Source organism: Pseudomonas sp. LFS044 (assembly GCF_047978245.1).
In the GTDB taxonomy this organism is placed as follows: Bacteria; Pseudomonadota; Gammaproteobacteria; order Pseudomonadales; family Pseudomonadaceae; genus Aquipseudomonas.
In genome coordinates, this window is sequence record NZ_JBFPFX010000001.1 from 1 (window position 1) to 112731 (window position 112731).

Consider the following 112731-nt stretch of genomic DNA (forward strand, 5'->3'; position numbering starts at 1 on the left):
GGGGCTCACGGTGTTTAGGCGGCCCCGGCCGCGGGGGGGCCACCCCCGCCCCCACCGCCACGTTCGGGACGGGTTGGTCGCGGGGTGGCCCGCGATGAGGCCGGTCATGCCCGCCCAATTCCGAAGGTGTCTATGATGAGTGCAGACACCCTCAGGAATCTCACCCATGACCCTGATCAGCCGCGAACCCTGGTGGCTCGTGCCGCCAAAGCCCGGGCAGAAAGAGCAGGACCTGCACTGGGGCTACCTGGAAATCTACGCCGACGGGCGCACCGTGTTCGTCGACCAGCGCCCCAGTGAGCGGGAACTGGCCGAACGCAAAAGCTGCCGCAACTTTCCCGAACCGGATCTCTGAGTGGCCTAGCCTTCGAGCTCGGCCAGGCGCGCCTCCAGTGCTGCAATGCGTGCTTCCAGGGCTTCGATCCGCTCTTCCGAGACGCTGGCGCCACTGCTGCGAGCGCCACCTTCCTGCTGGCGCGCGGCAAGAATCGCCTCGATTTCAGCCGGGTCGCCCAGCGCGTGGGTGTAGCGGTCTTCACGCTGGCCGGCCTGGCGCGGCAGGTGCAAGGCCAGCCCGCGGGAGATCAGGCGTTCAAGCTGGTGCTGGATCTGTTCGGTGTCGTCGAAATCGTGCAGGCGGTTGCTGCGGGTCAGCAGTTCGTTGAGGGTCTGTGGCCCGCGCAGGAACATCAGGCCCATCAGTATCAGCTGTGCCGGTACCAGCTCCAGGGCTTTGTCTACGCGCTGTTCCCAGCGGTCGGCGCGGCTGCCCATCTGCAGCCGGGTCATGTCCTGGCCCTCAAGGGCACGCAGAGCCTGCCCGACTTGGCCTTGGGTGAGGTTCATGGAACTACGCTGGCAGGATGCCTACCACCAGTTCAATACGGCGGAAAACGAGCAGCAGCTCTTTCACCAGGTTTCCGCATACTCGAAGCGTCTCGGCTTCGAGTACTGCTGCTATGGAATCCGCGTGCCGCAGCCGGGATCGCAGCCCTTGGTCGAGATCTTCGACACCTATCCGCCGGGCTGGATGGCGCACTATCAGGCGCGCAACTACATCGAGATCGATCCGACCGTGCGCGACGGGGCGGCGAGCCCGAACATGATCATCTGGCCCGACGCCGATGCGGCGGAGCAACCGTCGCTCTGGCGCGACGCGCGCGACTTCGGCATGTCGGTCGGCGTCGCGCAGTCGAGCTGGGCCGCGCGCGGCGTGTTCGGACTGTTGACCATCGCGCGGCGCTCGGACCGCCTCACGCCGGCCGAGATCAACAGCCTGACGCTGCAGGCCAACTGGCTCGCCAATCTCTCGCATTCGCTGATGGGCCGGTTCCTCGTGCCGAAGCTGTCGCCGGCCGCGAGCATCTCGCTCACCAAGCGCGAACGCGAGGTGCTGAGCTGGACCAGCGAAGGCCGCACCGCCAGCGAGATCGGCGAACAGCTCAACATCTCCGAGCGCACCGTCACGTTCCACATCAACAACATCCTCGCCAAGCTCGGCGCGGCCAACAAGGTGCAGGCGGTCGTCAAGGCGATCGGCATGGGGCTGATCCAGGCGCCGTAGATGACCGGCTCGCGGCTGGTCTTCTGGTTGCAGGCCAGCAGCAGGGCATTGAGGGTCAGCGGGTAGCTCTCAGGGCTGGTGGCCTGTTTTTCGATCAGCGAGCCGAGAATACGGATCTCGATAGCGGTGAAGCGGCCTTCGTCTGTGGTTTGGTCTTCTGACATGGCCCTGTCTCATTGCGAGGAAAAGGCCACTAGCGTAGGTAAAGCCGCCGTTCAAGGCAATCGGGACCGCGTTGCGGCCCCAATATATTCAAGCGCTACGCCGCTCTTCAGCCTCGCACGCCGCCGCCGTGAACAGCACATCGGTCGACGAATTCAGTGCAGTCTCTGCCGAATCCTGCAATACGCCGATGATGAAGCCCACGGCCACCACCTGCATGGCGATTTCGCTGGGAATGCCGAACAGGCTGCACGCCAGCGGAATCAGCAGCAGCGAGCCACCGGCCACACCCGATGCACCGCAGGCGCACACAGCCGCCACCACGCTCAGCAGCACGGCCGTCGGCAGGTCGACCGGGATGCCCAGCGTGTGCACCGCGGCCAGGGTCAGCACGGTGATGGTGATGGCGGCGCCGGCCATGTTGATGGTCGCACCCAACGGAATCGACACCGAGTAGGTGTCCTCATGCAGCCCCAAACGCTCCGACAGCGCCAGGTTGACCGGAATGTTGGCGGCCGAACTGCGGGTGAAGAAGGCCGTGATACCGCTCTCGCGCAGGCACAGCAAGGTGAGTGGGTAAGGGTTGCGGCGAATTTTCCAGAATACGATTAATGGGTTCATCACCAGCGCCACGAACAGCATGCAGCCGATCAGCACCCCCAGCAGGTGCAGATAACCCAGCAGGGCATCCAGGCCAGACTGGGCGAGGGTAGAGCTGACCAGGCCGAAGATGCCCAGCGGGGCGAAACGGATGACCACCCGCACCAGCAGGGTGACGCCATTGGACAGGTCGTCGACCATGGTGCGGGTGGTTTCGCTGGCGTGGCGCAGGGCCACGCCCAGGCCAATGGCCCAGGTCAGCACGCCGATGAAGTTGGCATTGACCAACGCGCTGACCGGGTTATCGACGGCGCTCAGCAGCAGGTTCTGCATCACTTCGACGATACCGCCCGGCGCACTCAGCGAAGCTTCACCTGTGCTCAGGGCCAGCGGTGAAGGGAACAGCATGATCGAATTGCTCTCTGAATCGCTGGAAGGGCTTTCCGCCGCCATGATCGCCGAGCTGGGACGCTACCGGCATCAAGTCTTCATCGAGAAGCTGGGCTGGGACGTGGTCTCCACCTCCAGGGTCCGCGACCAGGAATTCGACCAGTTCGACCATCCGCAAACCCGCTACATCGTCGCCATGGGCCGCCAGGGCATCTGCGGTTGCGCCCGCCTGCTGCCGACGACCGACGCCTACCTGCTCAAGGACGTCTTCGCCTACCTGTGCAGCGAAACCCCGCCGAGCGATCCGTCGGTCTGGGAGCTTTCGCGCTACGCCGCCAGCGCGGCGGACGATCCGCAGCTGGCGATGAAGATATTCTGGTCCAGCCTGCAATGCGGCTGGTACCTGGGGGCCAGTTCGGTGGTGGCGGTGACCACCACGGCCATGGAGCGCTATTTCGTTCGCAACGGCGTGATCCTCCAGCGCCTCGGCCCGCCGCAGAAGGTCAAGGGCGAGACGCTGGTCGCGATCAGCTTCCCGGCCTACCAGGAGCGCGGCCTGGAGATGCTGTTGCGCTACCACCCGGAATGGCTGCAGGGTGTACCGCTGTCGATGGCGGTGTGAATGCTGGCGACCACGGCTACCACTGCGGCTGCGAAGGTGCTCAGCAGGTACAGAAAGAGAATCGGGCGGATGTGGGTTTGCTGGCCGTGGCGATGGTTGGCGATCGAAGCCATGACCAGCACGAACACCAGCACCGGTGCTACCGCTTTCAGGGCGCTGACGAACACCTTGCCGAGGAACGCCAGGTCGCGGGCGATGGCCGGCGCCAGCAGGGCCAGGGCGATGCCGGCGATCAGGCCGATGACGATCTGGCTCACCAGGCTGGTGCGGTTGAGGATGCGCAGGATGGGGGACATGTGCAGCGGTATCTCGGTGTCTTCTAAAGCGCGCGACTTTACCATGTCACCAGTGAAACAACTCTTTTCTCGCACCTTCGGTAATGGCCACGATCCCGGGATGCTTGACCTTGCGCTCCACTGAAATGGCATAGAACGACTCATGCACGGCTTCGGTCTGGCCGATCAGCTCCACTGCATACTGGCGGCACACTTCCTCTGCAATCACGCTCGGGGCGACGAAAATGCCGCTGCCCGACTGGCCGAACGCCTGCATCAGGGCGCTGTCGTCGAACTCGCCGACGATTCGCGGCTGCACCTGCTGATCGCCCAGCCAGCGCAGCAGGCGGCTGCGTACCACGGTCTCCTGGCCGGGGATCAGCAACGGCGCATCGTGCAGGCAGGCGGGGAAGGCACCGGCATGGCGCTGCGCCAGGGCCTTCGTGGCGAAAAAACTCAGGCCGCATTCGCCGAGCTTCTGGCTGTAGCCCTTGATGTCCAGGTGGCTGGGCATCGGGCTGTCGGAAATCACCAGGTCCAGGCGCTGAATGGCAAGGTCGGCCAGCAACCGTTCCAGTTTGTCTTCCCGGCAGTTGATGCGCAGCACGTCGTCCAGCTCCATGGTGGGGGCGAGCAGGCGGTAGACGATCGACTTGGGCACCACGTCGGCCACGCCAACGCGGAACAGGATCTGCTCCTGCGGGCCTGCGCGCAGCATGGCCTCCAGCTCACCGCCAAGCTGGAACATCTGCTCGGCATAGGCCAAGGTTTGCCGGCCGGTCTCGGTCAGCTCCAACTGGCGGCCGACCCGCTGGAACAGCTCCAGTCCATAGGTCTGCTCAAACAGGCTGATCTGGCCGCTGATGGTTTGCGGGGTCAGGTTGAGCTGCTCACTGGCGCGGGCAATGCTGCCGGTCTTGGCCACGGCCCAGAAGTAATGCAGCTGACGGTAGTTGAGCATCGACGCGTTCTCGATTCGTAAAAACCGAAGTATAACCCCTGAAAATACGAATTTTCCTGATGTATCGGCGTCTTTAGAATTCGACCCCATCAGGCGCATTGCGCGCCGTCGGGATATCGACAAGCGAGGACCCCATGCTGCAATTCAAATCCATCGGCACGCCACTGGTGCTAGCCTTGGCCCTGTTCACCCTGGCCGGTTGCGACCAGGCCGAGAAATCCGCCCAGCAGATGTTGGACCAGGCGGCCAAATCGGCCAAGCAAGCCATCGATGACACCAACAAGGCGGCGCAGAACGCGTTGAGCGACGCCATCGGCACCGAAGGGCAGAAGCCCGAGGGTGACGACCAGCAAGACAAGACCCAGGACATCTGACCCAGAACCGTTGCAGGACTGAAAAATGGAATATCTGCTGGAACTCGCCGCAAGCCCCACCGCCTGGGTCGCCCTTGCCACGTTGGTGGCGATGGAAGTCGTACTGGGCATCGATAACCTGATCTTCATCTCGATCCTGACCAACAAGTTGCCGGTCGAATACCGCTCCAAGGCGCGCCGTATCGGTATCAGCATGGCCTTGGTCATGCGCCTGGCGTTGCTCAGCACGGTGGCCTGGATCGTTCAGTTGACCGACCCGGTGTTCGAGGTGTTCGGTAATGCCTTCTCCTGGAAGGACGTGATCCTGATTGCCGGTGGCCTGTTCCTGCTGTGGAAGGCAACCAAGGAAATCCACGAGAGTGTCGACCCGCACGGCGCCAAGGAAGAGGCCAAGGTGTCCTCCACGGTTACCTTGGGCTTCGCTGCAGCGATCTTCCAGATCCTGCTGCTGGACATCGTGTTCTCGGTCGACAGCATCATCACCGCCGTGGGCATGACCGAGCACCTGCCGATCATGATCATCGCCGTGATCGCCGCCGTGATCGTGATGATGGTGGCCGCCGACCCGCTGGCCAACTTCATCAACGACAACCCGACCGTGGTGATGTTGGCCCTGGGCTTCCTGATCATGATCGGCATGACGCTGATCGCCGAAGGTTTCGGTGCCCACGTGCCGAAGGGTTATGTGTATGCGGCGATGGCCTTCTCGACCGTGATCGAGATCCTCAACATTCTGTCGCGCCGGGCACGGATGAAGCGCGAAGCTGCCGAAGGTTGATGCAGGGCGGGGGCGCATAGCGCCCCATTCGCCGGCAAGCCGGCTTCCACAAGTACCGTACTGTTATTGAAGCAGTGCAGTACCTGTGGAAGCCGGCTTGCCGGCGACTGAGTTTAAAGATCTGAGAATCAATGCACCCCGGCATGCCGCCGTGCACGGCTGACCGGCCTTGGTTTGGGCGCAACCTGCGGTGGCAGGGGATGCTGTGAATGACGCCGTACGATACGCAGAACACCCCATAACATGGCGGCTGCAACGCTAAGCCACATACCCACCAGCATGAGAATTGCCATTGTCAGGCTCATGTGTGCCTCCTTCTCTCGGGCTGGCCCACGGCTCGCCCTCCAGACACTGCTTTAGTCTAGCTCCGGCTGTGTGACGTTCAATTGATCTAAGGTCTATTGCTTGGTTCGTTTGGTTCCAAGCCAGCGCCGGGCTATACCCGGGCGGCGCCGCACCCTATCATCGTTGGCCAGAGCCAGGCGCTGCCAGCCTGGCGCCAGAACAAGCGAGTGTCCATGGAGCAAATTTCCTTCAAGTCTTTGGCTGCCGGCCCACGGCGGCTCATGCTTGCCTGCCTGCTGGCGGCGACCGTGGCCGGTTGCGCGAGCACGCCACCCGCCACGCTCAAGGGCTTGCCACAGCGGGTGGAGATCAGCAGCGTGCCGTTCTACCGCGGCAATGCCAACCACAGCGGCGCCATGGCCCTGGCGGCACTGCTCTCGCAGCAGGGCGCGCCGATCACCCCAGGGCTGCTGGACAAACCGTTGAACCTGCCACAGGGCGCCGAGGCGCTGGGCACCAGCATCCCGCGCGTGGCCCGCGATTACGGCATGGTGGTCTACCCGCTGGACAAACAGCTTGATGCCTTGTTGACACAAGTGGCCGCTGGCAACCCGGTGCTGCTGCGTTATGAGGAAGGTTCGGCGTGGTGGAGTGAGCCGCGCTATGCGCTGCTGATCGGCTATGACCACTACAAGCAGCGGGTGCTGCTGCGCTCCGGCATGCACCGGCGGCAAATGATGGCCTTCGACGATTTTGCATCGGCGTGGGCGCAGGAGGGGAGTTGGGCGGTACTGGTGCAGCCGCCGCGGCAACTGCCCGCCCAGGTGGACCGGCAGCGCTGGCTGCAGGCTGCCGACGAACTGGCCCGGGCGGGCCAGGAAGTGGCGGCAAAGCAGGCAGTGACCAGCCTGGGCCGGTAGCCCTGCCAGCGCCGGCCCTTATGCGGGCCGGCGCTGTTTGCATCAGAAGCCCAGGCGATCGCGCAGGCTGTAGTACCAGGCACCGATGGCGCTGAACGGCACACGCAGCATCTGGCCACCCGGGAATGGGTAGTGCGGCAGGCCGGCGAACGCGTCGAAACGTTCGGCCTGGCCGCGCAGCGCTTCGGCCAACACCTTGCCGGCCAGGTGGGTGTAGGTGACACCGTGGCCCGAGCAACCCTGCGAGTAATAGATGTTGTCGCCGATGCGGCCAACCTGAGGCAGGCGCGACAGGGTCAGCAGGAAGTTGCCGGTCCAGGCGTAGTCGATCTTCACGTCCTTCAGTTGCGGGAAGGCCTTGAGCATCTTCGGGCGGATGATCGCTTCGATGTTGGCCGGGTCGCGTGCACCGTACACCACGCCACCGCCGAAGATCAGGCGCTTGTCGCTGGTCAGGCGGTAGTAGTCGAGCAGGTAGTTGCAGTCCTCGACGCAATAGTCCTGCGGCAGCAAAGTGCGGGCCAGTTCTTCGCTCAGCGGCTCGGTGGTGATCACCTGGGTGCCGCATGGCATCGACTTGGAAGCCAGTTCTGGCACCAGATTGCCCAGGTAGGCGTTGCCGGCGACGATGATGAACTTGGCGCGCACCTTGCCCTGCGGGGTATGCACGACCGGGTTGGCGCCACGCTCGATGCGGATGGCCGGGGTCTGCTCATAAATGATGCCGCCCAGCGACTCGACCGCGGCAGCTTCGCCCAGGGCCAGGTTCAGCGGGTGGATGTGGCCACCGCTCATGTCCAGCATGCCGCCGATGTAGCTGTCGCAGGCAACCACTTCACGGATGCGCTTCTGGTCCATCAGCTCCAGCTGGTTGTGGCCGAAGCGTTCCCACAGGCGCTTTTGCGATTCCAGGTGGCCCATTTGCTTGGACGTGAGCGCTGCAAACACACCGCCGTCTTTCAGGTCGCACTGGATGTTGTACTTGGCAACGCGCTCACGGATGATGCGGCCGCCTTCAAAGGCCATGTGGCCCAGCAGTTGCGCCTGCTTGGGGCCGACGGTGCGTTCGATGACGTCGATGTCGCGGCTATAGCTGTTGACGATCTGGCCGCCGTTGCGGCCCGACGCGCCAAAGCCGACCTTGGCCGCTTCGACGATGCTCACCTTGAAGCCGTTTTCCAGCAGGAACAGTGCGCTGGACAGGCCGGTGTAGCCGGCGCCGATGATGCACACATCGGTTTCCACCTCACCCTGCAGCGCCGGACGTGGCGGCACCGGGTTGGCCGAGGCGGCGTAGTAGGACTGGGGGTAGGGGGTATTGGCCATGCTCGACAAACCTCGTGTTTTATATTTTTAACGAATGCACCGATGCTATCAATAATAATAAACACCCGCTAGTCGTCCGTTGAAAATCCTTTACCGGCCCCTGGCTGGCCCTTCTCTATAAAGGGGTTAAGATTCAGTGGGTTAGCGCGAAAAAAAGTGTTGACACCGGTTTTGGAATGCGTAGAATGCGCACCACACGACAGGCACATAGCTCAGTTGGTTAGAGCACCACCTTGACATGGTGGGGGTCGTTGGTTCGAGTCCAATTGTGCCTACCAAACTTCAGAAGGGGCGATCCGAAAGGGTCGCCCTTTTTGCATTCTGCGCGTCGCCAAAGCGCTGCGCTGCAGAAGCGGCAGGGTTCTGAAAGTTTTTGATTTTTTTGAAAAAAACGCTTTACAGGTGTGCTTTCGATGACTAATATGCGCACCACACGACAGGCACATAGCTCAGTTGGTTAGAGCACCACCTTGACATGGTGGGGGTCGTTGGTTCGAGTCCAATTGTGCCTACCAAACATCAGAGAGGGCGATCCGAAGGGATCGCCCTTTTTGCATTTGCGCGCTCGGCAGCCGGGCGGTATGTAGCAAGGTGTAACGTATGGTCGCGGTTCGGGCCAGGGGCCGCCATGCTAGAATCCGCCGCTTCGAAACTGGAGGTACACGCGTGCGCAAACTGGCAGTGGTAATGGCAGTGCTGGCCCTGGCGGGCTGTGAGAACGAGGTCGAGGGTGTGCACAAGCAGGTTGCCGAGCACCTGCCTAACCCGAAAACCGCCAAGTTCGGCAACGTGCGGATCGACACCAAGGGCACCATCTGTGGCCAGGTGCGTGGCAAGGACGCTGCCGGGCAGTACGAGGCCTACCGCAGCTATGTGGCCGTCAAGCGCGACGATGGCCAGTACGACATCATTGTCGACGACAGCGGCAACAACCTGCGTATCCGTGAGCTGTGCGGCGGCGCCGACCTGCAGCGCCGTGCCGAGGCCCTGGCCGATCAGCCAGCCCCGCAAGGCTGGGATGTCGAAGTGATTCAGGGCGCCAACATGGGCGCACTGACCGACATGACCGCACGCCTGATCGAGAAGGGCATTCCATCTTCGGTCGATTACCGCAACGGTAAGCCAGTGGTGCTGTTGGGGCCGTTCCCCACCAAAGAAGAAGCCGAGGCGCGCAAGGCCGAGGTCATGGCCAAGCTGGGCACCGATTCGGTGGTGATTCAGCACGGTGTGGAGCGCTAGTCCCTTAGCGGCTTTCCTACAAGCGAAAAGGCCGGTTCAGACGCCCTGTCATCTACAGGCTGACCCGGCTATGCTTGCCTTGGGAGATGGCTGAACGGGGAGGGCCTCATGTCTACACTGGAACGGGCCATCGTTGTGGCCGCCAGGGCGCATGAAGGGCAATACGACAAGGGTGGCGCAGCTTATATCCTGCACCCATTGCGGGTGATGATGCGGGTTGCCACGCCGGAGCAGCGGATTGTCGCTGTGCTTCATGACGTGATCGAAGACACACCGCTTACACTTTCGGACCTCGCCCGTGAGGGCTTCACGTTGAAGATCCTTGCCGCCTTGCTGGCCTTGAGCCGGCGTGAAGGCGAGAGCTACGAGGATTTCGTCGTCCGCGTGGGGGATGACCCGCTGGCCCGTACCGTGAAAATGGCGGACCTTGCCGACAACAGTGACCTTACGCGCATTGCCAGCCCAGGCCCGGCCGACCTGGCGCGCCTGGCCCGTTACCGCCAGGCCAGCGCCTACCTGCAGGCGCTGGCCTAGGCCTTAGCCGCAGGCCTTGAGGTCTACCGGCCCGACAAAGTCATTGCCGCGCCCCATCACGCACGCCACCTGCTGGTTGCGCTGCCGCTCCCAGACCTGTGGCGGGTAGGTCTTGTTCCAGGCGTTGAACAGCTGCTGGTCCTGTTTGGACAGGCGCAGGTTGTACTGCTTGCTCATGTAGAAGTAAGTGCGCGCGATCATGCCGCGAATCGACGGGCGCGGCATGACCTTCTTGGCCTTGAAGTCGACCTGAGTCAGGCAGCTGCCATATTGGCCCTGTTGCACCGGCAGCCAGCCGAAGCTGAAGTTGCTGCGGTCGCCGTTGACCTCTCCGATGCTGGGCACCAGGTTGTGCAGGTCGGCTTCGGCGCGCTTGTACACGGCATCATGGCGCGAGCACTGCTTGCGACCACCCTCCTGCCAGCACTGGCGCTGATGGCCTATCTGCCACGCCGGCACGATGTGTTCCCACTCGATGCGCGCAGCACGCTGGGCATTCTTGCGCGGTGCATAGCCGCAGGAAGCCAGGTCGACCTTGTTGCCCTTGTACTTGCAGCCGCAATAGAACTCCGTCGATTGCGGTGCGTAGAGCTTCCACGCGACCTTCTTGGCCTCCTGGAAGGTGCGCGGCGCATCGGCGTGGGCGAGGGGGGTAAGCAGCAGCAGGCAGGCACTTGCGAAAAGCGAAACTCTCATGCGCGGTCAGTCTTCCTTCGGCACCGTCCAGAAAATCTGCACGCCGCCATCGTCGCGGTGGGCGATCGTAACGTTATCGTTTTCGGCGATTTCCTCGAGCAGGGTTTCCCAATCGTCAGGGGACTCCTGTTCCAGGCGAAAGATCAGAGCGGCGCGGCTGCGCTGAGCGGTGGGGCCGTTGATGATTTTCTGGATGCGCATACCCAGTTGTTCATAACTGCTCGGCGTTGCGGAGGCGGTACTGGCCACGGGGCTTTTCCTTGTTTTGCTGTATGCGCATACAGTATTTCACTGTAAGTATTTTCGCAACAGCACGTAAAGTAAAAAGGGAGCCCCAGGCCAGGAAACGGCTGCGAGTTATCCGCGCTGGCCGAGCCGATTCTGCTCGTCGTGGCGGTCGCTGGCAGCGGCCGAGGCAGATTCCCAACGCGCTATCACCAAGGGTGCAAGCGCGTTGCCCAGCACATTCAGTGCTGTGGTCGGCATTTCCATCAGCCGGTAGACACCTGCGATGAACGCGATGCCCTCGAGTGGCAGGCCCGCACTGGCCAACGTGGCCGAGAGAATCACGAACATGAACCCCGGCACGCCGGCCGCACCCTTGGAGGTCAGCACCATGGTCACCACCAGCACGGCCTGTTCGGAAAGGGGCAGCTCTATACCGTACAGCTGGGCGACAAACAGTGTGCCGATGCCCAGGAACAGCGACGCGCCATCGAGGTTGAACGAGTAGCCAACGGGCACGACAAAACTCACCAGCGAAGGCGGCGCCCCATAGCTCTCAAGCTTTTTCATCAGTTGCGGCATTACCGCTGCGGAGCTTGCGCTGGAGAATGCCAGCAGCAATTCATCCTTGATGTGGCGCATCAACCCGAACAGGCGGATGCCACAAAGACGCGCGATGCTACCGAGCACGACCAGGGTGAACAACGCGATGGCCACGTAGCTCACCAGGATCAACTTGCCCAGCGGTAGCAGTGAGCTGAAGCCGAAGTTGGCAACGGTGACGGCGATCATGCCGAACACGCCGATAGGCGAGTAGGCCATGATCATCGAAGTGACCTTGAACATCGCTTCCGAAACTGCACGCAGCGCAGCGATCAACGGCGCCTTGCGCGCCTCCGGCAATTGGCCGACCCCCAGGCCGAACATGACTGCGAAGAACAAAACCGACAGCAAGCTGCCCTGGGCCATGGCGTTGATGATGTTGTCGGGGATGATGCCGACGATTATTTGCCCCAGGCTGTGGCTACCCGCACTGGCACTGGGCAGGTTCACGGTGCTGGCCTTGAGGCTCGCCAGGTCGGTGCCGGCGCCCGGTTGCAGCAGGTTGCCGATGGCTAGGCCGGCAATGATCGCCGTCGTGGTAACCGCAAAAAAATACATCAGGCTGCGAACCCCGATGCGCCCCAGTGACTTACCGTCGCCGTGGCCTGCTATGCCTACCACCATGCAGGCAAACACGATCGGCACCACGATCATTTTCATCAGCTTGATGAAGATATCGCCCGCAGGCTGCAGGATGTTTTCCACCATCCACGGGCGCAGGGTGGGGTATTCGTTGAGCAGGGCACCTACGGCGATGCCCAGTAGCAAACCCATCAGGATTTGCCAGACAAGGGGGATGCGGGGAGTGTGCATGGTATGCCTCGGTATGAAAGATTGTTGTTCTAGGCAGTTCATCGCGGGGCCATCCATTGCCCGTGCATCATCACGCGTTCAGCGCAGGCGGTCGACCGCTCTTCTCAGGCGCAGGCATCCTTCGTCGATCGTTGCCAGGCTGCTGGCGAACGACAGCCGTATGTACGGCGACATGCCGTAGGCGGCGCCGCCCACCACGGCCACGCCGGCTTCATCGAGCAGGTAGGCAACCAGGGCGCTTTCGGTGTCGATCAGGGTGCCGGCTTCGCTGCGTTTGCCGAGCAGGCCGGTAATGTTGGCGAAGACATAGAACGCCCCTTGCGGCGGTGTGCAATGCATACCGGCGATGCCGGCGAGGTGTTCTAGCATGCGTGTGCGGCGCTGGTGGTAGAGCCCCCGCATGTCGCCGATCGGCTGCTGATCGCCAGCAAACGCTGCCACCGCCGCAGCCTGGCTGATGGACGCCGGGCATGTGGTGGTTTGCGAGATGAGCTTGGCGATAGCCGCCGTGAGAAACGCAGGCCCCGCACCGAAGCCCAGGCGCCAGCCAGTCATGGCGTACCCTTTGGAAGCACCGTTGATGATCAGCGTACGCGGCTTGAGGTCAGGCGCTACGTTGACGATCGAGAGATGCCTGCTGTCGCCGAACACGAAGTGTTCATAGATTTCGTCCGACATCACCAGTACATGTGGATGACGGCGCAGAACGGCCGCCAGTGCCAGCAGTTCAGCTTCGTCGTATACCGCGCCACTGGGGTTGTTGGGGCTATTGAGGATGACCCATTTGGTGCGTGGACCAATCGCACGTTCCAGTGCTTGCGGCGACAGCTTGAAACCCAGGCCTTCGTCGCCAGGGATGATCACCGGGATCGCATCGTTGAGTTTCGCAATATCGGGGTATGACACCCAGTACGGCGTGTGCACCACGACTTCATCGCCAACATTGAGGGTGGCGGCCATGGCGTGATAGATGATGTGCTTGCCGCCACAGCCGGCGACCACTTCGTCCACGCCATAGTGCAGGTCGTTGTCCCGCGCCAGCTTGCCGACGATGGCCTGGCGCAAGGCTGCCGTTCCGCTGGTGGCGGTGTAGTGAGTCTCCCCGGCGCGCATGGCATTCATGGCGGCCTGGACGATATGGGCTGGGGTATCCAGGTCGGGCTCGCCGACGGTGAAATTGACGATGTCCCGCCCCTCGGCCTGCAAACGGCTGACCAGCGCATTGGCGGCAATGCTGGGCGAGGGTTGAATGCCCAGCAGGCGGTTGGACAGCAGCGCGTGGCTCACAGGGCATCCTCCAGCAGGCCGAATTTCTTCAACGGGGCTTCGATCCACGACTGGCGAGGGTTGCCGCTGGCGATCTCGGCCATCACGGCGGCTTCATGGTCGGCATGGCGAGCGGCAGCCTGGATGACTTCATCGGCAACGGCCTGCGGGAAGGCCACCAGGCCGTCTTCATCGCCCACCACCAGATCGCCTGGGCTGACGATCATTCCGCCGATCGACACCGGCACGTTGATTTCCCCCGGGCCCGTCTTGTAAGGCCCACAGTGCACCACGCCGCGGGCATAGCATGGTGTATCGGCAAAGGCGCTGACATCGCGAATGGCCCCGTCGATGACGAAGCCTGCGCAGCCGCGCTGTAACGCATACAGCTTGATCAGTTCGCCAATGGCCGCATTGCTGGTGTCGCCCTGGGCATCGATGACCAGTACGTGGCCGGGTTGCAGCAGGGTGAGGGCCTTGTAGATGTACAGGTTGTCGCCGGGGCGGCACTTGACCGTCAATGCGCAGCCGACCAGCTTGCCGCTGCGGTTGTAGCGCGTCAGCCCGCGGGCGCCGATATGGCGGCCGAGGTTGTCGCTGATATGGGGCGTGACGACCTGGCGCAGTGCCGTGATGACACGCTCGGGCGCCAGGGCGGGGGAGGGAAGGATGCGGGAGCCAGGCAATGACATGGGTGTTCTCCAGGGTGGTGGACGGGCTGGAGACGATGGTAAGAGTGGCGTGCAGAGACTTTTAGCGATATTTTTCGCTGAAAATAAATCGCTTTTATTCATGTAGGGTTATGTCATGGTCACCTTCAAGCAGATGGAAGCGTTGTACTGGATCGTCGAGTGCGGCAGCTTCGAAGCGGCGGCGTCACGGCTCAACATGTCCCAGTCAGCGATCTCCAAGCGCATCCAGGAGCTTGAAGACACCTTCGAGACGGCCGTCTTCGATCGCAGCCGGCGCACGGCGCAGCTCAGCGAGAAAGGCATGGAGCTGTTGGAGCATGTGCGTGAACTGCTCGAACGGCGCGATGTGTTGCTGGAGCGCATGGGGGCGCGTGAGGTGCGGGTGCGCCGCTTGCGTTTGGGCGTGACGGAACTGACGGCTCTGACCTGGCTGCCGCAGTTCGTCGAGGCGATTCGGCAGGATTACCCGCAGCTACAGATCGAGCCGTCGGTTGAGTTGTCCAGCGAGTTGCACCGCAAGCTGGAACATGACGAGCTCGATGTCATTGTGGTGCCCGATGTGTTCGAAGATGCCCGCTTCGTCTGCACGCCACTGCAGCGTGTGGAGAACGCCTGGATGTGCGCGCCCGAGCTGGTGGAGGGTGATGGTGAAGTGCAGCTGCAGGAGCTGGCGCAATTTACGGTGATGACACAAGGCTCGAGTTCGGGCACCGGGCTGGTCTACGAACGCTGGCTGGCCGAGCAGGGCGTCCACCTGCCACGGCTCATCACCAGCCACAACTTGTTGGTGCAGGTGGGGCTGACCATTTCGGGCATCGGTATCAGCTACCTGCCCCGGCAGTGCCTGTCGCAACTGGTGGAGCGTGGCGCGCTGAAGGTTATCCAGACACGGCCACGCCTGCCCCAGGTGCGCTACGGCGCGCTGTACCGCACCGATCGGCGTCTAGGTATCAACTCACGGATTGCCGAGCTGGCAGGGTTGTGCTGCGATTTTTCCCGCTTGCTGCTGGCGCTGCCGTAAGGGGCCTGCTCGGCAAGCGTGCAGGCCCGGTGCCGGCTGCGATCAGTACTCCCAGAAAATCCGCTGCAGCTCTTTGCTGTCCTGGGTCTTGGTCATTGCCACCATCGCCAGGATGCGCGCCTTCTGCGGGTTCAGGTCATGGGCCACGACCCAGTCGTTCTTGTCATCGGGCTGTTCGGCGTTACGCAGCACAAAGCCGCCCTGGTTGACATGCGAAGAGCGAATGATCTGCACGCCGTTCTTGCGCAGCTCCTGCAGCGCAGGCACTACCCGCGACGACACCGAGCCATTGCCGGTGCCGGCATGGATGATCGCTTTAGCGCCGCTCTGTGCCAGTGCCTTGTAGGCGGTGTCGGTCACGTTGCCGTAACCATAGGCGATGTCCACCTGGGGCAGGCTGCTGATCTGCTTGATGTCGAACTCCGACTGGGTGGTATGGCGCTTGGCCGGCAGGCGGAACCAGTACGATTTGCCTTCCACCACCATGCCCATCGGGCCCCAGGCGCTCTTGAACGCTTCGGTCTTGATGTTGACCGACTTGCTCACGTCACGGCCGGACTGGATCTCGTCGTTCATGGTTACCAGGACGCCCTTGCCGCGCGACTGCTTGTCGCCGGCCACGGCTACGGCGTTGTACAGGTTGAGCATGCCGTCGGCGGACATTGCGGTGCCTGGGCGCATGGAGCCCACTACCACGATCGGCTTGTCGGTCTTCTCTACCAGGTTGAGGAAGTAGGCGGTCTCTTCCAGGGTGTCGGTGCCGTGGGTGATGACGATGCCGTCGACGTCGTTGCTGTCGGCCAGCTCGGCGACGCGCTTGCCCAGCTTGAGCAAGTCATCGTTGGTGATGCTTTCGGAGGCGATCTGCATCACCTGCTCACCGCGCACGTTGGCGATGTCGGCCAGTTCCGGCACGCCGGCAATCAGCTTGTCGATGCCGAGTTTAGCGGCCTGGTAGGTGGCGCTGTTGGCAGCGCTGGCGCCGGCGCCGGCAATGGTGCCACCGGTGGCGAGGATGACCACGTTGGCCAGCTTCTGCTGGGTTTCGACCTCTTTCGCCGAAGCAGGGGTTGGCAGGATCAGCAGCAGCGCCAGGGCGCTGGGGGCGAAAGTCTTCAGTGCAGCATTCATAATTATTCTTCTCTCTTCCTAATGAGATTTTGCTGTGTCGCGCAGAGGGCAAGGCAGGTTTCGTACCATCCGCTGCACCAGCCCCTGATTCCGCGCCGACACCAATGCCTGTAGGAGCGGGCTTGCCCGCGATTGGGCTGCATAGCGGCCCCATCCGTTCGCTCCACCGAACAAGCATAGGAAAAACCGTTCGGTTTTTCGGATAAATCTCGGATAATCTGCGCCAAGAGCGACTAGCACCCTGCAGCGAAACGGATTTGACAAAACCACGTCCTGTTTCCATAGTTAGCCAACGCAAACGTTTGCGATCCGATAAAAACCACAAGATTCGGAGTCATCTCCCATGAAACTGCCGTTCCCCGGTCGTCTGCTGGCGCTCGCCGTCATTTCTTCGCTGTCACTCGCCCTGCCTTTGTCTGCCGCCCATGCAGAAGAAAAACCCAAGGTCGCCCTGGTCATGAAGTCGCTGGCCAACGAATTTTTCCGCACCATGGAAGACGGCGCCAAGGCCTACCAGAAAGACCACGCCAACGATTTCGACCTGGTTGCCAACGGCATCAAGGACGAGACCGACACCGGTAACCAGATCCGCATGGTTGAACAGATGATCGCCACGGGTGCCAAGGCCCTGATCATCGCCCCGGCCGATTCCAAAGCGCTGGTGCCCGTCATCAAGAGGGCCATGGACGCGGGTATCACGGTGGTCAACATCGACAACCGCCTCGACCCCGACGTGCTCAAGAGCAAAAACATCAGCGTGCCCTTCGTAGGCCCCGACAACCGCAAGGGCGCGCGCCTGGTGGGCGATTACCTGGCCAAGCAGAAGCTCAAGGCCGGTGACCAGGTCGGCATTATCGAAGGTGTGCCGACCACCACCAACGCCCAGCAGCGTACCGCAGGGTTCAAGGACGCCATGGAGGCGGCGCAGATGAAGATCGTTTCGGTGCAGTCCGGCAACTGGGAAATTGACAAGGGCAACGCCGTCGCCGCCTCGATGCTCAACGAATACCCCGACCTCAAGGCCCTGCTGGCCGGCAACGACAGCATGGCCCTGGGCGCTGTGTCGGCCGTGCGCGCCGCTGGCAAGACCGGCCAGGTGCAAGTGGTGGGCTACGACAACATCAATGCCATCAAACCGATGCTCAAGGATGGCCGCGTGCTCGCCACCCTCGACCAGGCTGCCAGCCAGCAGGCGGTGTATGGCATCCAGGCGGCGCTGAAGATGCTCAAGGGCGAGAAGCCGGACGTGGACGCCGACAACGTCATCCAGACCCCGGTCGAACTCATCACCAAGCCTTGACGGCCAGGAGACATGGCCATGCCTGTAACGGCCAATGAAGTACTGCTCGCCGCCAACGGCCTGGGTAAAAGCTACGCGCAACCGGTGCTGGGCGATGTCAGCCTGGCCCTGCGCGCCGGTGAAGTACTGGCCCTGACCGGGGAGAACGGCGCGGGCAAGAGCACGCTTTCCAAGCTGATCAGCGGCCTGGAAACGCCTACCACCGGGCACATGAGCTTCCGCGGCCAAGCCTATGCGCCTGGCAGCCGCAGCGAGGCCGAACGCCTGGGTGTGCGTATGGTCATGCAGGAGCTCAACCTGCTGCCGACCCTGACCGTCGCCGAAAACCTGTTTCTCGATAACCTGCCCAGCCGCTTTGGCTGGGTCAACCAGAAGCGCCTGCGCCAGCTGGCCACGGCCGCCATGGCCCAGGTTGGCCTCGATGCCATCGACCCGGACACCCCGGTTGGCGAGTTGGGCATTGGCCACCAGCAGATGGTCGAGATCGCCCGCAACCTGATCGGCGACTGCCATGTACTGATCTTCGACGAACCCACGGCCATGCTGACCGCCCGCGAGGTTGAGCTGCTGTTCACCCAGATCGAACGCCTGCGCCAGCGCGGCGTGGCCATCGTCTACATTTCCCATCGCCTCGAAGAGCTCCAGCGCGTGGCCCAGCGCATCGTGGTGCTGCGCGACGGCAAGCTGGTGTGCGACGAGCCGATACAGCGTTACAGCAGCAACGAGCTGGTCAACCTGATGGTCGGCCGCGAACTGGGCGAGCACATTGACCTGGGCCGCCGGCAGATTGGCGCGCCATTGCTCAAGGTCGACCGGTTGTGCCGCGGCGATAAAGTGCGCGACGTGTCGCTGCAGGTCAGGGCAGGGGAGATCTTCGGCATCTCCGGGTTGATCGGCGCCGGGCGCACCGAGCTGCTGCGGCTAATTTTCGGTGCGGACCGCGCCGACAGCGGCAGCATCGAAATCGGCCAGCCGCTGGTAAAGGTGGCCATCGATTCGCCCAAGGCAGCGGTCAAGGCCGGTATTGCCCTGATCACCGAGGACCGCAAGGGCGAAGGCTTGCTGCTGTCGCAGTCGATCAGTGCCAACATCGCCCTGGGCAACCTCGCTGCGCTGTCCCGCGTCGGGGTGGTCGATGGCGAAGCGGAAAGGGCCTTGGCCGAACGCCAGATCAACGCCATGCGTATCCGCAGCGCCAATGCCGCGCAAACGGTCGGCGAGCTGTCCGGCGGCAACCAGCAAAAGGTGGTGATCGGCCGCTGGCTGGAGCGCGACTGCCAAGTGCTGCTGTTCGATGAGCCAACCCGCGGCATCGACGTCGGCGCCAAGTTCGACATCTATGGCCTGCTGGCCGAACTTGCGCGCCAGGGCAAGGCCCTGGTGGTGGTGTCCAGCGACCTGCGCGAGCTGATGCTGATCTGCGACCGCATTGCCGTACTGTCCGCCGGCCGCCTGATCGACACCTTCGAGCGTGACCACTGGAGCCAGGACCAGCTCCTCGCCGCCGCGTTCGCCGGCTACCAGAAACGTGATGCCTTGCTGCACGACGCAGCCCCCAGGATGGATGCATGAAAACCACACCTCTCGACACCCCGGCCGCCACACCTGCGCGCCGCAGCGGCACCTACTTCGGCATCGGTACCTACCTGGGCCTGGCGGGCGCCTTGCTGGCCATGATCGTGCTGTTCTCGCTGCTCAGCAGCCACTTCTGGTCGTACGCGACGTTCAGCACCATCGCCAACCAGATCCCCGACCTGATGGTGCTGGCGGTGGGCATGACCTTCGTGCTGATCATTGGCGGCATCGACCTGTCGGTCGGCTCGGTGCTGGCGCTGGCCGCCTCCACGGTCAGCGTGGCGATCCTCGGCTGGGGCTGGGGCGTGCTGCCCGCTGCCTTGCTTGGCATGGCCATCGCCGCACTGGCTGGCAGCATCACCGGCGCGGTCACCGTGGCCTGGCGCATCCCGTCGTTCATCGTTTCGCTCGGTGTGCTGGAGATGGCCCGGGGCCTGGCGTACCAGTTCACCGACTCGCGCACCGCCTACATCGGTGATGCCTACGCCTGGTTCTCCAACCCGATCGCCTTCGGCATTTCGCCGGCGTTCATCATCGCCCTGCTGGTGATCATCCTCGCCCAGCTGGTGCTGACCCGCACCGTGTTCGGCCGCTACTTGATCGGTATCGGCACCAACGAAGAAGCCGTGCGCCTGGCCGGCATCGACCCGCGCCCTTACAAGGTGCTGGTGTTCGCCCTGATGGGCCTGCTGGCAGGCCTGGCCGCGCTGTTCCAGATCTCGCGCCTTGAAGCGGCTGACCCCAATGCAGGCTCCGGCATGGAGCTGCAGGTGATCGCCGCCGTGGTCATCGGCGGCACCAGCCTGATGGGCGGGCGCGGGTCGGTGATCAGCACCTTCTTCGGCGTGCTGATCATTTCGGTGCTGGCCGCAGGCCTTGCGCAGATCGGCGCATCGGAACCCACAAAACGCATTATCACCGGGGCGGTCATCGTCATCGCCGTGGTGCTCGACACCTACCGTAGCCGGCGTGCAGGCCGGCGGAACTGATAAAAACATGGCAACCATCAAAGACGTCGCGGCACTCGCGGGTATTTCCTACACCACGGTGTCCCATGTACTGAACAAGACCCGCCCGGTCAGCGAACAGGTGCGGCTGAAAGTCGAAGCGGCCATCGTCGAGCTCGATTATGTGCCCAGCGCCGTGGCGCGCTCGCTCAAGGCGCGTACCACGGCCACCATCGGCTTGCTGGTGCCCAACAGCGTCAACCCGTACTTCGCCGAGCTGGCGCGGGGTATCGAGGACGCCTGTGAGCGCAACGGCTACTGCGTGATCTTGTGCAATTCCGACGACAACCCGCAGAAGCAGCGCAGCTACCTGCGCGTGCTGCTGGAAAAGCGCATCGACGGCCTGGTGGTTGCCTCGGTGGGCGAGGACAGCGACCTGCTGCAAAGCCTGGCCGGGGTGCGTACGCCGATGGTCATCGTCGACCGCGAACTGGAGGGCGTCGACGCCGACCTGGTGCGCATTGATCACGAGCACGGCGCGTATCTGGCCACCCAGCACCTGCTGCAGCTTGGCCACCGCGATATCGCCTATATCGGCGGCCCCGCCGAAACCGGCGTGAGCCAGCTGCGCCTGGCCGGCTTCCACCGCGCCATGGCCGAAGCGCAGGTGGCTGTAGAGGGCGATCACGTTCTGCACTGCGACTTCACAAGCCCTGGCGGCCATATGGCGGCAGCGCAGCTGCTCGACGGCAAGCGGCCCACGGCGATCTTCGCCGGCAACGACATGATTGGCTTCGGCGTGTTGCGTGCCGCCGCCGAGCGCAACATCAGCGTGCCCGGCGAACTGTCGGTGATCGGTTTTGACGATATCGAGCTGAGCCGCTACGTGTACCCGCCGCTGACCACCGTGGGCCAGTCGATCCGTGAGCTTGGCGAAAGCGCTGCGGCGCTGCTGCTGTCGCGCATCAGCACGCCCCGGCGCGATGCCGCCGAGCAGCGCATCGTCGCCCCGCGCATCGTGCTGCGCGAATCCACCGGGCCACGCCCGGACCTGTTCAACGATTACCGCTAAGGAATGTTCATGAGTACCAAGGTAGTAGTGGTTGGTAGCCTCAACATGGACCTGGTGGCCCGCGCAGAGCGGCTGCCACGTGCGGGAGAAACACTGGCCGGCGAAAGCTTTTTCACCGTGCCCGGCGGCAAGGGCGCCAACCAGGCCGTGGCCGTGGCGCGCTTGGGTGCTGATGTGGCGATGGTGGGCAACGTGGGGGATGACGCCTACGGCGAGCAGCTGCGCAAGGCCTTGGAAGTGGAAGGCATCGATTGCCAGGCGGTAGGCGTATGCGCAGGTGTTTCCAGTGGCGTGGCGCTGATTACCGTGGATGCCGCCAGCCAGAACTGCATCGTCATCATCCCGGGCGGAAACGGCCAGCTCGCGCCGGCTTGCGTGCAGCGTTTCGATGCATTGCTGCAGGCGGCAGAGGTGATTATCTGCCAGTTGGAAGTGCCAGCCGAAACAGTGGCGTGGGCCCTCGCCCGGGGGCGTGAACTGGGCAAGACAGTCATTCTCAACCCAGCGCCGGCCACCGGCCCGCTGCCGGCGCAATGGTTCGCTCACATCGACTACCTCATCCCCAACGAGAGCGAAGCCGAAGCACTGACGGGCCATCCGGTCAACGACCTGGCCAGCGCCGGCCGTGCCGCTGAGCGCCTGCTGCAGCTGGGTGCCGGCAAGGTAATCGTCACGCTGGGTGCCCAGGGCGCGCTGTTCGTCAGCCGCGATGGCAGCCGGCATTTCCCGGCGCCACAGGTAAAGGCGCTGGACACCACAGCGGCGGGCGACACCTTCGTCGGCGGCTTCGCGGCAGCGCTGGTGCGGGGTTTGGAAGAGGGCGAAGCGATCACCTTTGGCCAGCGCGCCGCCGCGCTGTCCGTGACCCGCGCCGGTGCCCAGCCATCGATCCCGACCCTGGCGGAGCTGACCCCATGAAAAAGACCGCGCTGTTGAATATCGCGTTGTCGCGGACCATCGCCGGTTTGGGCCATGGCGACATTCTGGTCATCGGCGATGCCGGGCTGCCGGTGCCGCCAGGTGTGGAGCTGATCGACCTGGCGTTGACCCCGGGCATCCCCGATTTCGCCAGCGTGCTGCGCGCCGTGCTCAGCGAAATGCAGGTGGAGCGGCATGTGCTGGCCGAAGAGATGCAAAAGGTGGTGCCGCCCGCGCTGGTCGAGATCGAGCGGCTGCGCGGCAAGCTGGGCAAGCGTGAATGGCTGAGCCACGAGGCATTCAAAGAGCTGTCACGCAGCGCCCGTGCCGTGGTGCGTACCGGCGAATGCCAGCCCTACAGCAATATTGCCCTGATTTCCGGGGTGACTTTCTAGAGCCGAGGGCTGCCGCCCTCGATCGCCGGCAAGCCAGCTCCTACAGGTGCACCGCTACCGGCAGGCCTGTACCGCACCCGTAGGAGCCGGCTTGCCGGCGATGGGCCGCAACGCGGCCCCAATGGATCCACCACCAAGGCAACAGGAGTGCCCCATGCTCAAACCCCTGCTACAAGGACTCACCCTCATGGCCGCAGCCGCCACCACCACGCTCCAGGCCGCCCCGCGTGAGCTGATCATCGACACCGACCCTGGCGCCGACGATGTGGTCGCCTTGTTCCTGGCCATGGCCTCGCCGGACGAACTCAACATCCGCGCCATCACCACCGTCGCCGGCAACGTGCGCCTGGACAAGACCTCGCGCAACGCCCGCCTGGCCCGCGAATGGGCCGGCCGCGAAGACATCCCGGTATACGCCGGGGCAGGGCGCCCGTTGGTGCGCGCGCCCATCTACGCAGCCGAAGTACACGGTGAGGAAGGCTTGACCGGCGTCCCCGTGCATGAGCCGAAACAGCCCCTGGCCCAAGGCAATGCCGTGCAATACCTGGTCGACACCCTGGGCGCCGCCAAACCGAACAGCATCACCATTGCCATGCTCGGCCCACAGACCAACCTGGCCCTGGCCCTCATCCAGCGCCCGGAAATCGCCAAAAGCATCAAGGAAGTCGTGGTGATGGGGGGTGCGCACTTCAACGGTGGCAACATCACCCCGGCAGCGGAGTTCAACCTCTACGCCGACCCGCATGCCGCCGAAGTCGTGCTGGCCAGCGGCGTGCCGCTGACCTACCTGCCGCTGGACGTCACCCACAAGCTGTTGACCAGCGACGCCCGCCTCAAGCAGCTGGCAGCCGTGAACAACCAGGCCAGCAAGCGGGTGGTGGATATCCTGAATGCGTACATCAAGCACGACATGGCGCTGTACGGCCTGCCCGGTGGCCCGGTGCATGACGCCAGCGTCATCGCTTACCTGCTCAAGCCCGAGCTGTTCAGTGGCAAGCGTATCCACATGAGCGTCGACAGCCGCGAAGGCCCGACCTTCGGGCAGACCGTCGCCGACTGGTACGGCGTGCTCAAGCAGCCGGCCAATGTCACGTGGGTAGGCGAGGGGGACGCACAGGGCTTTTTCGACCTGCTCAGCGCGCGCCTGGCTCGACTGCAATAGCGGGGTGCGGCGCGTAGCGCTCGAATACCTGGTCGATGAAACTGCGCGCCGCCTCGCTGCCGCGGTCGCGCACCAGCAGGTCCATGGCGATCAAAAGCAGTTCTTCTGGCGTGCTGGGGCTGTAGGCGCTCTGGCCCTCGTCCCATTTGACCTTGATATCGGCGTCGATGTGGTGGTTCATGAAAGGCTCTCGTGTGCGGCCCGGGGCGGAGGGGCGAACACCTGACCCTGGTGTTCGAAGCAGGCATTATGCCTTCACTTCTTAAAGTAAATCATGACTTTGCGTCAATGGGTGTGCGACTTAAGCATAAAAAAACCTGCGAAGCTAACCAGGCATCAGGGCCTACTCGCAAAATCCAGTCACGATTGGCTTGCGCCTGTGCCGGCCAGTTCAGGCAGACTTGAGCGGTTTTGCAACGAATTCATGCGGGAAGTGTCCGATCAAGGCAGTTCCCAGATCGATTTTAGGAGGATTCATGTTCCGTACCCGTGCTTCCCTGGCAACCTTGCTGGTCGCTGCTGTGCTGGCTGGTTGCAGCACTGGTGGCAAATCTGATGGTGGCAGCGCCGCGGCGGCGCCCGCTGGCAATGACGGCCGCTGCGAGGCCAGTGGCGCCGATTTTGCCATCGGCAAGCAGGGCAGTGCCGACCTGCTCGAGCAGGCGCGCAAGGCCAGTGGCTCGCAGATGGCGCGTATCCTCAAGCCGCACGACGTGGTAACCCTGGAATACCGCTCGGAGCGCTTGAACCTGAACGTGAATGAGCAGGGTGTAGTGACGCGCGTCAACTGCGGTTGATCGTTAATCTGCGCCCATAAAAAAACCCGCCACCAGGGCGGGTTTTTTTACAGCTTCCGAATTACTCCGGACGAACCTGTGCAGCCTGCATGCCCTTCTGGCCGCGCTCGGCGACGAAGGAAACTTGCTGACCTTCTTTCAGGCTCTTGAAGCCGTCAGATTCGATGGCCTTGAAGTGAACGAACAGGTCGTCGCCGCCGCCTTGTGGGGTGATGAAGCCGAAGCCTTTCTCATCATTGAACCATTTGACGGTGCCGGTTTGGCGATTGGACATGGGATGAATCTCCAGAAACTTGATATTTTTCGAAGTGCCACAGACGCCTGAGCTGCCTGGCACAGGTGACATCATAGTCTAATTCTGCGGATCTAGCGCCTTTTACATTCGATAGATGATGATCTAGCGCAAATAAAGGCGCACAACCCCCGGTTTCAGGGCCTCAGCTATTTTGGTTTGCAGCTTTGCTGCACCACGGTCTGGGCCTTTTGCATCAGTTTGGCGTCAACGCCGTCCTTGCTGTCGAGGTCTTCGATCTCCTTATCGGTAAAATTCTTTTTGATGGCCTGTGCGCCACAGCTGCAGTGTTTTTGCGCAGTCGCGGCGTCGACGCCTTGAGCGCCCGCCACTTGCTGGCATTGAGCCATGTAGGCACCCTCCTTGCCGGCAGGGAAGTTGCCAGCGGTCGCAGCCACAGGCAGCAGCAGGGCGCCAGCGGCCGCCAGGGCCAGAAGAGACTGAACTCGCATAACCGGTTACTCCTTGGGTCAAGGTCTCAACAAGAGTAGGTTGCTTCCCAAAGTCTGATCGGAATTTTTCCGCGTAAGTTCACCGCCAGCATGTAATTTCCAAATATTTCTGCGCCCGGGTGCAACCCGCGTGCTAGCATGCCCGGCTTGCACCTGCACTGTTGCAGCGTGCAGCTATCTTTTTACTTTCCAGTCACTCAGGTCCCCCTGGCAAGCCGAAAGGCTTCTGCCACTGTGAGGCAGGCTTCTCTATAAGGAAGGCAGGTCGGATCTTGTACTGGCTCATCCCAACCCACGTGACCTTTGGTAGGGGTCACCACTAGGAGAGGAGGCGCCATGCCCATTATTACTCTTCCCGATGGCAGTCAACGCGCGTTTGATCACGCGGTATCCGTAGCCGATGTTGCCGCTTCGATCGGCGCCGGCCTGGCCAAGGCCACCCTGGCCGGCAAGGTCGATGGCAAACTGGTCGATGCCTGCGACCTGATCACCCACGACGCCAAGCTGCAGATCATCACCCCTAAAGATGAAGAGGGACTGGAGATCATCCGTCACTCGTGCGCCCACCTGATCGGCCATGCGGTGAAGCAGCTGTACCCGACCGCCAAGATGGTGATCGGCCCGGTGATCGACGAAGGCTTCTATTACGACATCGCCTACGAGCGTCCTTTCACGCCTGACGACCTGGCGGCCATCGAAAAGCGCATGCAGCAGCTGATCGAGAAGGACTACGACGTCGTCAAGAAGATGACCCCGCGCGCCGAAGTCATCGATGTGTTCCAGAGCCGTGGCGAAGACTACAAGCTGCGCCTGGTCGAGGACATGCCCGACGAGCAGGCCATGGGCCTGTACTACCACGAAGAATACGTCGACATGTGCCGCGGTCCGCACGTGCCGAACACGCGTTTCCTGAAGGCATTCAAGCTGACCAAGCTGTCCGGCGCCTACTGGCGCGGCGATGCCAAGAACGAGCAGCTGCAGCGTGTGTACGGCACCGCCTGGGCTGACAAGAAGCAGCTGGCCGCCTACATCCAGCGCATCGAAGAAGCCGAAAAGCGCGACCACCGCAAGATCGGCAAGCAGCTCGACCTGTTCCACCTACAGGAAGAAGCCCCGGGCATGGTGTTCTGGCATGCCAACGGCTGGACCGTGTACCAGGTGCTCGAGCAGTACATGCGTCAGGTCCAGCGCGAAAACGGCTACTCGGAAATCAAGACCCCGCAGGTCGTCGACCGTATCCTCTGGGAGCGTTCCGGCCACTGGTCCAACTACGCCGAGAACATGTTCACCACCTCGTCGGAAAGCCGCGATTTTGCGGTAAAACCGATGAACTGCCCGTGCCACGTGCAGGTGTTCAACCAGGGCCTGAAGTCGTACCGCGACCTGCCGCTGCGCCTGGCCGAATTCGGTGCCTGCCACCGTAACGAGCCATCCGGCGCCCTGCACGGCATCATGCGTGTACGTGGCTTCGTGCAGGACGACGCGCACATCTTCTGCACCGAAGATCAGGTGAAGAAAGAAGCCGCCGACTTCATCAAGCTGACCCTGGACGTGTACAAGGACTTCGGTTTCACCGACGTCGCCATGAAGCTGTCGACCCGCCCGGCCAAGCGCGTGGGCTCTGAAGAGCTGTGGGACCGTGCCGAAGGTGCACTGGCCGACGCCCTGAACGAATCCGGCCTGGAGTGGGAATACCAGCCAGGCGAGGGCGCGTTCTACGGCCCGAAGATCGAGTTCACCCTGCGCGACTGCCTCGGCCGTAACTGGCAGTGCGGTACCCTGCAGTACGACCCGAACCTGCCAGAGCGCCTCGACGCCAGCTACATTGCCGAAGACAACGCGCGCAAGCGCCCGGTAATGCTGCACCGCGCTATTCTCGGCTCGTTCGAACGCTTCATCGGCATGCTCATCGAACACTACGCGGGCGTGTTCCCGGCGTGGCTGGCACCGACCCAGGCGGTGATCATGAATATCACCGACAAACAGGCCGATTTCGCCCTAGAGGTTGAGAAATCTCTGAACGGTAGCGGTTTCCGTGCCAAGTCGGACTTGAGAAATGAGAAGATCGGCTTTAAAATCCGCGAGCATACTTTGCTCAAGGTCCCGTATCTTTTGGTTATAGGGGACCGCGAAGTCGAAACGCAAACCGTCGCTGTGCGTACTCGCGAAGGCGCAGACCTGGGCTCCATGCCCGTCGCCCAATTCGCTGAGCTTCTGACACAAGCGGTTTCCCGGCGTGGTCGCCAAGAATCGGAGTAATGACTATTAAGCGTGAAATGAGAAACGATAAGCGTGCTGTACCGAAGGCCCCGATCAACGAGAATATCTCGGCCCGCGAGGTTCGGTTAATTGGCGCAGACGGCGAGCAGGTTGGCATCGTCTCGATTGATGAAGCGCTGCGTATCGCTGATGAAGCGAAGCTGGATCTGGTAGAAATCTCTGCAGACGCGGTACCACCGGTCTGCAAGGTCATGGACTACGGCAAGCACCTCTTCGAAAAGAAGAAGCAGGCTAACGAAGCCAAGAAAAACCAGAAGCAGATCCAGATCAAAGAAATCAAGTTTCGTCCAGGGACGGAGGATGGGGATTACCAGGTAAAACTACGCAACCTGGTACGTTTCCTTACCGATGGGGACAAGGCCAAGATCTCTCTGAGATTCCGTGGTCGTGAGATGGCCCACCAGGAGCTGGGCATGGAGCTGTTGAAGCGGGTCGAAGCTGACCTCGCCGAATACGGCACCGTTGAGCAGCATCCTAAGATGGAAGGACGCCAGCTTATGATGGTCATCGCCCCCAAGAAAAAGAAGTAATCTCCCGGGCACGGCAGGCCTGATGATTATGTGTAATTTTATCGAATGCGGAGTTCCAACATGCCAAAAATGAAAACCAAGAGCGGTGCTGCGAAGCGTTTCCTGAAAACGGCAACCGGCTTCAAGCACAAGCACGCTTTCAAGAGCCACATCCTGACCAAAATGTCGACCAAGCGTAAGCGTCAACTGCGTGGTAGCAGCCTGCTGCACCCGTCCGACGTCGCAAAAGTCGCGCGCATGCTGCGCGTTCGTTAATTCTGGTCAAAGATAGAGGAAGTTACTCATGGCTCGTGTAAAGCGCGGCGTTATCGCTCGTAAGCGTCACAAAAAAATTCTGAAACTGGCTAAAGGTTACTACGGTGCACGCTCGCGCGTCTTCCGCGTAGCCAAGCAGGCAGTCATCAAGGCAGGCCAATACGCCTACCGCGACCGTCGCCAGAAGAAGCGTCAGTTCCGCGCACTGTGGATCGCTCGTATCAACGCCGGTGCCCGCACCAACGGTCTGTCTTACAGCCGTCTGATTGCTGGCCTGAAAAAGGCGTCGATCGAAATCGACCGTAAGGTTCTGGCTGACCTGGCAGTGAACGAAAAAGCGGCGTTTGCTGCAATTGTCGAGAAAGCTAAAGCCGTTCTGGCTTAAGTACCCACGACAATCATCCGGCGGCGCGTTGTGCTGCCGGGTGTAAAACGTCATCGATAGGGGAAGAGCCTTCAAAGCTCTTCCCCTATTTTCGTATCTGGAGTCTGTACATGGAAAACCTGGACGCGCTGGTCTCCCAAGCCCTTGAGGCAGTGGAGCGCGCTGAAGACATCAATGCCCTGGAACAGATCCGGGTTCAGTATCTCGGCAAGAAAGGCGAACTGACCCAGGTGATGAAGACCCTGGGCAACCTGCCAGCCGAAGAGCGGCCGAAAGTCGGCGCGCTGATCAACGACGCCAAAGAGCGCGTCACCGAAGTGCTCAACGCACGCAAGGCAGGCTTTGAAGAGGCCGAGCTCAGCGCTCGCCTGGCCGCCGAATGCATTGATGTGACCTTGCCAGGCCGTGGCCAGACCACCGGTGGCCTGCACCCGATCACCCGTACTCTCGAGCGCATCGAGCAGTTCTTCACCCACATCGGCTACGGCATCGCCGAAGGCCCTGAGGTCGAAGACGACTACCACAACTTCGAAGCGCTCAACATCCCTGGCCACCACCCGGCCCGGGCGATGCACGACACCTTTTACTTCAATGCCAACATGCTGCTGCGCACCCACACCTCGCCGGTGCAGGTGCGGACCATGGAGTCCACCCAGCCGCCCATCCGCATTGTCTGCCCAGGCCGTGTATACCGCTGCGACTCGGATATCACCCACTCGCCGATGTTCCACCAGGTCGAAGGCCTGCTGATCGACCGTGACATCAACTTCGCCGACCTCAAGGGCACCATCGAAGAATTCCTGCGCGTGTTCTTCGAAAAAGAACTGGAAGTGCGCTTCCGCCCATCGTTCTTCCCCTTCACCGAGCCGTCCGCCGAAGTCGATATCCAGTGCGTGATGTGTTCCGGCAAAGGCTGCCGCGTGTGCAAGCAGACCGGCTGGCTGGAAGTGCTGGGCTGCGGCATGGTGCACCCGGACGTGCTGCGCATGTCTGGCATCGACCCGGAAGAGTTCCAGGGCTTCGCCTTCGGCATGGGTGCCGAGCGCCTGGCCATGCTGCGCTATGGCGTCAACGATTTGCGTCTGTTCTTCGACAACGACCTGCGGTTCTTAGCCCAATTCCGCTAGGCCCAATCGACGCAACTTCTAGGAGAACAGCATGAAATTCAGTGAACAGTGGCTGCGCGGTTGGGTAAACCCGCAAGTCTCCCGTGACGAACTGGTTGCCCGCCTGTCCATGGCCGGCCTCGAAGTCGACAGCGTAACCCCCGCTGCCGGCCAGTTCAGCGGCATCGTCGTTGGCGAAATCCTCGCCACCGAACAACACCCGGACGCCGACAAGCTGCGCGTCTGCCAGGTGAGCAGCGGCCAGGAAACCTTCCAGGTGGTGTGCGGCGCCCCCAATGCGCGCCCGGGCATCAAAATCCCGTTCGCCATGATCGGCGCCGAACTGCCGGGCGACTTCAAGATCAAGAAAGCCAAACTGCGCGGCGTCGAGTCTTTCGGCATGCTGTGCTCGGCGGCTGAGCTGCAGATCAGCGAAGAAAACGACGGCCTGCTGGAGCTGGCCGCCGACGCCCCGGTTGGCGAAGACATTCGCAAATACCTGAGCCTGGACGACGCCAGCATCGAGATCGGCCTGACCCCGAACCGCGGTGACTGCCTGTCCCTGGCTGGCCTGGCCCGCGATGTCAGCGCCCTGTACAACGTCCCGGTCACCCGCCCGGTGGTCCCGGCCGTAGCGCCTGCCCATGACGAAGTGCGCCCGGTCGAAGTTTCTGCCCCGGCCGTGTGCCCACGTTACCTGGGCCGGGTCATCCGCAACGTCGACCTCAGCAAGCCGACCCCGCTGTGGATGGTCGAGCGCCTGCGCCGCAGCGACGTGCGCAGCATCGACGCCGCCGTCGACATCACCAACTACGTGATGCTCGAACTCGGCCAGCCGATGCACGCCTTCGACCTCGCCGAAATTAACGGCGGTATCCGCGTGCGCATGGCTGAAGAGGGCGAGAAGCTCGTCCTGCTCGACGGCCAGGAAGTGGCCCTGCGTGCCGACACCCTGGTGATCGCCGACCACACCCGCGCCCTGGCCATTGCTGGCGTGATGGGTGGCGAGCACAGCGGCGTCAACACCGAAAAAACCCGCGACCTGTTCCTCGAAAGCGCCTTCTTCGAGCCGATCGCCGTTGCCGGCAAGGCCCGCTCCTACGGCCTGCACACCGATGCTTCGCACCGCTACGAGCGCGGCGTCGACTCGCAGCTGGCCCGCGAAGCCATGGAGCGCGCCACCGCGCTGGTCCTCGAGATCGTCGGCGGCGAAGCCGGCCCCATCGTCGAAGCCGTCAGCCAGCAGCACCTGCCGCAAGTCGCCCCGGTGACCCTGCGCGCCGAACGCATCACCCAGATGCTCGGCATGGAGCTGGACGCCGCCCAGGTCGAGCAGATGCTCAATGCCCTGGAGCTGACCACCACAGCAGACGGGGCAGGGCAGTGGACCGTCAAGGTTCCAAGCCACCGCTTCGACATCAGCCTGGAAGTCGACCTGATCGAAGAGCTGGCCCGCCTGTACGGCTACAACAGCCTGCCGGTCCGCTACCCGCAGGCGCGCCTGGCCCCCACCGCCAAGCCAGAAACCCGCGGCGAGCTGCCCAACCTGCGCCGCCTGCTGGTCGCGCGCGGCTACCAGGAAGCCATCACTTACAGCTTCATCGACCCGAAGCTGTTCGAACTATTCAGCCCAGGCGTAGAGCCCCTGCTGCTGGCCAACCCGATCTCCAGCGACATGGCCGCGATGCGCGCCTCGCTGTGGCCGGGCCTGGTCAGAGCCATGCAGCACAACCTCAACCGCCAGCAAGACCGCGTGCGCCTGTTCGAAAGCGGCCTGCGCTTCGTCGGCCAGCTCGGCGACCTGAAGCAGCAGCCAATGATCGCCGGCGTCGTCACCGGCAGCCGCCTGCCAGAAGGCTGGGCGAACGGTCGCGACAGCATCGACTTCTTCGATGTGAAAGCAGACGTGGAAGCCCTGCTGGGCTACTCCGGCGCCCTGAGCGACTTCACCTTCACCGCCGGCAAACACCCAGCCCTGCACCCCGGCCAGACCGCTGTGATCCAGCGCGACGGCAAGGATGTCGGCTACCTCGGTGCCCTTCACCCAGAGGTCGCCAAGGCCCTGGACCTGGACCGCCCGGTGTTCGTCTTCGAGCTGGTGCTCGCTGAGGTGGTCGAAGGCCGCCTGCCGAAATTCAGCGAACTCTCCAAGTTCCCGGAAACCCGTCGTGACCTGGCGTTGATCGCAGGACGTGATGTAGCTTCTAACGCGGTGCTTGAAGTAATTCGTGACAATGCAGGCGAATGGCTCACAGACCTCAGGCTGTTTGACGTCTACCAAGGTAAAGGCATTGATCCTGATAGAAAAAGCCTTGCCGTCGGCTTGACCTGGCAGCATCCATCGCGCACTCTTAACGACGATGAGGTGAACACTACCCTGCAAAACATCCTCACCTCGCTCGAACAAAGGTTGAACACCACGTTAAGGAAATAACGGCATGGGTGCTCTGACGAAAGCTGAGATGGCCGAAAGGCTGTACGAGGAGCTGGGGCTTAACAAGCGTGAGGCCAAGGAGTTGGTCGAGCTGTTTTTTGAAGAAATTCGGCACGCACTTGAAGAGAACGAGCAGGTCAAGTTGTCCGGTTTCGGCAACTTCGACCTTCGCGACAAACGCCAGCGGCCGGGCCGCAACCCCAAAACCGGGGAAGAGATCCCGATCACCGCTCGCCGCGTCGTCACCTTTCGTCCAGGGCAGAAGTTGAAGGCCCGGGTTGAGGCCTATGCTGGAACCAAGCCATAACGACGAACTGCCCCCCATACCGGGCAAACGCTACTTCACCATTGGTGAAGTCAGCGAGTTGTGTGCCGTAAAGCCACACGTGCTGCGGTACTGGGAGCAGGAGTTCCCGCAGTTGAACCCTGTGAAGCGGCGGGGCAATCGGCGGTATTACCAGCGCCAGGACGTGCTGATGATCCGCCAGATCCGCGCGCTACTGTATGACCAGGGGTTCACCATTGGCGGGGCGCGGTTGCGGCTCTCCAGTGATGAGGTGAAGGATGAGTCAAGCCAGTACAAGCAGCTGATTCGGCAGATGATTGTTGAGTTGGAGGATGTGTTGGTGGTGTTGAAGAAGTAGGCTTTTCCGATGAGTGGAATTTTTTGAAAAAAAAGGTTCCATTTATCAAAAGGTTAGGGTACATTCTTCAACGTTCTCGGCAACATTGAGAACATGCTTCAAAGCCCAGTCGGGGCGTAGCGCAGCCCGGTAGCGCACTTGCATGGGGTGCAAGGGGTCGAGTGTTCGAATCACTCCGTCCCGACCAAATAACTCCAAAAAATCCAGTCACTTAGCGGTGACTGGATTTTTTTATGCCTGATCGATTTTAACTGGTCGGCAATTTTGCCCCACTTTTTGCCCCACCCAGATGTTGATCGAATTTCGCGTGCTGGTTAGCACATCAGAATTCGTGAGTAGGGCTGTTCAGGTCTGTTTAACTCTATGGGTTAATGGTCAGATGCTCGGTGCGGTGAATCTTGAATGGCCGTTTTCGACCCACAGCTGCCCTTCGCGACGGGCAGAAATCGGCCAATAGCAGTCATTGCTTACCCGATTGTCGCAGCTCGAAAGATTGCCGGGGCTGAACCCAATGCAATTCTGAGCAGCTTGTCCTACCTGGGTGAGATGACGTCCGAGGAATTCGGCAAACCGGATGCCGCGCGCGTCGGCTAGTTCGCGTTACCAATAACGCCGCTTATGTTCAAAAGGCCCCTACACTTGAAGCCAGTGTGGGGGCTTTTTTGTGGGCCGGTGAAAACCAGCCCCCCCTGCGCTTGTAGACCAACCCCCACAGCGGTGGTTTTACGCAGTGACCGCTAATTCGATCAGGAAGCGCCTTCCTGGCGTTATCCCTCACCTCAACAATAATGGGTGAAAGAATGAGCGTCGTATTCTCGCGCAATGGTGTCAGCATGCCCGATCTGGTCCGCACCAAACTCGCCAATCACCTGGCACGCCTCGGCCGCCCAGCAGATGTGCCTGCCTTTGCACTGGCCGAAGAGCGCGCAGAAGGTTTTTGGAGGGGGTGGAAGCCGCACATGCGCTAACCCCCGCTTCGATTGAGGGGTTGTTTATCGCCGTTGAAGACGCCGCCGCACGCCGGCGGCGGGATCTGGCGCCATGAATGGTGAAGCGATCCAGTCAGACACCTTGAGCGCTTTGGTCAGCCAGCACGCGATCCGCGAAACGGTGGTGGGCCGCGTGGCGTGGATAACCACGAACCATAACGGACGTTCAGGCAGATGTGATGCCAAATAATCGATGGAGTTCGCATTGCCTCTAGGGGGCATTTCAAAACCTCAAAAAAATGACCAAAAGCCCTTGGCATTGATTTCACGGCGATGCGTTGATTAGCCATCCTGACCGCGATCAGCAAAACGCACCGCGATAGCCTGGAATTGCTCATGGTTGGCCAGGAAAACCTCGCAAATATCTGGATCGAAATGCGTAGCACATCCCTGGCGGATTATCTCCAGCGCCTGATCGTGTGACATGCCTTTCTTGTATACGCGTCGGCTAATCAACGCGTCATAGACATCCGCCAATGCCATGAGCCTGGCGCTGATGGGGATGTCATCGGCACTCAGCCCATCGGGATAACCGGTACCGTCCCACTTCTCGTGGTGGCTGTAGGCGATCTCCTTGGCCAGGCGCAGAAATCCCACCGAGGTGCCCAACTGCTCTTCGGCATGCCGGATTGCATCGCGTCCCAGTACCGTATGGGTCTTCATCGTCTCGAACTCTTCCGGCGTGAGGCGCCCCGGCTTGAGCAGTATGTCATCGGGTATGCCGATCTTGCCGATGTCATGCAACGGAGCTGACTTAAACAGCAGGCGGATACTTTCCTCATTGAGAAACTGCTGGAACCTCGGATGTTCGCGAAGCAGCTCGGCCAGTAGTCTGACGTAGTGCTGAGTTCGTCGAATGTGGTTACCCGTCTCATTGTCGCGGGTTTCGGCCAGCGAGGTCATGGCCTGAATGGTCACATCCTGGATAGCGATGACCTCGGCGGTGCGGCGCTGGACTTCCTGCTCAAGGTAAGCCTTCTGATCACGCAAAAAGTCGGCGGCCGCCTTGATCTTCAATTGGGTTTCCACCCGTGCCAGCACGATGGGTGGGTTGATCGGCTTGGTGATGTAGTCCACGGCGCCCATCTGCAAACCCAGGATCTCGTCTTCCATTGTCGCCATGGCGGTGATGAAGATGATCGGGATATGAGCGGTGCGCGGATCGCGCTTGAGCTGCTCTGCCACCTCATACCCCGACAGATCAGGCATCATGATGTCGAGCAGAATCAGATCCGGGCGAGGCTCCTGCACCGCTGCCTTCAGCGCGCGCTCACCGCTGATGGCCACCCGCATGCGGTAGATGTCCTTCAGCAGGCCATTGATCAGCGTAATGTTCTCCGGCGTATCATCGACAATGAGGATGATCGGGGGAAGTGGGTAGTTTAGCGTTTCACTCATGATGTTCCCTCCAGCACGGGGTATCGCGGGCCGTCGATGCACGTTTGAGGGTTAGCCGTGCGGCCTCGAAGTCAAAGTTGTTCACCTCATTCATCAACTGCTCGAAACTGTCCTGGCCGAGTGCTCCGCGCAACGAATCCGCATACTGTTCCATATAATCCGGCGCTGCTCCGTCATTGGCCTCCAGCAGGTGGATGAGCGCTATGGCATGCTGTGCCCAGTCGACGCTCGATACCACCGCCGGTGCTGCCTGGCCGCTACCCAGCGCTTGACGGATTGCATGCACGGCCAGCGAGAGCGCCTCAATCAATTCATTCACCAATGCGTCCGACTCAGCGTGTGCCCCGATCGCGGTTTCCAGCTTACCGGCCATGGCTTGCAGGCCGCTGAAACCGAGGTTGCCTGCAACGCCTTTCACGGTGTGGGCCATTCGCTCGGCCGTCGCCCGATCACCCGCACGTAGCGCGTTCCTCAGCGCTTGCCCTTCCATAGCCCTGCGGTCGGCAAATTGACCCAGCAGCTTGATGTATAGCTGGCGATTGCCCGCCACTCGCCTCAGTCCGTCGGCGCTATCTAGCCCTGGAATGTCCGGTAGGCGCTCCTCGCCCGATGCGGCGCTGGACGGCTCCACTGCCGCCGACCGAGGTACGACCCAGCGCAGAACCGTGGCGATGAGTGCTTGCGGATCCACGGGCTTGGTCACATGGTCGACCATGCCCGCCTCGATACAGCGCTCCCGGTCCTCGACCCTGGCATGTGCGGTCATAGCAATCACCGGGATCTGTGCGCAGTGAGGCCCGACGCGAATACGCCGGGTCGTCTCGAGACCATCCATCTGCGGCATCTGTACGTCCATCAGCACCGCGTCGTATTGCGCTGCAGCCAACATCGACAGCGCCTCGCAGCCGTTGCCGGCAACTTCCACCAGGGCACCGGCAGCCTCGAGAAGCTCCCTGGCAATCTGTTGGTTGATTTCGTTGTCCTCCGCGACGAGCAGGCGCACTCCGGCGAGCACCTTCGCCTGCGCAATGGGTACGGTTAGCGCCACCACGCCCGTTTGCGGCGCGAATAAGTTGACCAGTACCTCTACCAGCGAGGACTGGTTGACCGGCTTGACCAGGAACGCGCGAATGCCGGCCGCTTGCCCAGCGGCGTGCATTTCGTCATGCCCAAATGCACTGACCATGATGGCGTACAGTGCAGGCTGCAGGCCAAGCGCCCGGCGCGTCGTCTCGATGCCATCCATCTCTGGCATTTGCCAATCCACCAATAGCACCCGGAACGGGTCGTCGGCCGCAGCACCGCGAAGGCTCTCCAGAGCAGCCTCGCCTGACGCCACCGCGACCGGCGAAAGCCCCGCTACGAGAAGCATGTCGGAAAGGATCTGGCGCGCGTCGGCATTGTCATCGACGACCAGGACGCGCGCTCCGGCGAGCTCCGCAGGGACAATCTGGCGCTGCGTACGCATGTGCTGGTCAAGACCAAGCCAGACACTGAAAGAGAACGTGCTGCCGTTGCCCGGTTCTGAGTCAACCGTGATCGTTCCGCCCATCAACTCGACGATGCGCTTCGAGATGGCAAGGCCCAGGCCGGTACCACCGAATTGTCGCGTGGTGGAGCTATCGGCTTGGGCAAAGGCCTCAAAGAGTCGCCCGGTTTGCTCGGGAGTCATGCCGATACCGGTATCGCGGACACGAACCTGCAGTTGAACTTTGTCGCCGGTGCGGCCCAGGTTGCGAACCACGACCGTAACCTGCCCCTGTTCGGTGAATTTCACTGCGTTGCCTACCAGGTTCAGGATGACCTGGCCCAGACGCAGCGGATCTCCAAGCAGCGTCTCGGGAACGTCCGACGCCCGGTCGAACAGCAGCTCAATGGCCTTGTCGTAGGCCTTTTGCGCAATCAGCGAGGACACGTTGTCTAGCACTGCGTCTATCTCAAATGGCACTACCTCGACGCTAAGCTTGCCGGCCTCGATCTTGGAGAAGTCGAGGATGTCGTTGATGATGCCAAGCAGCGAAGTGCCCGCGTTGTGGATTTTCGAGACATAATCGCGCTGCCGCTGGTCCAGCGAAGTCTTCAGCGCAAGGTAAGACATGCCGATGATCGCATTCATGGGCGTGCGGATTTCGTGACTCATGTTTGCAAGGAAGTCGCTTTTTGCCCGCGTCGCCTCTTCAGCAATCTCCTTCGCCCGCTGCTGCGCGTGCTCTGCTGCCTTGCGCTCGGTGATGTCCTGCAGCCAGCCGAGCAGCCCTTGCTCCCCCTGGATCTGGATTGGCAGGTAGGTGACAAGTATGGTGCGTTCGCGCCCCTGCCGGTCACGCATCGGTACTTCTTGGTCCTTTGCGATGCCGTCGTCCGTGAGGCGTTCGACGATGGCTTCGCGATCATGCTCATTCGCGTAAATCTGCGAAGCAGCGTCACCGACGCCTACGCCGAACGTTTCACAGAAGCGGGGGTTGGCGAAGCGGATCACGCCCTGGGTAGAAAAGGCTATGTTGATTGGACTCGTATCGAGGATTGCCTGCAGCCGCGCGCGTTCTTCGCTAAGCGCCACTGCTGCCGCATGATGATCCGTGACATCGCGCACCCAACTGGCGACCAGGGTCTCACCGTGGATTGTCACGAATGATGCACCGACCAGAACCCAGAGAATTGATCCATTTTTGTGCAGCAGGCGGGTCTCGAAGTTTTCGACCTTGCCATTTCGTGTCAGCAGTTCGAGGAAGCGCTCGCGCTCCTCAGGGTCGACATACAGGCTCGTGGCGTTGCGCCCGAGCAGGTCCTCGCTGACATAACCGGTCGCCTGTGAAAAGCGTTGGCTTACTTCCCTGACAGCTCCGTTCCGATCTGCCAGCACCAGGCTGGCGGGGCTGGTATCCATGAGCGCGCTGGTGAAAGCCTCGCGCTCGGCTAGCTCTGCGGCAACGCGCTTGCGCTCGTCTACTTCCCGGTTGAGGCGTCGGTTCCAGGCCAGCATGGCGCCGAGCAACAGCAGGACCGCGACCAAGCTCGGGATCGCCCATCTCATTACGGTTTTAATATCGAGGCCGTCCTCGTTGAGGGACTCCTCGAACAGCCGGTATTCCATGAGCGATACGCGATAGTACCGCCGCCAGCTCGCATCGAGCGGCGAATCAATGCGATTGCTGGACTGGAAGAACTGCTCCAGCGCTCGTGCGAGATCCGGCGCGTTGCGCGCAACACCCCACCCAACGCTGGTCGCTTCGCTGACCGGAAACGCAATGGAGAGACGTTCGGGATCTTCACGGGCCCAGCGCAGCGCGCTTTCACTACCCAACACCGTGAAATCCACCTTCGCATCGGCTACCAGTTTCACAGCCTGCTCGGTTGGCGCATAGACGATTCTGACCGGCTGACTGGATAGAGGACCGCGGTTGGCTTCATCGATCCACTGCTCGTAGCCCGTACCCTTCTGCACTGCCGCCGTCAGACCGAGCAGATCAGACACCTCGTTGCCAAGGGACTGGTTGGAGCGATGGGCGATGACCAGGTTGCGTACCCGGTAATAGGGCACGAGCAACATCTTCGTTTCGCGCCAAGGGACGATCTGCAAGTCATTTGGATAAAGATCGCAGCGGCCGTCGGCGAGTAGCTTCGGGTCGTAGCTTGCCTCGCGTACGGTCTCGCCCCGATCGTCGTGAAACTGCGCATCGAAACTCGGCAGTTCCGTTACCTGTGGGCGTAAACCGAGTGACCGCGCGAACGCCTCCGCGTTAGTCCGGTAGAATGAAGCGCTTGAGCCAGCCACGCATATGCGCAGGACGCCGCTTTCCCGAATCTGGGACAGCGTACGTGCTTCTACGCATGGCATGCCCAACACCAACAAGCCTCCCAGTGCAAGCAACGCTCCCAAGCGCGGCTCTGTTTTCAAAATGCTCCTGCTGGTAGGTAATTGCTCACGATCCAACTCGACATATCCTTGTGAACGCCCTTGCAAGAGCTTGTCCGCCGTTCTGCACTGGTATTATAGGTTTTGGAGTGTAGGCATACGCTGCAGCAAGCGCCAGCAACAAAAACTGGGCCAGCTAGCAACCTCCCACTGCTACTCACCGTTCGGAAAGTGAGTTTCCGGACGCTTACTTAATACTCGCACACCTAAGTTTCTCCAATGTCCGCTATGGGTCGATAGCGGACACTCACCAAGGACAGATCATGTGTGTATATCAGAAAGTTCGAATCCCTACGCTTCCGCCACTAATTTTCATCAAAGCCCTGATTCTTCAGGGCTTTTTTGTGCCTATGTGTTTTTGGTACCCCATCTGGTCCCCCATAATTAGTTTGGCTTTTGCTGGTTTACAGCGGATTGTGATGGACGTGCTGTTTTCATGGCGCCTAATGATTCACGCTAGGACGGGGAGATTTTTCGAAGGCAGCGGAGGAGGGAGATATGCTTGGGTCTTGCCTGCAGCTATCGACCCGGCACCTGACCATAGGGGCCGCTTCGCGACCCCATCGCTTACACGCGCGGCTCCCAACGGAGGAGGCGGAGCTCTATAAGATGGTGACATCCACTGCGCATTTGGGGATCCTGAAGCCTGGATCGGGCGTGTGGGACCGGTTCAACTTGGCTAGGAAACGGTCTTCAAGGGCGGCTGGACTATTAGCCGAGCCGGCCATGGCGTTCGAGTATTCGCATCAAAACGCTGTTCGCATGACTGAAGTTCTCGCGCTGATCGCGAAGCTCATAGGCCCATTTTGCGCCGTGGAAGAGATTGTTGCGTAAGCGCCAGACGATCATCAGGAGAGCCAACATTCGGTCGCGTGGGGTGTCGTTCACCCCTTCAATAACCGCCTGAACGAGATCACGGTGGTCTGAGGGCCGGAGTTGCAGGTGAGGGAAATGGTGAGTCAATTCACCGGCGGCATAGTAACGACTCCGAAAGTAGGCAAGCTCCGCCTCGTAGAGCTCAGCTCCTAGCGTTCTGTCCAAAGTCCAGGCATCGACTCGTTCGCGGATGCGATTAGTCCCGGCATAGTTCTCCATGATCTGTGCCTCGAAAAGACTCCAAAGAAAGGCGAAGTCGAATATGACGCGGCGATCAAGATCTGGTAGACGCTGAAAGCCGGGGGCTCGGGCTTCAAGCCATTGTTCACTTACACTAAGTTCCCTGTCAGTCATAGCTCAGTTGTCCAAGTCTTCGTTGTGTGGGTTCAAGTCCGAGAAGTCCGTTAGCGTGTCGCAGTTCAGACAGTGATACATCTGCGATGCATCTTGAAAGTGCATGCCGCACAGGCAGCCGCAGAAGGGGCAGCACTCACAGATCTCAAGGTCGCCCCATTCCCATACCCCAAGATACTCCGGCACAGCGTCACGGTCATAGCCAATGACCTGGAACGCATCAGCGTTCTTGGCGACAAATCCGTCTCGGCCAGCGCGCATAAGAATGGGCAAGATATCTGAAGGCTCGATCGCGAACCACTCGCCGCGCGCGTGGGCCGATTTGAAATGTTGATGGAACTGGCGTTCAAGCTCAAAGGCGTTGGCGACCTCGATCCATCCGAGTAGTTTCAGAACGAGAGGATTGCCGGTCTGGAGATTGCGCTTACGCTCTGCGATGTTCTTCGCCACTCCGATCTTGATAGGAGAGCATCCGTTTTCATCTTCTCCAATGAAATAGACCGGCAAATTATTTCCCCTAGGCTTTCAAACGAGTCGGTCGAGCAGCATGTCGACCATTTCTTTGTTCGAGCAGGCGACAATGTCGAGCGGACGGTTTTCCTGCCGCATGAGCGCGATTAGGATACAGGCTGTGAAGGCCCAGAATGATGAATCGGCTGGCAAGCTGTAGCCACGGATCATTGCTGTGAGCCGTTCGGAAATCGGTGGGTAATCGCTATTGCCCCAACGTGCATGGGACGGCGTCATCGCATGAACGATGACGGCGGCGAGCGTGATGCCCATCGCACGCTTCTGCTGGACCTGGGCGAAGTCGTGTCCGTGTGTCTTCGCATAGGCGGCGAGCTCGCTCATCATGAAAGTGCGGGCATAGGTGTCACAGGCGATTTCCTCTTCAGGTCGTGAGGAGGGCGCACTTTTATCGGTGCAGAACATGACGTGCTGGAATTCGTGTAGCAGCGCGAAGGCCAAGGCGAGCGCAACAAGGTCGAATGCCGCCATGTGCTGAATGTTGTCCAGGCCATCACGGTCGGCGCTCGGCAGGGGGATGTCCGACGGCCACACCATGTCGGAGGTCTGTTCGGCTGTGATTAGCGACTGGGCGGCGGCGATGAGCTGCTTGTAGTCAAATTCATACTGGCCGCGTTCTTCATCGACACTGAGGGTTTGGTCGAGCGGTAACCCGCTGGATATCGCGACAACCAGTGCCGGTTCGTAGACTTCGATGGCCCGCCACGAGCTGAAGCCAAGCAGCCAGAACAGGTCGATCGTCTTAGTGTCGAGCTGAATACGTTTCCCGTTGGCATTCATCGTCACGCCCTTTCTACTTGGCGCGACCTCTACGGCATGGCCGTATTGGCTCCAAAGACCGCTGATTTCATCGGCCCGTTCGGGCACGGCGCCGCGGAGGAGATGTAGGATGATCGTCCGATCAGATGGCTCATCTGTCATTGTCGTTGTCTATTCTGTGCTCGTGTGGGGCAGGTGATTGGCGACGGTCACGCGGCTTGCTCGTCACAGCGGGTTTGCCGTCCATCTGTAGATGAGTGGTCGATGAGATGACTGAGTTCGCCCAAATGGTGCTGCATTCGATGTCGCCATCGCGCTCAAACCAGTGGGTCGCGCCGGGGATAATGTCAAATGGGATGGGATTTGTTGCCAATGGGTTGTGAAACACTTCCAGTTCCTGACACCAAGCTTCGCCCCACGGCCAGAGTGCTTGGTATTCGGCACTATCGACGGCAAGGTTGAAATCGATAGGCTCTAATACGCCCGGAGTTCGGTCGAAGAGAATGCCGCGCCTGATCATCGTCAGCCCGTGCGGTCGCCATCCTGCCAAGAAACCCATGCGGTTGAATTTGGCGAGCGTTGAAGAATTACTGAAAATGACGGCCGAGAGGTGTCCCAAATTTGAGTCGCGGAAGAGCCCGGCAGGAATGCTGTGTTGGCCCGTCAGATTTGCGATCGGCACTCCAATCGCGCGACGATCAGTGCCATCTCCGGTGACGTCCGCGCGTAAGCCGTAAAGGTAGGTGGGAAGAGCCTCGCGGCTCCAAACCATGGAGCCGAAATCATGGAAGTCGGCGATCGCTAAGGCGAACGGCTGTCCTTTTACATGGTCCAGTTCATGGTAGTTGCGCTGGAGCTTGCCGCGCAGTGTCTTTGCGAATCGTTCCGCCGGGTTGCCTGTCAGCCGTTCAATGCGATCCTTTGGGGCATGAACCCATTTTCCGATGCCGCCGGCGCGTGGCAGCATGGAGTTTGCTGTAACTGCCTCAATCCAGCATGCGTTACCCTCCTTCTCTATCAAGAAGTCGGGAGAGGCATGGTCTTGTCGGACGTTCAAACCCTGCTCACGAAAGCAGCTGAAAAGGTAGAGCTCGAACAGACGGGATGCGAAGTTGTTGGTTTGAAAATCCGAGACGAAATTGGCGTCGGGGTTGGGAAGCGCGAGGTAGCATTCTCCGACCGCCATGAGCGCCGGCAGATGGTTGACCGTGGTTGTCAGCAGCTGGAACTCTGGAGAAGTGCCACGCGGCCCCGGCTTCAGCAAATGCGGGCGACGTCTGACTCCTGGCCGTAATGGTTCCGGTGGATCACTGGCACGCATAGCTACGGTGAGTCGCTCAAGTGCAGCTTCGGGTGTGGAGTAGGGCCCGCTTTCATCTACTTTGATCCAACAGTGGTCGATGCGGCGGCGCATGGCCAGATATGTGAAAGCTCCTGTGTCCGGATCAAGAAGAATGCAGCCGGTTACGCCACCAGTTCCGGCCTGATAGGCTCTGAAAATATGTGCGCGGTCGAAATTGGGACCGTGTTCGAGCGACAAGGCATAGAGCTCGAATTGGCGCTGGCTGATTAAGGTGAGATGTCTCGTTTCGCCGGTTGCGGACATGGTCGGCCTCTTAGCCCCGTATGTAGCAGATGCGCGAATTCAAGTTCCTCTTCACAAAGACTCCGCTGCGGCAAGGATGTGGGTGGACTTTCAGTTGTCGATCTGGCGGATGGTCACGAACTCACGGTCGCAGACGCCTCAACTCACGTTCAATGGCGCCTATGCCGCCTGCATGCGGCCGTTTGGTAGAAGAGTGTGGTTCATCCTTGATCCTATGCATAGTGCAGTTGCTGCTGGTATGGCAGAGTAATAGCCCGCCTTGGTGGCGGCAATCTACCAAGCGATGTGGTCACCTTCACACCGTCAGTTACCAGCACAATTCACAGGAGTGGCCTCACTTGTTCGTTCGCCCTGATCAGTACCAGTCAGTAGTAGCCACGGTAGTCGCCGAAGAGCCGCGCTTGGACGTCGCTGTAGCCTTCTGGGGAGAAGGCGCCGATGTGCACATCCACCCTGAGATTTCCAAGCCCATCCGGATGATCGTTAACTTGCGCAGCGGGGGTACGAATCCTTGGATGATCAAGGGCCTGCTAAAAAGGGCGAAGAAGAATCCTCATATCGAGATTCAACAGTGCGACTGCCTGCACGCCAAGGTGATCGTAGGTGAAGCGAACCTGGTTTTAGGTAGTGCCAACCTCAGCCGAAATGGTCTTGGTTTGGAGGGGCAAGAGCTCGCTCACTGGCTGGAGGCGGGGATCCACACCACCACGACTGATGAAGTGCGTGCGGCTCAACAATGGTTCGAGCAGCTCTGGACATCAGCTGAGACTCGGGTCATCACCGACGATGACCTCAAAGCTGCCATCGTTGCCTATAACCGCAATCGGAACGCAAGACCTGACTACTCGCCTAAGGGGCCATTCACGTTTGCCAAATATCTGCCGCACGAACTCGAGGTGCGTGATGCGTATGCTCTGATTTACAACTCTCGACCCTGCGAAGAGGCCGATGAGGCCGGTGATCGCTACCACCAGCAGATTGTCGCAGAGCAGGGGGGCGATAAAGGCCGTAGACCCAGCAAGCACTGGAATTTCGAGTCCTGGCCCAATGCGCTCGACACTACGGGGAAGTACGAGTATCTGTGCCTTTTCCTTAAGGAAGACGGGGAGTTGGTGGTTGATGGAGTGTGCAGGATGACCGGCCTGCGAATTCCATTTGAGTACGGTAATGAGGGTGGTGAAGGGTGGGTCGACCTGGCCAGGCCAACATCAACCTTAATGGGCCATAGCCTGAAGCGGGCTCAGCGTGAGGCGCTTGCGCTCGAACTGGGGCCCAGTATCAGCGATATTTGGGCGGAGGCTGAAATACTCGAGGAGGGTGCGCGCAGAATTCACCTGAGCGAGATTGCACGGATCCTGGCACGGCAAACCAGCCAATGACTCCAGTTACCCGAGCCAGGCCCGGCATCTTGTATCATGCCGGGCTCGATTGAGCCTGGCCCGTCCCCACATGACCATTGCCCCACTTGACCGCCTCATAACGACCGGCACTACTGCTGATGAAGCGAGAGACGCCCGGCCGCTGAGCAGCCTGCTTAGCGAGCCATTCATTGTGCTCCTCGGTGCCCCTGGTATGGGCAAGTCCGTGGCGCTCAGCCAGCTGGCCCAGCTGGAGGGGGAAGCCTGCCACCCAGCATTCGCCGTGGTTGAGCAGCAATTTACACCCGGTTCGACAATCTACATCGATGCCCTTGATGAGATTCCGGTGGACGAGGCCAGGAGCATCGCAAGGGCTTTACTGCGCACTCCGGACGTCAGGTGGCGGGTAAGTTGCCGGGCTGAAAGCTGGAATGAAGGCGGGCGCCTCAGTCAGGCTTTCGGTGATAAGGGGGCTTCAACTGGTGTAGCCCCTGCAGTTGCCCAATTGCTTCCTTTAACGGAGCAAGAGGCAGTCAGAGTGCTTCAGGCGTTCGGCTGCGCTGATCCCGCAGCACTCCTCGCCAAGCTGGAGGAGATACGTTCGACGGCCTTCGCGATGACGCCTCTGGGTTTGAAATTCCTTACAAAGGCCAACATAGAGTCACCCACCGAGTTGACGCGATTTGAGCTCTATCAGTCCGGCGTTGAGCACTTGGCGTTTGAGCACAACAATACCAAACAGGAGGATGGCCAGCGTGCCATCCTCTCGATGGACGCCAGGCTCGACATTGCCGGCCGCGTCGGCCTGGCACTGCTGTTGTCAGGCAAGCATCGGATCAAGCTTTCCGTTTTTACAGATGACGCCGCGGTCACTTGTGACGACTTGAGGCTCGACCGCACTGCATTGACAGCAGTGTTGGACACCGCGTTGTTTATGAAAGCCGGGGACGTGTTCCAGCCGCTTCACCGCAGCATTCAGGAATTCCTCGCCGGACGCTTTCTCGCAAGGCTTGTCACTAACGGGGTTGGCAATTCGAAGCTCCCGGCTGAACGCGCGCTGGCGCTCATCGTGTCTGCAGACGGCTTACCTGCTGACGGAATGCGTCCCCTCTACGCGTGGTATGCAGGACACTTGGTCAGCTTCGGATACCCAGATGAAGCAATGAGACTGGCACAACTAGACCCGGATTCATTGCTTCTGCACGGCGACACGGCAAAGTTGCCCGTCGACGCAAGGTTAACGGTTCTCAGGGACGTGGGTTCTAGAGACCCATTCTTCCGGTGGGCGCCTCACCAACGGGCACCAGCAGAGATCACAACGGTGGGCCTAATCACTGCTGACATGCTTACCCAGGTGATAGCGATGCTGACCGGGGAAACGTCGGGCTACCGCATCAATATGCTTTTGGAGGCGCTGTCTGTAGGTAAGCCTCATGCCGCAGCAGCTGACGCCTGCTGGGGCATGGTAGTGAGTCAAGCCGGGGTTGAGTGGTGCCGGCGCGCAGCAGTCAAAGCCTGGCTCCACTGTGCCCGGCCCACCGTTGACGTGATTTGGGCGAATATTGATTACCTCTGCCATATGGTGGAGCACGATTACGGCAACCTGCGCTCGATGGCCCAGCTGTTTTGCGCTATCCCGTCAGAGAACCTGAACGTGACTGATGTGGATCGGCTGCTGAAAATGCTGATGGCGGTACACAGTGCTCTTTATCACGCTTCGAAAAAGATGGGTGGCCCCACCCCCACTATCACCTACGTCCTACGAGATGCAGCATGGCATGTAGCGTCGAGGTCATGGCGCGATTTGATTACTGAAGATCCGAAAAGCTGGCGCGTTGCGAGAGGTAAGGGGTCGATACAGCAAGCTTTTGCCTCGCACATCGCCTATACCGTTGTTACGCAGTTTGAGCCAACTGTTGAAGAACTAGCCTGCCTGCTGATCGCAACAGGTTTGATTGTTGGCGATGACTCCTCCGCCTTCATCAGTGCCGCGCAGAGGTACATTGAATCGCGGGGTGTGGTTGATGATCTAGTGGCTGAAATCGCCGCTGTTACCGACCTTGAAATTGCTGATTGTGGCTCGATTGGCATTGGATTGCGGCTCGTCGGCATCTCACCCACCGCAGCGTCCGTCAGCTTGCTTCTGAACTCAAGTCAACTGCTGGCCAGGACAGGGGGGGCTTATGTTGGTCGGCAGGTGGTTACCTGGGTTCTGCGACAGGGTGAGGCAACGCCTGACTGGTTACCAGCCTTGCTTACGGCTCGCCTAGACCGAGACGTAGTATCTACGGTCAGGGCCGCTATCACTGCACATGAGGAGGAGCTTTCGATCCTGCAAGCACGTGCAGCTGATAGTGTGGAGGCCCAGCTACAACGAAGAATCAAGGCTTGCCAGACAGCTGAAACAATCACCGATGACCAATTAAGCGAGCTCTTCTACTGGGGGGCAGAGATTTATGCTGGAAATACGCCCCTGCCTCTTGTGGCTTGCAACGGAACAGAAGCGCTGAATGAAGCCTTCGGTGAGGCTCTTGCTGGTGCAGTAGTCGACGGGATTCTCGATGATCAGTGTTCTGCTACAGGGGTACATCTCGCAGCCCGGGCATCATTTCTGATTGACAAGGGTCGTGACCTCATTGGATTGTCGACCGAAGAAATCATCAGGGTGTACTTGTCTGCCGAGTACCTGAGAAGCTCCTACCTCAAAGATAGGCTTGAGGACCAGTGCATCGCTTTGCTTGAAAGCGCCTTCCGCACAGAGCCAGAAACGCTCGCTCAGCTCTCCCGTGCAAATGACGGATCTTGGCGCATTTTTTTGAAAAGGCTCGGAGAGAAGCCGCGGGCTGGTGATTTGCAGGCGTGGGCCGTAAAGGCGCTTGTACGGCAACCAGACATGGTCGACAGAGGCTTGCTGGACGCGGCACAAAATCTAGCTTGGCTGAACCTTGACCACGATGAGCTAGTCTCGGTCGCTCGAACCTTCATTGACCGCCTGGTCGAGCAATGCAAGCAGGAGCCTCAGGGTAGGCTCTATTCCACCATCATCTCGGATCGACTTCAGTGGACATACTTCGGCGTTTGCATTGAGCCGGGCTTGTTCAGTGATGACTTCACCCGAGCATTGGAGGTGGCCGATGACCATACGATCCACCGTTTGATCGTCGACGACTACCCGCTTAAAGGCTTCAGTACTGAGCCTTCTACTACGATCAGCATCAGCACCCTCTTGATGCGGTTTTTCATCGCCCGATCGCCATCAATGGAAGGGCATTACGATCGCATCAGGATCGACACCGCAAAGGTGATGAAGTCGATCAGGCTGTCGGGTGAGAGACAGGCGGAAAGTGTCCTCAAGTCGCTGGTTGCCGCTGCGGAGGGAACAGCTTGGGAGCTGCTGCTCAGGCATGACCTCGAGGTCTATCGCCGCGATGCACGGGCACTGGATTATTCGTTGATTACCCCGGCTGACTTAGCCAAGGTGATTGACAGCAAAGGCCCCATCAGTGTCCGTGATCTGCGAGCTCTGACCCTTATGGAGCTACGCAAAGTGGCAGCAGAAATCCAGTCTTCGCCACTGAACATCTGGAGCCTTTATTGGAATGAAGGTGTGCCTAAGCCAGAGAACGATTGCCGAGATATTTTAGCCGACAAACTTCGTGATCGCCTGAGGGTTTATGGCGACTTCGAGGTATCTCCAGAGGTGGCCTCAGCAGGAGGGACGCGGGCTGATATGGTGGTCACGCACGGGACCTTGTCTCTACCGTTCGAGGCAAAGCGTTCAGGCCACAGTCACCTTTGGTACGGGCATAGCGGTCAACTTCAAACCTATACACAGGCGCCGAGCACTGAAGGGCAGGGGATCTACATTGTCTTTTGGTTCGGGAAAGGGCTGAAGATCCCGTCACCGCCGGAGGGCATCACGCCTGACACACCTGATGCACTCAAGGTCGCACTTGAGGGGCAGTTGCCGGCAGAGCTAAGGGCCATAACGTCTGTTGTAGTCCTGGACCTTACTGACGCAGGCGCCGCTGCGAAAGTACGGAAAGAGTCCGGTTATGAGCAGGGAAAAGCGGACAAACGGGAGAGCCGCGCGAGCAGCAGAGCCAAAAAATTGTGTTTGGATAAGCCCGCCATAAAAGGCGAGCTGGTTCTAGCGCGGTTGCCGTAGCGACTGCTTACTGGGTGTCCTGTCTTCTCGGCCAGTCCAGCGGGATAAGCGCATCGCCCGAAATCTTGTTCCAACGCTTACGAGTGGCAGCGACATACCGTGGATCATCACCGAAATACGCATGCTCAATCAGTAACACCTGCAGTCCCTCTTGCGCAGATGTTGTATTGAACAGGAAATCCAGGTGTTTACGCATGGCCGAAACTTCCTCGTTTTCACCGATGTCCGACTCGTCATCGCCACGTTGCGGATAGTAGGGTCGGCTGATCTGGTCGAAAGCGAGGAACCCTGGAACCGGCGCGTTCACCTTGGCCAGGTATTTCTGAAGCGCGAACGACAAGGCAATGTGGATGGCCAAGTAGTTCTCATCCGAGCCCGCATCCGGGAGCCTCAAAACCGCACCGGAATTCTGTTCGATGATCGCGATATCAGGTGGTTTTGCGGAAAACTCCAGCTCGGCACCGATACACGGTTGGACAGTGGGCAAATCTGCGAACGCTTCGGAGAGATACTGAGAAATCTTGCGCTCCGCACGCGATAGTAGGATCTCCTTGGCGTCACTGTCGACAAGGGCTTCCAAGCCCTGGATCTGCTCACGCAAGACGTCCAAGTCGGGGCCTGGCAACGGCGTTGTAGGGTTCATTTCCAGGAACTGATGAACCTTGCCCAACAGCAATGTGCGGTGCTGAGCGGCGGTTTCGAACTGCCTGGCTTCCTCACTTTGTCGAACCCATGTCTTGATACGCTCATCGACACCGTTGAGCGTCAGATTCAGACGAGAAAGTTCCAGCTGCAGGGAGTCCTCATGCTCTACGAAACGTGGTCGCACATTTTCAACGGCCGCGGTTTCAGAACGAATGATATTCATGGAGCGGTGGATGGCCTCGGCGATCTCGATGCCACGCTCGCTAGGCGTATCACACAGCGGGCAGGCAGTCGCCGCCGGCTGAAGGTGCTCGGCGATCTTCAGCTTTTCGTACTGCCGTCGCACGGAACCTTCGAACGCAGTAATGTCCTCCAGCGTCTTGCGGGTCGCGCGGGACTTTCGGCGCACATTCTCAATATCGGTGAGTAGGCTGCGGCGCTGCGCATGAAGATTCGCCAGCTCACTTTCCTCAGGGTTCTTACCGGCGCTTGGCTTAGCTTGCTTAACGACAGTCAAGACACCCTGGAGATCAGCCTCAGATGCAGAGTCTGATGGTACATCGCACAAGCCAATACGGTGAGCGTCCATCAACAGACGCATGGCGAATTTCTTGTAGTCACTGCCCGCCGCCTGACGCGTTTTCAGCTTGCGCTCCTCGCCCTCAAGCTTCTTGCGAAGGTCACGCAGGCGCCGGTCTTGCAGCACAGTGTCTTCGTTTACCACGCCCAAAAAGTACGGCATGGTTTCGATGATGGCCGGCGCTTCATCAGCCTGGTCAAGCCCATGAAGCAGCGCTGTTTCATTGTAGATCACGTCCTTGGGAACAAACATGTAAGCCGTGGCGTGACGCAGCGTCGGGCGCCATTTGCGCGCCGTGGTGTCTTCTGGGGTTTCCTGCACTGCACTGATGCCAAATGCGCGCTCAATATAGGCTTTACCCGCAAGCAAAGTAGTAGCGCCTTGAAACTCTTCCACAGAGTTCGGGATGGGAAGATCGCGACCATTGCTCACAAACATCCGAGTACTTGTACCTTGACCCACAGGTGGAACGAGACGACCAGTGATCAACTGCGCGTCACCCAACACCCATCTAATCCCCACCGCCAAACTGTGCCTTCTGACATGTGCGGCCAGCTCACATTGGCGCGACCCGAGGCAATAATCGATGGCCTTGATCAGGGTCGACTTACCGGTACCAGACGCACCGGTGATGATGTTCACCTCTCCCGGCTTCAGGTCGAGAATTCGAACCCTTCCGCCTTCGCCGATAAAGAAGATGTCAGAAATATTCCAGCGACTCATAGCTCCAGGCCCATCATGTCGAATGCCGTCCTTGTGGATCCTGCCAAAGCTAGCCAGCAGCCTAGGCGATCAATGTTCTTAAAAATTATCTGAGTCTCTTCGCTGAACTGCTTCGCGAACTGCTTCGGCAAAGGTGATCCGCCGGCAATCAAACGACCTTCTGTATTGAGCGTCAGCAGTCGGCTGAAGCAGGCAAAGCGGATTGCCTCGGTGACAATGTCCAGCGACCCATTCACACGATCTGCCAGGCGGATCTGAATGGCGGGGCTTCGTCGTAGCCATTCCAGCAGGCCGGTACGCCGGTCTGTGCGATCGAACGACGATGCGAGATCTCCCGACAGCGCCAGCGGCAGAGCGGCGTAGCAGAGCGAGATGTCCGGGCTGACATCGTTACGGCTTCGGTAGGCCTCAACGAAGGTGGCCAGAAGCGCAGCACAGTAGCCAGGGTTCGTTTCGGCATAGATATCATGTGCGATCACCATGCTTTATTTCCCCAAACGCTTTCGGTAGTCAGCGTGCCAACCCACCAGTAGATCGATCGCAAGCACTTGATAGGTTCCACGGACGTAGTAGTGCCCATTCCAGCTTCGAGAAATCGGTTCGACTTGAATGGGGGCGTCCTTGTGCGACCAGCGCAACAGTTCCAGGCCCTTCGCTTCGATCTCACCTTCATTGAGACCTTCGCAATCTTCAGCCATTTCCAAATGTCGATCTGACCATTGTTCGGTCAGTTTGGAGTCGTAGCTCGCGATCTTCGAGCGCATGCTGGGGTTATCTACGATCCATTTCGCGCGTTGCATCTTTGCCCGCCACTCCTCTCGAACAGCTTTCTGGACATCAGAAGGCTTACCGCCAACCAGTTCGATCTGGCGATATAGCATGCCGTCCGCTTGATAATCCTCCGGATGGGCCACCGAGTCGAAATCGGCAATCAGCTCCTCATCCTCCAGTTGTGCGATGATCGAAGAGATGCAGTGCTCCATCTCACTGCGCTGAATGACACGCTCACGTTTGCCGCACAGCGTGTAAACGACCTGCTGATCCCACCATGCCAGCAGGTGCTCGGCGACCTGGGCACGTTGCGCCTTGGGAATGATGTGGAGTCGCTTTGCAACCTCGGTCGGGATTTGCCCGATGGTGACGCTTTCCTGTTGAATGCGGATGCGCTTTAGGAGGCTCAGGCGGGCAGTAGCATTCATTTTAAGGAATGCTTCGCAACCCGCAGCGCGGGCTGCATGCGGCATCTTGTTGCCAGCAGCTTTTGCAGCGGACCGTTCCTCGACCACTCGGCTCGCTTCTTCATTCATCGCTTTGAGTAGCGCTTGCCGACTTTTGTCTGGATCGCACAGCGCAATCAAAGGCGAGTCGCTCGGCACTTTTCCTACCGCTACGAGGTGGAAAGTAGTGTCGGCCAGCGATACCAACGGTAAGGCGTCGATCCAAACGCGCACCGTTTTCCATAGCGCTACACAGGCAAGCGTGACAGGCGGCGGGCTGGCCTGCACAGAGTGCTTAAGCTGATAAAGCAGCTTGCCGCCATTCGCAGTGATCTCAACATCGTCGAGTCGCTCGATGGCCACAGCGGCATCATCAGCGAACTGAGAAATCAACGTGAGCAAGGCAAACTGGCTCTGGTAATAAAATCCCAACGCGGATGCCGTTGCTTCATGAACCGCGTTCGAGTCCGTGCTTTCCATCCCTTACAGCGCCTCCGACTGCAGCATGTGATCCATTTCACGGCGCAAAATGATAACAGAGTGCCATTACAGGATGGGAGGCTATGCAGCAGACGCTCGATATGAATTGAAGCTGCTTATCTGACCAGTATCAGATATGGGTTATCCGCTGGCGGATGCGCGATAATATCCGCACAGCTGTGTAGTAAATAGCCATTCAGAACGCTCGTATTGCGAGGACCTCTCACCGCGCACGTCCATATATTTTGCCCATTAGTTCGTTTCTGATGGATGCCTAGCTTCTCAAAATGACGTTGAATCCGCCGCCAAGGTTCTTTCTGAGCGGCTCCTTCAGATTGCTCTAGATGCTCGGCTGCATAGCGCTGGAAAATGCCCGGGGTGACTAAGAAAAAAGTGCCACCTACGGTATGCACCTTGGCCTTGCTGTCGTTGACCACCAAGCGATGTTTGAGAACTCCTTCGCGGAGCCATTCGACGAAGGCCAGCCCCTCGGCATCTTTGGGTGGAGCAGTGGTGGATTGCAGGCTTCCCGCGCTTGGTCCAATTTCGACCTCGCTTGGTTCTTGAAACATGTCCATCAAATCGTCGAGATAATCAAAATCCTGGTTCTGGTGCTCGGATGCGGGCTGTTTTTTTTCCGGCGTTGGTTGCGGTCGATCCAAGGCCGACTCGCAGGTTTCACCTGCCGGCAGAGTATATTCCATCATCGGCTCAACCGTTCCTTTAAAGCAGCCTGGCCGGGGAGCATCGGCCCAGATCAGGCTTGGTTGCAGGCGGAGAAAAGTAAAGCGATGTTGCCAGTCATCGTCTGATACGGTGGCGCTCCACACCGCTTTGCCCTCTGGTGTCGCATCCACCAGTCCATGGGACTGCAGCTCATCGAACAAGGCGATGTTGGAGGAGGGTATACCATCCACGGATTGAGCCAGCAGGTAGGCGCGCAGTTTGTCGGTGGCGGTCTTGCTGATCAGCCACAGATGGTCTTGGGTAAGCCAGCCGGCTGCGCCGGGCTGGTTGAATTTGAACTCGTTTTTGACCAGGTGACGCAGGCCCTTGAGCAGGTGATGCTGCAACGAGTGTTTAGGTGCCTGCAGGGCCTTGGCGGGGTTGGCGCCGATGTTCTGCGCGGTGGAGACCCGGTCCGCTTGCCGCACCAGTTCCCCGAGGGTTCCGGCATGCTCGTAGTGGTTGGCCAGTAGAAACAGTAGGTGGCCCCACAGGATTGGATAGTTGCTGAGCCAGTCAAGCTGTCGGGATGTCAAAACTTGTGTATAGAGCAGCCCGGTGGCGGCGCCGTGAAGGTTGTAATCGCGGCCGACTACGTAGCGAAAGCGGTAGGGCTGGGTCAAAGGACCGTTCCAGGGGTGCCACACCTCACCATTCTGATACTCCACCTGCACGTCGACGGCAATTTTGCCAATGTCGTGGAGCAGGGCGCCGTAGGCGACCGCCGCGCTCCAGGCGTCGGCCTGCGCTGCCTGGTCTTCCGGTGCGGCACCGCTGGGTAGCAGGTACGACTGGCGTAGCTTCAAGCTGCAGGCCATCAGTTCTAGTCCATGGTCCAGCATGCCGCCCGGATAGGCATGGTGGTGACTTTCGCTGGCAGGGAGTTGCTGTACATAGGCGGCGTAGCGGCGGATCGGGTCAAGGTAGAGCTGATTGAACTGCGGCTCGGAGAGCGCTGTGTATTGCCAGATGCGCTCCAGCAGCTTTTTCCGATGGTCGGCACAGAGCAGGAATTCAGAGGATAGAGGGAGGTGAAACCCTTCGGGAGTTTGAGCGAGCGTGGGTTCCGCGGCATTGTCTTTTTGATGTTTGAGCCACCAGCGCTTCATCGCGTTACCTGCTTTGCATTCAGAAGGTCCTTTTGCCTTATCGGATAGGCCTCTTCCCCTTGTGCCCCCTTACCGTTGCCGCCGTTACCCTTTAACGCTTTGGTCCTTTTCGCGAACGCGAAAATTCGAAGCCTGGCGCATCGGGTTACCTGTGGGACCGGAATGGTCTGTCCTTTTCTTGGGAGGTAGACTGTCCGGCATTATCTAGGGGAAGGTAGCCTGATGACGTTGAGCGATGCCATTTTGATCGTGCTACTGGCCGACCGAATTCATGGGACCGATGCTGCCATTCGATCGGCCGCCACACGTTGCGCGAAACAGCTGCCGCGCAGTCAGCGCGACATGCTGTTCAAGATCGGCAATAGTGCCGCACCTCGTGAACTAGTGGGGCACCTTTGCCAGTTCTTGCCGGACTGATTAGTCACATAGCAATGTGCGTATTTTCCAGGATGAAAAGTTAGCTGAGGAAAGCATTAACGCTCGGCTAGTGCTGGTGCCTCAGGTAATATCGCCTCACATGTCCCTAACCTAGGAAAGATTTCACATGTCCAAACTTGCCGAATTTAAAGCACTGGAAGCTCAACTGGCTGCTCAACTTCAACAGCTGGACGCGATGAAAAACGATTCCGGCCTGAAGCAGGAAATCGAGTTTGAACAAAAGCTCAAGGCCTTGCTGGATCAGTATGGCATGAACCTGCGCCAGGTCATCACCATTCTCGACCCGTCCAAGGGCGTAAGCGTGAGTACTCCCAGCGCCTCCACCGGCGCTCAGCGCAAGCCGCGTGAGGTCAAGCGCTACAAGCACCCGCACAGCGGCGAGATCGTCGAAACCAAGGGCGGTAATCACAAGATCCTCAAGCAGTGGAAGCAGGAACACGGCTCGGATACCGTCGAGAGCTGGCTGCAATAATTGCTTGCTCAATTGCAGCGGCCGATGCTCGGCGTTGCAGGCAAAACAAAGGCCCCGGTTGGGGCCTTTGTGCTTGAGGTGAAAAGTCACGCCGTGCGCCGTTCGGTCGTCTCGCTGGACTGATCCGACTGCAGTGCCACCAGGTACTCGGACGCCTCACGCGCCTGTCCACTGGCGCGGAAGATGGCCCGCTTGTCTTCCTTTAGGATTTTCAACCAGGATGCCAGGTACTCTTCGTGGCGCAGCTCGCCCTGGGTGCCGGTGAGGGCGCAAAGAAATGCCGCACCCATCTCCGCGACCAATTCCTCGAAGGCGTAGGCTGCAGAGCCAAACGCGTGCCCGCCTGTGATGCCTTCCCGGTTGAGGCGGGCGTGGTGACCCGACCAGTGCGTCAGCTCATGCAGCGCGGTCGCGTAATAGCTGCCGACGTCCACGAACTGGGCCTTAGTGGGCAATTGAATGAGGTCCCGTATCGGCAGATAGAACGCGTCATCCCCGTAGCGATGGTCGATGCGTGCGCCGCTGGCGGCCAACAGTCGCTCGGCAGGTGCATGATCGATGAACGCCACTGGATCGTCACTCACATCGTGGTGCTGCTCGTCGTTGGGTAGTCCCTCGGTCTGCTCAATGTTGAATAGGCAATGCGTCCGTAGCAGTGCGAACTGCACCATCTTGACGTTACCTTGCTCATCACGGATGACCTGACCGTCTTCGTCGTGCGCTTCCTTGCTCATGGGTTTGTACAGCACCGCGAGGGTCGATTGCTCTCCCTTACGTATGTGGCCACCAGCTTTGCGGGCTTGGTTGTAGGTGAGCCAGCGATCTTGGCGGTACCCGCGCAGGCGGGCTTCGGCCCATAGCAGTGGAATGTTGATACCGGCATAGGGGCGCCGGGTAATCGCGTTAATGGGGAAAGGTGCGTCAACACTTGAGCCTGAAGTGGTCCAGGGTTTGATCCAGGGGATGACCCCTTGGCTCAGGGCACTGACAATCTTGTTGGTGACATCCAGGTAGATATCGGACATGACGTTCTCCAGTCAAAGAAGGGGAACGCTGCCCGGCCGGGAAGGGTTCCCGGTGGGGTAAGTGGACAGTGGTAGGGTAGGCGTTCAGGCCGATGAGATGTCCACACCGATCTCATGTGGCAACCTGATGTGAAGAAAAACAGGGCCGGTCGCTGGCGTGATGTGAGTTACCAGTAGCTGAGGGGCAGCGGTCGATGAGCGTGAGTCGTTCTGGGGAGCTTGACTGAGCAGCAACTCGAACGACTGACGCAAGTGGCGACGGTCTGTCGATGCCAGGGCGATGCCCAATACGGCTTGCAAGCGCTGCCCTGATTGCGCGACTGCGTCAGAAGCCGTACCAACCTCGGTGATGATCTGCCATACGCCTGGGCTCAGGACAATGGCGGGTAAGGAGCGGTGCTTCCTGGACACTGGTGCCTCCTGGGAGCTGATCCAGCGATGGCCTCCAGGAGCATCCCGGGTTAGTTCCATCGCCACAACTCACACGGTGAACTGGGCGTGTCCAGGCATTAAAACGCGCTTTTCTGTGGGGTCAATACCCAAGCCAGAGTCCCGAGTAAGCCAGGTTTCCAGCCGCTTCCAGCGAAGGCTTTCCATTCGAAAAGTCCAGATGAACGGCTGGCTGCAGTTGGCGTGAGGATAAAAATGAGCAATATCCCAGAGAAGCACAAACTCGTGCATCCCTGGAACATCGCATGTGTCTCCAGAGCAGTCAGGATTTCCCGGGAAGGGGAATCTCGGCTGCGATGTACAGGTGCGTGGAGGTGGCCTCAATCACCAATGCCCCGTCAGTGCTGCGTAGGCTTTCCAGAACGGGATCATCAAGGTCGAAGTACTCGGCAAAATCGTCGCCACCAAATACACTGCGTGCGCGATTCCACCAGGCGTCAAAGTCGTCGACGTCAGGGTTGCAGCCCATGGCGTAGGCAATGTGTTTGCGGCTACCCCCGTCGGGTTTGCTTGCGCCGAACTCGGACATGAGGTAGACACCGTGGTCTTTGACCAGGATGACTCGGCAGCCGATGACGGCCGCTTCGGTCAAGACAGCATGAAGTTCAGTTCCTGTGAAGCGCAACATGGTGAGTTCCTCCAGGCAGTGCGGAGGAACGCCACCCATGCGGGAAGAATCCCCAGCACGGAAATGGAAAAGGAGCTTCAACGGAGCAGGGCTCCGTGAGGCAGATGTGAAAGAGCGCTCATCACCGCGGGAGCGGTAACCGGGCGAGCCACCGAACGCTAATCGCCCTTGGGACAACCATCACGAGAGTGACGTGGCCTTGAAGGTTGAGGCCACCTGGGGTGCTGGAATTCCAGCGCTTGCAGGTCCGGTTTATCAAGTGGGTTGGCATAGCGTCAATGGTGATTTTCAGAAGGGTGCACTGCGTCAATGCATGCAGTGCCACTTACGATTAGCAGCGTAAACCAAGTGATCAACGGTCATGGAGTTCGGCCGGAGAGGAGTAAGCTAAAGCTTGGATCCAAATTGACTATGGCGGGTTGGCCGCACGTGCGGCGAAGTAAACGGAGGCACGAAAATGACGGCCCCACCTTCTTCAAACGCCAGCCGTACGCCTTTCGGCAAGCACCTGATCCGAGCCGCAGGTCGTGCGGGACGATTGGTGAATCAGCTAGAAGCGAGCGTTATGCACTCATCGATTTTGGCGAGCGTGCCGTTTGGGTATCGCCGGCTCGGTATGCAGACCGTTAAGTTGATGCTGTTGCTTGCTGTCGCATCAGTCGCTTTCTTCCTGGCGATCGGAATGCTTGCTCTGTGGACCATCGCGGCGTTGCCCATTAAAAGTGATAGGCAACCTCGGATATACGAGGTAAGTCATCCTCAGCACCAAAGCAAATATCCTGAGATGTACGATGATAATGGGTTTCCTAGATAATCAATTATCTTAACTTTTTGGCTCCCGATATGAGTTGAGAAGATCCTTTATCAGCCTGTACCTGAGCTGCTTCTGATCCGCGAGTGAAGAGCGTCTGGACACCGCTGCCTACGTTGTATCCCGCCCAGCTCATTACACCGAGGAAAAACATTGGGAGTACGAAGAACATGGCCCCCATCACGTACTCAATTACCTGCGCGGTGACCGTCCCATCCATGAAGCCTGCCGTTGGCAATGACAGCAGTGATTGGTCCGTGGCAGAGACCTGGTGGTATAGCGTATCGAGCATGCTTGAGTCTATCCAGCGGGCCAGTTCCCACCAGAACGTCAGCATGTGCAGGGTGAACAGCGCGAAGGTAATCGTCATCAGCGCCTTTAGCTGGTAGGTGCTGATCAGCAGCACCAGCGGCAAGCTGATGATCGTGCCCATGATCAGGAAGGCCTGCACCATCGGCAGTGCAGCGCGTAGCGCATTCATCGCCGGGAAGTTGCTGAACGAGCCCAGGGCCAGGCCGGTGTTGGTGGCAAGGTTGTTGAGCCCCTGGGTCAACGAGCCACCTCGGGCACTACTGCCATAGTCCTGGAACACCTGACCAGGCGCCATGCTCAATGACTGCTGTCGCGGGCTCACCAGCTCACGCACGGTGGCATCTTCGATTTCGGTGGAGCTGCGCCCAGTCAGCCAGCCGCGTAACTGCGTGAGCAGATTGGGGTCGACTTCGGTGACCAGGCGTTCGCGCAAGCCGACCGTGGCATCGCTCCACCATTGCTTGCAGGTTGGGTAGCCTGCTCCATTGTCCAACTGTGGTAGGGAGGTGTCCCGTGTTTCGTCATACGGCCAATCAATCCGGGGTGTACGCGAGCGATCCGTGTCGTAGTAGCCCGGCGTGTCGAGTAGGTACGTCGATCCAATCCAGGACGCATCGTAGCTCTGCGACTCGTTCAGCTCGGGACGGTTGGTAAACAGTCGCGAGCGCGAAAAGCCGTAGCAGTCGCGGGTGAAATCGGCGACTTCCTGCAGCAGCACCTGGTTGTTGATCCGGGAGCTGTCGATCTCCATGCGCATCGCGCGGATGTCGGGCGCGCAGGGGATCGACGCAGTCGCTGCAGCGGTTATGCCCTTGCTCATGGCATGCACCAGGTACCACCACACCGGCACATTCGCTGATTTCTCGCCAATGGTGTTGAAGGTGGTCCCCCAGGTCGTGTCGGCGGGCTTGGCCATCGACACGCCACAACGCTGGCTCGCCGCATAGTCGAAGTTTACGGAGGACAGATTGAGCGGGAAAAACGGCATGCAGCCAAACAGGATGACGACGTAGCTCATCCACAGCCGGTTCTCGACCCGGGGGATCGACAGCAAGCCTTTGTTCCCCTCGTCGGCGCCCTGTTGGCGGGCGGATAACCACTCCTGCAGGATGATCGCCCCAAACGGTGCAGCGAATAGCCCGGTGTCCGCCAGCGTGTTCCAAATGCCGTTGTTGATGATCCAGGCCAGCAGCGACAGGTAGTATTCGAGGTAGCTGTTGGTGCTCATGTTCATGGCTGTACCTCATACGCGCGATAGTTCGACCAGGACTATCGAGCCGAAACCGATCAGGCCCAGGCGCAAGAGCCGTTGCTGGTCTTCCGGGTGCGGCCGCAAGCGGAGTGCTGCGGTCCAGCCGGCGAAAATCAGGGTGTACAGTAGCGCTCGCCAGTAGGCGAGATACGGCGTACTTCCCTGTGCCTCCTTGATCCATTCCAACTGGGGGCCGCTCAATTTCAGCGCCATCGAGGCAATCAGCAACATGACCATCACGACGCCGAGGATCAGCAGGTCCCGAACGACCGAGCTCCTCACAGAAAACGGCATCATGGCGCGCTCCTTCCCTGATCCGCTCGCTGCAGGCGGTCTGGGCGTGGATCGCGCTGGTCGATGTTGCGTGAGGCATCGGCGCCGCCGGCATGGCGATCAAGGACCAGGCTGGCGGTGTTGGTGGCCAAGGCTTGGCGCACCTGCAACTCGGTTTGCAGCAAGCGGATTTCGCGTTCCAGTGTTTCGACATTGCTGTTGAGGGCGGTAGTGGCGGGCTGCGCCGACGCCACATTGGGTTCATGGCTGCCGGCGAGCAATGTGCGCTGCAGCAGCATCGCTTTGTAAATCACGCTCGACAGCGCGGTCTCGCTGGACAGGCGCCGGGCCAGCAGGTTCTGGTCGGGGTCATCGCGCAGGCCTTCGATGACGCCGCGGGAGACCTGCAGCAACGGGCTGGAGACTTTGCCCAGGTTCTCTGGGGTAGGTTCCTCAGCGCCTGACAACATGTGCTGCAAGCCTTCGAGGTGCTGGGTGTAGGTTTCCTGGATCAGTGGCGTGAGACCTGCACCCGCGCTCACGCGCAGCGTCTCGCAATCGTCACAGGTCTCCACCTCGGTTTCGCCGAGCACTCGAGTGGCCCACTCAGCGGCCTCGTCGGGGCTCGCCCAGGCCTGGCAAATTGCGCCGTTCTGACAGCCCGAGCCAACCGTCGATGTGTCCTCGATCGAACGGTTGTGCAGCAGGTTGTAACCCGCCTTGACCACGTCCGAGGTCACCCGGATCGGCGCTTGGCCATGGCCGCCAGCCTTTTGCCCGCCGACCCAGCTGACGCCGTTGTTGCCGTTGTTGGATTCGGTGTCTTTCACCGCCGTAACGGCATCACCGTCAGACTGCTCCAGGTTGTGCTGCATTTCCTGGTTCTGCGCCAGTGCTCCCCAACCAGCCTGATCCACCTTGTCAGCCATCTTCGCCGCCATCGCCTGGCAGGTGAGTTTGGAGCGGTCGAAGTCGATGCGCCCCTGCAGCACGCCGTTGCTCAGCAGCTCATACAGTCCGGGATTGGCGCGCTGGATGATCATTGCCGGCAGCGACATCACCGCCTGGGTGGCGTTCTGGATGACGTTGCCCATGATCTGCTGGAAGCCCTGGGTGGCACCGTTGAGCTGGTTCTGCAGGGTGTTGGAGAGGTTCATGTTTCCGCACATCATGTTTGCGCGCCAGGATAGGCCCACGCCGAGTCCGCTGGGGCGGTAGAGCGAAGAGGGCGCACCCGCAGCCGATCCGCCACCGATGGTGTACATCACGCGGTCGTCCAACACCTGTGCCTGGTCGCCCAGGTGGTAGCCACTCTCGGCGGCGTGGCCAACGGCGCACACGAAAAGACATACCAACCCGAACGAGAGGGTCTTCATCACTGGCCTCCATCAAAGTCGATGCTGAACAGAAAGGTCTGGCCCATGCGTTGGCAGCACCTGTACGGGCGCCACAACGACCAGGCATAGGCGCCCTCGGCACTCTGGATCGTTGGGCTGGGGAATATGGCGCAGGTGCTTTGCACCATCGGTGCGAGCAACTGCCAACGGTGGTTGTTGATGTTGTTCTCCATCACCGGCAGCGGCGGCCAATAGCCGGGCGATGGCATCGGCTGCAGCGGCAGATACACATGCGGCTGACCAACGCGGGTGATGAAGTCGCTGGCGCGCTGCGCCATCACTGCGGCGGCCTTGAAGTCGTCGGGCTGTACCAGGAAACCCTGTCGTGGGTAGACGCTGCCCCACATGTTGCCGAGGGCTTGGCTACCAATCTCGCGCATGCCCGGAATAAGCGCCTGCGGGTACATGGATTCGGGGATGGCGTGGCGCCAGGCCAGTGGGTCAAGCGTGCTGAGGAAGTAGGGTGCAAGTGGCACTGCACCACTCGGACATGCATAGCCGAAGCTGTGAGCCAGGCCCGTCAGAGCCGCGCCGCCGGGGTGCCCGATGCCGTCGACATTCTTGAAGCGCAGCAGGTTGTTGCGCTGCGGAGAGGGCGTGATCAGGTTGCCCCCGCCTTGCGACAGGGGCGTCGGTGCCGACAGGGCAGACATCTCGCCCCAGGGATTACTGCCAGTGTCGGAATAGCTCGACACCACCAGTTCGGGAATGAAGTGGCGGACCTTGGGTGAGGTTCGCACCGTGCAGCCGAAGGGCGTGCACAGTAGCCAGTAACAGATCCCGACGACGCGGTACTCCAAACACTGCAGTGATGTGATGGAGGCAATGATGGCGGGGGTGGTCAGCGCCAGGCACTGCTCGGCAGCCATGAGCAACGCGATCGCGACGAAGGCGCGACCTCGGCCAGGTTTGCTCGGCTGTGGAGTTCGGCATGGGACATTCAGGTTCATCGGCAGTGCTCGGCAAAGGGCAACGGTGTGCATCCATGCGCCGAGTTGCAGCATCGCGGATCAGGCAGAGGAGAGGGACGGACAAACCGAGACTCGTACGTTCGGTTTCTTCAGCCGCCAGGGTGAGGCCGCAGTTTGTCCAAAATAACCGCGGGAGTACAAATGTACTCTTGCCGATTTTTATTGATCAGCAGGCACAGAACATCGTGTGCTCCGTGGTTCAGGACATGCCGCGTAGACGATCGATTTCTGCCGCAATCCGAAGCGCGGCATCCAACTCGGACAGCTGGTGCGCTTCCATCAACCGCCAACGCTGTGCTTTTTCCTCGGGCTCGGTCATGGCCAGAGCGAGGTACAGGCTCGGCGGTACCGCGCGAAACAGCGTCTCCAGCTGCTTCGACAAAACCACGCCCTCGGTGTACTTGCCCGAGGCCTTGCTCGCTGACAGCAGCAGTGTCTTCTGTGCCGGCGTGAGCTTCTTGAACCGAGCGATCTCTTCGATCTCTGCCGGCGGCATGTTCAGGCAGATCCACCACTCGATCATGTTGAGCATGGTCTGCGCCGCGTCGGGAAAGTCGGCCAGGTTCTGCGTCGCCAGCCAGAACCAGGCACCGAGCTTGCGCCACATCTTGGTGCCCTTGACCACGAAGGGCGCCAGCAGCGGGTTCTTGGTGATGATGTGGCCTTCGTCTGTGACCATGATGATCGGCCGACCGAGGTACTGGTCGCGTTCGGCCAGGTTGTTCACCGTGTTCATCAAACTGATGTAGCTGATCGACATCTGAGCTTCATAGCCCTCGCGGGCATATGTGGCGAGGTCTACGATCGTGACATCGCTTTCCGGCCAAGGGGTGCCTGGTCGGTCAAACAGCGCACCTTCGAAACCCTGGCAGAACAGGTCGATGGACTCGGCCATTTCCTGGGCCCGCTCGCGACGCTTGTCGGGCAGGTGGGCGTCGCTGGCCACCGTTCGAAGCGCATCCCGCACATGGCGCGTCATGACCTGCTGGTCGCTCGCCGCACAGTGCCTGGCAGCGTCAAGAATGCACTCGCGGATCAGGCTGCGGTCTGCCCGGGCGAGGCGCGCCTCTTCCTTGGATTCGCCACCGGTAATCATCAGGCGAGCGGTGATCTCCAACTCGCCCAGTACATCGCGTTGCTCGTCACTGCCCGAAGTGTCTTCATCCAGGTCTTCGGTCGACAGACTGGCGACCTGGTCGGGGCGCTCGATCAGCCGGCGGGCATCGGCGAAGGGAGCCAGGCTCAAGCCGCTGCCGGGTTTGAGCTGGACCTTGTTGACGGTCAGGCCGAGGGTGGCGAAGTAGTCACCCTGCAGGCCGAAGGAATTGCCGGCTTCGACGATGAACAGGCGCGGCCGGTACACCGCCATGACTTGCATCAGGATCGAGACCAGCGTGGCCGACTTGCCGGCGCCGGTCGGGCCGAACAACAGCAGGTGGCCATTCATGGATCGGTCGAAGCGTGACAAGGGATCGAACGACAGCGGCGCGCCACCTCGGTTGAAAAAAGTAATGCCAGGATTGCCGGTACCGATGCTGCGTCCCCACAGCGGTAGCAGGTTGGCGACATGCTGGGCAAACAGCAACCGGGTGTACCAGTTGCGCGTGTCGCGTGCGGGGTTGTAGACCATTGGCAGCCAGCGCAGGTAGCTGCTGCACGCGGCCACTTCATCGCCCTCGCGCACTGGCTGCAGGCCCGCGCCGAGCAGCACGTTGGTGGCCTGGATCGAGCGCTGGCGCAATTGCTGTTCATCGGCGCCGCGCAGGTACAAGGCCAAGGTACCGCGGTACAGCTTGTGCTGGCGACCGATCAGCGCTCGGGCCTCTTCCACGTCCTGACGGGTCTGGGTCGAGGCGAGGTTCTCGCCGATGGCCTTGCGCGTCAGGCGGTTGAGCTGCTCCTCGAGCATATCCTGGGGGGTGATGACCAAGGTCAAGCTCAGGACGGCCTGCTCGGGGAGTTGGTCGAACAAGGCATTGAGCGCCTCACCTTTGCGGGTCTCGCCGGTCAGTTGGCCGATATGGGGTGGCCTGCGTAATTTGTCGACCACCATCACCGCGTGCGGCTGTTGATCGAAATACCACAGCCCCTGCTCGCTGTCCGAGCGTGGCTCGTGGAAGAACAGCCGTTCGGCAAAATCGTGGTCGAATGGCAGCGACAGCCCATCGCCGTCATCAGTCTCCGGGTAGGGTACATGTCGATAGAACGCCGCCGGCGATTCGCCAGTGAGGGTCGGGGCCGGGTTAAACCAGGGCAGCAACCAGGCATAGAAGTCACGCCCACTCAGCCGACGAGGATTGACCCCGCAGGCCTGCAACGAGGCTATCAGGCGGTCACAGGTCCTTTCCAGCAGCTGAGCGGGGTTTTGCCCTTCGTCTTCGGCCTGGTCTCCGAGCCAGCGATAGACCACCAGCCGAATTCGCCGATTACTCCCGCGCCAGGGCAGGTGCGAAACGACAGGGTCGTCAAACAGTCCACCGGGCTTGGCAATGGCGTCAAGGTGACGCCGCATCGATGCGAGGAAGGCGGTGGTGAACGGTGTGCCTGTCGCCCGTGGTGCAACGTACTGCGTCAGGCGTTCCAGGTACGGCGAAAAATCACTGTCGTCCTGGCAGAAGAACTGCACCACCCAGGGTGCTTGGTCGAGTTCGTCGAAGCTGTCCTGCAGCGCATCTTCCAACGCATCGCGCGCTGCCATCAGCCATTCAGGTTCTCGGCCCTCGGTGCCGATCGGCTGCAACTCGAACACGGCGCCGACCGAGCGGTTGTCGTCGAGCAGAAAGCACTGCTCCTCCTCAAGGTATTCGACCCAGGGCAAGTGGTCGGTGAAGCTGGGGTTGTGTGCGTACTGGGCGGCCTCATCCGCACACGTGGCGCGCCGACGCTGTGCCGCGCGCCAGGGCTGCCAGCGCGGCGGGGCGCGATCTGCATCATCGTCCATCACAGATCATCCAGGCGTTCGCCGGGCAGCGCGTACTGGACCTTCTCGTACAGCGGGAAGACGGTCGAGTAGCCGGGCACGGGCGTCTGTTGGGTACCGGCCAGATGCGGGTAGACGTACATCACCAGATCAGGGTTGGGCAGCCTCGGGAACTGAGCGCGAATCTCGTTGGCGGCCGTGCGGGTGTAGGCGCTTTGGTCCTTGATCAGGCGTTCGGGATCGAGCACCGGCCGGCGCAGTTCGCCGCGAGCCTCTTGCAACTGCTGCTGCGTGCCGACCTCGCCACCGCTGTTCCAAATGTCCAGCATGGTGTGGTCGCCATGGGGCAGCATTTCGTCCTTGCTGGTGGTGCAGCCCGCCAGGTGCAGGCACAGCAGCAGGCTAATCCAGGTCCAGTACCGAAACGGATGGGCGTTCATGGTTCACTCTCCGGCCTTTGGGTTCGTAGTCGATGCTAATTTCGTAATCCAGGTGCAAGGCCACCTTGGCCCCCGGCGGAACGTAAATGGCGGCAAAGGCTTCGCCGTAGAGCTTGTTGATCCAGTCACGGATGTCGCCGATGCCACCGCTGATGACCGAGTTCAGCGCGCTGTTGCCACTGTTCTGTGACAGCCCCAGGTTGCCGCTGGCCGAGTTGATGAATGACGTATTGGTTTGCTCGCTACCCAGAGCGGCTGCGAAACCGGCGCCAGCCGCAGTGATCAGGCTCTGACTGCCCAAGTACTGCTGGGCGTTGGAGCGACGCTCACCGGCGATGCAGGGAATGCCGTATGGGTCGGAGATGTAGCCGAGGCCGCCACGGATCTTCTCGGTGTCCGAAATCTGGGTGCTGCTGCGGCTGCGGCTGACCACCTTCTGCGGCTGTGGCACCGTGCGGACGGTGCCATCGCTGAAGACAAAGGTGATCGACTCGACCTGGCCGCGTACGCAGGACAAGGTCCAGTCGCCGGCTGCGGTGCCGCTCATGACCGCGCCGACCACGTCCGGTAGGTCGATGCCGTTTGCGGTGAGGTTGTCCGGTCCCACCAGCACCTTGAACGGGTAGGGATCGTTCACCGTGCCGTCCACTGGCACGCGGCCAATCAGGGCAGTCATGGCGATCGAGCCCATAAGGGTCGAGTTCTCGGGAATGGTGTAGACGGGCTTGGCCCCCTCGGCCCGATCCTGAGTGTTTTCCAGGTCGCGTTCGCCTTTGGCCACGGCGCGCAGATGGTCCTGGCCCCGGTCTATTGCGTTGTTGTCCGGGCCGTGTAGATCCTTGAACTTCGACGTGAGCGATGACAACGGCCCTTCAGCTTTGCTGGCCTCCTCTTGGCCAGCAGGTACATTGGATGGCTCGATCCACTGCACCGCATCCGCCGGCGGTTGTGCCGCAGAGAATTGTTGCGCGTCGCCCGGCTCGAGACCAAAGCCCACAGGTACATCGGACTTCACGGCCGGCTTTTTGGTGAGTTGGTCCTTGAGCCGGGACAGCAAACCCTGGGTCTCGCGGTGCTGTTGCTCGGCCTTCTGCCGAGCATCGTTGGCCTGTTGGCGCTGCTCGGTGACCTGCTGGGTGACACTGCTCAGCGTGCTCTGAATGCGACTGTCGATATTACCCTCACGCGTGCGCAGGCGGTTGTTCTCGGTCTGCAGCGTCTCGTTGCCTTTCTTCAGCGACAGCATCTCGCTGCGCATCGCCTTGACCTGGCCGATCAGCGTGGCCACGGTGTCGCGCGGCGTGTCGCCGGCAATGCCGAGGGCCTTGGCCTGGTCAGGGCTGAGGGCGGTGTTCTCGGGGTCTTGGGCAGGTTGTCCATCCGGTGCCGCCATCCAGGATTTGCCGATGATCAGCACAATCCCCAGCAGGACCGCAGGTCCCAGCCATTTCAGCAAACCGTTAGCTTTCATGATCGGCAGCCTCCGGTGTGGGTGGTGGCAACAGCAGTGCGTGCTTCAGGTCGCCGCCGCGCGTGACGAGGTACGCCACGGTGGTGTCTTCAGGTGTGCCGGCGTGCCCCAGGTACTCGTGCTGAAAGGTGGCGGCATACAGCGCGGCCTGCAAGTGACGCGGGTCCAGCGTGACCTTGCCCGGCCCACGGTTGACGATCTTTACCGCCGTCACCCAATAGTCGCCGAGCCGCCAGGCAGCGAGTCCCTTGATGGCCACGCGTTCGGTCGGCAGGAGCGTGCTGAATCCTGAGGACTCGCCCAGCGGGACCCGACGCACACCTGGTAAGGGCGCCACGGTGCGCAGCGGCGCATAGAGGTTCTGCGCCGCATAGCGGGTCAGTACGACCGGTACCGGTGTCGCTGCCGGTGCTGCGTCCTGCGTAGTGTTCACGTCCGCTGCCTGCGCCTGAGCCACGATCTTGACCGGCTCCAGCGCCTCGTTGCCCTCAATCGCTTCGATGTCGACCAGGATGATGTCCCCCGACTTCACCGACTGCAGCTGGAGGCGGGTAGGGGGGATGGCTTCTGACGCACGCAGGTACACCGTCCTACCCACCGATTGCACGCGCAGCCTGCTGGCGATCGCGCTGGGCAGCCCGACGCGAACATCCTCATCCAGCATCAAGACACGTTCCTGACCCACCGTAAGCGGCACGGCCAACGGCAGGCGGTCCCAGTACTTCACCTCGACGGCGCCTGCGGCTGAACACCAGCCAACCACCGACACCAGAATCAGGATCAAGACACGCATCATCACGCACCTCCAGGCAGCGTAAGCTTCTGCGGTGTGCCTTCGTAGCAGTCCAGGGCCAGGCCCCACTTGTTGTGCTCGGGGTCGACATCGAAGCGCACGACACGTAGGGGGTAGCGCACCACCACGCGCTTCACAGGTTCGGCGGCGTAGTATTCGTCGGCATTGAGGTCGAGCTTGACCAGCCAGCTTTGCTTATCCACCTGCTTGACCCGCAGGTCGGGATCATCGCTGTAGCCCCGTCCCAGCACCTCGTACACGCCGCGTACCCGACCGCGTAGTTCGCCGGCGGCCTTGCGGTACTCGAAGTCACCGTCGAAGAAGGTCTTGCACGCCGGTGTCAGGTAGGGCTGCAAAGCGAAGATGGCGCGGTGGTAGTCAACCTCGCCATCGGTGGGCCAACGGTTGAGCTGGCCGAAGATATACAGGGCGAAGGCATAGATGTTCTCGGGCGGCACGTCCCACCATTTGCGCGTGCTGCCGGAGCGCAGATCCGGCGGAACGTGGATGGTCAGTTCGGAAGGGGCGGACTGCCAGCCGTACCAGAGTCCACTGCACATCAGCGCCAGGACGGCCACGGCCAGGCGCAGGCTGAAAATGTGCGCCTGCTGCGCATCCACCTTGTTGCGGAAGCGGCTCATGGGGTGTTCCCCATAGACCGGCGCGTACGCCTGACCGTCCATGGGCCGGAGTGCAGAATCAGGTGCTGAGTGCCGATACCCCAGTGCACCGCCAGCTGCCACTGAAGGCGTCGGTACAACCAGGTCTCAGGGCGGGCGCGTTTGGCCCGGCGCAACAGCTTGCCGCCACCGAGCAGCACTAGCGCCATACACAGGAACATGCAGGTGGGGAGGGTGGCGATGGAGGCGGTGGCCACTGCCAGCGGTGCGCCGAGAATCAGGCCCAGTACGGCACCGACGATCAGCGCGCCCCACATCTCGTCGTTGGTGAGGCCGCGCAGGACGGCTGGGTCGCGGTTAAGGCGTTCTGGCAGGAAGGTCAGCGTGCCGTCGGGGAGGGTGGCAGGGGTGTCGGACATGGCAACCTCACAGGATAGTCGCGGCTTTGGTCAGGAACCACAGGATCACCACCACCAGTAACGCGCCGACGCCGACCACGGCGCCGAGGTCCTTCCAAGTCTTGCGCTGGTTTTGCACGTCGGCATAGACGGTGAGCGAATGCCAGGCCACCCCCAGGAAGGCAAGAGTGGCGATCAGCAGACCGAGGAGGATGCCGCCGTCGTAGGCGTAATTCTTGATGGTGTCGATCAGCCCTGAACCCTCGCCGCGTGAGGGTGCTTCCATGGTTGGCAGATCGGCCCAGGCCAAGGCCGGACTCAGCAGCATCAGGCCGCCGAATAGGACTTGTGAGCCAGTGGCCCGCAGCAGGAAAAGCGTGCGGTGACAATGACGGGAGAGTTTCATCGCAATGTCTCCTGATTAGGACAGCATGAAAAACATCAGCACGATCAGGGCGAGGGTGAGGCGTAGCGTGCTGCCGCCCAATGCGCCAAAGTTGATGTTGCCGGCCGCCCAGCCGCGGTACCCCGTCCACAAAGCCCAGGCGCACCAGAGCAACGCCAGCACCAGCACCGACGAGCGCCATAGCACTGAGCTAAGCTGCGGAGTAAATCCGGCAACGGCGGAAAATGCTGTGAGTTGGGCGTCAGTCATGCTCATAGGAGGGGCTCGAGTGAGGCGCTTCAGCACGGTAATCACCGACCAATTCCAACTGGTTGGCAGGCTGCGCCCGGGAGGGCGTCAAGTATTTTTGGATGCCTACACGTACACGTTCGAGGTCCGCCGCAAACCTCGGGTAGTCGAAACGGTAGCGCGCTCCGGCGGCATCATCTGAGCTGCTTTCCGCGCGATTGGCCAACCGTTCGATGTCCGTTAACTGTTGTTGCACGAGTCCCAGATCTGAGCGCTCGCGACTTTCTTGTGCAATAGCCGGGAGTGTTGCTAGGCAAATCACAAGCACCGGGAATGAATACTTCCTCATGGCAGGCTCCAGAGCAATCTCTGGTCGTCACCATTACCGAGCGGTTGAGTTGAGGCATGAGTTAAAGGGATTCTTGACCTTTCGCTTTTTGGCGAGGTTGGCAGGAGAGGGGTAAGACTGGAGTTCCACGATCCAGGGAGCGGTACACAACCAGCGATTGCTGCAGATAGATGGAAGGCCTAGCTGTGTCATTGACCTTTGGGTGGTCCCCGCTCGTCATCTGAATCGCATTGAACGACCCTTTTGAATGTTGGTGTGGCAGGTGTCTGGCTGCTCGCCTATGCTGCTTCTCGCCAATAGAGATGGCGCAAAGCCACATAGCATGCAGGAGTGTCGTAATGATCACGGAACTGAACATAGATGGCGTTACCAGTTACAAGTCCAAATCGACTCTTTCGCTCACAAGCAAGACGTCACTGATCTACGGTTTAAATGGTGCTGGGAAGAGCACCATTTCCGAATATTTGTACAATCAAAGCGCGCCTCGGTTTTCCAAGTGCAGCATAAAAACCGCTCAGCCCTGTGAGATTTTGGTATACAACCAAAGCTTCCTTAATGACTATTTTTACGAAGAGGATAATTTAAAAGGTATCTTCACACTCTCCAAAGAGAACAAGGTCGCCCTTCAGCAAATCGAGGCTGAAACGAAAGAGCTAGAGGGGCATCTTACCGCGCAGCAAGCAAATGCGAAGCTAGCCACAGAAAACGCTACCAAACTCGCCCAGGAAAAGACCAAGGCGAGCGGCAAGGTTTGGGAGATTAAGACGAGTTTCTCGGGTGGGGATCGCGTACTGGAGTTTTGTCTGGATAATCTGAAGCGCACAGAGCTCCTTTTTCAGCACATTATTGGGTTGCCATTGCCAGATACTGCACCCGGATACACGGTTGATGATTTGAAGGCCGAGATCTCGGCCATTGAAGGAGAAGGCGCAGCTCCGTTCTTGAAGGTTTCGACCCTTACCGCTGGCTGGCTCAACATTGAAACGGACCCGCTCTGGTCGAAAGTGATCGTCGGTAGCCAGGAAGGTTCGGTTGCAGAATTCATTGCTAAGGCGGGCAACTCCGACTGGGTGAAGCAAGGACTCCAGTACATCTCTAATGGTAAAGACCCACAAGTCTGTCCATTTTGCCAACAGAACACGATCACTAAAAGCATAATAGAATCCATTCGTCAAGTCTTTGATGAAGCATACGAGAAGGATGTTAAGCATCTGGAGTTCATCAAAACCAGCTATGAGACACTGACCTCCAACCTCAATCTCCAAAGTGTTGCAAACTCGCCACTTGCCAGTAAAGAGCTAGTAGATGCATGGAGTACAGCCAGTGAGGCACTGAAAGCATCAATACGCGAAAATACGTTGCACATCAGCAACAAAATTAAAAGTCCAAGCACACCGGTCAATCTCACTGATACCCAGTCCTGCGTCGACGTTATCAACGATCTGATCAGCGGCTTGAACCAGTTAATCGATGCGCATAATGAAAAGGTGTCGAATAAGAAAAAGACGAGGGATGATATTAGATCTCGTTTTTGGGCGTTGATGCGTTGGAATTATGATCAGACAATTTCCGCTTATGCACAGTCAGCTTCAGAGCTTGAGGGTGAGTCTAAAATAATCAACGGGGAAGCCCTAAAGATAAATTCTGCTGTCAGTGCTTCTAATGGGAAAATTATTTCTTTAAGGAAGCAGACGGTAAATATCGAGGAGTCAATTGAGCATATCAATGCTGGTCTGGTGGAAATCGGCATTGATGGTTTCTCGGTGGTGCGCTACGGTGAGAATTTCTATCGGGTTGCTCGGGCTACTGATCAAGAAAATGCATTTCATTCGCTGAGTGAAGGTGAGAAAACTGTAATCAGTTTTCTTTACTTTATGGAGCTTTGCAAAGGGCAGAAAACAGCCGCTGCGATGCCCCAGGCTAAAGTGGTTGTGATCGACGACCCTATCTCCAGTCTTTCTCATCTTTATGTATTTAACATCGGTCAGCTGATCAAAAAATATTTCATAAATAACGATCTGTACAAGCAGGTCTTTGTGCTGACTCATAGTTTGTACTTTTTCTATGAGTTGACGATCACTAACCACAAAACGCGCGGAGACAATCAGCATCTGTATCGGGTGCTGAAAAATTCCAATGGAAGCGCTGTGGTTTCGATGAAGTATGAAGAGATTCAAAATGATTACCAGTCATACTGGTCCATCATAAATGATCAGGCTTCACCGCCTGCGCTTATTGCCAACTGCATGCGGAATATCGTTGAGTATTTTTTCAGTTTTGTGCAGAAGAAAGATTTCAATAACGTGTTCCAGACGCCGGCACTATCGGCAGACAAGTTTATTACTTTTTATCGCTACATGAATAGAGAGTCGCACTCCTTGGGTCAGAACATTTTTGACATAAAGGAGTTTGATCATGGCGTGTTCAAAGAGGGGCTGAGGTTGATTTTTGAGGGGTGTGGGTATTCGGAGCATTACCATGCCATGAGTAAATGACTGTTCAGACATGTGAATGGCATTTCTAGATTGAGTCAGGGCTATTGAGTTAACGAGTGCCCCTCTACCTGTTTGCATCGGGTTTGACCCGCGCATGGGGACGACTTGACCGGTAGAAATCGACCCGAAGCTGCCAGTGAGCCCAGAGGCGATCTTTGTGGGTGTGGGCTTGCCCCGCGAACACGGACGTAGGCGTTCCAGCAACGCCGTCTCATTGGCGGCTTCGGTTCGATTGCAGGTATTCAAAGATATTTTTTGAATGTTGTTGCCGTGATCGCCACCATCCACCCAAGCAAGGCAGCGCACGGCAGTAGTATCAAAATGGGATTCACAGACCAAGGGAGTGCGAGGTAGATCACCCAAGGGCTCACGATCAACGGCAGCAACGTCCGCTTTGCTCGGTGATAAACAAAGCTGCTCTCCCGGTCCGCCCCGAACTTACGCAGGTCGCGCCGCATCAACCCGTCGACCATGCCGGTGAGCACCGCAAGCAAGAAGAGGGGGGTGGCCAGAGTGAGAACGATTAAGCGCACCACGAAAGTGAAGACCGTGAACAGGGCCGCCAGCAGGTAGTCTTGGACAGCGACGTACGCTTGAGCAAGCTGTCCTTGCAACGAAGATTCGCGGCTGAGCAGCTTCAGCTGGATGTCGGATTGTGCCCAGCCGGAACGGACCATAACCCAATCGTTAAGGCGCTCAAGGATTGTCGCGGTCGCTTGCGCTGGCTCCTGCACCAGCAGCGAGCCTCTGAAATGGTTGCTGAGCCAGCTCAGCTCAGTCAGCCACATGGTATGGCTGTGATGCCAGCCTTGTTCTGGCCAGAACCACAGCATGCCCATGAATTCCAACAGAATGGAGAACAGCAGGGAAGCAAAAAGCAGACCGAGCAATCGCAGGCACAGTTCAAACGTGCCGAAGATCAGCCCGGGTCGTCGTTGTGTCTGAGGCGGATTGGTTGGGGCAGTAGGCATGGAGGGCTCCCAGGTGTTCGTGGGCTACCAAGTGTTCAAGAGGCGGGTTTACGCCCTGGTGGTGGCATCTCGGGATCGAAGTTGACCGTCGGCGCTCCGCCGGCACTGTTCCACCAACTCCCCGAATTGACGTTGTAGGACTCGCGCATGCGCGCAGCCAGAGTCTGCAGATCGGCCGGCATCGCATCGTCGCTCGCTGGTTTGGGCAGCGGCATTCGCACTTTCCAAAGTTGCCCGCCTTCCTGGAACGAAAACATCTGGCCTTTTGGCAGGGCGATGATGTGCGCGGGCTCGATCAATGGCACGGCGGTGGTGGTCACCCGGTCCTGCGAAGAAGAGGTGAAGTCGGTTCGAGCATCGGGGTCGGCCGTGTCGGTTGCACCGGAGACTAAGGTGCGGGTCTGCACGTTGACCTTGGGCAACTGATTGGTCAGTAGTTCGGCGGTCGCAGTTTCGCGTACGCGCAGCATCTGCAGGGTGTTGAAGTTGCCGATGACCTGGCCGGCTTTGGCCCGGCTACCGATGCGTGCCTCGATGTCGCTCAAGGTCTGGGTGTAGGCGGTGACCTGAATACCGGCACCGCCACCTTTGTTGATCAGGGGGATGAACTCATCGCCCATCAGCTCGTTGAACTCGTCAGCGTGCAGGTTGATGGGCACCTTCTCGGCCGCACTGGAGGAGTTCGGCAGGCCATGATCGATGCCGTGTTTGTAGATATGCCCGGCCACGGAAACCAGATCGGCAAACATCGAGTTGCCGACCGCGGCGGCGACCTCGGCATCGGACAGTGCATCCAGACCGACATAGACGATGCCGCGTTTGCGGATGACCTGCAGCCAGTCGAAGATCGGCCGTGGGTCGTCAAGGTCGGCATAGTTGGGGGCCAGCAACTGGGCCGTCTTGCCACTGGTGAGCTTTTCCAGCAGCGGCAGCAACGAGGCGACGATCTTGTCGAAGTAGGTGCGGTCGTAGCGCACCGCGGAGCGCAGGCCGTCCATCACCGGGTCGAAGAGGCGCTTGGCAGTCAGGTACTGCTCGATGGCGACCACACGTTTCTCACGGCCAATCATGTGCCGCGGCACGTTCTTCTCGTTGAGCCGAGCTTCGAGATCAACAATGGTCTCCCAGGCCTGCGGGTCATGGCAGGCGAAGAAGTGCTGGGCGTACTCGATGAACAGTGCATCGATGTTTACTACGTGGCGCTGGATCTGCAGGTAGTCGGGGCGCCGGCCCAGCTCAATCAGGGCCCTAGCGATGATGTTGACGAAGCGCCAGGCGAATTCGCGAAACGCTGCCGAGTTGCCTTCACCGCTCAATTGCCCGGCGATACGGGTGGCGACTTCCGAAATGCGACCGAAACGGCCGATGGCGTTGTAGCGCGCGGAGATCTCCGGCCAGCCCAGGTGGAAGACGTAGAACTCGTGTTCACGGCCGGCGCGTCGTGCTTCCACGTACATGCGCTTGAGCAGGTCGGCATCGCCTTTAGGGTCGAAGACGATCACCACTTCCTGGCTTGGCCGGTGAATGTCCTGGGTGATGTAGACCTCGGCCAGGCGCGTTTTACCGACCCTTGTGGTGCCCAGGACCAGGGTGTGGCCCACGCGTTCACCTAGGGGCAAGGAGGCTTCCTGCTCGTTGGGCTCGACGCCATGAAGCAGCGGTGAGCCGCCCACGGGCGGCAGTGGTCGTACCGGGTTGAGCGGGCTGTCCCAGGCGGTCACCCGGGGCAGGAGGGATAGCCCTGGCGGCGCCATTTCCAGGAGGTGCTCCAGGCGTCTGGCCCACTGGTAGGCCGCTGACTGGTTGACGTAGCGGGCGAGCGCAGGGTCTTGCGCCTCCAGCAAGCGTTGGGTGTGCAGGCGGCTCCAGCGAAAGCCACGGCCCATGAACAGGCGTTTGCTGCTGACCGGGATCTGTCGGCTGGTCAGCGAATAGCGGGGCAGGCGGCGGATGTTGCGCCGATAACGTAGGACAATGCGGGCCTCATTGAGGCGCTTGAGGCCGAAGGCGGTGTAGGCCAGGGCCATGCCAGCACCGACCTCCGGCGACAGGGCTACCGCCCAGGGCGAATGCAGGCACAGCGCGCCGGCACCGGCACAGATGCCCACGGTGTACAGCTCCACCGCTGGGCGCAGCAGGGATTCCATTGCATGATCACCCATGAAGGTGCCTCACTGTTCCAGGCCGGTTGGTGTGATCAGTACCGGGTAGTGCTCCAGCTCCAGTCGTTCGGCGATGTCGTCGCCACTCACCGGCCAGATGGTCAACTCAGGTGCTACCGCCTGGATGTGCTGCAACGCCGCGGTATCAGCGACCTCAACGGCTAAGCCGTTGGCGCCCAAACGCTTCAGCGCTGGCGCTTGCTCCGCTAGCCACGTCAATGAGGCCGCGTCCGCCCCAACCAGGAACAGTGGGACTATGCCAGGCAGATCCAGCGCTCTGCGCTGCACATCCCCCGGAGAAAGGCGCGTGCTGTGTACTGGCAGTACCCAGTTCAGTGTTCGCGGGTCGGGCTGCTCGACCCACGCGGCCGATTCGGCGGCCATGGCGTGAATTGTTGGCACAAGCCATGCCCCGGCAGCCAACGACCCCAGCAGCCGGCAGATCAGTGCGCCCCGCCGAATGTCAATCATGAGCGTGGTCCTCCACGGCTGGACCTGGCGGCTTCAAGGCGCTGCCAGTGCTGGCTGAACTGAGTGCGGTAGCGTGCCGCCGGGGCCCCACCTGCAGGTCGGTGGTAGCGGCCGGCGGCAATGACCCAGTCACCGACGTCGGCGTAGTGCTCGCGCAACAGGTCAGCGGTGACGGCGAGGTTGCTACGCGGATCGAGGGCGTCGCACGCGGTGGGGTAACGCTCAGGGTGGTAACCCAGGTTGGTTTGCCCCAGGCCGACATCGATGCGCTTGGGATCATGTCGGGTGAGCGCCACTCTGAGTGCGTTGCAGGCCTGGTCACGGGTAGCGAATCGCTGCGGCGTGCCGGCCACATTCAAGGTCCACGGCCAAGGTATAAGGTGGCCACGTAGCGGCGTACCGCTCTCCTGTTGGGCAATGGCTAACAACACCGAAGCCGGGATGCCGGCCTGGGCGGCGGCCAACTGGTACGCCGGCGGAGGCAGGCCGCCTGCTTGGGCTGCAGTCACCCCCATCAGGGTCAGGGCGAGGGTCAGTCGACGCGTAGCCATTTCCCTTCCACCTGTTGAAAGCGTGCGGGCAGGGGGCGGCTGGCGCCGAGGGCGAACCAGCGGCCGCGGTCGTGATTGAGGGTGACCTGGCCGTTGCTGACCTGGGTGGGTGTAATCCCCACAGTGAGCGCCCATTGCCGAATGCGCGCATCGTCGCCCTGGCTGCCCACCAGGTACACGTCCAGGTGGGCGCCGGTGCTCAGCCATTGGCGGAAGCTGGCCTCACAGGTCGCGCACGGGTCTTCCACAAAAACCGCATAGCGCGGGTTGCTCGACGGGGTTGCGGCATCGCTCATCCCCTGTACAGGCCGCAGACCCGGGAACAACCGCGCCCAGGCCGCGGTGTAGGCTTTTTGATAGGCCAGTTCGCGCGCGGCGCGCTTGGCTTCGAGTCGCACCTGCAGCTCGGCGTAGCGCTGCCGCTCCTGGTCCGAATCGGCTTCCACGCCCAGGGTGGTCAGCGGGTCGAGTTGCGGTGACCAGTACTGGCGGGGACCGCTCTGCAGACGCTCAAACTTGGCCCATTCATCATCGGTCAGCCCCCAGGCTTTGGCCTGTGTTGCGGATTGCGCTCGCTGCAGCGGGGCCTGCTCGCTGGACTGCTGCTCCGTTTCGACCGTGGCGGGTGCGCTCCATCCCGGGCCTGTCACTAGGCAGATGGGAAGTAGGAGCAGCGAGAAGGTGGTGAACCGGACCATACGCACCTCGTCACGGCAGGGGCAGTGAACGTTCGCCGAGCCCAGGCACCTGGAACACGGCCTGGTTTCGACGAATGGCCTTGAGCTGCCAGTCGTTCAGGCTGTCACCGGGCTGGAGCAGGTGGACGGTCGACAGGGCGTGCGCGCCGGCCGGCAGGGCCGAGACAAACCGGACATCACCACGGGTCTCGACACCTAGCAAGGTGAATGGCGGCGTCGGAGCTTGGGCTTTGGCGGCCGGTTTGGCGGGGGCTGCAGGCTGGTTCTGTGCGGATGGCGTAGCCGGTCGAACCTCGAGGGCGCGGATGGCGATTTCGGCATTGCCCAATCGCTGATCCAGCGCGGCCAGGTCAGCCTTGGTCGGAATCGGTGATACCGCTCCAATGGCCTGGAGCGATGCGCTCACCTCATCCAGCTGTTTGCTCAGTGTCGCGAAGGCCGCATCCTGCTGACGCTGGTGCTCGCCCTGAGCTTTCACTTGCGGTGGAAGCGTCGCGAGGGTGACACCGAGTGCATCAAGGTCGCGCCGCAGCGCCGGGACTGGATCGGCTGGCGCATTCTCAAGGGCTACCAGTAACGTGGTCAGCTGTTGCTGGTGGTTGTAGGTCACGGCGGCCAGTACGGCGGCGCCGAGGCACAGGGCCCCGAGCACCAGGGCCTGAAAGTGATGGACCTTCATGGCGCGATCTCCATTGGCGGGTGAGGTGGGAGGGGCACCGGTGCGCGAAGCGCGTAGCACACGCTGCGTTCGACCGGGTCGATCACGAGCCGCCATGCCGGGCCGCCGAGGATGGCCAAAACGTCCAGCAGCGCCATCGGCCCGAGTTGGTGCTGCACGGCCGGCAGGGGGCGACTGAACAAGGTCGTGACCTCGGCGCGGTTGGCGCAGAGTGAGTAGCCCGAGCGCTGCAACACGTGGCGCAGGGCATCACCGACCGTCGCGTGCAGCGCCGGTGAAATCTGCACGGTGATGAGCTGGAACAATGGCTGGCGTTGCTCCAGCGTCGGTCGCGTGCTGACCAGGGTGTAGCGGTCTTGGCGGACCCACGCAGGTGACTCTGCCAACGGCTTGGACGGGGTGGGCGGAGCTGGTACGGCTTTGGCTGGCGCCGTCGGTGGGGTGATGGCAGGCGACGTGTTGCATCCCGCCAGCGCGAGTATCAGGACCAGGTAAGGAAGTGCGGGCGTGTGCATGAGCAGGTCTCGACAGAAGTTGCCGACACCTTGGCAATGCGCGCGAGGTGCACCCACTGAAAAACCGAAGTTGCCTGCCCTGTTTATCGGGCCCAAGGCATAAAAAAGGCGCCCTGCGGGGCGCCTTGGGTCAATTGTCAGCAAATACCGGCAGTCCGGCCAGCGGGGCTGCATCGGCATCGAACACCAGGAAACGCGTGTCGGCCTGGCCGGCCAGCAGCAACAGGGTCATCAACACCGGCGGTACCTGTTCGTCCAGCAGGCGCGTGCATACGTCCGCTGCTGAGCAACCGAGGCCATCTACATGGGCGCCGCGGTGCCAGGGAGTCGAGTACAGCTTGCAGCCGACGGAGCGGTTGCTGACCAACGGGAAGCATTCAAAGAAACCGGCCGGTCGTTCGCTGCGGGCCAACTGCTCAAGGTAGGCGCACTCTTCGGCCGGTAGGTGGGATGAGCTGATCTCCCAGCTGCGGCTGTAGTGGCCGGTGGCAAAGGACAGCTGCTGCATCACATGCTCCGCCGCTTCCAAGCTGGGAAGATCGCCAACGTGTACCGAGCCACTCAGCCGCTCAGCGGTGACCTGGTACAGCACAGTGGTGACCACGCCGTCTGCGGGCAATTGCATGCGAAGGAAGCCAGAGACATCCTGGCCTTCCGTGATGACGGCACAGTCGTCATCGAACACGCACGCCTGGCAGTTGATGTGATCGTCGTCCAGGTCCAACTGGGCGGTGTGCAGAGGACGGTAGCAGGGTGGGCACTGGTCGTCGTAGTGGATCTGGACCACGCGCTCGCAGGAGAGCGCATGGAAGCCGCGGGCAAAGGGGTTGGGGGTTGAGGTGAGCATGGTGGCGCTCCAGTTAAAAGAGAACGCCACCCCATGCAGGCGGTGGCGAGAGAGAGGGTTAGATCCAGCCGTATTCGGCCAGGGACAGGGGCTGACCTTCGCCAACGATGATGTGGTCCAGAACGCGGACCTCGATGAGCGCCAGCACTTCGATCAGGCGTGTAGTCAGCACTCGGTCGGCGCCGCTGGGCTCAGGGCAGCCGGAAGGGTGGTTGTGGCTGAGGATGACTGCGGCGGCGTTGTGTGCCAGCGCCTTGACCACCACTTCGCGGGGGTACACCGAGGCCCCATCGATGCTGCCGAAAAACAGCACCTCGAAGTCCAGCACGCGGTGCTGTGAGTCGAGATAGAGCAAGGCAAACACCTCGTGGTGATAAGGCGCCAGACGCAGTTTCAGGTAAGACGCGGCGTCGGCAGGCGTGATGAGCACTTCGCCGCGTTGGAAGTAGCGTTGGTCCAGTAGCTGCAGGGCTTCGCTGATCAACGCATCTTCGTGGGCGCGCTGGGTCAGTGCCGGGTCGAGGGGCTCGACTAGGGTCATTGGCGTGTTCATGAGCAGAACCTCGTGAACGGAAGCGCTCCGGGAGGAGGCCCCCGGTGGGTGGGATCAGGCGGTCACAGGCGGGTGAAACGATGACGGACGCCGCGCAACGGGGAGTGGCAGGCTTCGCAGGGGCGAGTGGAGAGGGGGTCGATGCCGACGCCGGTGTCCGGGTTGAAATCAGCGCTGAGCGGCATTAGCGCCTGCAGCTCGATACGCATCTGCGCAATTCGCTGGTCGACTTCGGCCTCGCTGTAGTACAGCGACAGCGCGCTAAAGTCGTCGTAGGCCACGGCGTGCAGGCAATCCTCACAGAGCCAGTAACTCTCCATGGCAGCCTCCGGGGATAAGAAAAGGCGCTCATGCGAGCGCCTCTGTGGTGGGGCATCAGTCTCAGGCAGGCACCGTGGCCTGGTTCATAGCCTGATCGGCACTGTGTGAAGGATTCGGCGCATGCACTTCTGCCGCTTCGGACGGCGGTTCAGCCGAGGAAGTATCCTGCCGAGCTGGCGCTTTGTAGGTGAGCTGACCGTTGACCTTGATCCACTCGATGAAGATCAGCCGACCTTTGAGGCTGGCACCGGGTTGGCCTTTGCGCTCACCTTTCTCGTAGGTGAAGGCGTCGACCCAAAGGTCGCCAATGCGAAACGCGATCAGCACCTTGCGTTCGGCACGGACATCCTCGAGGTGTTCGCGGATCAGCCGTTCGGCTTCACCGCCAGCGACCTTGCAGTCGAAGCGGGTGTACTCGACGTCATCCGACGCACCGTGCAAGGCGGCGATGTCGCAGGCCATAAAGGGCTGGCCGCGCCGTACGGGCACCTCGCGCACGCGGTTCAAGTAACCAATGCCTTGGGTGTGCAGGTTGAAGTAGGTGGCGGGAGCAGCAGTGTTTGCCGTGGTCATGGTGAATCTCCTGTTTGCGAGAAACGCGGATATTCACCGGCCCTGGCGGGGGTGAGTCCGCAAGGGAAGGTCAGGTGCAACAGCAGTGGTGTAAGAGCGCTCATCATCGCGGGCAGCGATAACCGTGCGAGCCGCCGAACGCTAGTCGCACTTTGGGAGGAACCACTCTGGGGAGAGCGTAGCCTTGCAGGTTCCGGCTACCTGGTGCTGTCAACGACAGCGCATTGCAATTCATCTATAGAACGGTGCGCAGCGCCCGTCAACGGCGATTTTGACAGGGTTCAGAGGCGTGGACGTGGTTGGCGCGCAGTGGACCCAAGCGCGCGAAAAAATAGCCCAACGGTCGTCAGGCTAGGAACAGAAGGGCCACCTTTGATCCGGTCCATTGACAGCGAAGTCGTCGCTTCACTTTCGCTGTCCTGCCACCCTGATCAACCGACCCTTGTCGTGGCCTGGGTCGGAACAACTGGCACGCATCCGCGCACAAACGGTGCCCGTTTTTTCGCCGGCGGGCACCGGCACTGAGCATCGTCGCCGAGGCGGATGACCCCTACAGCCTGCAGCAGGCCGCACGGGTCATCCGTCTCGGGAACCTTGGACATCCGGAACAGCGATACAGCGCGGTGAAAGAGGCTCCGAACTCAATGAGTCTGGCCGAGCTGCCCGGAGCGAATCGGCCTGGGGTCGCCAAACGGCGAGGGACCTGTTCACTACATCAGTGACGGCCCCTACCGTCAAGCAGTCAGGAACGCTTCGGCTTGGCAGGCGCCGCGCTGGACTTCACTGGCTTGGTACCCTTGCAGTCCGGGTAGCGCACACAGGACCAGAAATTACCGGTGCGGCCTTTGCGTTGGCGCATGGGACTGCGGCACACCGGGCAGGCTGGACCTTTCGAACGGGGTAGCTGCAGGTTCAACGAGGCCTGGCTGCGCACCACCTGGGTGAGCCAGGCCGATTGCTTGGCGAGAAACGCCTCGACACTCAGCTGACCGGTCTCGATCCGTGCCAGCGCCTGTTCCCATACCGCAGTCATCACCGGATCTGCCACCTCACGCGGAACGGCCTCGATCAACGTGTGGGCGGCCGCAGAGGCCGCCAGGCTGCGCTTTTTCTTGGTCAAGTAGCCGTGATCGATCAGGCCCTGGATGATCGCGGCGCGGGTGGCCTCGGTGCCGATGCCAATGCTGTCTTTCAAGGTTTTCTTCAGGCGCACGTCGGCCACCTGGTTGGCGATGGTTTTCATCGCCTTGACCAGCGTGCCTTCGGTGTAAGGTTTGGGCGGCTGGGTGCGCTGTGTGGTGACCGTGACGTCGAGCACGGCAATCGAGGCACCCTCCTGCAGGGTCGGGAGCCGCTGCGTTTGCTCAGTCGGTTCATTAGCATCGGTTTCGTCGATCACCGACTTCCAGCCTCGTACCTGGATCTGTTTGCCGCGGGCCAGCAACTGATCGGCCTGGTTGCGCAGCTGCACCTGGGTTTTCAGGTATTCGTGGTGGGGCAGAAACTGCGCCAGGTAGCGAGCGCGGATCAGGGTGTACACGGCGCGCTCACGCTCAGACAACTGACTCAGCGGAATCACCACGGCGGTGGGGATGATGCCATGGTGGGCGGTGACCTTGCTGCCATTCCAGGCGCGGGAACGTCGTGTCGGATCAAGCTCCTTGCAGCGCTGGCCAAGCGCCGGATCGGCTGCGGCCAAGGCATGCAGCACACGCGGCACTTCGTCCAGCATGCTCTCTGGCAGGTAGCCGCAGTCGCTGCGGGGGTAGGTGGTGACTTTGTGGGTTTCGTACAGTGCCTGCGCCACGCTGAGGGTTTCCTGCGCGCCCAGGCCGAGTTTGGCCGAACAGACTTCCTGCAGTGTGCCCAGGTCGAACGGCAAGGGCGGCCCCTCCGTCACGCGTTCAACGTCGACCCGCTCGACGTGTACTGCCTTCGCGGCTGCCAAACGCCGGGCAGCCTGTTCAGCCGCCGCCTGATCGATGCAGCGACCGTTATCATCACAGTGTGCAGCGGGTGGTTGCCAGCGCGCCTCAAACTCAGCCCCGTCATCCTGCAGCACAACGTCCACGGTCCAGAACGGCCTGGCGACAAAGCTGGCGATGGCGCGGTCACGTTCAACCACCAGGCGCAGGGTCGGTGTCTGTACACGGCCCACGGGTAGCGTATCGTCGAAGCCGGCGCGGCGACCGAGCAGGGTGAACAATCGGCTGAGGTTGATGCCCACCAGCCAATCGGCCCGGGACCGGGCGAGGGCACAGTGGTACAGCGGCAGGGTTTGCTCACCCGGCCGCAACGCCGTCAGGGCCCGGCGGATCGAGGCGTCGTCGAGGGCGGACAGCCACAGGCGCAGGATCGGCCCCTGATACTGGCAGCGCTCGAGGATCTCCCGGGCAATCATCTCGCCCTCGCGGTCGGCGTCGGTGGCAATCACCACCTCGGTGCAGTTCTGCAGCAGCCGGCTGATCGCCTTCAACTGCGCCGCCACCTTGGGCTTCGCCACCAGTTGCCAGTGCTGCGGGATGATCGGCAGGTGCTCCAGTGACCAGCGCTTGAACTGTTGGCCATAGGTTTCTGGCGGCGCGGTCTCCAGCAAGTGCCCCACGCACCAGGTCACCGTTACCCCGACGCCCTGCAGGCAGCCATCGCCGCGACGATGGGCCTGCAGCACTCGGGCGATATCGCGGGCTTGGGACGGTTTTTCGCAAATGTAGAGGCGCATGGCGTGGCCCTCTCGGTCAGGTACTGACAGGGTGGGCGAGTGGTAGGGGAGCGCTAGGGAAAAGCTGAACTGGTCGAGATCATATCGGTGTAGCCGCCAGCGGCGAGCGACTTACCGTTGCGCGAGGTGCGCGGTCACGGTCTGCAGCAGGTCCAGGGCAAACTTGTCCGTCTCGCCAAGGTCCTTGATCAGTAAGGCAATCTTTTGCCCTTGGTCCTGTGGCCGAGGACTGATGGCCAGCAGCAGCTCATCGGCTGGACAGCCATACATATCCGCCAATTGCAGCAGCTTGGGCACGGTCAGTTCGACCTTGCCACGCTCCATGCGCGAGACCGCTTCGGTGCCGATCTCCAGGCGTTCACCGACTTGCGCCTGGGTAAAGCCCTGGGCACGGCGGTACTTGGCCAACTGGCGGCCAATGTGTTGTGGGCTAGGCTCTTTGACTGGCAACGGGGAGGCTCTCCAATTCAACCCGTATGGTTGACCAGCCACCCGGAGATATGAACGCCCTATAAGGTTGACTGCCAACTTAATGGGGCGTATCACCAGATAAGAATACGGTGACCTGACTGTCACACGGAGATAGCGGCTTGGACGAGCTTGAGCAGCATGAAGCGGATGCGTTAGCGATCAAGGCCTGCGAGTTGTTCATGGCCACCCATCAGGAACCTGACAATCAGGCGGCGAGGGCTAGGTTGATCGCGTGGGTCAAGGAAGCGCCAGCGCACTGGCGGGCGTTCCTTGCCCTGGACCAGTACCTGGCGGAGGTCAAAGGGTTGATCGAGGGGGACGGCCTGCGTGATGTTGCCCGGGGCGTGGGGCGCCGCGACTAAGCGGTATCGCGCTGAAGGGCACGTTCCACTGACGTCCACCAGCTTAAGTCGGCTTGCGGGTGGTTTTCTTGCCGGCCGGCTTGCGGCTGCTGCCCCCATTGTCACTGGCCTTTTCGCGCATGGACACGCCGGCCAGGCGATGCGGCAGGATGCCGATGTGCCGCGCCTCGACCTTGAATGTCACCCGGGCATTGTCCTCGCTGTCTTCCCACTCATCCTTGACCGTTCGGCCCATGACCAAGACGCGCATGCCTTTCTGGTACAAGGTGCTCCAGTGCTCGGCATCGCGGTGCCAGAGCTCCACCGGGGCCCAATAGCCGCCGCGATCTTCATAGCCGCCCTCGCGCGGTACCGGATTGTCGAAATAGACATTCAACCGCAGCAGCCGCTTTGGCTCGTCCGGGTTGTTGTTGAACTCCTGAAACTCAGGGGGACTGCCGATATTGCCTTCGCCAACAAAGAACGTGCTCATGGGTGTTTCTCCTCGGTGGTGGTATCGAAAAGGACGTCATCGGCATACGCGAGCTTGAGGGCGCCCATGAGGACCTGGCGGTAGAGCGAGTTCAGGCTGCTCATCTGCAGGTTGAGGACGATCCGGTTGGCCTCCAGCTGGTACAGCGCCTGGCGCAGCTCCGGCTGAAGCAACGGATGCTCCATCACCTGCTCCCAGACCTCCACGCCCATGCGCTTGAAGTCCGGGCTGCGCCAGCGGAGGAAGCAGGCGCCCTGGGAGCTGTGCTGGACGCTCAGTCGCAACTCGAGCAACGAGAAGGGTGACTGCGCCATGATCGCCAGCATCGCAGCCATCAGCGTCTCGAGTTCGCCGCGCAGCTGTTTGATTGTCTCGGCGAACTGGAACAGCTCCCCCTTACCCTTAAAAGGCTTTAAAAGGCCTTTTAGAGAGGCACTGTGTTCAAGCTCGCGATAGGCCTCTGATGACAGGCAGTGGGCGATCGCTTCGGCCAGGGTCATGCTTCACCGCCTTCGGCGGGCTCGCCGGGCGCAGGTTTCACGTCGTCATCAAGTTGATCGGTCTCAGTGGGCAGTGCGGGCTTGGCGGTGCGCACGATGGGCGGCGCAAATTGCGAGCGCCGGGTGCCTTCGAGAATGTCCTGAGGCGGGATGCCGAACTTGTCGATGGCCTCGCGGGCGCGGGCGTTGTTGGCCGCCATGTCGTCGCGGCTTACCCCGGCCAGTCGGTACTGCTGCGCCATGCTGAACAGACTGCGCAGCAGGTGGGCGCCACGATCGATCCAGTGTTCCATGTCGACCCGGCCGATCAGCGCGGTGTGGTGGGCGAGCAGCACGCGACGCACCAGGCTGTCGTAGTCGGTCAGCAGGTAGACGGCGAGAAACCCCAACTGGCTGCCGATAAACAGGGGCAGGGTGACAGGGTGGATGTTCAGGTTGTCGCCGATACTGACCTGGGAGGGCAGGTCGCGCTCGACCAATTTGACTTGCTCGATCAACGCCAGCAGCTCGGCCTTGGCCTGCAATACCTTGTCTTCGAGTTGCAGCATGAACCAGTCGGCGAAGGGGTCGTCCTGACTGCTTGCCTGCTTGAGCAGGTTGGTGACGCTGATGTAGCCCGCCATGCCCATGATGCCGAACACGCCTTCGCGTGCGGCACGGCCCTGCCACAGACGTGCTGCGTGATGCGTGTGCAGGGTGAGGGTGATGCTGCTGCGCAGTGAGCCCAGGTTGAGTTGGTAGTGGTCGACCATTGCCAGATCCTCGCCGTCGGAATGACGCCGACGATCTGCGCTCTCGGGCGACCTGGCAGTGATCAATGTGAAGGCGATGGGCTCACATTGCCCCTCCTTTCGATGGTCCTGGCCTTGATGCCACTGTGATCAAATCCACTGAGTGACAACGCAGCTAACTGCTTCATCCTGGCATTGGTCAAAACTTGCAACCTCGCAGCCATCACGCAGATCACTCTCCTCAAGCGATTGTGTGTGGATAGAAAACGTCACTGGAGTGATGCCACTGCGATCAAATCCATTGAGCTCCGCTGATCGTTGGAGATCTGAAAGACTCAGCGCGCTGTTACGTTGCCCCGCTCACGACACCGCAGCGAAGCTTGAGCTGCTCCAGGTACGCCTTGGCCAGCGGTGAGGCCACACGGCTTCCGGATTCCCGCGATCGCTCATCAGCTGGCTCTGGCGGGCGAATGCGCTTGCGCGGTGCTGGCGGCGCATCGCTACGGGCGGCCCACAGGGTGAAGTCGCCCTGGCACGCCCGCTTGATCAGCCCCAACAGATACGCAATCGGCTTGCGGATGTCGCCGCGGCTACAGCGAACGGCTGCTTCATTGATCACCGCTTGTCGCTGTTCGGGCTCGAGCTGGCGCAGCGCCTGGACTGCCCGGCGCTGTTCAGTCGGGCTCAACTGCAGACCCTCTGGCCAATCGGCGCTGCCATCGGCCGAGGTGGGCGGTACTGTACTTTTTTTGCTTTGTTTTTGTACGGTACGGTCGAGCGTTGAATTCCGAACGGCAGCCGTAGCCGGGACGTTCATGCTGGATTCGGAATCGGTCGAGGAGGGTGCGGCAGACCGAACGCAGTGCGTCTCGCTTAGTTCGGAATGCTCGACATGGCTGTCGGCCTGCAGCGGCAAGGTCTGTTTAGCACTTGGCGTGGCGGGCGAAGCCATTATGGCCAAGGCCTCGTCAGCCACCTCCGGATCCGCTCGTAGCTCCTGGAGGACGTGCTGGGCGAGATCGCGCACGCCTTTGGTGGCGTGGGAGAGGTTTTGGCTGATCAGGGACAGGTAACCGGCATCTTGGTCGATGGCTTGTGCGGGGGACAGCGGCGCGTCGTGCAGCACGTAGACACTGCCGCGCAGGCAGCCCTGCGCATCCCGATAACGCTCGCTCAGGCTGAGCCAGCGGGTGGCACGTAACACGTTCAGTGCACGGGCGATGGTTTCGCGGGAAGCCTGTGCGCCACATGGGCTGGTCGCCAGGTACGGCTGCAGGTCCTGATAACGTGGGGTCCGCATTTGCCGCTCGGTGATCAACCAGCGCAGCACCAACCAGAGATTGCGCTCCACGGGGGTGAGCCGGCGATCCTGCAGCAATTCCAGCGGTAACGGTTCGTGGCTGCCGTGATAAACGAAGCCCGGCCCCTCAGCCAGCGCACGGGCGGCCTTGGCTTGTTCGGCCTGCTCCAGACAGCGCTTGAGCGTGACCATGCTCTGGCGCACCACATCGGCCCAGTCCACGGTGTAGAAGTTCAGCATGGGATACCTCCGTACAGCTCGATCTGCTGCCAGATCAGGGTCAGGCTGATCTGTTGTTCCTCGGCCAGCATCATCATCGCGTCCAGCGGTTCGCTGTCCGGATCTTCAGCTCGCAACTGGCGCCAACGGTTCCACACCGCATGCTCCTGGTTTTCGCTGAGCTGGACAGGGCGACCGCGATGAGTCTCGATTTTCAGGATGCGTCGGCGCAACGCCGTGTCGGAATGGTCGAGGCCGAAGCAGCGGTACATGATGTTCGAGCTCGCCCCCAACTTGAGGGCACGGTTGATCAGCCGCTCGTTCAGTTCATCGCGTTCGGCTTGGGCGATCAGGCGACGCAGCACCGTGGTGTCGACCTTGATCTCGACCCAGGTGATCGTGGAGTGCGCCAGGTGGGACAAGGTTGTGGGCGGCAGCGACTGCAGCACCTCGATGTCCTCGTCGCCGAGGCCCAAGGCCTTGCACCGTTGCAGTCGGCCATGGCGCAGTTCATGCAGGACCTGGTTCAACATGGCGTGGTTCAGCAGATTGAACGACGTGCTCATGCGGCACCTCCGGGTGTCAGCGGGTGGACGACAGCGTGAGTTCGATCAGGCGTCGAGAGAGCCGGATAAGTGAAAACAGTTGCGCCAATTGAGGATCGGGGAGCCGCTCGATTCCGATCGCGAGCGGTGGGCGCTCGATCAGCGGAAGTTCGTAGGCACCCAGCAGCAGTTGGCCGAACAGCGCTGCCGGAAGTTGCTGCCGTTGCTCCCAAGCAACGTCATCCTGCACGCGCAACAGCGCGCCCAGCAGCAGCTGAATCCCGGTGCGGTGGGGTGTCGAAGGCGCTACTGTATCGGGCGCCAATGAGAAACCCAGGCCTTCTTCCGTGGCGCAGACCATGTGTGGCGCATTGGCGTAGCCAGCCAGTTCGCTGGCCAGTTGCGCGCAGGCCTGGCGAAGTTGCACCAGGTCTTCCAGAGCGGGCGGTATCGGCCAGATGGTATCCAGTGAATCGGGCAAGCACTGAAGCCCAGCATTGCCGACATCGGCAGACTGAGCGGGCGGTGGCGCAGTTGAACTACGTTCCTGTTCACGGGCGGCGGCGGGAGGCTGCGTCAGGTCTGCCTGTTCTGGTTTCCTGTTAGCAGGTTGCGGAGGGCAGACCGGCTCCGGTGAGTGGAGCCCCGTGGGAGATTCGGGCTCGCTACCGGAAGTGCTATCGGTGTTTTCGCCCACGCTCAGCGGGGGAGACATGGACATGCAGGGTGTCAGTGGCTGACGTGATGGCTGGCCGCTATCTTGGATCAGCTCCAACGCCAGCAAACGTGGCGACTGGCCCAAGGTTTTCGCCATGTGCGCGAGCAGTTCGTCCTGTAGCTCGGTGATGTCCAGCTCCGCAGTTTCGCAGTCGAAGGTGCACAGTACTTCCAGCCATACTGCAGGGAATACCTGCCCAGCCGCAACGTAGCGATTCCAGACCGATTCGGCACGCCGACGCAGGTTAAGGGTCCGCTCGATCGAAGGTCTGCCCAAGCCGGCGTACAAGGTTTGCGGGATCGCTGGCAGCAGGTGCTCCAGGGTGTCCAGCATCCGGCTGATGTGCGATTGCGAGATCGGGTAGCCGCCGGCCGATAGTTGCGCCGCCAGTTCACGTTGACTCAGGCTACCGCCGTCTACCAGCAGCATGTCGCGGAACTTGGCCACGGCCAGTGCTCGCTCGATGAAGGTGAGTTGGCCGTGCAGGTCACTTTCGGCCAGATGGCCCAGCAGCGTATGGAGCTCCGACTGCCAGGGACGAAACAGGCAATGGATGCGGAAGAAGCGCTCCTCGCGGGTTTCTTGCCACAGTTCGCCGAGGATACTCAGGCGGGTGTTGCCGCCGTTGCGGATGATGAACTGCGGCTCGCCGGGCCTGCGCGTAATGGACGGGGGCTGGTCCAGGCCGCGGTCGCGGATAGAGGCCTTCAACTCCTCGTACAACGGGTTACGGATGAAGCGCGGATTGTGCTCGTAGGGCCGCAGCTGCTCGAGGGTCACGACCATCGGCGTGTCACAGTCGGGATCGGTGGGCGATACCTGTGCTGCCCGCTGTGGGAAGTGCCCGTGCTGGAGCTGGCGCGTGATGTCTTCGGAGGTTGGCGGTTTCATGGGTTTGCCCCTGATCTGTCAGTGCAGGCGACTCCGCCCAGGCCTTCCCGATCGGCTGCATGGGTGGGGCAGCGGGGAAGAGTGCGCACTAGGCGGGTCGGCCGGTGACGCATTCCACTGAGGCAATGCTGTTGGGAAAAGACCGCGCACGGACCCTGGTCTGGGCCAGTCGCTGCTCCCACTCAGGGAACAGTTCATTGGCCAGTGCCCGCATGACATCGGCCGCGCAGCGACTGCGCGATCGAGGGGCGGCTTTCGACTCGACCCGATGCACCGGCAAACCCAATGAAGCGGCGTTGAGGTATGCGACACGATCAGGGATCACCGTGTTACAGACGCTGACATGCGCGTCGGCGGCAAAGGTGTTGCGCAGGCTCTGCATGATCAGGCAGGTGTCGCGCCGGTTGGTGTTTACCTGATTGAGCAGCAGTTTCACCGGGGGCAAGTCCACGCCGAGGTAGCGGTAGGGTTCCAGCTCCTCGAACAGGCCGAGCGTGCCACGGCGCAGTTCGCGTGCCGCGAGCATTTCCGGTGGCAACGGGCATAGCGCACAATCGGAGGCGAGGATGGCCATCTCCACGACCACGCTGCGTGCCCCCTGGGTGTCGACGATGAGGACATCGTAGCGATCAGTGAACGCTGGCAGCAGGTTGCGCAGGCGCAGTCGGCCATCGGGCGCGTGCAGCAGTACGGTGCCCAGGTGGCCGGCGCGGTCGTTGGAGACGATCAGTTCAAGCCGCGGGATGGCGGTGGCGGAAATGATCTGCTCGGTAACCGTGAGCCGCTGCGAGATCAGTTCGTAGCTGCCCGCTTCACGGGACTCGCACAGGGCATAGTAGCTGGACAACGTCGGTTGACTGTCTAGGTCGAGTAGCAGCACCTTCAAGCCGGCGTCGGCAAGCAGGCCACCGAGGTTGGCGGCAACCGTGGTCTTGCCAGCGCCGCCCTTGGTCGAGATCAGCGAAAGGACTTTCATGGCACTACTCCCGAACGGACAGGCGATCCTGAACCCACTGTTCGATCTCCAGCGAGTCCCAACCCACGGCGCGCGTGCCGATGCGCCGGCATTGTGGGAACAATCCGGCCTTCATCAGGTTGTAGATGTGCGAGCGTTTGAAGCCGGTTTTTTGTTCCACCTCATCGCGGCGCATGATGTGGCGATCGGCGGAAGCTGGGGCAGGGCTGGCAGGTTGCATGGTGTCACTCCTTAGCGCCATGTGGCGCGCAGTGGGATGTGACAGTCAGTGAAGGTGCGATAGGGTGAAAAATCATTGCCAGGCAATGGCCGCCATTGCCTGGCAATTCGGCGTTAGGCCTGCTCCGCTTGGGCCAAATGGCGGCGAGCCAACGCAAATTTCCGATCAAGGGTGTGTTTTCTTAAACCATGTAGGCCAGGGAATCGAGCCAAAATGGCCTGGACTACCGCCGTCTGATTTTTGTAGATCGACTGTACTTGACCGGATTTCGACTTGCCCACCATGAGAGTCAGCAGGGCGCCGATGATTGTGTAGTGGATGCTCGCGGATGCTTCAGACGCTGGCTCAGCTGCATCAAGCTGCGCCGTAAGCTCGTGCTCTTGGCGCTTGTAGACCGTCATCTCCTCGACAACAGAGTCGTAGGCCTGATGCATTTTCTCAAACTCACGTGCATAGAAGTCCCGTTCAGCTTGCACAGCCAGAAAGGCGTTCAAACTCACGCACTCGATGTGATCGATATTCTTGGGAAACAGGAATTCGGGTTTTTCCTCCGGATGGTTCAGCGCAAACCAGGCCCGTAAATCTGGACGACGAATTGACCAGTACACACGCTCGGCGTGGTCGTGGTGCGTAATGGGCCCGCCGAGGAACGTTGCCGGTAGCTCACCTGAGGCAATGGCGTCGTAGATGCGCTCCACATAGAAGTGGAGACAGGGCCACTGAGGAAAATGTTTGAGTAGCTCACCTGAGTGGGCTATTTCGACCTGTAAGATCTCTGCGGTGTGATCGGCCAGATCGCACCAAAGAATTGCCGCATCGATGGGGTGATAGCAGCTTTTGATTGAGTCCATGTCATGCAGCCTCCTGCTAATTTCTTCCCTATTTCGCTGGCGGGGGCTGGTTTGCTGCGCCTCTGTCGAGCGAGCCATTTACCACAGAATCATTTTGGATCCAATGATCCTGACAGTTCTTAAAAGGATTTGTTCACCGGCAAGGGAGCAGGAGCGACAAGTTTTGACGCACTTGTATAATTGCTTAGCATTTGCGGTACATGCCTTTCGACGATATTGCACCGCTTACTCAGCATAAAGGGAGATGCGAAGGGGTATCTATTAATGGGAGAGTAGGTCAATTAAGAACTACCTTAAATTTTTTGGTTGGTGGCTCTCACAATCGAAATTGCAATTTCAATCCTATAATTACCGCGCTCTTGACTTCATCAACTCCGCCAGGGTTTCTCACGTACTGAAGATTTGGCCTGATCATCAGCCATTTTTGTTGCTTGTAAGCCGTAGAATAGCTCGGTGCTATATTCTCTTCCTTGGACGGGTATAAAAGCCAGCTCGTCGAAATTCGTACTGGTAGTAATGGCGCTCGGCAGCCTCTGTCGTTTCGCGAGTTGTAGGATGACCTCAATGTGGAAAACAGCTATCCCAATTTGATCGGTGAGACCGATATCGAATGGATCCACAATAATCACCCTTGGATTCAGAGAGCTACGGCTATGGCTTGTATCTATTTCGTTGAAATAGACTTGGTACGCCAGAAAGTTGGAACTGCTTTGAAAGTTGGTCGCTCAAATGTAACCGCTTGGGCAAGTCGGCTTCCAAACCCCAGCATCGGAGCCGAGCGTGTCCGGCCACGTGGCAAGCCGAGACATTCATGCATGGTGGGAGTGCGCCGAGCAGTCAGCCCAGGCGGGCGGCGAACTGCAGCAAAGGTCGGCGATCTTTTTGTTGAAATATCCCAAATGGCGGGATAATGTAAATATGGTCACATATTCGTTAGATGCGTGCTCTTCGCACGCAGCGCCATGGAGGATGAGCTTTTGGAAACCTATTCACACTGGATCAACGGTGCCTACCACGAGCCGAGTGGACGCGAGTGGATGGACACGATGGACCCGTACAGCGGTCAGGCATGGGCAAAAATTCCGCTCGGCGTTGCCGCTGATGCGGATCTTGCCGTCAGCGCGGCGAAGCAGGCGATGACATCGGGCTCATGGGCCAGCATGAGCGCCACGCAGCGCGGAAAAATCATGCGTCGGATCGGAGATCTGACGCTGCAGCATGCTGATCGTCTGGCCGAGCTTGAGGTGCGGGACAACGGCAAGTTGCTCGCCGAAATGCGTGGCGCGATCAATAACGTGGCCGAAATTTGGTACTACTACGCAGGGCTTGCCGACAAAATCCAAGGCGCTGTGATGCCGATCGAAAAATCCGGGATGATTGGCCTGACTCAACGCGAGCCCATTGGTGTTGTACTGGCATTAACTGCTTGGAATGCGCCTCTGAATTTCCTCGCCCTTAAGTGCGCACCAGCGCTTGCCGCGGGTTGTGCCGTTGTCGTCAAACCGTCGGAGTTTTCTTCGGTCAGTTCGTTGTTTTTCGCATCCTTGACTCAGGAAGCAGGACTGCCCGACGGAGTGCTGAACGTTGTCACGGGGCTTGGGCAAAGCATTGGAGCGCCGTTGGTCGAGCACCCAGATGTGGCGATGATCACCTTCACTGGGTCCGACACCACTGGTGCCAAAGTCTACGAGGCGGCTGCCCGTCATATGAAGCGAGTGGCGCTGGAGCTAGGGGGGAAATCACCCAATATTGTATTCGCCGACGCTGACTTGGACCTGGCCGTCGCTGGAGCTGTCTCCGGGATTTTCGGTGGTGGGGGCCAAATGTGCACAGCGGGTTCGCGTCTCTTGGTGCAAAACTCGATTCTTGAATCTTTCACCGACAGGTTGGTGTCTAGCGCGCGCTCCATCAAACTCGGCGACCCGATGGACCCCACAACCCAGATGGGGCCGATGTCGACCACGCCGCAGTACCACAAGGTGCTTGAGTACATTGATATTGCCCATCAAGACGGTGCGCGCTGTGTCTTGGGGGGTAAACCCGCCAGCGGACCGGGTATCCAAGGCGGCCAGTTCGTCGAGCCCACCATCTTCGTCGATGTGTCCAACGCCATGCGTATTGCCCGTGAAGAGGTTTTCGGGCCGGTGCTGTCGGTAATTGGGTTTGAAGATGAAGCTCAGGCGATTGCGATTGCGAACGAAACGCCCTACGGACTGGCAGCAGGCGTTTGGACGCGCGACACCGGCCGGGTGTTCCGTATGGCCAAAGCGCTTGAAGTCGGCACTGTCTGGGGCAATACCTACCGCACCTACAGCTACATGATGCCGTTCGGTGGCATGAAAAAATCCGGGATTGGTCGAGAGATGGGGATCGAGGCGGTGGAAGAGTTCCTCGAAACCAAGAGTGTGATGATCTCCATCGCCGATGCCACGCCGCAAAACAACTTCATTCCGCGCTGATCAATCACTGCAACGTCAACGGCTCATAATCTCTAAGGACAAAAACAAAATGGCCAGTGTAAAACCGAATCATCCGGCACAAGCTCGTCTCGAAGGTCGCCGCATCGTCATCACCGGCGCTGCCTCGGGTATCGGTCGTGCTACTGCAGAGCGTTTCCTCGCTGAAGGTGCGAAGGTAAGTCTGCTCGACCGCAACCACGATGCACTCCATGCGCTGTATAGCCATACAAACGCTCACTGCTTTGCCGTGGACATCACGGACGAAGCTGCAGTGGCGCATGTCACCGAGCAGGCGGCGCAGAACATGGGGGGTATCGACGGTGTGGTGAATGCCGCCGGCATAATGGCGAAAGGTTCAATTTTGGACGTCCCTGCCGAGGAGTGGCGTAAACAGATTGAAGTCAACCTGGTGGGCACCTACATCGTTTCGCGCAACTGCTTACGCTGGATGAACGATGACGCTCCGGCAACTATCGTGAATATTGCATCTGCAGCGGGGCTGCTGCCCAACGCGCCAGGTCTGACCGCGTACGCGGCCTCTAAAGGTGGCGTAATTAATCTCACGCGTTGCATGGCTGCTGAGCTAGCGCCGCGCATTCGGGTGAACAGTGTATGTCCTGGGATGGTTGATACACCGATGGCTGATGGATACCGGGCCAACGTAGGAAATTATGCACTCAAGCGCCTAGCAGATCCTGCCGAAATCTGTGCAGCCATCCTGTTTCTTACATCCAACGAATCATCCTATGTCACCGGAGCCGCGCTGGCTGTAGACGGTGGTCGCTCGTTCCACTAATCGCAGAAGGTCACACGAGGTCCGCCTTGCGTGCCCAAGGCGGCCATTCACGTCTATATAAGGATAATAAGAATGACCGAATCAGGTTCTTACGCGCCAGTGGCTGCTCCTGGAGTGCTAGAGCATGTAAGTAGCGAGCGAGCGACGCATCCTTCTACGGAAAAAGATCGACGTCGATCCTTGATACGTGGGGTGTTGGGGGTTTCCTTTGAATACTACGATTTTGTCGTGTACGCAATTTTCGCGCCCTATTTTTCCAAGCTGTTCTTCCCGCAGGAAAGCGCGCTAGCCGCATCATTGAATACCCTCGCAATCTTCGCACTGGGTTTTCTTGCGCGCCCCATAGGTGCAATGCTGGCAGGCCGGCTGGCTGATCGCTTCGGTCGTAAGCCAGTGATGCTTGCTGCACTAGTCTTGGCGACAGTCGGCACGTTACTTATTGCCGTCTCCCCAACATATGAAACAATCGGTGCTCTGGCCGCTGTTGTATTGCTCGTTGCTCGGCTGATGCAGGGACTTGCCCACGGAATGGAAAGCATCTCGGCGTTTGTTTACGTAGGTGAAATGGCCAGCCCACGGTGGCGGACTTTACAGAGCTGTGCGTACCCAATTGGACTAGTCATCGGAATCATCCAGGGTTCACTTTTCGGCGCCATCCTGAGCTCATTACTCAGCGCCGAAGACATGCAGGCCTGGGGTTGGCGGGTGCCTTTTGCTATAGGCGTTGTCTACGGATTATCCACGCTAATTCTTCGCCACGGCATGCATGAATCATCTACTTTCGAGCAGGCCAAGAGGCAGGCAGGAAAGGAAGATGGTGGTTATTGGCGTAATATCGTGCGGCATAAAAAGACGGTGCTGACCTTGTTCCTGATCTGGCCGGCCAATTATGTCGCGTCTTACACCATGTTGGTTACATTCAGTGACTATGCCGTGACCCATCTTGGGGCCAAGCCTTCGGATGCTTACTGGGCAGCTGTGGCGGCTCAGGTAATGTACCTGTGCATGTTGCCCATCTGGGCTTATGTCTCCGACAAGCGTGGCCGACGTTTCAATTACACAGTCGGCTTTGGTGCGATCACGCTGCTGGTGTATCCGCTGCAGCATTTCCTGCTTGGGCCGAGTTTCTTGCAGATCCTGGTCCCGATGGCTCTAGGGTTGTTCTTTTTCGCGGCGATTGCCTCAACTGAAGTGGCCTTCGTCAATGAGATGGTCCCCAATCGGGTACGTGCCCAAGTCATCAGTATCCCCTCGTCGCTCACAGCGGTGCTATTCGGTGGCACGGCGCCTTACCTCAAATCTTGGCTGACAGCCTATGTGTCACCCAATGCCTTCATTTTCTATTTCATGACGTTGACGGTGATAGCGGTATTGGCCGTGCGCTTCCTGGTGGTGGAAACCAAGGGGCGAGACCTTTCGAACTAGATGAATTGATGGATCGACCAGGACACGGCCCTGACTCAGGGCCGTGTCCTGGTGCGTCTTAATCACCCTGCCAGAGGAATGGATGCTCAGCATGCGAATCAGTCTTTTTACAGCGCTTGCCATCACGCTTTGCTACACCGTCACGCCGTCGCAAGCGGCAGCACCAGCTGCAGTGCCAGCACTGGTTTACCCCGATTCAGGACAACCGCTGCATATTCTGCCCCTGGCGGAGCGCACATTGCCGACAATTACCGCACAAAGGTGGGCTACAGTCTCGACAAAAGGCCTTCAGCTCGAGGGCCCAGCGTTTGATCGCGAGGGTAATTTGCTGCTGGTAGAAGTTCTGAGCGGGAAAATCTTCAAGCTAGGGCCTGACGGAAGTTCTAAAGTTTTGGTCGAACAGAACATGCGTGGCTCTGCCGGGATCGCTATTCACAAGGATGGTCGACTGTTTGTAGCGGGACTGGGCAATTACCGGGACACTGGCAACCTCACGACTTACCATCCAGACGGTAGGGCTGATCGGCAGATCATTCCCCCTGAACGCGGAATGCTCCCTGACGACATCGTCTTCGACAGCCATGGGGGGCTGTATTTTACCGACTTCAGGGGCGGATCGACCAATCCCGAGGGCGGGGTGTATTACATTGCCCCAGAGAGTGACAAGATCATTCCTGTACTCTCAAAAATGGCCCTGCCCAATGGCATAGCCCTGTCCCCGGACGGGAAGGTACTCTGGGTCACCGAGTTTGCCACCGGCCTACTTCACCGAGTCGACCTTGAGGGACCGGGAAGAGTCGCTCCTTTCGGAGCGTTGGTGGCATACCATTTCAGCGGCCCTTCGCCCGACTCGATGCGCGCGGACCAGGACGGTAACCTCTATGTGGCTCAGTACGGGCAAGGCCGCGTGCTGGTGTTCAATCCAAATGGCATACCGATTGGTCAGATTCTAATACCGGGCAGAGAGGATGGGCACTTTCTGCGCTCAACCAGCATGGCGCTCAAGCCCGGGACGCGGGAAATCTACCTCGTCGCCAACGATGGCGAGCAAGGCAGGGGGGCTGCGGTATTCCGAGCTGTGGGGTTCACCAGCGCGCTTCCCCTGTTCTCCCATCAGGCCCCTTGACAGTCGATTGAAACAACCGAGGGCGCAGTGAGCGCCCTCGGTTGTTTCCGCCGCTATAATAATGGATTACAGGCCGCCGAGTGCCATGTACTTAATCTCGAGATATTCCTCGATACCATTATGGCCACCTTCCCGGCCCAAGCCGCTTTCCTTCACACCGCCAAACGGTACTTCTGGAGTGGAGATCAGGCCCTCGTTGATACCTACGATGCCATACTCAAGCGCTTCAGCTACCCGGAAGACGCGCGCCAGATCTCGTGCGTAGAAATAGCTGGCCAAGCCGAACGGGGTGTCGTTCGCCAGTTTGATAGCTTGCTCCTCGGTCGAGAACCGGAACAGCGGAGCGACCGGACCGAAGGTTTCGTCGTGGAAGATAATCGCGTCCACCGGAACATCGCTCAGCACAGTAGGCAGGAAGAAGTTTCCGCCGCGAGCATGCCGTTTACCGCCAGTAACAATAGAGGCACCCTTGGCGAGTGCATCGCTGATATGCTCTTCGACTTTCACGACGGCAGCCTGGTTGATAAGAGGACCTTGGGTAGCACCGTCCTCAAGGCCGTCGGCCACGTGCAGCGCTTCGACTGCCACTTTTAGTTTCGCGGTGAATGCTTCGTAGACCCCGTCCTGCACCAGGATACGGTTAGCGCAAACACAGGTCTGGCCGGTATTACGGAATTTCGAAGCCATCACGCCTTTAACGGCTGAGTCCAGATCAGCGTCATCGAACACGATAAACGGGGCATTGCCGCCCAGCTCCATCGAGGTCTTCTTAATGGTTTTGGCGCACTGCTCCAGTAGCACACGGCCTACTTCGGTGGATCCGGTAAACGAGAGTTTGCGCACAATCGGGTTTGCAGTCAGTTCGCCGCCTGTGTCGCGTGACGGCCCGGTGATAACGTTGCATACACCCTTCGGCATGCCTGCGCGCTCGGCCAGCACTGCAATCGCCAGAGCAGAGAAGGGCGTCTGGGTCGCTGGGCGGATGACCCCGGTACAGCCTGCTGACCAACCCGGCCCGGCCTTGCGGGTGATCATCGCAGACGGGAAGTTCCAAGGGGTGATCGCTGCGAATACTCCGATCGGCTCTTTGGTGATAAGCACCCGCCGACCAGGCACGTGTCCTGGCATTGTCTCCCCGTAGACCCGGCGACCCTCTTCGGCATACCAATCGAGGAAGCCGGCTGAGTATTCGATTTCCGCCTTCGCCTCAGCCAGGGGCTTACCTTGCTCGGCAGTCATGATCGCCGCTAAGTCGTCTTTGTTGTCGAGCATCAGCTCGGCGATACGGTGAACGATTTTGCCACGTTCTTTGGCAGTCATAGCACGCCACAGGGGCAGTGCAGCGCCGGCAGCTTCGATGGCTCTGCGCGTTTCCGATGCGCCCATGGCCGGCACAACCCCGACCAGCTCGCCTGTTGAAGGATTGCGGACTTCAAGTACGTTACCGTTGTCGGCACCGACCCACTTTCCATCAATGTAATTCTGATTGCGCAGCAGCTCAGGATCTTTGAGTGTGATCTTGTTAATGACCGTAGACATCTGTGTCGCCCTTTGCAGGAACAATTGGAAGGAGAGGTGCTGTCAGAACTGGTGGAACACGAAGCACAGCAGTTCGGTAGCTTCAACGGCACGAAGGGCCACCGGAGCTTCGTTGGCTGCCAGCTCGAACCCAGTTTCAGGGCCGTACTGCTCACCCTCCGCCTCAAGTTTGCCGTGTGTGAGATACAGCAACTGAATGGATGGGTTCTGGCGCGTAACGTAGACCGCGCCTGCTGCCAAGCGGATAAAGCCAATACGCAGATTGCGCTCGGTGAAGGTGCCCAGCCACTTCACGGACACGCCTTCGCTCCCTTCCGGCGCCCAGTCGTAGGCGTCAGGATTCATCGCGACGACGTCGGTGTAGCGTGGCTCTGCAAACTGCAGTTTTTTGCCGGTGGCATGTTCGAAGCATGCATCGGAGCCGTCCATGCTTTGCTCAATGCCGTGCTCGTCTTTCCAGTAATACATCCCCTTACGGAATTCGCCTTTGGAATTGAGGATCGCGTTGGTGGACTCGCGTTGAGCGACGCTTAGATACCCGTTGCCGCTCGCCCCGCCGAGTTGCAACACCAGAGTCTCCAGGCCTTCAGTGCGCTCCTGTGGGCCGTAAGGGACACTTTCTGGGAAGTACCCGACCCAGCCTTCCTGAAGGAACGAGGTCTCTCCGTATGGCAGCACGCCTTTGATCACGTAACGGATCTGGTCAAAGTTGTGTCGATGTCGCGGAGTGCGCCAGCCACCTGAGCCGGTGAGCCCCATGTTGAGATCGTAGTTATTTGGCGAGCCATCCTCACCGAACAACAGGTGTTTTTGCGCAAGCTTGCCCTCACGCATGGTCCCTACCATTTCGGTATTCGTATCCGAAGCCTTACCTACTCGCATCGTTCGTTCCTCTGAAGCTGAAGGTCATTTTCGACCGAAGGGTCTTCCCGCCACACCGGGCCCTTGACGACAAGCCGTGCGCTCGCAAGGTGGTCCTTGGAAATGGCGTCAAATTAAATATATCCCGCAATGTGAGATGCGGTCAAATTTATGGGATTTGCTTTGAATGCAGCCTTCTAGGCCAATCAATGTTGAGTGAGAGGTAGTAAATCGCAAATCACATATGGTTTGACAAATCCCACAATTCGACATAAATCTATTGTCGAGATCGCGTCGTCAGGTCGTCATGACCTTCTTCAGGCGCCAGCGATTGCTTCGATGGCCTCTGCGGCCCTCTACGCCACTCATCATCAGGAACTACCATGAGCGATTCATCCGTAACTCACGCCCCCGCCGACTCTGGGGTCCCTTTCGAGGCCCGCGACTTCAGCGTTCAGGAAAAGGTCGCAATCATCACCGGTTCAGGCCAAGGCATCGGCAGGGAGCTCGCCCGGCAGTACGCCGCAGCCGGAGCGTTCCCGATCATTGCTGATCTGAACCTGGCAAAGGCCGAAGCTGTTGTTCAGGAGATCAAAGCAGCAGGTGGCCAGGCGCTGGCCGTGCAGGTCGACGTGAGTAACAAGGCATCGGTGGACGCGATGGTTGCCGCGGTTCTGAAGGCATACGGCCGCATTGATGTCCTGATCAACAACGCGTCAGTCTTTGCCGCGCTTGAAAAGCGCGCGTTTGACGAGATTCCACTGGAACAGTGGCACTCGGTGCTGAACATCAACATCACGGGTACCTATCTGTGCGTATGTGCCGTAGCCCAGGCGATGCGTGCAGCTCGCTCTGGCCGGATCATCAATATCTCCTCCGACGCCGTGCCTCGCGGGACTATGAATTACCTCCACTATGTAACCTCGAAGTCTGCCCTTATTGGCATGACCAACTCTCTGGCTCGTGAACTGGGTAGTCATGGCATTACCGTCAACTGTATTCGCCCAGGCAGTGTTGCCACTGAGGTTGATCGCACCTCCAATCCGACAGCTGAAGTTCGCCAACGCGCTGCAGCGTTGCAGTGCATCCCGCGTGGAATGATGCCGACCGACCTGGTCGGGATCATGTTGTTCCTTGCAACGCCAGCGGCTTCGTTCATCACCGGCCAAACCATCGCATGTGACGGTGGATACACCCACAGCAGTTAATCGGCAAACGGGGGCTATGCAAACGCAGGCTCAGCTGGAGGCAAGCGCAAAATGAAGCATTACGGAAAGTTCTACATTGATGGCGCGTGGGTGGATTCCACCGGCCCTCGTGTCCAAGAGCTGGTCGACCCGACCACGGGAAGCGTGTTTGCTACCGTGGCGATGGGGGAGATTGAAGATGTGAACCTGGCGGTGGCAGCAGCCCGGCGAGCTTTCGTCGATTACTCGAGATCGAGTATCGAGACGCGCTACGAATTGATCGGGCGCATCATCCACGCCTATGAAAAGCGTGCCGACGATTTTTCCATGGCCATAGCCCAGGAAGTGGGCATTCCTCGTAGTGCTCGCGCTCAGGTAGCCGGTCCTGTCGAGCACATGAAGGTCGCAAGGGAGCTACTCAAAAAGTACCCGTTTGAATCGCGCATGGGCGATACGATCATCCGCCGTGAGCCGCTAGGCGTATGCGCGCTGATTTCGCCCTGGAACTGGCCAATACAGACCACCGTCATAAAACTGATTTACGCCTTGGCGGCGGGTTGCACGGTAGTTTCCAAGGCCAGTATCAACTCACCAGTCAGTGCTGTTTTGTTGGGTGAGGTGCTCGAAGAAGCGGGTGTGCCAAAAGGAGTTTTCAATCTAGTTAACGGTTCCGGCCGAGTGATTGGCGAGGCGTTGTCCAACCACCCAGATGTTGACATGATTTCCTTCACTGGCTCGACCGGTGCCGGTCAGCAAGTTGGCGAATCGGCTGCGCGCTCGATCAAGCGTGTGTGCCTTGAACTGGGCGGCAAGTCGGCCAACATCGTGCTCCAGGATGCAGATTTGGAGAAAGCCGCCCGCTGGAATGTTCAGCGCTGCTTTTTCAACGCGGGTCAGTCTTGCCACGCGCCAAGCCGCATGCTCGTTCATGAGAGTCAGATCGAAGCGCTGATACCTTATCTGGTTGACGAGGTAAACAAGTTCAGATTGGGCGATCCCCGCGACCTCGCCACAACCATGGGGCCCGTGGTCAGCCAGACACAGTTCGACAGCATTCAGCGCCATATTCAATCGGCTATCGATGAGGGGGCACGCCTTGTAGTCGGCGGTACCGGTCGGCCCGAAGGTTTAGAACAGGGTTTCTTCACCCGGCCGACGGTATTCGTCGATGTAGCCCCGAACATGACGATTTCACGCGAGGAAATCTTTGGGCCAGTGCTAGCTGTCGTGCCCTACGCCACCGAGACCGAGGCCTTGGAAATCGCGAACGATTCCCCCTACGGCTTGGGCGGCTACGTCTTCAGTGGTGACCGGCGCAAAGGCTATGAATTTGCCAGTGGTCTTCGTGCCGGTAGGGTTTGCTTCAATGGCGCCGCGACCAATTCGATCACACCTATGGGCGGATACAAACAGTCCGGTATCGGGCGTTCCATGGGCGCATTCGGCCTTGAGGAGTATCTGGAGATTAAATCGGTATATGGCTTCGAGGCAGAAGCGGTGGGATTGCCTGAGCTGTTCGCCTGAATCGGATGCCCCGTAGCAGTCGTTCAGCTTGGCCATCGGGGCGAGCCAGCCTATTTTGCGAGAATAAAAAATGAATGCTTCAAACGTTTCAATTCGAAATGGTGTCAAGGAAAAGCTGGCGCGTGGCGAGCCGGTGTACTCGATGACGGCCCGGTTGGTCCGCTCGATTGACATCGCCAGCATTGCACACACAGCAGGCTTCGACTCGCTGTATATCGATATGGAACACAGCAGCTACTCCCTGGAGGCGGCCGGGCAGGTCTGCATGGCGTGCATTGCACTGGGCGTGACGCCCTTTGTTCGTGTGCCCAGCCCAGATCCACACTTCATTGCTCGGGTTCTCGACTCGGGCGCTCTGGGCATAATTGTTCCCAGTGTCCAGTCCGCCGAAGATGCCCGGGCCATCGTGCGCGCGGCCAAGCATGCACCGTTGGGCGAGCGGTCGGTAGCGGGGGCGCCGCCACAGCTGCACTACCGGTCGTTGCCCGCTGCGCAAGTAACCAAGATGCTCGATGACGCCACGATGATCATTGCGATGATCGAGTCCATGGCAGGGTTGGAAGCAGTGGAAGAGATCGCTGCTGTTGAGGGGGTCGACATCCTTTTGGTCGGTGCGAACGATTTGAGTGCCGCCTTGGGCGTACCTGGTCAGATGGACCACGATCTCGTGCGCAACGCTTACCAGCGAGTTCTCGATGCGTGTCTGACCCATGGCAAGGTGCTGGGCGTCGGTGGTATTGGGGGCCGTCCTGACCTGATCAAGGACCTGCTGGCCAAGGGGGCCCGGTATGTATCAACTGGCAACGACATCTCTTTCCTGCTTGCTGCTGCGACCCAGAAGCGACAGCAGTTTGACTGACTGGCTTCAGTCCTTCTCAACATTCTTCGTTCGTTTGCGCGTCGTGTGATGGCGTACTTCTACTACCGTAGACGCAGGCCATCACACGCCGTGCGCAGTTAGAGGGGTCGAACTATGAAAGTATGCGTATATGGGGCAGGAGCTGTCGGCGGGCATATCGCAGCCCGTCTGGATGCGGCTGGCGCAAACGTTTCGCTGGTGGCGCGGGGTGAGCACCTGGCGGCGATCCGCAAGCACGGACTGCGTGTTGAAACCCGAGATCGAGTCTTCCACTGCCAACTACTAGCGACTGATGATCCTGCATCGCTCGGACCGCAGGATGTCGTTATCGTGTCCGTTAAAGCACCGGCACTTCCGGCGATAATGTCAGGCATCGGGCCCTTGGTCGGTCCACAAACGCTGGTTCTCTTTGCATTGAATGGCATCCCTTGGTGGTACTGTCAGGGGGAGGGCGGTGTTCTGGAAGGCACGTCGTTGCCGCGTCTGGACCCTGGATCGGTAATTGCCGATGCACTAGCGCCCGGGCAGGTGGTTGGAGTAGTTGCTTACACTGCTTGTACCGTGACAGAACCCGGTGTGATCGTTGCCGGTAACCCGCGCAATCGTCTCATCCTAGGGCGACCGGACGGACGAGACGATTCGCGACTTGAGAGGTTGGCCGGGTTGCTGACCGCCGGAGGCCTGGAAATCGAGGTCACCGACAAGATCCGCAATGCAATCTGGGCAAAACTGGTCATCAATCTTACCGGAGGCGCTTTGTCGATCCTCACGGGTTCGACGATGAAGCAAGCGTTGACCAGTCCGTCCGTTGCCGAGGCTGCAAGTCGTATGGCTCACGAAGCCGCTGCCATTGCTCACGCATTGGGTTGCGAGCCGGGAAACATCTCCGACGGTTTGGCTCGTCTGGCAACTTCCACGCATAAGCAGAGCATCCTTCAGGACCTGGAGCTGGGCCGTTCGATGGAAGTCGATACTATCCTGCGTGCCCCGCTGGAGTTGGCAAAGCTGTGCAGTGTGGCGACCCCGACACTCGACCTGATAGTGGATTTGGCAGCGCGCCGGGCGATTTCCGCAGGCCTTTGTCAAGAATAATCGTGAGGGGCGGTTCGCGTTATTTAAACCACGTTCAAGACGGGCCGGGTGGCGTGTCTTGAACGTTTTTGTTTGAGCTGAGAGTGCTCAATGGACCTGCGCGACCTGAATTACTTTATGGTCATCGCCCAATTAGGACATTTGGGGCAGGCGGCCGCGCAACTCAATCGGAGTCAGCCCGCATTGAGTAAGAGCTTGCAGCGTCTGGAGGAGGGGCTGGGGGCTAGTTTGTTCCTGCGTGAGGGACGCGGTATCAAGTTGACTGAGGTCGGCGAGTTACTACTACAGCGCGGCAGGCAGCTGCAGATGACCGTTGCTGAAACCGAGCGGGAAGTGCGAGATTTGGCGCAGGGGTTGGTTGGAAACATCCGAATAGGATGTGCTGCGAGCATGGCTGACTATCTGCTGCCACAACTGACTGCTGCGTTGCTTGAGCGAGCCCCTAAACTCACGTTGACATTATCGATTGCTCAAGATGATGTGCTGACGGAGGCGCTTCAGTTAGGCCGGCTGGATGCAATCATCAGTCCCAAAATTGCTGAACGTTCACTGTTCACGTTCTACCCGGTCCTTCAGGACCAAGCGGTTGTAGTCGCCAGCGCAGAGCACCCATTATTCTGTGCCCCCTTTGTCGCTAGAGGTTTTAACGACTTACCGTTGGGTACTGCCCGCACGAAAAGTACCAGCCAGGCAGTGGCTGGATAGCGTTTTTCTGTCGCACGGATTGCCGCCGCCAATAGTACAGATAGAAACGAACGCAGTATCCTTGCTGCCGCGGTTGATCGACCGAACTCAGTTATTGAGTTTTATCGCCCGGAAAACCCTAGAGAGAGGGCAGGGGATGTGTCGTTTGCAGGAAGTGCAGTTGGAGGAAACGACAAGGTGTAGGAGGGTCGCTGTTGCTGTGCGTGCCGGTAGTTATCTGTCACCAGCGGCTCGGACAATGATTGAATTGCTTGAGCAGTTGGTGCTCTCATTTCCTGATTGAATTGAACGCCACAGCTTCCTTGCCGTGGCGGGCTTGTCAGCTTACTTGATGAAACGAACCTGGCTGTTGATCTTTTCGATCACCGCGCCCTTGCGCTCGTTGAAGCGGGCCTTGTTCTGCTCGAACAGGTTGTTGCCCTTGGTGTCGATGGAGATGATCAACGGCCCGAACTCACGCACGCGGTTGACCCACAGAGTCTCCGGCATGCCCAGGTCCTGCCATTCGGCGCGCTCGATCTCCTCGACCTGAGTGGCCGCCAGTACCGCGCAGCCGCCGGGGAACACCGCATGCACTGCTTTGTTCTCCAGGCAGCCGGTGGTGGTTTCCGGCCCCATGCCGCCCTTGCCGACGATCAGCTTCACACCGGTCTGTTCGATGAACTGCTTTTCGAATTTCTCCATGCGCATACTGGTGGTCGGGCCGATGGAGACCATTTCGAAGCTGCCATCTTCTTTCTTCTTGACGATAGGGCCGGCATGGAAGATTGCGCCACCACGCAGATCCACCGGCAGCTCGCGGCCCAACTCGATGAGACGGCGATGGGCCACGTCACGGCAAGTCACCAGCTGGCCGGTGAGGTAGACCACGTCGCCCACGTTGAGGCTGGCCAGGTCTTCGTCGCTGATTGGGGTGTTGATGATCTTTTTCACTGGGCTGTTCACAGCACTACACCTTCGTGGGAGAGGATGTCATAGGAGAGGTCGGCGTTGATGCGGATCTTGCCGCGGCGGTGCGCCCAGCAGCCGGTGGACACGGCGACACCGATGGTCGAAGGGTGGCGTGCCGAGGACTCGATGTTCACACCCATAACACTGCTGTTGCCGGTCAGGCCTTGGGGGCCGATACCGATTTCATTGAGGCCGTCTTCCAGCAGTTTTTCCATCATCGCCGCGCTTTCGTTGGGGTGGCTGGAATCCACCTCCCGCAGGATGGCCTTTTTAGAAAGGCGTGCCGCGGTCTCCACCGAGGTCGATACCCCCACTCCCACCAGCAACGGCGGGCAGGCGTTGACCCCGCGTGAGGTGATGACATCGAAGACGAACTCGGTCACCCCCTCATAGCCTTGCCCGGGCATCAGCACCTTCGCCGAACCCGGCAGGGTGCAGCCGCCACCGGCCATGTACACATCGACGATGGCGTAATCGGCATCGGGGATGATTTCCCAGTCCAGCCACGGGATTTTCGAACCGGTGTTGGTGCCGGTGTTCTTTTCGATGAAAGTTTCCACGGCATTGTGGCGCAGCGGGCCCTGGATGGTGGCTTCCTTGGTGGCGTTCTCGAGGATGCTTTCCATCTCGCCCAGCAGCGGGAAGCGTGCACCGGCCGAGACAAAGTACTGGATCACGCCGGTGTCCTGGCAGCTGGGGCGATTCAGCTTGTCCGCGTATTCCTGGTTGTCGGCCATCGAGTCGTACACCGCGATGGCCAGCGGATTGGTTTCCGCCGCACGCAGTTTGGCGGTTTTTTCCTTTACATCACGGGGCAGGCGTTTGCCGATATATGCGGTGAATTTAGCCATTACATCGGTTAATGATTCAACTGCTGCTTCTTTGTCCACAATTATCTCCCATACATCAAGCGGAAAGTGCTCAATTAAAAGCCAAGCGCAAGCATAGACAGCCTTCTTGGTTAAAGGCTCGCTAGTGAATGCACGGCTAAATCAAGTCTGTGATTTGCTTGGTTTCTAAAAATGCCATTGGCATTTCAATGCCCAGGTAAATGAGCAGAGTGCCTAAGCCTAGCTGGAACGTTAATGATATTCAGATTCCGGCCGTCTGCCCGCCATCCATGATCATTGCATGGCCTGTTACGAAACCAGCCTGTTCCGAGCATAGCCACAGCACGGCATTGGCAATTTCTTCAGGCCTACCCATGCGACCAACAGGCTCTTGTGCAATAACTCGCGCACGGCCTTCTTCGGTGTCGCCAGTAAAGCGCGACATCATTTCTGTGTCGATGATGCCGGGGCACAGGGCATTGATCCGAATACCTTTGCCGGCATGTTCCAGTGCCGCACATTTGCTGATTGCGGTAACACCGAACTTAGAAGCGCAGTATGCAGATTGTCCCTGGATGGCCATGACACCGGCACCGGAGGACGTATTGACAATAGCACCGCCGCCATGCTTCAACATTACATTGAGTTGATGCTTCATGCACAGGTAAACACTTTTCAGGTTGACGGCAAGGACGCGGTCCCACACGTCCTCTTCAATCTCGGGCAGCGTTGCTACCTGCTGCTCGATACCAGCGTTGTTGAAAGCGCAATCGAGGCTGCCAAAGGTGGCAACGGTTTTTTCTACAGCGGCCTTGATTGCTTTGCTATCGGTCACGTTACACACTACCGACAGAACCTTCCCGCCTGCAGCATCAATCAGCCGAGCAGTCTCTTCAAGGCCGTGCTGTGATAGATCTACCGCAGTGACAGCTGCGCCCGCTCTAGCGAAAGCGATAGCGGTGGCTCGGCCGATACCGCTGCCGGCACCTGTAACGAATGCAACTTTTCCTTCGAAACTGCCGTTGAACTGTTGGGTCATTTTGATGATCTTCCTGCTGGAAATAGTTGTCGAATAAGCGGTCAGTGTGTGGCCTTGCGACTACGATTGTTTCCGACCGTGTACAAGGCGGCTGCGCTTATGAGCACGATGCCTTCGATGAGGCCCTGGTAGTTCGCACCCAAATTGAGAATGTTGAAGCCGTTGGTCAGGGAGTAAAGCAATAGCGCGCCCGCGAGGGTCTTGATAACGCTACCGGCGCCACCGAACAATGAGGTTCCGCCCAAGATGGCAGCTGCGATGACCGAAAGTTCTGCACCGCTCAGGGCTGCAGGGTTGATGGAGCGTAAGCGGCTGGCAAAGAGGATCCCGGCAAAGCCGGCTGCCGCGCTGCACAAAACGAACGAGAGCAGTTTGTAGCGCAGGACATTGATGCCGGAAAGCCGAGCAGCTTCGGCATTGCCACCCACCGCATACAGACGTCGGCCTACCATGGTGAAACTGAGCACGAACCACACTACCGTTGTGAATATCGCCATGTAGATGACGGGTTTGGGTAACATGATCTTGCTGGTAGCGAGCGCGTTGAGCAGTAACAGCGCGATACCTGCCAACCCCATCCCAACCATGCTCGGCGTGATGGACCTGGCGGAGCTAAGAACTCTGGCAAATTTCACGATTGTGATCGCTATGAGTGCAACGCCCAAAGCGACTAAGAATGGGCCCGAATCAACACGTCCCGATTCAAATGCTTTCATCGCCAGGATGACGTCAGGGTTCTCTACCGAAAGTGAATGACCATCAGTGAAGATGAGCACGGCGCCGCGCAATGCAGTCATGGTGCCGAGCGTGACGATGAAGGCGTTGATGCCAACGAATTGAACGATTGAACCATTCAATAAACCGGCACAAATGGCGACAGTCATGGCAAAACCGCATGCGGGCAAGAACCCGATTTGGTCGGCGAACCCAATAAGAATGGTAGCTGATAGCGCGGCGACAGAGGCAACCGATAAATCGAAGTTGCCGCTGATCAGGATCACAGTCATGGCGACTGCCATAATCGCAATCAACGAAGACTGATAGATGATGTTGGTCAGATTGAGAACGCTAAGATAGTTGGATTTACCCAAATAAGTGGTGACGAAGGAAAGCGTGATCAGCAGCAGGAGAAGAGCATAATAGACACCCATTTCACGCAAGCTGAAAAGCTTCTTCCAATCCGCTTTCTGTACGCCGGACGAGGGCCCGCCTGCTTTCAATTGCGCGGGTTCAATCTTTTCGCGGGTAACTGTAAACATTTTCTTCATCTCAGTAGATCGAGGGGCATCGCTCAGTGGTCGTGGCTTGGCTGCGTCACACCTTGCCCGCCTGCCAGCATCAAAAGTTCGTGTTCGGAAGTTTCATGGACGGGGCGTTCAGCGATGCAACGTCCATCGCGCATTACCAAGATTCGGTCACTCAGGGCCAACAGTTCCTCCAGCTCAGAAGACACTGCGATGATCGCCATACCTTCTGCGGCGAGTTTGCGCACCAGTTTGATAATGTCGGCTTTGGCGCCGATGTCGATGCCGGCAGTGGGCTCATCGAGAAGCAGAACTTTGGTGTCGCTGAACAACCATTTGGCAATCGTGACTTTCTGCGCATTACCGCCGCTTAGTTCACTGACCAAGATGTCGGGGGAGCTGGCCTTGATGGCGAGGTTCCGAATGGCTTCCCAACCGCGCTCCCTTTCTCGTGCTTCGTCAGGCAGACTGCCGTAGCGCGAAACTGCTTTCAGTGCAGGTAATGTGGTGTTACGCCAGATTTCGAAGTCTGGAACAAGTCCTTGCCCCATTCGGTCTTCTGGAACCAATCCGATGCCGGCATTGACTGAAGCTGCGGTGCTGCGCTTCAGCTCACGGCCTTGGAAGAGCACTTTGCCGGTCACCTGCGCATCGGCACCGTAGATAGCGTGGAGCAATTCGCTTCGTCCCGAACCGAGCAGTCCAGCTACTCCGAGCACTTCACCGGCGGCCAATTTCAATGAAACACTCTGGAGTTTGCCGGGGGAGGAGACGTTGCTCAGTTCAAGCACCGTTTTGCGTGGAACCGTGTTTTCGCTGGCCATGCTCTGCTGCTGGGTGGTGCGTTCTTGCGCGATGATCTGTTTGCCAACGATGGCCTCAGCTAGCCGTTGTTCATCCAAGTCGCAGGTGTTGGCCCGCATCGCTGCTTGGCCGTCGCGCAGCACGGTAACGCAATCGGTAAGGGCCAGCACTTCGTCGAGGAAATGTGAGACAAAGAGGATCGCCTTGTTTTCTACCTGGGAGAGTCTACGGACGGTTTCATAAACGAATTCGCGCTCTTTGATCGCAAGGGAAGCGGTAGGCTCGTCCATAACGATCAGTTCGGCGCCCGTGGCCAAGGCCTGATAGATCGCGACCATCTGCCGTTGTCCAATAGACAGGTCGGCGACCTTTGCTTGCGGGCTCAGCCAGTAACCCACGCACTCGCACAGTTCATCGAACTGCTTGCGCAGGGTAGAGGCATGCCGCCATGTTCCGCTCTGCCCCAGGAACACGTTCTCGATCACTGACAAAGTGGGGACCAAGGGAATATGTTGGTGAATTGTTGCGACGCCCATGTCATTGGCAGCTTTGGGGCTGGTCAAATTCACCGGCTGTCCGCGCCAAATTATTTGCCCGCCCGAGGGGGCGTAGGCGCCGGACAGAATCTTGATCAATGTCGACTTGCCAGCTCCGTTGGCACCGAGCAAGCCGTGCACTTTGCCTTTCTCGATATCCAGGTCCACGCCACGCAAGGCAACGGTACCGTTAGGATACTTTTTCGCAACGCCATGCAGTCGCATGAGGGTCGTGGCGTGAGTGTTCATGGTTGTGGTCCCTTTTTTTGTAGCTATTGGGATGGAAAGCTGATCACCACTTGTCAGGGCATTGATCCAGGTTCTGTTTGGTGATCATCGGCATGTCGTAAGTGATGTACTGACCTTTCTTAGCATTCGGGTCCTTTACGGCGGCATAAAGCGCCTTGAACATCAGTTCACCAAGCAGTTGGGGGCGATTGCATACCGAGGCTTTGATCTCGTCTGCGGCGATAGCGTCTGCGCCAATTTTGGAGCCGCCCCCAGCAGCCACGATGGCCGCTTGCGAACCCAATGCGCTTACTGCACGGGCACACCCAACCGCCATGTCGTCGGCCTGGCTGTAGATCAAGTCGACATCAGGGTGGGCTGTGAGGATGTTCTGGCAGGTCTGCTCACCTTGTTCAGGTGTCCAGTTGGTAGGTTGGGACGCGACAACTTCATACTTGGCGCCAAGTTTGTTAAGCCCGTTCTTGAAGCCGCTCGTGCGTTGCTCTACCACGGAATAGCCAGCTGCCCCTTCAATGATGGCAATTTTGGCGGCGCGGTCCTTGGGCAGCAGGGTGGCCGCGTAGGTACCCGCAACCTCACCTGCTTTTATCTCGTCGGTGGTAACCAGTGCAGCAAGCTTTTCATAGGGAGCATCAATGGCCCGTTTGCGCGGGTCGCCAACCATCACGGCAATGGCGGCGACAGGGACTTTCTGCTCAGCGACTTTGTCGACGAATGATTCTGCAACGACCGAGTCTAGTGGCAGAAAGCCAATAGCGTCGACGTGTTGAGCCAACAGATCATCAATGGCGTTGCCCTGCTTTTCCACGCTGCCGCGTGGGTCGATGATTACGGCCTTCACGCCTGCAGCTTTCGCCGCATTTTCAAAACCCTTGATGGTGGCAACGTTAAAAGGGTGGCCGATGGCTGCCGGGATGTACCCGAAGGTCAATTCAGCCGCATTGGCTGCAGAGGCAGCGAGGAGGAAGGAGAGGGGGATAGCACTGTGCAGCAGCGCAGTGTGAGCGACCTTCTGAAGCTTGGAAATGATAAGCATCATTTTATGGATCCTTGAGCTACCGAGACATTGTTATTTTTGTCGTATCGATCCTTCCCAGGCTGAGCCGATTCGAATCGAGCGTCGGCCGTTCCATGGCATTGCGAAGGCTAGATGTCCGTTCGCCTCAAGCTCGAACTGTCGTTCAACCCGACACCTGAAGGTAAACCTGCCACGCCGGGCAGGCTGGCACATCAGGTATTTGTTGAAGATATCTCTTATTGTGGGATTGCGCAACATGGTTGGTTTTTTTTGATATCGAGCAGTGGGCAACCTATTAGCGCCCACCTCCACGTAGCTGCAAGGCAGGCAGGCGCCACGTTTTCTTCACGAATCCAGCAGAGGTTCCTTCAGTGAGATCCCCCAAGGTCCGCGCCCCTGTCCAGGCTTGTGTGATCGTAAAGCCGCCTTGAATAAATTAATAAAATCCCACTTATTGACACTAATCAATGTCTGGCGTAGGGTTTGGCTTAGGAATTTTCTTCTCTATCTCTCCTGACAAAAACAAACACTAAGGAGCGAGCACCCCGATGCGAGCATTGACAGCA

At 59.7% G+C, this 112731-nt stretch carries 108 protein-coding genes, 3 tRNA genes and 5 pseudogenes (1 of these 116 only partly in view); 45 read left to right on the top strand and 71 right to left on the bottom strand.

The features are described from left to right. Window positions 1-166: 166 nt before the first annotated feature. Window positions 167-355 carry a hypothetical protein gene (locus ACNQPL_RS00005; RefSeq protein ID WP_416465081.1) on the top strand — a complete coding sequence of 63 codons (189 nt, stop codon included), beginning with the start codon at window positions 167-169 and terminating at the stop codon, window positions 353-355. Between the two features lie 5 nt (window positions 356-360). Here ACNQPL_RS00005 and ACNQPL_RS00010 read toward each other — a convergent pair. Further along, a pseudogene (locus tag ACNQPL_RS00010) lies at window positions 361-846 on the bottom strand (DUF480 domain-containing protein); the annotation flags it as partial. Between ACNQPL_RS00010 and ACNQPL_RS00015 the strand changes: the two are divergent. Beyond that, window positions 845-1564, top strand: coding sequence for an autoinducer binding domain-containing protein (locus ACNQPL_RS00015; protein ID WP_015877499.1), 720 nt, complete (start codon window positions 845-847; stop codon window positions 1562-1564). The pseudogene ACNQPL_RS00010 and the gene ACNQPL_RS00015 overlap by 2 nt on opposite strands. On the opposite strand, the pseudogene ACNQPL_RS00020 reads toward ACNQPL_RS00015, so the two are convergent. Together ACNQPL_RS00020 and sstT are read right to left on the bottom strand one after the other, a co-directional pair. Next, a pseudogene (locus ACNQPL_RS00020) lies at window positions 1564-1728 on the bottom strand (DUF480 domain-containing protein); the annotation flags it as partial. The gene ACNQPL_RS00015 and the pseudogene ACNQPL_RS00020 overlap by 1 nt on opposite strands. An 88-nt stretch (window positions 1729-1816) precedes the next feature. Further along, window positions 1817-2728 (bottom strand): annotated as a pseudogene (gene sstT / locus ACNQPL_RS00025) (serine/threonine transporter SstT); the annotation flags it as partial. 4 nt (window positions 2729-2732) lie between these two features. On the opposite strand from sstT, the gene rhlI reads away from it, so the two are divergent. Then, a complete protein-coding gene (gene rhlI / locus ACNQPL_RS00030) occupies window positions 2733-3338 on the top strand; it encodes an acyl-homoserine-lactone synthase (RefSeq protein WP_003138177.1) in 606 nt (201 codons plus the stop codon). On the opposite strand, the pseudogene ACNQPL_RS00035 reads toward rhlI, so the two are convergent. Continuing rightward, window positions 3338-3634 (bottom strand): annotated as a pseudogene (locus ACNQPL_RS00035) (cation:dicarboxylate symporter family transporter); the annotation flags it as partial. The gene rhlI and the pseudogene ACNQPL_RS00035 overlap by 1 nt on opposite strands. A 46-nt stretch (window positions 3635-3680) precedes the next feature. Beyond that, complete coding sequence (nhaR, locus tag ACNQPL_RS00040) at window positions 3681-4574, bottom strand: transcriptional activator NhaR (RefSeq protein ID WP_346612178.1); 894 nt, start codon at window positions 4572-4574, stop codon at window positions 3681-3683. Window positions 4575-4708: 134 nt separating this feature from the next. Between nhaR and ACNQPL_RS00045 the strand changes: the two genes are divergently transcribed. The 3 genes from ACNQPL_RS00045 (at window position 4709) to ACNQPL_RS00055 (ending at window position 6931) form a co-directional block, all read left to right on the top strand. Continuing rightward, window positions 4709-4948, top strand: a complete 240-nt coding sequence (locus tag ACNQPL_RS00045; RefSeq protein WP_346612179.1) for a hypothetical protein — start codon at window positions 4709-4711, stop codon at window positions 4946-4948. A gap of 25 nt (window positions 4949-4973) precedes the next feature. Continuing rightward, entirely contained in the window at window positions 4974-5726 is a 753-nt protein-coding gene (locus ACNQPL_RS00050) for a TerC family protein (protein ID WP_416465083.1), read from the top strand. A 461-nt stretch (window positions 5727-6187) separates the two neighbouring features. Beyond that, window positions 6188-6931: a peptidase C39 family protein gene (locus tag ACNQPL_RS00055; RefSeq protein ID WP_346612527.1), complete on the top strand. Its 744-nt coding sequence runs from the start codon at window positions 6188-6190 to the stop codon at window positions 6929-6931. Window positions 6932-6973: 42 nt separating this feature from the next. On the opposite strand, the gene ACNQPL_RS00060 is transcribed toward ACNQPL_RS00055, so the two are convergent. Continuing rightward, entirely contained in the window at window positions 6974-8257 is a 1284-nt protein-coding gene (locus ACNQPL_RS00060) for an NAD(P)/FAD-dependent oxidoreductase (protein ID WP_346612181.1), read from the bottom strand. Window positions 8258-8458: 201 nt separating this feature from the next. Here ACNQPL_RS00060 and ACNQPL_RS00065 point away from each other — a divergent pair. The 4 genes from ACNQPL_RS00065 (at window position 8459) to ACNQPL_RS00080 (ending at window position 10030) form a co-directional block, all read left to right on the top strand. After that, window positions 8459-8535 (top strand) — tRNA-Val (locus ACNQPL_RS00065). Between the two features lie 160 nt (window positions 8536-8695). Beyond that, a tRNA-Val gene (locus ACNQPL_RS00070) sits at window positions 8696-8772 on the top strand. 151 nt (window positions 8773-8923) lie between these two features. Beyond that, window positions 8924-9496 carry an SPOR domain-containing protein gene (locus tag ACNQPL_RS00075; RefSeq protein WP_346612182.1) on the top strand — a complete coding sequence of 191 codons (573 nt, stop codon included), beginning with the start codon at window positions 8924-8926 and terminating at the stop codon, window positions 9494-9496. A gap of 108 nt (window positions 9497-9604) precedes the next feature. Next, window positions 9605-10030, top strand: a complete 426-nt coding sequence (locus ACNQPL_RS00080) for a GTP pyrophosphokinase (RefSeq protein ID WP_346612183.1) — start codon at window positions 9605-9607, stop codon at window positions 10028-10030. Between the two features lie 3 nt (window positions 10031-10033). Here ACNQPL_RS00080 and ACNQPL_RS00085 read toward each other — a convergent pair whose 3' ends face one another. The 5 genes from ACNQPL_RS00085 to ACNQPL_RS00105 all read right to left on the bottom strand — a co-directional run bounded on the left by ACNQPL_RS00085 (window position 10034) and on the right by ACNQPL_RS00105 (window position 14325). Beyond that, window positions 10034-10726: an endonuclease I family protein gene (locus tag ACNQPL_RS00085; RefSeq protein ID WP_346612184.1), complete on the bottom strand. Its 693-nt coding sequence runs from the start codon at window positions 10724-10726 to the stop codon at window positions 10034-10036. A 6-nt stretch (window positions 10727-10732) separates the two neighbouring features. Further along, window positions 10733-10975, bottom strand: coding sequence for a DUF1654 domain-containing protein (locus tag ACNQPL_RS00090; protein ID WP_346612185.1), 243 nt, complete (start codon window positions 10973-10975; stop codon window positions 10733-10735). A gap of 108 nt (window positions 10976-11083) precedes the next feature. Beyond that, on the bottom strand, window positions 11084-12367 hold the full coding sequence (locus ACNQPL_RS00095; RefSeq protein ID WP_416465086.1) for a cation:dicarboxylate symporter family transporter: 1284 nt from the start codon (window positions 12365-12367) through the stop codon (window positions 11084-11086). A 78-nt stretch (window positions 12368-12445) separates the two neighbouring features. Beyond that, entirely contained in the window at window positions 12446-13654 is a 1209-nt protein-coding gene (locus ACNQPL_RS00100) for an aminotransferase class I/II-fold pyridoxal phosphate-dependent enzyme (RefSeq protein WP_416465088.1), read from the bottom strand. Continuing rightward, window positions 13651-14325, bottom strand: coding sequence for an RraA family protein (locus ACNQPL_RS00105; protein WP_416465090.1), 675 nt, complete (start codon window positions 14323-14325; stop codon window positions 13651-13653). Before ACNQPL_RS00105 ends, ACNQPL_RS00100 begins: the two co-directional genes overlap by 4 nt. Before the next feature lie 115 nt (window positions 14326-14440). On the opposite strand from ACNQPL_RS00105, the gene ACNQPL_RS00110 reads away from it, so the two are divergent. Further along, window positions 14441-15346 (top strand): LysR family transcriptional regulator, encoded by a 906-nt coding sequence (locus ACNQPL_RS00110; RefSeq protein WP_416465092.1) that lies wholly within the window; start codon window positions 14441-14443, stop codon window positions 15344-15346. A gap of 42 nt (window positions 15347-15388) precedes the next feature. On the opposite strand, the gene ACNQPL_RS00115 is transcribed toward ACNQPL_RS00110, so the two are convergent. Then, window positions 15389-16477 carry an asparaginase gene (locus ACNQPL_RS00115; RefSeq protein WP_416465094.1) on the bottom strand — a complete coding sequence of 363 codons (1089 nt, stop codon included), beginning with the start codon at window positions 16475-16477 and terminating at the stop codon, window positions 15389-15391. Between the two features lie 343 nt (window positions 16478-16820). Between ACNQPL_RS00115 and ACNQPL_RS00120 the strand changes: the two genes are divergently transcribed. The 7 genes from ACNQPL_RS00120 (at window position 16821) to ACNQPL_RS00150 (ending at window position 23846) form a co-directional block, all read left to right on the top strand. Then, window positions 16821-17777 carry a sugar ABC transporter substrate-binding protein gene (locus ACNQPL_RS00120; RefSeq protein WP_416465096.1) on the top strand — a complete coding sequence of 319 codons (957 nt, stop codon included), beginning with the start codon at window positions 16821-16823 and terminating at the stop codon, window positions 17775-17777. An 18-nt stretch (window positions 17778-17795) separates the two neighbouring features. Further along, window positions 17796-19349 carry a sugar ABC transporter ATP-binding protein gene (locus ACNQPL_RS00125; protein ID WP_346612188.1) on the top strand — a complete coding sequence of 518 codons (1554 nt, stop codon included), beginning with the start codon at window positions 17796-17798 and terminating at the stop codon, window positions 19347-19349. Beyond that, entirely contained in the window at window positions 19346-20341 is a 996-nt protein-coding gene (locus tag ACNQPL_RS00130; RefSeq protein ID WP_346612189.1) for an ABC transporter permease, read from the top strand. The genes ACNQPL_RS00125 and ACNQPL_RS00130 overlap by 4 nt, the downstream gene beginning before the upstream one ends. A 7-nt stretch (window positions 20342-20348) precedes the next feature. Beyond that, window positions 20349-21371, top strand: a complete 1023-nt coding sequence (locus ACNQPL_RS00135; protein ID WP_416465099.1) for a LacI family DNA-binding transcriptional regulator — start codon at window positions 20349-20351, stop codon at window positions 21369-21371. 9 nt (window positions 21372-21380) lie between these two features. Further along, entirely contained in the window at window positions 21381-22289 is a 909-nt protein-coding gene (rbsK, locus tag ACNQPL_RS00140; RefSeq protein WP_416465101.1) for a ribokinase, read from the top strand. Beyond that, window positions 22286-22684, top strand: a complete 399-nt coding sequence (gene rbsD, locus ACNQPL_RS00145) for a D-ribose pyranase (RefSeq protein ID WP_416465103.1) — start codon at window positions 22286-22288, stop codon at window positions 22682-22684. The genes rbsK and rbsD overlap by 4 nt, the downstream gene beginning before the upstream one ends. Before the next feature lie 154 nt (window positions 22685-22838). Beyond that, window positions 22839-23846: a nucleoside hydrolase gene (locus ACNQPL_RS00150; RefSeq protein WP_416465105.1), complete on the top strand. Its 1008-nt coding sequence runs from the start codon at window positions 22839-22841 to the stop codon at window positions 23844-23846. Here ACNQPL_RS00150 and ACNQPL_RS00155 read toward each other — a convergent pair. Beyond that, a complete protein-coding gene (locus tag ACNQPL_RS00155; RefSeq protein WP_346612194.1) occupies window positions 23818-24027 on the bottom strand; it encodes a hypothetical protein in 210 nt (69 codons plus the stop codon). The genes ACNQPL_RS00150 and ACNQPL_RS00155 overlap by 29 nt on opposite strands. A 295-nt stretch (window positions 24028-24322) precedes the next feature. Between ACNQPL_RS00155 and ACNQPL_RS00160 the strand changes: the two genes are divergently transcribed. Then, window positions 24323-24643: an I78 family peptidase inhibitor gene (locus tag ACNQPL_RS00160; RefSeq protein WP_346612195.1), complete on the top strand. Its 321-nt coding sequence runs from the start codon at window positions 24323-24325 to the stop codon at window positions 24641-24643. Window positions 24644-24704: 61 nt separating this feature from the next. On the opposite strand, the gene ACNQPL_RS00165 is transcribed toward ACNQPL_RS00160, so the two are convergent. Beyond that, window positions 24705-24917: a cold-shock protein gene (locus tag ACNQPL_RS00165; RefSeq protein ID WP_016499013.1), complete on the bottom strand. Its 213-nt coding sequence runs from the start codon at window positions 24915-24917 to the stop codon at window positions 24705-24707. Window positions 24918-25084: 167 nt separating this feature from the next. Further along, entirely contained in the window at window positions 25085-25387 is a 303-nt protein-coding gene (locus ACNQPL_RS00170) for a hypothetical protein (protein ID WP_346612196.1), read from the bottom strand. Between the two features lie 336 nt (window positions 25388-25723). Between ACNQPL_RS00170 and thrS the strand changes: the two genes are divergently transcribed. The 10 genes from thrS (at window position 25724) to ACNQPL_RS00220 (ending at window position 33989) form a co-directional block, all read left to right on the top strand. Further along, window positions 25724-27646: a threonine--tRNA ligase gene (thrS, locus tag ACNQPL_RS00175; RefSeq protein ID WP_346612197.1), complete on the top strand. Its 1923-nt coding sequence runs from the start codon at window positions 25724-25726 to the stop codon at window positions 27644-27646. Next, window positions 27646-28197, top strand: a complete 552-nt coding sequence (infC, locus tag ACNQPL_RS00180) for a translation initiation factor IF-3 (RefSeq protein WP_012052879.1) — start codon at window positions 27646-27648, stop codon at window positions 28195-28197. Before thrS ends, infC begins: the two co-directional genes overlap by 1 nt. 60 nt (window positions 28198-28257) lie before the next feature. Further along, window positions 28258-28452, top strand: a complete 195-nt coding sequence (gene rpmI / locus ACNQPL_RS00185) for a 50S ribosomal protein L35 (protein WP_012313865.1) — start codon at window positions 28258-28260, stop codon at window positions 28450-28452. 28 nt (window positions 28453-28480) lie between these two features. After that, window positions 28481-28837 (top strand): 50S ribosomal protein L20, encoded by a 357-nt coding sequence (rplT, locus tag ACNQPL_RS00190; RefSeq protein ID WP_003250671.1) that lies wholly within the window; start codon window positions 28481-28483, stop codon window positions 28835-28837. A gap of 110 nt (window positions 28838-28947) precedes the next feature. Then, window positions 28948-29964, top strand: a complete 1017-nt coding sequence (gene pheS, locus ACNQPL_RS00195) for a phenylalanine--tRNA ligase subunit alpha (protein ID WP_346612198.1) — start codon at window positions 28948-28950, stop codon at window positions 29962-29964. A gap of 31 nt (window positions 29965-29995) precedes the next feature. Continuing rightward, a complete protein-coding gene (pheT, locus tag ACNQPL_RS00200) occupies window positions 29996-32377 on the top strand; it encodes a phenylalanine--tRNA ligase subunit beta (RefSeq protein ID WP_416465110.1) in 2382 nt (793 codons plus the stop codon). A 4-nt stretch (window positions 32378-32381) separates the two neighbouring features. Next, window positions 32382-32684: an integration host factor subunit alpha gene (ihfA, locus tag ACNQPL_RS00205; protein ID WP_003250679.1), complete on the top strand. Its 303-nt coding sequence runs from the start codon at window positions 32382-32384 to the stop codon at window positions 32682-32684. Beyond that, the gene (locus ACNQPL_RS00210; protein ID WP_008100384.1) at window positions 32665-33021 is read left to right on the top strand and encodes a MerR family transcriptional regulator; all 357 of its coding nucleotides are present in this window, start codon (window positions 32665-32667) and stop codon (window positions 33019-33021) included. The genes ihfA and ACNQPL_RS00210 overlap by 20 nt, the downstream gene beginning before the upstream one ends. Window positions 33022-33131: 110 nt before the next feature. Further along, window positions 33132-33208, top strand: a tRNA-Pro gene (locus tag ACNQPL_RS00215). Between the two features lie 613 nt (window positions 33209-33821). Next, window positions 33822-33989: a hypothetical protein gene (locus tag ACNQPL_RS00220; RefSeq protein ID WP_156676013.1), complete on the top strand. Its 168-nt coding sequence runs from the start codon at window positions 33822-33824 to the stop codon at window positions 33987-33989. A gap of 303 nt (window positions 33990-34292) precedes the next feature. On the opposite strand, the gene ACNQPL_RS00225 is transcribed toward ACNQPL_RS00220, so the two are convergent. The 6 genes from ACNQPL_RS00225 to ACNQPL_RS00250 form a co-directional block, all read right to left on the bottom strand. Next, window positions 34293-35408, bottom strand: coding sequence for an HD-GYP domain-containing protein (locus ACNQPL_RS00225; protein WP_028614250.1), 1116 nt, complete (start codon window positions 35406-35408; stop codon window positions 34293-34295). Beyond that, window positions 35401-39342, bottom strand: coding sequence for a response regulator (locus ACNQPL_RS00230; RefSeq protein ID WP_416465114.1), 3942 nt, complete (start codon window positions 39340-39342; stop codon window positions 35401-35403). The genes ACNQPL_RS00225 and ACNQPL_RS00230 overlap by 8 nt, the downstream gene beginning before the upstream one ends. A gap of 693 nt (window positions 39343-40035) precedes the next feature. Then, complete coding sequence (locus ACNQPL_RS00235; protein ID WP_416465116.1) at window positions 40036-40554, bottom strand: hypothetical protein; 519 nt, start codon at window positions 40552-40554, stop codon at window positions 40036-40038. A 3-nt stretch (window positions 40555-40557) separates the two neighbouring features. Beyond that, the gene (locus ACNQPL_RS00240; protein WP_416465118.1) at window positions 40558-41061 is read right to left on the bottom strand and encodes a GIY-YIG nuclease family protein; all 504 of its coding nucleotides are present in this window, start codon (window positions 41059-41061) and stop codon (window positions 40558-40560) included. An 18-nt stretch (window positions 41062-41079) separates the two neighbouring features. Further along, window positions 41080-42003, bottom strand: a complete 924-nt coding sequence (locus ACNQPL_RS00245) for a phage exclusion protein Lit family protein (protein ID WP_416465120.1) — start codon at window positions 42001-42003, stop codon at window positions 41080-41082. Beyond that, on the bottom strand, window positions 41993-43447 hold the full coding sequence (locus ACNQPL_RS00250; protein WP_416465122.1) for a hypothetical protein: 1455 nt from the start codon (window positions 43445-43447) through the stop codon (window positions 41993-41995). Before ACNQPL_RS00250 ends, ACNQPL_RS00245 begins: the two co-directional genes overlap by 11 nt. A 338-nt stretch (window positions 43448-43785) precedes the next feature. Between ACNQPL_RS00250 and ACNQPL_RS00255 the strand changes: the two genes are divergently transcribed. Both ACNQPL_RS00255 and ACNQPL_RS00260 read left to right on the top strand, forming a co-directional pair. Continuing rightward, window positions 43786-44826 (top strand): phospholipase D family protein, encoded by a 1041-nt coding sequence (locus ACNQPL_RS00255; protein ID WP_416465124.1) that lies wholly within the window; start codon window positions 43786-43788, stop codon window positions 44824-44826. Window positions 44827-44896: 70 nt separating this feature from the next. Next, window positions 44897-48973, top strand: coding sequence for an NACHT domain-containing protein (locus ACNQPL_RS00260; protein ID WP_416465126.1), 4077 nt, complete (start codon window positions 44897-44899; stop codon window positions 48971-48973). A gap of 7 nt (window positions 48974-48980) precedes the next feature. Here ACNQPL_RS00260 and ACNQPL_RS00265 read toward each other — a convergent pair whose 3' ends face one another. The 4 genes from ACNQPL_RS00265 to mobH form a co-directional block, all read right to left on the bottom strand. Further along, complete coding sequence (locus ACNQPL_RS00265; RefSeq protein WP_416465128.1) at window positions 48981-50921, bottom strand: DUF3732 domain-containing protein; 1941 nt, start codon at window positions 50919-50921, stop codon at window positions 48981-48983. Next, entirely contained in the window at window positions 50918-51403 is a 486-nt protein-coding gene (locus ACNQPL_RS00270; protein WP_416465130.1) for a three component ABC system middle component, read from the bottom strand. The genes ACNQPL_RS00265 and ACNQPL_RS00270 overlap by 4 nt, the downstream gene beginning before the upstream one ends. A gap of 3 nt (window positions 51404-51406) precedes the next feature. Continuing rightward, complete coding sequence (locus ACNQPL_RS00275; protein WP_416465132.1) at window positions 51407-52618, bottom strand: ABC-three component system protein; 1212 nt, start codon at window positions 52616-52618, stop codon at window positions 51407-51409. Between the two features lie 116 nt (window positions 52619-52734). Continuing rightward, window positions 52735-54453, bottom strand: coding sequence for a MobH family relaxase (gene mobH / locus ACNQPL_RS00280; RefSeq protein WP_416465134.1), 1719 nt, complete (start codon window positions 54451-54453; stop codon window positions 52735-52737). 222 nt (window positions 54454-54675) lie between these two features. Between mobH and ACNQPL_RS00285 the strand changes: the two genes are divergently transcribed. Together ACNQPL_RS00285 and ACNQPL_RS00290 are read left to right on the top strand one after the other, a co-directional pair. After that, window positions 54676-54870, top strand: coding sequence for a hypothetical protein (locus ACNQPL_RS00285; protein ID WP_016488103.1), 195 nt, complete (start codon window positions 54676-54678; stop codon window positions 54868-54870). A 127-nt stretch (window positions 54871-54997) separates the two neighbouring features. Beyond that, a complete protein-coding gene (locus ACNQPL_RS00290) occupies window positions 54998-55363 on the top strand; it encodes a histone-like nucleoid-structuring protein, MvaT/MvaU family (protein ID WP_416465136.1) in 366 nt (121 codons plus the stop codon). 86 nt (window positions 55364-55449) lie between these two features. Here the strand turns inward: ACNQPL_RS00290 and ACNQPL_RS00295 are convergent, their stop codons facing one another. The 15 genes from ACNQPL_RS00295 to ACNQPL_RS00365 all read right to left on the bottom strand — a co-directional run bounded on the left by ACNQPL_RS00295 (window position 55450) and on the right by ACNQPL_RS00365 (window position 70107). Next, entirely contained in the window at window positions 55450-56388 is a 939-nt protein-coding gene (locus tag ACNQPL_RS00295) for an ArdC family protein (protein ID WP_416465138.1), read from the bottom strand. Between the two features lie 712 nt (window positions 56389-57100). Continuing rightward, the gene (locus ACNQPL_RS00300; protein ID WP_416465140.1) at window positions 57101-57466 is read right to left on the bottom strand and encodes a DUF3085 domain-containing protein; all 366 of its coding nucleotides are present in this window, start codon (window positions 57464-57466) and stop codon (window positions 57101-57103) included. A gap of 818 nt (window positions 57467-58284) precedes the next feature. Further along, a complete protein-coding gene (locus ACNQPL_RS00305) occupies window positions 58285-59823 on the bottom strand; it encodes a conjugal transfer protein TraG N-terminal domain-containing protein (protein WP_416465141.1) in 1539 nt (512 codons plus the stop codon). A 9-nt stretch (window positions 59824-59832) separates the two neighbouring features. Further along, entirely contained in the window at window positions 59833-60138 is a 306-nt protein-coding gene (locus tag ACNQPL_RS00310) for a hypothetical protein (protein WP_416465143.1), read from the bottom strand. Then, window positions 60135-61490: an integrating conjugative element protein gene (locus ACNQPL_RS00315; RefSeq protein WP_416465145.1), complete on the bottom strand. Its 1356-nt coding sequence runs from the start codon at window positions 61488-61490 to the stop codon at window positions 60135-60137. Before ACNQPL_RS00315 ends, ACNQPL_RS00310 begins: the two co-directional genes overlap by 4 nt. Continuing rightward, window positions 61490-62380 carry a TIGR03756 family integrating conjugative element protein gene (locus tag ACNQPL_RS00320; protein WP_416465511.1) on the bottom strand — a complete coding sequence of 297 codons (891 nt, stop codon included), beginning with the start codon at window positions 62378-62380 and terminating at the stop codon, window positions 61490-61492. Before ACNQPL_RS00320 ends, ACNQPL_RS00315 begins: the two co-directional genes overlap by 1 nt. Before the next feature lie 301 nt (window positions 62381-62681). Then, window positions 62682-65423: a conjugative transfer ATPase gene (locus ACNQPL_RS00325; RefSeq protein WP_416465146.1), complete on the bottom strand. Its 2742-nt coding sequence runs from the start codon at window positions 65421-65423 to the stop codon at window positions 62682-62684. Beyond that, window positions 65423-65842, bottom strand: a complete 420-nt coding sequence (locus ACNQPL_RS00330) for a TIGR03751 family conjugal transfer lipoprotein (protein ID WP_416465148.1) — start codon at window positions 65840-65842, stop codon at window positions 65423-65425. Before ACNQPL_RS00330 ends, ACNQPL_RS00325 begins: the two co-directional genes overlap by 1 nt. Next, complete coding sequence (locus tag ACNQPL_RS00335) at window positions 65805-67313, bottom strand: TIGR03752 family integrating conjugative element protein (protein ID WP_416465150.1); 1509 nt, start codon at window positions 67311-67313, stop codon at window positions 65805-65807. The genes ACNQPL_RS00330 and ACNQPL_RS00335 overlap by 38 nt, the downstream gene beginning before the upstream one ends. Continuing rightward, complete coding sequence (locus tag ACNQPL_RS00340) at window positions 67303-68109, bottom strand: TIGR03749 family integrating conjugative element protein (RefSeq protein WP_416465152.1); 807 nt, start codon at window positions 68107-68109, stop codon at window positions 67303-67305. Before ACNQPL_RS00340 ends, ACNQPL_RS00335 begins: the two co-directional genes overlap by 11 nt. Beyond that, window positions 68109-68747 (bottom strand): PFL_4703 family integrating conjugative element protein, encoded by a 639-nt coding sequence (locus tag ACNQPL_RS00345; protein WP_416465154.1) that lies wholly within the window; start codon window positions 68745-68747, stop codon window positions 68109-68111. Before ACNQPL_RS00345 ends, ACNQPL_RS00340 begins: the two co-directional genes overlap by 1 nt. Then, window positions 68744-69145, bottom strand: a complete 402-nt coding sequence (locus tag ACNQPL_RS00350; protein ID WP_416465156.1) for a TIGR03750 family conjugal transfer protein — start codon at window positions 69143-69145, stop codon at window positions 68744-68746. The genes ACNQPL_RS00345 and ACNQPL_RS00350 overlap by 4 nt, the downstream gene beginning before the upstream one ends. 7 nt (window positions 69146-69152) lie before the next feature. After that, window positions 69153-69530: a TIGR03745 family integrating conjugative element membrane protein gene (locus ACNQPL_RS00355; protein ID WP_416465158.1), complete on the bottom strand. Its 378-nt coding sequence runs from the start codon at window positions 69528-69530 to the stop codon at window positions 69153-69155. A gap of 15 nt (window positions 69531-69545) precedes the next feature. Then, window positions 69546-69785 carry a TIGR03758 family integrating conjugative element protein gene (locus ACNQPL_RS00360; RefSeq protein WP_416465160.1) on the bottom strand — a complete coding sequence of 80 codons (240 nt, stop codon included), beginning with the start codon at window positions 69783-69785 and terminating at the stop codon, window positions 69546-69548. After that, window positions 69772-70107, bottom strand: a complete 336-nt coding sequence (locus ACNQPL_RS00365) for an RAQPRD family integrative conjugative element protein (RefSeq protein WP_416465162.1) — start codon at window positions 70105-70107, stop codon at window positions 69772-69774. Before ACNQPL_RS00365 ends, ACNQPL_RS00360 begins: the two co-directional genes overlap by 14 nt. A gap of 338 nt (window positions 70108-70445) precedes the next feature. Between ACNQPL_RS00365 and ACNQPL_RS00370 the strand changes: the two genes are divergently transcribed. Continuing rightward, window positions 70446-72602, top strand: a complete 2157-nt coding sequence (locus ACNQPL_RS00370; RefSeq protein WP_416465164.1) for an AAA family ATPase — start codon at window positions 70446-70448, stop codon at window positions 72600-72602. 242 nt (window positions 72603-72844) lie between these two features. Here the strand turns inward: ACNQPL_RS00370 and ACNQPL_RS00375 are convergent, their stop codons facing one another. From ACNQPL_RS00375 to ACNQPL_RS00435, 13 genes are all read right to left on the bottom strand, one after another. Continuing rightward, window positions 72845-73573 carry a TIGR03747 family integrating conjugative element membrane protein gene (locus ACNQPL_RS00375; RefSeq protein ID WP_416465166.1) on the bottom strand — a complete coding sequence of 243 codons (729 nt, stop codon included), beginning with the start codon at window positions 73571-73573 and terminating at the stop codon, window positions 72845-72847. Window positions 73574-73608: 35 nt separating this feature from the next. Continuing rightward, window positions 73609-75735 (bottom strand): type IV conjugative transfer system coupling protein TraD, encoded by a 2127-nt coding sequence (traD, locus tag ACNQPL_RS00380; RefSeq protein ID WP_416465168.1) that lies wholly within the window; start codon window positions 75733-75735, stop codon window positions 73609-73611. A gap of 9 nt (window positions 75736-75744) precedes the next feature. Continuing rightward, window positions 75745-76206, bottom strand: coding sequence for an integrating conjugative element protein (locus ACNQPL_RS00385; protein WP_416465170.1), 462 nt, complete (start codon window positions 76204-76206; stop codon window positions 75745-75747). Beyond that, entirely contained in the window at window positions 76203-76757 is a 555-nt protein-coding gene (locus ACNQPL_RS00390; protein WP_416465171.1) for a transglycosylase, read from the bottom strand. Before ACNQPL_RS00390 ends, ACNQPL_RS00385 begins: the two co-directional genes overlap by 4 nt. Further along, window positions 76739-77455 (bottom strand): TIGR03759 family integrating conjugative element protein, encoded by a 717-nt coding sequence (locus tag ACNQPL_RS00395; protein WP_416465173.1) that lies wholly within the window; start codon window positions 77453-77455, stop codon window positions 76739-76741. The genes ACNQPL_RS00390 and ACNQPL_RS00395 overlap by 19 nt, the downstream gene beginning before the upstream one ends. Window positions 77456-77465: 10 nt before the next feature. After that, the gene (locus ACNQPL_RS00400) at window positions 77466-78134 is read right to left on the bottom strand and encodes a hypothetical protein (RefSeq protein ID WP_416465175.1); all 669 of its coding nucleotides are present in this window, start codon (window positions 78132-78134) and stop codon (window positions 77466-77468) included. Further along, window positions 78131-78649, bottom strand: a complete 519-nt coding sequence (locus ACNQPL_RS00405; RefSeq protein WP_416465177.1) for a PilL N-terminal domain-containing protein — start codon at window positions 78647-78649, stop codon at window positions 78131-78133. Before ACNQPL_RS00405 ends, ACNQPL_RS00400 begins: the two co-directional genes overlap by 4 nt. A gap of 130 nt (window positions 78650-78779) precedes the next feature. Then, window positions 78780-79496 carry a hypothetical protein gene (locus ACNQPL_RS00410; RefSeq protein WP_416465179.1) on the bottom strand — a complete coding sequence of 239 codons (717 nt, stop codon included), beginning with the start codon at window positions 79494-79496 and terminating at the stop codon, window positions 78780-78782. Between the two features lie 58 nt (window positions 79497-79554). Beyond that, window positions 79555-80049, bottom strand: coding sequence for a RadC family protein (radC, locus tag ACNQPL_RS00415; protein WP_416465181.1), 495 nt, complete (start codon window positions 80047-80049; stop codon window positions 79555-79557). A 62-nt stretch (window positions 80050-80111) separates the two neighbouring features. After that, window positions 80112-80369, bottom strand: coding sequence for a hypothetical protein (locus ACNQPL_RS00420; RefSeq protein WP_416465183.1), 258 nt, complete (start codon window positions 80367-80369; stop codon window positions 80112-80114). Between the two features lie 61 nt (window positions 80370-80430). Then, complete coding sequence (locus ACNQPL_RS00425) at window positions 80431-80943, bottom strand: STY4534 family ICE replication protein (protein WP_416465185.1); 513 nt, start codon at window positions 80941-80943, stop codon at window positions 80431-80433. Window positions 80944-81685: 742 nt separating this feature from the next. Next, window positions 81686-83665 (bottom strand): DNA topoisomerase III, encoded by a 1980-nt coding sequence (locus tag ACNQPL_RS00430; RefSeq protein ID WP_416465187.1) that lies wholly within the window; start codon window positions 83663-83665, stop codon window positions 81686-81688. Between the two features lie 111 nt (window positions 83666-83776). Continuing rightward, window positions 83777-84115 carry a helix-turn-helix domain-containing protein gene (locus ACNQPL_RS00435; protein ID WP_416465189.1) on the bottom strand — a complete coding sequence of 113 codons (339 nt, stop codon included), beginning with the start codon at window positions 84113-84115 and terminating at the stop codon, window positions 83777-83779. A 200-nt stretch (window positions 84116-84315) separates the two neighbouring features. Between ACNQPL_RS00435 and ACNQPL_RS00440 the strand changes: the two genes are divergently transcribed. Further along, on the top strand, window positions 84316-84498 hold the full coding sequence (locus ACNQPL_RS00440; RefSeq protein WP_416465513.1) for a hypothetical protein: 183 nt from the start codon (window positions 84316-84318) through the stop codon (window positions 84496-84498). Window positions 84499-84541: 43 nt separating this feature from the next. Here ACNQPL_RS00440 and ACNQPL_RS00445 read toward each other — a convergent pair whose 3' ends face one another. From ACNQPL_RS00445 to ACNQPL_RS00490, 10 genes are all read right to left on the bottom strand, one after another. Beyond that, a complete protein-coding gene (locus ACNQPL_RS00445) occupies window positions 84542-84970 on the bottom strand; it encodes a single-stranded DNA-binding protein (RefSeq protein WP_416465191.1) in 429 nt (142 codons plus the stop codon). After that, window positions 84967-85470: a DUF3158 family protein gene (locus tag ACNQPL_RS00450; RefSeq protein WP_416465193.1), complete on the bottom strand. Its 504-nt coding sequence runs from the start codon at window positions 85468-85470 to the stop codon at window positions 84967-84969. Before ACNQPL_RS00450 ends, ACNQPL_RS00445 begins: the two co-directional genes overlap by 4 nt. Beyond that, a complete protein-coding gene (locus ACNQPL_RS00455) occupies window positions 85467-86222 on the bottom strand; it encodes a PFL_4669 family integrating conjugative element protein (protein WP_416465195.1) in 756 nt (251 codons plus the stop codon). The genes ACNQPL_RS00450 and ACNQPL_RS00455 overlap by 4 nt, the downstream gene beginning before the upstream one ends. 325 nt (window positions 86223-86547) lie before the next feature. Further along, a complete protein-coding gene (locus ACNQPL_RS00460; RefSeq protein ID WP_416465197.1) occupies window positions 86548-87741 on the bottom strand; it encodes an STY4528 family pathogenicity island replication protein in 1194 nt (397 codons plus the stop codon). Continuing rightward, entirely contained in the window at window positions 87735-88286 is a 552-nt protein-coding gene (locus ACNQPL_RS00465) for a DUF2857 domain-containing protein (protein WP_416465199.1), read from the bottom strand. Before ACNQPL_RS00465 ends, ACNQPL_RS00460 begins: the two co-directional genes overlap by 7 nt. 16 nt (window positions 88287-88302) lie before the next feature. Next, window positions 88303-89874 (bottom strand): ParB family protein, encoded by a 1572-nt coding sequence (locus ACNQPL_RS00470; protein WP_416465201.1) that lies wholly within the window; start codon window positions 89872-89874, stop codon window positions 88303-88305. Between the two features lie 88 nt (window positions 89875-89962). After that, window positions 89963-90850, bottom strand: coding sequence for a ParA family protein (locus tag ACNQPL_RS00475; RefSeq protein ID WP_416465203.1), 888 nt, complete (start codon window positions 90848-90850; stop codon window positions 89963-89965). A gap of 4 nt (window positions 90851-90854) precedes the next feature. Then, the gene (locus ACNQPL_RS00480; protein WP_010799440.1) at window positions 90855-91070 is read right to left on the bottom strand and encodes an AlpA family transcriptional regulator; all 216 of its coding nucleotides are present in this window, start codon (window positions 91068-91070) and stop codon (window positions 90855-90857) included. 113 nt (window positions 91071-91183) lie between these two features. Further along, window positions 91184-91921: a hypothetical protein gene (locus ACNQPL_RS00485; RefSeq protein ID WP_416465206.1), complete on the bottom strand. Its 738-nt coding sequence runs from the start codon at window positions 91919-91921 to the stop codon at window positions 91184-91186. 316 nt (window positions 91922-92237) lie between these two features. Beyond that, window positions 92238-92486: a carbohydrate porin gene (locus ACNQPL_RS00490; protein ID WP_416465208.1), complete on the bottom strand. Its 249-nt coding sequence runs from the start codon at window positions 92484-92486 to the stop codon at window positions 92238-92240. 376 nt (window positions 92487-92862) lie between these two features. Between ACNQPL_RS00490 and ACNQPL_RS00495 the strand changes: the two genes are divergently transcribed. From ACNQPL_RS00495 to ACNQPL_RS00510, 4 genes are all read left to right on the top strand, one after another. Further along, entirely contained in the window at window positions 92863-94380 is a 1518-nt protein-coding gene (locus tag ACNQPL_RS00495) for an aldehyde dehydrogenase (protein ID WP_416465210.1), read from the top strand. A gap of 49 nt (window positions 94381-94429) precedes the next feature. Beyond that, window positions 94430-95176 carry an SDR family NAD(P)-dependent oxidoreductase gene (locus ACNQPL_RS00500; protein ID WP_416465212.1) on the top strand — a complete coding sequence of 249 codons (747 nt, stop codon included), beginning with the start codon at window positions 94430-94432 and terminating at the stop codon, window positions 95174-95176. A 72-nt stretch (window positions 95177-95248) separates the two neighbouring features. Further along, window positions 95249-96601: an MFS transporter gene (locus ACNQPL_RS00505; protein WP_416465214.1), complete on the top strand. Its 1353-nt coding sequence runs from the start codon at window positions 95249-95251 to the stop codon at window positions 96599-96601. 91 nt (window positions 96602-96692) lie between these two features. After that, on the top strand, window positions 96693-97727 hold the full coding sequence (locus tag ACNQPL_RS00510; protein WP_416465215.1) for an SMP-30/gluconolactonase/LRE family protein: 1035 nt from the start codon (window positions 96693-96695) through the stop codon (window positions 97725-97727). 66 nt (window positions 97728-97793) lie between these two features. Here the strand turns inward: ACNQPL_RS00510 and ACNQPL_RS00515 are convergent, their stop codons facing one another. Beyond that, window positions 97794-99245 carry an NAD-dependent succinate-semialdehyde dehydrogenase gene (locus tag ACNQPL_RS00515; protein WP_416465515.1) on the bottom strand — a complete coding sequence of 484 codons (1452 nt, stop codon included), beginning with the start codon at window positions 99243-99245 and terminating at the stop codon, window positions 97794-97796. Window positions 99246-99308: 63 nt separating this feature from the next. Beyond that, complete coding sequence (locus tag ACNQPL_RS00520) at window positions 99309-100148, bottom strand: hypothetical protein (RefSeq protein ID WP_416465217.1); 840 nt, start codon at window positions 100146-100148, stop codon at window positions 99309-99311. A 362-nt stretch (window positions 100149-100510) separates the two neighbouring features. On the opposite strand from ACNQPL_RS00520, the gene ACNQPL_RS00525 reads away from it, so the two are divergent. The 5 genes and pseudogenes from ACNQPL_RS00525 (at window position 100511) to ACNQPL_RS00545 (ending at window position 105777) form a co-directional block, all read left to right on the top strand. After that, window positions 100511-101335 carry an SDR family NAD(P)-dependent oxidoreductase gene (locus tag ACNQPL_RS00525; protein WP_416465219.1) on the top strand — a complete coding sequence of 275 codons (825 nt, stop codon included), beginning with the start codon at window positions 100511-100513 and terminating at the stop codon, window positions 101333-101335. Between the two features lie 51 nt (window positions 101336-101386). Beyond that, on the top strand, window positions 101387-102838 hold the full coding sequence (locus ACNQPL_RS00530; RefSeq protein ID WP_416465221.1) for an aldehyde dehydrogenase family protein: 1452 nt from the start codon (window positions 101387-101389) through the stop codon (window positions 102836-102838). A 70-nt stretch (window positions 102839-102908) separates the two neighbouring features. Then, window positions 102909-103697 (top strand): HpcH/HpaI aldolase family protein, encoded by a 789-nt coding sequence (locus ACNQPL_RS00535; protein WP_416465223.1) that lies wholly within the window; start codon window positions 102909-102911, stop codon window positions 103695-103697. A gap of 114 nt (window positions 103698-103811) precedes the next feature. After that, window positions 103812-104789 carry a ketopantoate reductase family protein gene (locus ACNQPL_RS00540; RefSeq protein WP_416465225.1) on the top strand — a complete coding sequence of 326 codons (978 nt, stop codon included), beginning with the start codon at window positions 103812-103814 and terminating at the stop codon, window positions 104787-104789. 90 nt (window positions 104790-104879) lie between these two features. Next, window positions 104880-105777: pseudogene (locus tag ACNQPL_RS00545) on the top strand (LysR family transcriptional regulator). A 41-nt stretch (window positions 105778-105818) separates the two neighbouring features. Here the strand turns inward: ACNQPL_RS00545 and ttdB are convergent. The 6 genes from ttdB to ACNQPL_RS00575 all read right to left on the bottom strand — a co-directional run bounded on the left by ttdB (window position 105819) and on the right by ACNQPL_RS00575 (window position 112186). Further along, window positions 105819-106427, bottom strand: coding sequence for a L(+)-tartrate dehydratase subunit beta (ttdB, locus tag ACNQPL_RS00550; RefSeq protein WP_176515467.1), 609 nt, complete (start codon window positions 106425-106427; stop codon window positions 105819-105821). Window positions 106428-106435: 8 nt separating this feature from the next. After that, a complete protein-coding gene (gene ttdA / locus ACNQPL_RS00555; protein ID WP_416465227.1) occupies window positions 106436-107335 on the bottom strand; it encodes a L(+)-tartrate dehydratase subunit alpha in 900 nt (299 codons plus the stop codon). 202 nt (window positions 107336-107537) lie between these two features. Next, on the bottom strand, window positions 107538-108314 hold the full coding sequence (locus tag ACNQPL_RS00560) for a glucose 1-dehydrogenase (RefSeq protein WP_416465229.1): 777 nt from the start codon (window positions 108312-108314) through the stop codon (window positions 107538-107540). Window positions 108315-108355: 41 nt separating this feature from the next. Further along, window positions 108356-109582, bottom strand: a complete 1227-nt coding sequence (locus ACNQPL_RS00565) for an ABC transporter permease (protein WP_416465231.1) — start codon at window positions 109580-109582, stop codon at window positions 108356-108358. A gap of 23 nt (window positions 109583-109605) precedes the next feature. After that, the gene (locus tag ACNQPL_RS00570) at window positions 109606-111147 is read right to left on the bottom strand and encodes a sugar ABC transporter ATP-binding protein (RefSeq protein WP_416465233.1); all 1542 of its coding nucleotides are present in this window, start codon (window positions 111145-111147) and stop codon (window positions 109606-109608) included. A gap of 43 nt (window positions 111148-111190) precedes the next feature. Beyond that, window positions 111191-112186 carry a sugar ABC transporter substrate-binding protein gene (locus ACNQPL_RS00575; RefSeq protein ID WP_416465235.1) on the bottom strand — a complete coding sequence of 332 codons (996 nt, stop codon included), beginning with the start codon at window positions 112184-112186 and terminating at the stop codon, window positions 111191-111193. Window positions 112187-112713: 527 nt separating this feature from the next. On the opposite strand from ACNQPL_RS00575, the gene ACNQPL_RS00580 reads away from it, so the two are divergent. Next, on the top strand, window positions 112714-112731 hold the start of the coding sequence (locus ACNQPL_RS00580) for an SMP-30/gluconolactonase/LRE family protein (protein ID WP_416465237.1). The gene runs 825 nt beyond the window's last position; 18 of the gene's 843 nt are visible here — the first part of the coding sequence; the start codon lies at window positions 112714-112716; the stop codon falls past the right edge of the window.

Bases quoted from the DNA above. Each gene is read 5' to 3' on its own strand.
- ACNQPL_RS00570 (WP_416465233.1), bottom strand. From the start codon at position 111,147: ATGAACACTCACGCCACGACCCTCATGCGACTGCATGGCGTTGCGAAA.
- ACNQPL_RS00315 (WP_416465145.1), bottom strand. From the start codon at position 61,490: ATGAAGACCCTCTCGTTCGGGTTGGTATGTCTTTTCGTGTGCGCCGTT.
- ACNQPL_RS00095 (WP_416465086.1), bottom strand. From the start codon at position 12,367: ATGCACACTCCCCGCATCCCCCTTGTCTGGCAAATCCTGATGGGTTTG.
- ACNQPL_RS00390 (WP_416465171.1), bottom strand. From the start codon at position 76,757: ATGGCTACGCGTCGACTGACCCTCGCCCTGACCCTGATGGGGGTGACT.
- ACNQPL_RS00335 (WP_416465150.1), bottom strand. From the start codon at position 67,313: ATGAAAGCTAACGGTTTGCTGAAATGGCTGGGACCTGCGGTCCTGCTG.
- ACNQPL_RS00520 (WP_416465217.1), bottom strand. From the start codon at position 100,148: ATGCGAGTAGGTAAGGCTTCGGATACGAATACCGAAATGGTAGGGACC.
- ACNQPL_RS00450 (WP_416465193.1), bottom strand. From the start codon at position 85,470: ATGACCCTGGCCGAAGCGATCGCCCACTGCCTGTCATCAGAGGCCTAT.
- ACNQPL_RS00310 (WP_416465143.1), bottom strand. From the start codon at position 60,138: ATGATGCCGTTTTCTGTGAGGAGCTCGGTCGTTCGGGACCTGCTGATC.
- ACNQPL_RS00360 (WP_416465160.1), bottom strand. From the start codon at position 69,785: ATGAGCATGACTGACGCCCAACTCACAGCATTTTCCGCCGTTGCCGGA.
- ACNQPL_RS00155 (WP_346612194.1), bottom strand. From the start codon at position 24,027: ATGAACCACCACATCGACGCCGATATCAAGGTCAAATGGGACGAGGGC.
- ACNQPL_RS00260 (WP_416465126.1), top strand. From the start codon at position 44,897: ATGACCATTGCCCCACTTGACCGCCTCATAACGACCGGCACTACTGCT.
- ACNQPL_RS00005 (WP_416465081.1), top strand. From the start codon at position 167: ATGACCCTGATCAGCCGCGAACCCTGGTGGCTCGTGCCGCCAAAGCCC.
- ACNQPL_RS00085 (WP_346612184.1), bottom strand. From the start codon at position 10,726: ATGAGAGTTTCGCTTTTCGCAAGTGCCTGCCTGCTGCTGCTTACCCCC.
- ACNQPL_RS00275 (WP_416465132.1), bottom strand. From the start codon at position 52,618: ATGGAAAGCACGGACTCGAACGCGGTTCATGAAGCAACGGCATCCGCG.
- ACNQPL_RS00300 (WP_416465140.1), bottom strand. From the start codon at position 57,466: ATGTTGCGCTTCACAGGAACTGAACTTCATGCTGTCTTGACCGAAGCG.
- ACNQPL_RS00500 (WP_416465212.1), top strand. From the start codon at position 94,430: ATGGCCAGTGTAAAACCGAATCATCCGGCACAAGCTCGTCTCGAAGGT.
- ACNQPL_RS00350 (WP_416465156.1), bottom strand. From the start codon at position 69,145: ATGTCCGACACCCCTGCCACCCTCCCCGACGGCACGCTGACCTTCCTG.
- ACNQPL_RS00150 (WP_416465105.1), top strand. From the start codon at position 22,839: ATGCTCAAACCCCTGCTACAAGGACTCACCCTCATGGCCGCAGCCGCC.
- ACNQPL_RS00480 (WP_010799440.1), bottom strand. From the start codon at position 91,070: ATGCAACCTGCCAGCCCTGCCCCAGCTTCCGCCGATCGCCACATCATG.
- ACNQPL_RS00125 (WP_346612188.1), top strand. From the start codon at position 17,796: ATGCCTGTAACGGCCAATGAAGTACTGCTCGCCGCCAACGGCCTGGGT.
- ACNQPL_RS00440 (WP_416465513.1), top strand. From the start codon at position 84,316: ATGGCCACCCATCAGGAACCTGACAATCAGGCGGCGAGGGCTAGGTTG.
- ihfA (WP_003250679.1), top strand. From the start codon at position 32,382: ATGGGTGCTCTGACGAAAGCTGAGATGGCCGAAAGGCTGTACGAGGAG.
- ACNQPL_RS00365 (WP_416465162.1), bottom strand. From the start codon at position 70,107: ATGAGGAAGTATTCATTCCCGGTGCTTGTGATTTGCCTAGCAACACTC.
- ACNQPL_RS00530 (WP_416465221.1), top strand. From the start codon at position 101,387: ATGAAGCATTACGGAAAGTTCTACATTGATGGCGCGTGGGTGGATTCC.
- rbsK (WP_416465101.1), top strand. From the start codon at position 21,381: ATGAGTACCAAGGTAGTAGTGGTTGGTAGCCTCAACATGGACCTGGTG.
- ACNQPL_RS00285 (WP_016488103.1), top strand. From the start codon at position 54,676: ATGACGTTGAGCGATGCCATTTTGATCGTGCTACTGGCCGACCGAATT.
- ACNQPL_RS00425 (WP_416465185.1), bottom strand. From the start codon at position 80,943: ATGACCACGGCAAACACTGCTGCTCCCGCCACCTACTTCAACCTGCAC.
- ACNQPL_RS00445 (WP_416465191.1), bottom strand. From the start codon at position 84,970: ATGAGCACGTTCTTTGTTGGCGAAGGCAATATCGGCAGTCCCCCTGAG.
- ACNQPL_RS00565 (WP_416465231.1), bottom strand. From the start codon at position 109,582: ATGAAGAAAATGTTTACAGTTACCCGCGAAAAGATTGAACCCGCGCAA.
- ACNQPL_RS00420 (WP_416465183.1), bottom strand. From the start codon at position 80,369: ATGGAGAGTTACTGGCTCTGTGAGGATTGCCTGCACGCCGTGGCCTAC.
- ACNQPL_RS00470 (WP_416465201.1), bottom strand. From the start codon at position 89,874: ATGAAACCGCCAACCTCCGAAGACATCACGCGCCAGCTCCAGCACGGG.
- ACNQPL_RS00265 (WP_416465128.1), bottom strand. From the start codon at position 50,921: ATGAGTCGCTGGAATATTTCTGACATCTTCTTTATCGGCGAAGGCGGA.
- ACNQPL_RS00295 (WP_416465138.1), bottom strand. From the start codon at position 56,388: ATGTCCGATATCTACCTGGATGTCACCAACAAGATTGTCAGTGCCCTG.
- pheS (WP_346612198.1), top strand. From the start codon at position 28,948: ATGGAAAACCTGGACGCGCTGGTCTCCCAAGCCCTTGAGGCAGTGGAG.
- ACNQPL_RS00160 (WP_346612195.1), top strand. From the start codon at position 24,323: ATGTTCCGTACCCGTGCTTCCCTGGCAACCTTGCTGGTCGCTGCTGTG.
- ACNQPL_RS00220 (WP_156676013.1), top strand. From the start codon at position 33,822: ATGAGCGTCGTATTCTCGCGCAATGGTGTCAGCATGCCCGATCTGGTC.
- ACNQPL_RS00170 (WP_346612196.1), bottom strand. From the start codon at position 25,387: ATGCGAGTTCAGTCTCTTCTGGCCCTGGCGGCCGCTGGCGCCCTGCTG.
- ACNQPL_RS00115 (WP_416465094.1), bottom strand. From the start codon at position 16,477: ATGAATGCTGCACTGAAGACTTTCGCCCCCAGCGCCCTGGCGCTGCTG.
- ACNQPL_RS00130 (WP_346612189.1), top strand. From the start codon at position 19,346: ATGAAAACCACACCTCTCGACACCCCGGCCGCCACACCTGCGCGCCGC.
- traD (WP_416465168.1), bottom strand. From the start codon at position 75,735: ATGGGTGATCATGCAATGGAATCCCTGCTGCGCCCAGCGGTGGAGCTG.
- rplT (WP_003250671.1), top strand. From the start codon at position 28,481: ATGGCTCGTGTAAAGCGCGGCGTTATCGCTCGTAAGCGTCACAAAAAA.
- ACNQPL_RS00330 (WP_416465148.1), bottom strand. From the start codon at position 65,842: ATGAACGCCCATCCGTTTCGGTACTGGACCTGGATTAGCCTGCTGCTG.
- ACNQPL_RS00430 (WP_416465187.1), bottom strand. From the start codon at position 83,665: ATGCGCCTCTACATTTGCGAAAAACCGTCCCAAGCCCGCGATATCGCC.
- ACNQPL_RS00405 (WP_416465177.1), bottom strand. From the start codon at position 78,649: ATGCACACGCCCGCACTTCCTTACCTGGTCCTGATACTCGCGCTGGCG.
- mobH (WP_416465134.1), bottom strand. From the start codon at position 54,453: ATGAAGCGCTGGTGGCTCAAACATCAAAAAGACAATGCCGCGGAACCC.
- ACNQPL_RS00135 (WP_416465099.1), top strand. From the start codon at position 20,349: ATGGCAACCATCAAAGACGTCGCGGCACTCGCGGGTATTTCCTACACC.
- ACNQPL_RS00250 (WP_416465122.1), bottom strand. From the start codon at position 43,447: ATGTCCGCAACCGGCGAAACGAGACATCTCACCTTAATCAGCCAGCGC.
- ACNQPL_RS00485 (WP_416465206.1), bottom strand. From the start codon at position 91,921: ATGGACTCAATCAAAAGCTGCTATCACCCCATCGATGCGGCAATTCTT.
- ACNQPL_RS00505 (WP_416465214.1), top strand. From the start codon at position 95,249: ATGACCGAATCAGGTTCTTACGCGCCAGTGGCTGCTCCTGGAGTGCTA.
- nhaR (WP_346612178.1), bottom strand. From the start codon at position 4,574: ATGCTCAACTACCGTCAGCTGCATTACTTCTGGGCCGTGGCCAAGACC.
- ACNQPL_RS00225 (WP_028614250.1), bottom strand. From the start codon at position 35,408: ATGAGTGAAACGCTAAACTACCCACTTCCCCCGATCATCCTCATTGTC.
- ACNQPL_RS00060 (WP_346612181.1), bottom strand. From the start codon at position 8,257: ATGGCCAATACCCCCTACCCCCAGTCCTACTACGCCGCCTCGGCCAAC.
- ACNQPL_RS00290 (WP_416465136.1), top strand. From the start codon at position 54,998: ATGTCCAAACTTGCCGAATTTAAAGCACTGGAAGCTCAACTGGCTGCT.
- ACNQPL_RS00510 (WP_416465215.1), top strand. From the start codon at position 96,693: ATGCGAATCAGTCTTTTTACAGCGCTTGCCATCACGCTTTGCTACACC.
- ACNQPL_RS00560 (WP_416465229.1), bottom strand. From the start codon at position 108,314: ATGACCCAACAGTTCAACGGCAGTTTCGAAGGAAAAGTTGCATTCGTT.
- ACNQPL_RS00535 (WP_416465223.1), top strand. From the start codon at position 102,909: ATGAATGCTTCAAACGTTTCAATTCGAAATGGTGTCAAGGAAAAGCTG.
- ACNQPL_RS00045 (WP_346612179.1), top strand. From the start codon at position 4,709: ATGCTGCAATTCAAATCCATCGGCACGCCACTGGTGCTAGCCTTGGCC.
- ACNQPL_RS00120 (WP_416465096.1), top strand. From the start codon at position 16,821: ATGAAACTGCCGTTCCCCGGTCGTCTGCTGGCGCTCGCCGTCATTTCT.
- ACNQPL_RS00050 (WP_416465083.1), top strand. From the start codon at position 4,974: ATGGAATATCTGCTGGAACTCGCCGCAAGCCCCACCGCCTGGGTCGCC.
- radC (WP_416465181.1), bottom strand. From the start codon at position 80,049: ATGAACACGCCAATGACCCTAGTCGAGCCCCTCGACCCGGCACTGACC.
- ACNQPL_RS00540 (WP_416465225.1), top strand. From the start codon at position 103,812: ATGAAAGTATGCGTATATGGGGCAGGAGCTGTCGGCGGGCATATCGCA.
- ACNQPL_RS00455 (WP_416465195.1), bottom strand. From the start codon at position 86,222: ATGGTCGACCACTACCAACTCAACCTGGGCTCACTGCGCAGCAGCATC.
- ACNQPL_RS00235 (WP_416465116.1), bottom strand. From the start codon at position 40,554: ATGACTGACAGGGAACTTAGTGTAAGTGAACAATGGCTTGAAGCCCGA.
- thrS (WP_346612197.1), top strand. From the start codon at position 25,724: ATGCCCATTATTACTCTTCCCGATGGCAGTCAACGCGCGTTTGATCAC.
- ACNQPL_RS00410 (WP_416465179.1), bottom strand. From the start codon at position 79,496: ATGCTCACCTCAACCCCCAACCCCTTTGCCCGCGGCTTCCATGCGCTC.
- ACNQPL_RS00395 (WP_416465173.1), bottom strand. From the start codon at position 77,455: ATGGTCCGGTTCACCACCTTCTCGCTGCTCCTACTTCCCATCTGCCTA.
- ACNQPL_RS00105 (WP_416465090.1), bottom strand. From the start codon at position 14,325: ATGTCATTGCCTGGCTCCCGCATCCTTCCCTCCCCCGCCCTGGCGCCC.
- ACNQPL_RS00375 (WP_416465166.1), bottom strand. From the start codon at position 73,573: ATGCCTACTGCCCCAACCAATCCGCCTCAGACACAACGACGACCCGGG.
- ACNQPL_RS00385 (WP_416465170.1), bottom strand. From the start codon at position 76,206: ATGATTGACATTCGGCGGGGCGCACTGATCTGCCGGCTGCTGGGGTCG.
- ACNQPL_RS00460 (WP_416465197.1), bottom strand. From the start codon at position 87,741: ATGCTGAACTTCTACACCGTGGACTGGGCCGATGTGGTGCGCCAGAGC.
- ACNQPL_RS00015 (WP_015877499.1), top strand. From the start codon at position 845: ATGGAACTACGCTGGCAGGATGCCTACCACCAGTTCAATACGGCGGAA.
- ACNQPL_RS00355 (WP_416465158.1), bottom strand. From the start codon at position 69,530: ATGAAACTCTCCCGTCATTGTCACCGCACGCTTTTCCTGCTGCGGGCC.
- ACNQPL_RS00575 (WP_416465235.1), bottom strand. From the start codon at position 112,186: ATGATGCTTATCATTTCCAAGCTTCAGAAGGTCGCTCACACTGCGCTG.
- ACNQPL_RS00525 (WP_416465219.1), top strand. From the start codon at position 100,511: ATGAGCGATTCATCCGTAACTCACGCCCCCGCCGACTCTGGGGTCCCT.
- rhlI (WP_003138177.1), top strand. From the start codon at position 2,733: ATGATCGAATTGCTCTCTGAATCGCTGGAAGGGCTTTCCGCCGCCATG.
- ACNQPL_RS00080 (WP_346612183.1), top strand. From the start codon at position 9,605: ATGTCTACACTGGAACGGGCCATCGTTGTGGCCGCCAGGGCGCATGAA.
- ACNQPL_RS00305 (WP_416465141.1), bottom strand. From the start codon at position 59,823: ATGAACATGAGCACCAACAGCTACCTCGAATACTACCTGTCGCTGCTG.
- infC (WP_012052879.1), top strand. From the start codon at position 27,646: ATGACTATTAAGCGTGAAATGAGAAACGATAAGCGTGCTGTACCGAAG.
- rpmI (WP_012313865.1), top strand. From the start codon at position 28,258: ATGCCAAAAATGAAAACCAAGAGCGGTGCTGCGAAGCGTTTCCTGAAA.
- ACNQPL_RS00370 (WP_416465164.1), top strand. From the start codon at position 70,446: ATGATCACGGAACTGAACATAGATGGCGTTACCAGTTACAAGTCCAAA.
- ACNQPL_RS00465 (WP_416465199.1), bottom strand. From the start codon at position 88,286: ATGAGCACGTCGTTCAATCTGCTGAACCACGCCATGTTGAACCAGGTC.
- pheT (WP_416465110.1), top strand. From the start codon at position 29,996: ATGAAATTCAGTGAACAGTGGCTGCGCGGTTGGGTAAACCCGCAAGTC.
- ACNQPL_RS00320 (WP_416465511.1), bottom strand. From the start codon at position 62,380: ATGGCTGCCGAGCAGTGCCTGGCGCTGACCACCCCCGCCATCATTGCC.
- ACNQPL_RS00400 (WP_416465175.1), bottom strand. From the start codon at position 78,134: ATGAAGGTCCATCACTTTCAGGCCCTGGTGCTCGGGGCCCTGTGCCTC.
- ACNQPL_RS00270 (WP_416465130.1), bottom strand. From the start codon at position 51,403: ATGGTGATCGCACATGATATCTATGCCGAAACGAACCCTGGCTACTGT.
- ACNQPL_RS00325 (WP_416465146.1), bottom strand. From the start codon at position 65,423: ATGGACGATGATGCAGATCGCGCCCCGCCGCGCTGGCAGCCCTGGCGC.
- ACNQPL_RS00210 (WP_008100384.1), top strand. From the start codon at position 32,665: ATGCTGGAACCAAGCCATAACGACGAACTGCCCCCCATACCGGGCAAA.
- ACNQPL_RS00110 (WP_416465092.1), top strand. From the start codon at position 14,441: ATGGTCACCTTCAAGCAGATGGAAGCGTTGTACTGGATCGTCGAGTGC.
- ACNQPL_RS00165 (WP_016499013.1), bottom strand. From the start codon at position 24,917: ATGTCCAATCGCCAAACCGGCACCGTCAAATGGTTCAATGATGAGAAA.
- ACNQPL_RS00340 (WP_416465152.1), bottom strand. From the start codon at position 68,109: ATGATGCGTGTCTTGATCCTGATTCTGGTGTCGGTGGTTGGCTGGTGT.
- ACNQPL_RS00245 (WP_416465120.1), bottom strand. From the start codon at position 42,003: ATGACAGATGAGCCATCTGATCGGACGATCATCCTACATCTCCTCCGC.
- ACNQPL_RS00475 (WP_416465203.1), bottom strand. From the start codon at position 90,850: ATGAAAGTCCTTTCGCTGATCTCGACCAAGGGCGGCGCTGGCAAGACC.
- ACNQPL_RS00345 (WP_416465154.1), bottom strand. From the start codon at position 68,747: ATGAGCCGCTTCCGCAACAAGGTGGATGCGCAGCAGGCGCACATTTTC.
- rbsD (WP_416465103.1), top strand. From the start codon at position 22,286: ATGAAAAAGACCGCGCTGTTGAATATCGCGTTGTCGCGGACCATCGCC.